The 97,577-nt window shown below is 38.2% G+C and carries 101 protein-coding genes, 13 tRNA genes, 1 rRNA gene and 3 riboswitches; of the genes, 95 read left to right on the top strand and 20 right to left on the bottom strand.

Features of this window, described 5'->3' with window-relative positions; translation table 11 throughout:
• The first annotated feature begins 96 nt into the window (after positions 1–96).
• The 3 genes from P9E47_RS19475 to P9E47_RS19465 all read left to right on the top strand — a co-directional run bounded on the left by P9E47_RS19475 (position 97) and on the right by P9E47_RS19465 (position 2,636).
• Positions 97–660, top strand: coding sequence for a hypothetical protein (locus tag P9E47_RS19475; RefSeq protein ID WP_326152423.1), 564 nt, complete (start codon positions 97–99; stop codon positions 658–660).
• The gene (gene nosD / locus P9E47_RS19470; RefSeq protein WP_326164421.1) at positions 657–1,982 is read left to right on the top strand and encodes a nitrous oxide reductase family maturation protein NosD; all 1,326 of its coding nucleotides are present in this window, start codon (positions 657–659) and stop codon (positions 1,980–1,982) included. The genes P9E47_RS19475 and nosD overlap by 4 nt, the downstream gene beginning before the upstream one ends.
• Positions 1,983–2,045: 63 nt before the next feature.
• Positions 2,046–2,636, top strand: a complete 591-nt coding sequence (locus P9E47_RS19465) for a YhcN/YlaJ family sporulation lipoprotein (protein WP_003330279.1) — start codon at positions 2,046–2,048, stop codon at positions 2,634–2,636.
• Positions 2,637–2,728: 92 nt separating this feature from the next.
• Here the strand turns inward: P9E47_RS19465 and P9E47_RS19460 are convergent, their stop codons facing one another.
• Positions 2,729–3,184 carry a cupredoxin domain-containing protein gene (locus P9E47_RS19460; protein WP_326164419.1) on the bottom strand — a complete coding sequence of 152 codons (456 nt, stop codon included), beginning with the start codon at positions 3,182–3,184 and terminating at the stop codon, positions 2,729–2,731.
• 161 nt (positions 3,185–3,345) lie between these two features.
• A riboswitch (glycine riboswitch) is annotated at positions 3,346–3,441 on the top strand.
• 2 nt (positions 3,442–3,443) lie between these two features.
• Positions 3,444–3,521: riboswitch (glycine riboswitch) on the top strand.
• A 53-nt stretch (positions 3,522–3,574) separates the two neighbouring features.
• On the opposite strand from P9E47_RS19460, the gene P9E47_RS19455 reads away from it, so the two are divergent.
• The 4 genes from P9E47_RS19455 to P9E47_RS19440 all read left to right on the top strand — a co-directional run bounded on the left by P9E47_RS19455 (position 3,575) and on the right by P9E47_RS19440 (position 5,819).
• Positions 3,575–4,186, top strand: a complete 612-nt coding sequence (locus P9E47_RS19455) for a trimeric intracellular cation channel family protein (protein WP_003330281.1) — start codon at positions 3,575–3,577, stop codon at positions 4,184–4,186.
• A gap of 63 nt (positions 4,187–4,249) precedes the next feature.
• Positions 4,250–4,957 carry an MOSC domain-containing protein gene (locus tag P9E47_RS19450; protein ID WP_326164418.1) on the top strand — a complete coding sequence of 236 codons (708 nt, stop codon included), beginning with the start codon at positions 4,250–4,252 and terminating at the stop codon, positions 4,955–4,957.
• A 33-nt stretch (positions 4,958–4,990) separates the two neighbouring features.
• Positions 4,991–5,089: riboswitch (guanidine-I (ykkC/yxkD leader) on the top strand.
• A 74-nt stretch (positions 5,090–5,163) separates the two neighbouring features.
• Positions 5,164–5,505, top strand: coding sequence for a DMT family transporter (locus P9E47_RS19445; protein WP_035197938.1), 342 nt, complete (start codon positions 5,164–5,166; stop codon positions 5,503–5,505).
• On the top strand, positions 5,505–5,819 hold the full coding sequence (locus tag P9E47_RS19440; protein ID WP_326164416.1) for a DMT family transporter: 315 nt from the start codon (positions 5,505–5,507) through the stop codon (positions 5,817–5,819). Before P9E47_RS19445 ends, P9E47_RS19440 begins: the two co-directional genes overlap by 1 nt.
• 52 nt (positions 5,820–5,871) lie before the next feature.
• On the opposite strand, the gene P9E47_RS19435 is transcribed toward P9E47_RS19440, so the two are convergent.
• The gene (locus P9E47_RS19435) at positions 5,872–6,339 is read right to left on the bottom strand and encodes an acyl-CoA thioesterase (RefSeq protein ID WP_326164415.1); all 468 of its coding nucleotides are present in this window, start codon (positions 6,337–6,339) and stop codon (positions 5,872–5,874) included.
• A gap of 151 nt (positions 6,340–6,490) precedes the next feature.
• Here P9E47_RS19435 and P9E47_RS19430 point away from each other — a divergent pair, with 151 nt between their 5' ends.
• The gene (locus tag P9E47_RS19430) at positions 6,491–7,144 is read left to right on the top strand and encodes a YczE/YyaS/YitT family protein (protein WP_326164413.1); all 654 of its coding nucleotides are present in this window, start codon (positions 6,491–6,493) and stop codon (positions 7,142–7,144) included.
• Between the two features lie 209 nt (positions 7,145–7,353).
• On the opposite strand, the gene P9E47_RS19425 is transcribed toward P9E47_RS19430, so the two are convergent.
• Entirely contained in the window at positions 7,354–7,839 is a 486-nt protein-coding gene (locus P9E47_RS19425; protein ID WP_003330288.1) for a hypothetical protein, read from the bottom strand.
• Between the two features lie 229 nt (positions 7,840–8,068).
• Between P9E47_RS19425 and P9E47_RS19420 the strand changes: the two genes are divergently transcribed.
• Positions 8,069–8,392: a PadR family transcriptional regulator gene (locus P9E47_RS19420; protein ID WP_003330289.1), complete on the top strand. Its 324-nt coding sequence runs from the start codon at positions 8,069–8,071 to the stop codon at positions 8,390–8,392.
• 12 nt (positions 8,393–8,404) lie between these two features.
• On the top strand, positions 8,405–9,337 hold the full coding sequence (locus P9E47_RS19415; protein ID WP_326164411.1) for a hypothetical protein: 933 nt from the start codon (positions 8,405–8,407) through the stop codon (positions 9,335–9,337).
• Positions 9,338–9,341: 4 nt separating this feature from the next.
• On the opposite strand, the gene P9E47_RS19410 is transcribed toward P9E47_RS19415, so the two are convergent.
• Positions 9,342–10,247 (bottom strand): YitT family protein, encoded by a 906-nt coding sequence (locus P9E47_RS19410; protein WP_003330291.1) that lies wholly within the window; start codon positions 10,245–10,247, stop codon positions 9,342–9,344.
• Between the two features lie 105 nt (positions 10,248–10,352).
• Here P9E47_RS19410 and P9E47_RS19405 point away from each other — a divergent pair, with 105 nt between their 5' ends.
• The 11 genes from P9E47_RS19405 to P9E47_RS19355 all read left to right on the top strand — a co-directional run bounded on the left by P9E47_RS19405 (position 10,353) and on the right by P9E47_RS19355 (position 22,010).
• Entirely contained in the window at positions 10,353–11,141 is a 789-nt protein-coding gene (locus P9E47_RS19405; RefSeq protein WP_326164410.1) for a class I SAM-dependent methyltransferase, read from the top strand.
• A 142-nt stretch (positions 11,142–11,283) separates the two neighbouring features.
• Positions 11,284–12,699, top strand: a complete 1,416-nt coding sequence (locus P9E47_RS19400; protein WP_326164408.1) for a sigma-54 interaction domain-containing protein — start codon at positions 11,284–11,286, stop codon at positions 12,697–12,699.
• Between the two features lie 17 nt (positions 12,700–12,716).
• Positions 12,717–13,568: a putative beta-lysine N-acetyltransferase gene (gene ablB, locus P9E47_RS19395; protein ID WP_326164407.1), complete on the top strand. Its 852-nt coding sequence runs from the start codon at positions 12,717–12,719 to the stop codon at positions 13,566–13,568.
• Positions 13,569–13,804: 236 nt separating this feature from the next.
• Entirely contained in the window at positions 13,805–15,202 is a 1,398-nt protein-coding gene (gene kamA, locus P9E47_RS19390; RefSeq protein WP_003330296.1) for a lysine 2,3-aminomutase, read from the top strand.
• A gap of 77 nt (positions 15,203–15,279) precedes the next feature.
• On the top strand, positions 15,280–15,552 hold the full coding sequence (locus P9E47_RS19385; RefSeq protein ID WP_003330297.1) for a YokU family protein: 273 nt from the start codon (positions 15,280–15,282) through the stop codon (positions 15,550–15,552).
• 97 nt (positions 15,553–15,649) lie between these two features.
• Entirely contained in the window at positions 15,650–16,990 is a 1,341-nt protein-coding gene (locus tag P9E47_RS19380) for an aspartate aminotransferase family protein (protein ID WP_039957026.1), read from the top strand.
• A gap of 12 nt (positions 16,991–17,002) precedes the next feature.
• Positions 17,003–17,704: a CoA transferase subunit A gene (locus P9E47_RS19375; RefSeq protein WP_003330299.1), complete on the top strand. Its 702-nt coding sequence runs from the start codon at positions 17,003–17,005 to the stop codon at positions 17,702–17,704.
• Positions 17,689–18,351, top strand: coding sequence for a 3-oxoacid CoA-transferase subunit B (locus tag P9E47_RS19370; RefSeq protein WP_326164405.1), 663 nt, complete (start codon positions 17,689–17,691; stop codon positions 18,349–18,351). Before P9E47_RS19375 ends, P9E47_RS19370 begins: the two co-directional genes overlap by 16 nt.
• 49 nt (positions 18,352–18,400) lie before the next feature.
• Positions 18,401–19,681, top strand: a complete 1,281-nt coding sequence (locus P9E47_RS19365; RefSeq protein ID WP_326164404.1) for a peptidase — start codon at positions 18,401–18,403, stop codon at positions 19,679–19,681.
• Positions 19,682–19,763: 82 nt separating this feature from the next.
• A complete protein-coding gene (locus tag P9E47_RS19360; protein WP_003330302.1) occupies positions 19,764–21,089 on the top strand; it encodes an aminotransferase family protein in 1,326 nt (441 codons plus the stop codon).
• Between the two features lie 57 nt (positions 21,090–21,146).
• Complete coding sequence (locus P9E47_RS19355) at positions 21,147–22,010, top strand: hypothetical protein (RefSeq protein WP_003330303.1); 864 nt, start codon at positions 21,147–21,149, stop codon at positions 22,008–22,010.
• Positions 22,011–22,070: 60 nt separating this feature from the next.
• Here P9E47_RS19355 and P9E47_RS19350 read toward each other — a convergent pair whose 3' ends face one another.
• Positions 22,071–23,075, bottom strand: a complete 1,005-nt coding sequence (locus tag P9E47_RS19350) for a DUF3231 family protein (RefSeq protein ID WP_003330305.1) — start codon at positions 23,073–23,075, stop codon at positions 22,071–22,073.
• 195 nt (positions 23,076–23,270) lie between these two features.
• Between P9E47_RS19350 and P9E47_RS19345 the strand changes: the two genes are divergently transcribed.
• From P9E47_RS19345 to P9E47_RS19325, 5 genes are all read left to right on the top strand, one after another.
• Positions 23,271–23,948, top strand: coding sequence for an NAD(P)H-dependent oxidoreductase (locus tag P9E47_RS19345; RefSeq protein WP_003330306.1), 678 nt, complete (start codon positions 23,271–23,273; stop codon positions 23,946–23,948).
• A gap of 568 nt (positions 23,949–24,516) precedes the next feature.
• Positions 24,517–27,414 carry a 2-oxoglutarate dehydrogenase E1 component gene (locus tag P9E47_RS19340; RefSeq protein WP_407697208.1) on the top strand — a complete coding sequence of 966 codons (2,898 nt, stop codon included), beginning with the start codon at positions 24,517–24,519 and terminating at the stop codon, positions 27,412–27,414.
• Positions 27,414–28,649, top strand: a complete 1,236-nt coding sequence (gene odhB, locus P9E47_RS19335) for a 2-oxoglutarate dehydrogenase complex dihydrolipoyllysine-residue succinyltransferase (RefSeq protein WP_326164402.1) — start codon at positions 27,414–27,416, stop codon at positions 28,647–28,649. The genes P9E47_RS19340 and odhB overlap by 1 nt, the downstream gene beginning before the upstream one ends.
• Before the next feature lie 148 nt (positions 28,650–28,797).
• A complete protein-coding gene (locus P9E47_RS19330; protein ID WP_326164400.1) occupies positions 28,798–29,643 on the top strand; it encodes an MBL fold metallo-hydrolase in 846 nt (281 codons plus the stop codon).
• 172 nt (positions 29,644–29,815) lie between these two features.
• Positions 29,816–31,000, top strand: a complete 1,185-nt coding sequence (locus P9E47_RS19325; protein WP_326164399.1) for a polysaccharide deacetylase family protein — start codon at positions 29,816–29,818, stop codon at positions 30,998–31,000.
• A gap of 68 nt (positions 31,001–31,068) precedes the next feature.
• Here P9E47_RS19325 and P9E47_RS19320 read toward each other — a convergent pair whose 3' ends face one another.
• Entirely contained in the window at positions 31,069–31,779 is a 711-nt protein-coding gene (locus P9E47_RS19320) for a DUF421 domain-containing protein (protein ID WP_003330311.1), read from the bottom strand.
• A gap of 176 nt (positions 31,780–31,955) precedes the next feature.
• On the opposite strand from P9E47_RS19320, the gene P9E47_RS19315 reads away from it, so the two are divergent.
• From P9E47_RS19315 to P9E47_RS19290, 6 genes are all read left to right on the top strand, one after another.
• Positions 31,956–32,966: an acyltransferase family protein gene (locus P9E47_RS19315; protein ID WP_326164398.1), complete on the top strand. Its 1,011-nt coding sequence runs from the start codon at positions 31,956–31,958 to the stop codon at positions 32,964–32,966.
• A gap of 292 nt (positions 32,967–33,258) precedes the next feature.
• Positions 33,259–34,509: an ABC transporter substrate-binding protein gene (locus P9E47_RS19310; RefSeq protein ID WP_003330313.1), complete on the top strand. Its 1,251-nt coding sequence runs from the start codon at positions 33,259–33,261 to the stop codon at positions 34,507–34,509.
• 114 nt (positions 34,510–34,623) lie between these two features.
• Entirely contained in the window at positions 34,624–35,484 is an 861-nt protein-coding gene (locus P9E47_RS19305) for a branched-chain amino acid ABC transporter permease (protein WP_003330314.1), read from the top strand.
• Position 35,485: 1 nt separating this feature from the next.
• Positions 35,486–36,478: a branched-chain amino acid ABC transporter permease gene (locus P9E47_RS19300; protein ID WP_326157213.1), complete on the top strand. Its 993-nt coding sequence runs from the start codon at positions 35,486–35,488 to the stop codon at positions 36,476–36,478.
• Complete coding sequence (locus P9E47_RS19295; protein ID WP_003330317.1) at positions 36,475–37,230, top strand: ABC transporter ATP-binding protein; 756 nt, start codon at positions 36,475–36,477, stop codon at positions 37,228–37,230. The genes P9E47_RS19300 and P9E47_RS19295 overlap by 4 nt, the downstream gene beginning before the upstream one ends.
• A complete protein-coding gene (locus P9E47_RS19290; protein ID WP_003330318.1) occupies positions 37,223–37,933 on the top strand; it encodes an ABC transporter ATP-binding protein in 711 nt (236 codons plus the stop codon). The genes P9E47_RS19295 and P9E47_RS19290 overlap by 8 nt, the downstream gene beginning before the upstream one ends.
• 75 nt (positions 37,934–38,008) lie before the next feature.
• On the opposite strand, the gene P9E47_RS19285 is transcribed toward P9E47_RS19290, so the two are convergent.
• Positions 38,009–38,488, bottom strand: a complete 480-nt coding sequence (locus P9E47_RS19285) for a hypothetical protein (protein ID WP_003330319.1) — start codon at positions 38,486–38,488, stop codon at positions 38,009–38,011.
• A 221-nt stretch (positions 38,489–38,709) separates the two neighbouring features.
• Here P9E47_RS19285 and P9E47_RS19280 point away from each other — a divergent pair, with 221 nt between their 5' ends.
• The 12 genes from P9E47_RS19280 (at position 38,710) to P9E47_RS19225 (ending at position 51,794) form a co-directional block, all read left to right on the top strand.
• The gene (locus P9E47_RS19280; protein WP_003330320.1) at positions 38,710–39,387 is read left to right on the top strand and encodes a YmaF family protein; all 678 of its coding nucleotides are present in this window, start codon (positions 38,710–38,712) and stop codon (positions 39,385–39,387) included.
• Between the two features lie 117 nt (positions 39,388–39,504).
• Positions 39,505–42,795 (top strand): BREX-1 system adenine-specific DNA-methyltransferase PglX, encoded by a 3,291-nt coding sequence (gene pglX / locus P9E47_RS19275; protein WP_326164396.1) that lies wholly within the window; start codon positions 39,505–39,507, stop codon positions 42,793–42,795.
• 98 nt (positions 42,796–42,893) lie between these two features.
• Entirely contained in the window at positions 42,894–43,073 is a 180-nt protein-coding gene (locus P9E47_RS19270; RefSeq protein WP_326164394.1) for a DUF4083 family protein, read from the top strand.
• Between the two features lies 1 nt (position 43,074).
• Complete coding sequence (locus P9E47_RS19265; RefSeq protein WP_326164393.1) at positions 43,075–43,785, top strand: DUF1287 domain-containing protein; 711 nt, start codon at positions 43,075–43,077, stop codon at positions 43,783–43,785.
• 113 nt (positions 43,786–43,898) lie between these two features.
• Entirely contained in the window at positions 43,899–44,180 is a 282-nt protein-coding gene (locus tag P9E47_RS19260) for a hypothetical protein (protein ID WP_326164391.1), read from the top strand.
• Between the two features lie 212 nt (positions 44,181–44,392).
• Positions 44,393–45,481, top strand: coding sequence for a Fe(3+) ABC transporter substrate-binding protein (locus tag P9E47_RS19255; RefSeq protein ID WP_326164390.1), 1,089 nt, complete (start codon positions 44,393–44,395; stop codon positions 45,479–45,481).
• Between the two features lies 1 nt (position 45,482).
• Positions 45,483–47,132 carry an ABC transporter permease gene (locus P9E47_RS19250; RefSeq protein ID WP_039957027.1) on the top strand — a complete coding sequence of 550 codons (1,650 nt, stop codon included), beginning with the start codon at positions 45,483–45,485 and terminating at the stop codon, positions 47,130–47,132.
• Positions 47,129–47,818 carry an ABC transporter ATP-binding protein gene (locus P9E47_RS19245; protein WP_326164389.1) on the top strand — a complete coding sequence of 230 codons (690 nt, stop codon included), beginning with the start codon at positions 47,129–47,131 and terminating at the stop codon, positions 47,816–47,818. The genes P9E47_RS19250 and P9E47_RS19245 overlap by 4 nt, the downstream gene beginning before the upstream one ends.
• A 308-nt stretch (positions 47,819–48,126) precedes the next feature.
• Positions 48,127–49,356: an MFS transporter gene (locus P9E47_RS19240; protein ID WP_003330327.1), complete on the top strand. Its 1,230-nt coding sequence runs from the start codon at positions 48,127–48,129 to the stop codon at positions 49,354–49,356.
• Between the two features lie 66 nt (positions 49,357–49,422).
• Positions 49,423–49,914 (top strand): GNAT family N-acetyltransferase, encoded by a 492-nt coding sequence (locus tag P9E47_RS19235; RefSeq protein WP_003330328.1) that lies wholly within the window; start codon positions 49,423–49,425, stop codon positions 49,912–49,914.
• A gap of 71 nt (positions 49,915–49,985) precedes the next feature.
• On the top strand, positions 49,986–51,098 hold the full coding sequence (locus P9E47_RS19230; RefSeq protein ID WP_003330329.1) for a mechanosensitive ion channel family protein: 1,113 nt from the start codon (positions 49,986–49,988) through the stop codon (positions 51,096–51,098).
• A gap of 129 nt (positions 51,099–51,227) precedes the next feature.
• Complete coding sequence (locus P9E47_RS19225; protein ID WP_003330330.1) at positions 51,228–51,794, top strand: tyrosine-type recombinase/integrase; 567 nt, start codon at positions 51,228–51,230, stop codon at positions 51,792–51,794.
• 42 nt (positions 51,795–51,836) lie between these two features.
• Here P9E47_RS19225 and P9E47_RS19220 read toward each other — a convergent pair whose 3' ends face one another.
• Positions 51,837–52,526: a universal stress protein gene (locus tag P9E47_RS19220; RefSeq protein WP_003330331.1), complete on the bottom strand. Its 690-nt coding sequence runs from the start codon at positions 52,524–52,526 to the stop codon at positions 51,837–51,839.
• A gap of 143 nt (positions 52,527–52,669) precedes the next feature.
• Between P9E47_RS19220 and P9E47_RS19215 the strand changes: the two genes are divergently transcribed.
• From P9E47_RS19215 to mnhG, 7 genes are read left to right on the top strand one after another with little or no spacing between them, the layout of a single operon-like run.
• Entirely contained in the window at positions 52,670–55,099 is a 2,430-nt protein-coding gene (locus tag P9E47_RS19215; protein ID WP_326164388.1) for a Na+/H+ antiporter subunit A, read from the top strand.
• Positions 55,083–55,508, top strand: coding sequence for a Na(+)/H(+) antiporter subunit B (locus P9E47_RS19210; protein ID WP_003330333.1), 426 nt, complete (start codon positions 55,083–55,085; stop codon positions 55,506–55,508). The genes P9E47_RS19215 and P9E47_RS19210 overlap by 17 nt, the downstream gene beginning before the upstream one ends.
• Positions 55,508–55,846, top strand: coding sequence for a Na(+)/H(+) antiporter subunit C (locus tag P9E47_RS19205; protein WP_003330334.1), 339 nt, complete (start codon positions 55,508–55,510; stop codon positions 55,844–55,846). The genes P9E47_RS19210 and P9E47_RS19205 overlap by 1 nt, the downstream gene beginning before the upstream one ends.
• Positions 55,839–57,329: a Na+/H+ antiporter subunit D gene (locus P9E47_RS19200; protein ID WP_326164387.1), complete on the top strand. Its 1,491-nt coding sequence runs from the start codon at positions 55,839–55,841 to the stop codon at positions 57,327–57,329. Before P9E47_RS19205 ends, P9E47_RS19200 begins: the two co-directional genes overlap by 8 nt.
• Before the next feature lie 49 nt (positions 57,330–57,378).
• Complete coding sequence (locus P9E47_RS19195; RefSeq protein ID WP_039957028.1) at positions 57,379–57,858, top strand: Na+/H+ antiporter subunit E; 480 nt, start codon at positions 57,379–57,381, stop codon at positions 57,856–57,858.
• Complete coding sequence (locus P9E47_RS19190; RefSeq protein ID WP_003330337.1) at positions 57,855–58,139, top strand: Na(+)/H(+) antiporter subunit F1; 285 nt, start codon at positions 57,855–57,857, stop codon at positions 58,137–58,139. Before P9E47_RS19195 ends, P9E47_RS19190 begins: the two co-directional genes overlap by 4 nt.
• Positions 58,117–58,470, top strand: a complete 354-nt coding sequence (gene mnhG / locus P9E47_RS19185) for a monovalent cation/H(+) antiporter subunit G (RefSeq protein WP_003330339.1) — start codon at positions 58,117–58,119, stop codon at positions 58,468–58,470. Before P9E47_RS19190 ends, mnhG begins: the two co-directional genes overlap by 23 nt.
• Before the next feature lie 33 nt (positions 58,471–58,503).
• Here the strand turns inward: mnhG and P9E47_RS19180 are convergent, their stop codons facing one another.
• A complete protein-coding gene (locus tag P9E47_RS19180) occupies positions 58,504–59,445 on the bottom strand; it encodes a copper amine oxidase N-terminal domain-containing protein (RefSeq protein WP_326164386.1) in 942 nt (313 codons plus the stop codon).
• Positions 59,446–59,604: 159 nt separating this feature from the next.
• On the opposite strand from P9E47_RS19180, the gene P9E47_RS19175 reads away from it, so the two are divergent.
• The 8 genes from P9E47_RS19175 to P9E47_RS19140 all read left to right on the top strand — a co-directional run bounded on the left by P9E47_RS19175 (position 59,605) and on the right by P9E47_RS19140 (position 66,077).
• Positions 59,605–60,168 carry a GGDEF domain-containing protein gene (locus P9E47_RS19175; RefSeq protein ID WP_152551236.1) on the top strand — a complete coding sequence of 188 codons (564 nt, stop codon included), beginning with the start codon at positions 59,605–59,607 and terminating at the stop codon, positions 60,166–60,168.
• Between the two features lie 203 nt (positions 60,169–60,371).
• On the top strand, positions 60,372–61,235 hold the full coding sequence (locus P9E47_RS19170; RefSeq protein WP_039957050.1) for a YitT family protein: 864 nt from the start codon (positions 60,372–60,374) through the stop codon (positions 61,233–61,235).
• A 72-nt stretch (positions 61,236–61,307) separates the two neighbouring features.
• A complete protein-coding gene (locus P9E47_RS19165; RefSeq protein WP_035195331.1) occupies positions 61,308–61,547 on the top strand; it encodes a hypothetical protein in 240 nt (79 codons plus the stop codon).
• Positions 61,548–61,680: 133 nt separating this feature from the next.
• The gene (locus P9E47_RS19160) at positions 61,681–62,682 is read left to right on the top strand and encodes an NAD(P)H-dependent flavin oxidoreductase (RefSeq protein ID WP_326164384.1); all 1,002 of its coding nucleotides are present in this window, start codon (positions 61,681–61,683) and stop codon (positions 62,680–62,682) included.
• A 130-nt stretch (positions 62,683–62,812) separates the two neighbouring features.
• Entirely contained in the window at positions 62,813–63,259 is a 447-nt protein-coding gene (locus P9E47_RS19155; protein ID WP_326164383.1) for a hypothetical protein, read from the top strand.
• A 136-nt stretch (positions 63,260–63,395) separates the two neighbouring features.
• Positions 63,396–63,881 (top strand): protoglobin domain-containing protein, encoded by a 486-nt coding sequence (locus P9E47_RS19150; protein WP_326164381.1) that lies wholly within the window; start codon positions 63,396–63,398, stop codon positions 63,879–63,881.
• Between the two features lie 101 nt (positions 63,882–63,982).
• Positions 63,983–64,669, top strand: coding sequence for a response regulator transcription factor (locus tag P9E47_RS19145; RefSeq protein ID WP_003330347.1), 687 nt, complete (start codon positions 63,983–63,985; stop codon positions 64,667–64,669).
• Positions 64,653–66,077: a HAMP domain-containing sensor histidine kinase gene (locus P9E47_RS19140; RefSeq protein WP_326164379.1), complete on the top strand. Its 1,425-nt coding sequence runs from the start codon at positions 64,653–64,655 to the stop codon at positions 66,075–66,077. Before P9E47_RS19145 ends, P9E47_RS19140 begins: the two co-directional genes overlap by 17 nt.
• A 32-nt stretch (positions 66,078–66,109) precedes the next feature.
• Here P9E47_RS19140 and P9E47_RS19135 read toward each other — a convergent pair whose 3' ends face one another.
• Positions 66,110–66,658: a GbsR/MarR family transcriptional regulator gene (locus tag P9E47_RS19135; RefSeq protein ID WP_003330349.1), complete on the bottom strand. Its 549-nt coding sequence runs from the start codon at positions 66,656–66,658 to the stop codon at positions 66,110–66,112.
• A gap of 278 nt (positions 66,659–66,936) precedes the next feature.
• On the opposite strand from P9E47_RS19135, the gene P9E47_RS19130 reads away from it, so the two are divergent.
• From P9E47_RS19130 to P9E47_RS19120, 3 genes are read left to right on the top strand one after another with little or no spacing between them, the layout of a single operon-like run.
• Positions 66,937–68,208 carry a quaternary amine ABC transporter ATP-binding protein gene (locus P9E47_RS19130; RefSeq protein ID WP_003330350.1) on the top strand — a complete coding sequence of 424 codons (1,272 nt, stop codon included), beginning with the start codon at positions 66,937–66,939 and terminating at the stop codon, positions 68,206–68,208.
• On the top strand, positions 68,201–69,061 hold the full coding sequence (locus P9E47_RS19125; protein WP_003330351.1) for an ABC transporter permease: 861 nt from the start codon (positions 68,201–68,203) through the stop codon (positions 69,059–69,061). Before P9E47_RS19130 ends, P9E47_RS19125 begins: the two co-directional genes overlap by 8 nt.
• Entirely contained in the window at positions 69,061–69,954 is an 894-nt protein-coding gene (locus tag P9E47_RS19120; RefSeq protein WP_326164377.1) for a glycine betaine ABC transporter substrate-binding protein, read from the top strand. Before P9E47_RS19125 ends, P9E47_RS19120 begins: the two co-directional genes overlap by 1 nt.
• A gap of 32 nt (positions 69,955–69,986) precedes the next feature.
• Here the strand turns inward: P9E47_RS19120 and P9E47_RS19115 are convergent, their stop codons facing one another.
• A complete protein-coding gene (locus tag P9E47_RS19115) occupies positions 69,987–70,820 on the bottom strand; it encodes an EcsC family protein (protein WP_326164376.1) in 834 nt (277 codons plus the stop codon).
• A gap of 171 nt (positions 70,821–70,991) precedes the next feature.
• Between P9E47_RS19115 and P9E47_RS19110 the strand changes: the two genes are divergently transcribed.
• Positions 70,992–71,180: a YjfB family protein gene (locus P9E47_RS19110; protein ID WP_003330354.1), complete on the top strand. Its 189-nt coding sequence runs from the start codon at positions 70,992–70,994 to the stop codon at positions 71,178–71,180.
• A gap of 18 nt (positions 71,181–71,198) precedes the next feature.
• A complete protein-coding gene (locus P9E47_RS19105) occupies positions 71,199–71,888 on the top strand; it encodes an alpha/beta hydrolase (protein WP_003330355.1) in 690 nt (229 codons plus the stop codon).
• Positions 71,889–71,963: 75 nt separating this feature from the next.
• Here the strand turns inward: P9E47_RS19105 and P9E47_RS19100 are convergent, their stop codons facing one another.
• Together P9E47_RS19100 and P9E47_RS19095 are read right to left on the bottom strand one after the other, a co-directional pair.
• Entirely contained in the window at positions 71,964–72,815 is an 852-nt protein-coding gene (locus P9E47_RS19100) for a DegV family protein (RefSeq protein ID WP_003330356.1), read from the bottom strand.
• A gap of 65 nt (positions 72,816–72,880) precedes the next feature.
• Complete coding sequence (locus P9E47_RS19095) at positions 72,881–73,750, bottom strand: DMT family transporter (protein WP_326164375.1); 870 nt, start codon at positions 73,748–73,750, stop codon at positions 72,881–72,883.
• A gap of 158 nt (positions 73,751–73,908) precedes the next feature.
• Here P9E47_RS19095 and P9E47_RS19090 point away from each other — a divergent pair, with 158 nt between their 5' ends.
• Positions 73,909–75,414: a DEAD/DEAH box helicase gene (locus tag P9E47_RS19090; RefSeq protein ID WP_003330358.1), complete on the top strand. Its 1,506-nt coding sequence runs from the start codon at positions 73,909–73,911 to the stop codon at positions 75,412–75,414.
• A gap of 58 nt (positions 75,415–75,472) precedes the next feature.
• On the opposite strand, the gene P9E47_RS19085 is transcribed toward P9E47_RS19090, so the two are convergent.
• From P9E47_RS19085 to P9E47_RS19065, 5 genes are all read right to left on the bottom strand, one after another.
• Positions 75,473–75,700, bottom strand: a complete 228-nt coding sequence (locus tag P9E47_RS19085) for a hypothetical protein (RefSeq protein WP_003330359.1) — start codon at positions 75,698–75,700, stop codon at positions 75,473–75,475.
• Positions 75,697–76,896 (bottom strand): Ger(x)C family spore germination protein, encoded by a 1,200-nt coding sequence (locus tag P9E47_RS19080; RefSeq protein WP_326164374.1) that lies wholly within the window; start codon positions 76,894–76,896, stop codon positions 75,697–75,699. Before P9E47_RS19080 ends, P9E47_RS19085 begins: the two co-directional genes overlap by 4 nt.
• Position 76,897: 1 nt before the next feature.
• On the bottom strand, positions 76,898–77,998 hold the full coding sequence (locus tag P9E47_RS19075; protein ID WP_003330362.1) for a GerAB/ArcD/ProY family transporter: 1,101 nt from the start codon (positions 77,996–77,998) through the stop codon (positions 76,898–76,900).
• Positions 77,999–78,010: 12 nt separating this feature from the next.
• Positions 78,011–79,579, bottom strand: a complete 1,569-nt coding sequence (locus P9E47_RS19070) for a spore germination protein (RefSeq protein WP_003330363.1) — start codon at positions 79,577–79,579, stop codon at positions 78,011–78,013.
• A 173-nt stretch (positions 79,580–79,752) separates the two neighbouring features.
• The gene (locus P9E47_RS19065; protein WP_326164373.1) at positions 79,753–79,974 is read right to left on the bottom strand and encodes a hypothetical protein; all 222 of its coding nucleotides are present in this window, start codon (positions 79,972–79,974) and stop codon (positions 79,753–79,755) included.
• Positions 79,975–80,115: 141 nt separating this feature from the next.
• Here P9E47_RS19065 and P9E47_RS19060 point away from each other — a divergent pair, with 141 nt between their 5' ends.
• The 5 genes from P9E47_RS19060 to P9E47_RS19040 all read left to right on the top strand — a co-directional run bounded on the left by P9E47_RS19060 (position 80,116) and on the right by P9E47_RS19040 (position 85,131).
• Complete coding sequence (locus P9E47_RS19060) at positions 80,116–81,852, top strand: carboxypeptidase-like regulatory domain-containing protein (RefSeq protein ID WP_326164372.1); 1,737 nt, start codon at positions 80,116–80,118, stop codon at positions 81,850–81,852.
• 304 nt (positions 81,853–82,156) lie between these two features.
• The gene (locus P9E47_RS19055) at positions 82,157–82,885 is read left to right on the top strand and encodes an amino acid ABC transporter ATP-binding protein (protein WP_003330366.1); all 729 of its coding nucleotides are present in this window, start codon (positions 82,157–82,159) and stop codon (positions 82,883–82,885) included.
• Between the two features lie 23 nt (positions 82,886–82,908).
• Positions 82,909–83,748 carry a transporter substrate-binding domain-containing protein gene (locus P9E47_RS19050; protein WP_326164371.1) on the top strand — a complete coding sequence of 280 codons (840 nt, stop codon included), beginning with the start codon at positions 82,909–82,911 and terminating at the stop codon, positions 83,746–83,748.
• A 67-nt stretch (positions 83,749–83,815) separates the two neighbouring features.
• On the top strand, positions 83,816–84,469 hold the full coding sequence (locus P9E47_RS19045; RefSeq protein WP_326164369.1) for an amino acid ABC transporter permease: 654 nt from the start codon (positions 83,816–83,818) through the stop codon (positions 84,467–84,469).
• 11 nt (positions 84,470–84,480) lie between these two features.
• On the top strand, positions 84,481–85,131 hold the full coding sequence (locus tag P9E47_RS19040) for an amino acid ABC transporter permease (protein ID WP_003330369.1): 651 nt from the start codon (positions 84,481–84,483) through the stop codon (positions 85,129–85,131).
• A gap of 32 nt (positions 85,132–85,163) precedes the next feature.
• Here the strand turns inward: P9E47_RS19040 and P9E47_RS19035 are convergent, their stop codons facing one another.
• Positions 85,164–85,760 (bottom strand): rhomboid family intramembrane serine protease, encoded by a 597-nt coding sequence (locus P9E47_RS19035; protein ID WP_003330370.1) that lies wholly within the window; start codon positions 85,758–85,760, stop codon positions 85,164–85,166.
• Positions 85,761–85,866: 106 nt separating this feature from the next.
• Here P9E47_RS19035 and acpS point away from each other — a divergent pair, with 106 nt between their 5' ends.
• The 10 genes from acpS to P9E47_RS18985 all read left to right on the top strand — a co-directional run bounded on the left by acpS (position 85,867) and on the right by P9E47_RS18985 (position 95,013).
• Complete coding sequence (gene acpS / locus P9E47_RS19030) at positions 85,867–86,220, top strand: holo-ACP synthase (protein WP_326164368.1); 354 nt, start codon at positions 85,867–85,869, stop codon at positions 86,218–86,220.
• 79 nt (positions 86,221–86,299) lie between these two features.
• Complete coding sequence (locus tag P9E47_RS19025; RefSeq protein WP_326164366.1) at positions 86,300–87,814, top strand: NAD(P)H-hydrate dehydratase; 1,515 nt, start codon at positions 86,300–86,302, stop codon at positions 87,812–87,814.
• 52 nt (positions 87,815–87,866) lie between these two features.
• Positions 87,867–88,874, top strand: coding sequence for a LolA family protein (locus P9E47_RS19020; RefSeq protein ID WP_326164364.1), 1,008 nt, complete (start codon positions 87,867–87,869; stop codon positions 88,872–88,874).
• A gap of 286 nt (positions 88,875–89,160) precedes the next feature.
• Positions 89,161–90,294 (top strand): alanine racemase, encoded by a 1,134-nt coding sequence (alr, locus tag P9E47_RS19015; protein ID WP_326164363.1) that lies wholly within the window; start codon positions 89,161–89,163, stop codon positions 90,292–90,294.
• A 107-nt stretch (positions 90,295–90,401) separates the two neighbouring features.
• Positions 90,402–90,683 carry a CopG family ribbon-helix-helix protein gene (locus tag P9E47_RS19010; protein ID WP_035195368.1) on the top strand — a complete coding sequence of 94 codons (282 nt, stop codon included), beginning with the start codon at positions 90,402–90,404 and terminating at the stop codon, positions 90,681–90,683.
• A gap of 3 nt (positions 90,684–90,686) precedes the next feature.
• Positions 90,687–91,037 (top strand): type II toxin-antitoxin system endoribonuclease NdoA, encoded by a 351-nt coding sequence (ndoA, locus tag P9E47_RS19005; protein ID WP_003333492.1) that lies wholly within the window; start codon positions 90,687–90,689, stop codon positions 91,035–91,037.
• A 219-nt stretch (positions 91,038–91,256) separates the two neighbouring features.
• The gene (locus P9E47_RS19000; protein ID WP_003333491.1) at positions 91,257–91,583 is read left to right on the top strand and encodes an STAS domain-containing protein; all 327 of its coding nucleotides are present in this window, start codon (positions 91,257–91,259) and stop codon (positions 91,581–91,583) included.
• A 2-nt stretch (positions 91,584–91,585) separates the two neighbouring features.
• Complete coding sequence (rsbW, locus tag P9E47_RS18995) at positions 91,586–92,074, top strand: anti-sigma B factor RsbW (RefSeq protein WP_003333490.1); 489 nt, start codon at positions 91,586–91,588, stop codon at positions 92,072–92,074.
• Positions 92,040–92,819 (top strand): RNA polymerase sigma factor SigB, encoded by a 780-nt coding sequence (sigB, locus tag P9E47_RS18990; protein WP_003333489.1) that lies wholly within the window; start codon positions 92,040–92,042, stop codon positions 92,817–92,819. Before rsbW ends, sigB begins: the two co-directional genes overlap by 35 nt.
• A gap of 28 nt (positions 92,820–92,847) precedes the next feature.
• Positions 92,848–95,013: a Tex family protein gene (locus tag P9E47_RS18985; RefSeq protein ID WP_003333487.1), complete on the top strand. Its 2,166-nt coding sequence runs from the start codon at positions 92,848–92,850 to the stop codon at positions 95,011–95,013.
• 16 nt (positions 95,014–95,029) lie between these two features.
• Here the strand turns inward: P9E47_RS18985 and cmpA are convergent, their stop codons facing one another.
• Complete coding sequence (cmpA, locus tag P9E47_RS18980; protein WP_003333486.1) at positions 95,030–95,143, bottom strand: cortex morphogenetic protein CmpA; 114 nt, start codon at positions 95,141–95,143, stop codon at positions 95,030–95,032.
• A 140-nt stretch (positions 95,144–95,283) separates the two neighbouring features.
• Here cmpA and P9E47_RS18975 point away from each other — a divergent pair, with 140 nt between their 5' ends.
• The 15 genes from P9E47_RS18975 to P9E47_RS18905 all read left to right on the top strand — a co-directional run.
• The gene (locus tag P9E47_RS18975; RefSeq protein ID WP_003333485.1) at positions 95,284–95,754 is read left to right on the top strand and encodes a SprT family protein; all 471 of its coding nucleotides are present in this window, start codon (positions 95,284–95,286) and stop codon (positions 95,752–95,754) included.
• A 142-nt stretch (positions 95,755–95,896) separates the two neighbouring features.
• Positions 95,897–95,971 (top strand) — tRNA-Asn (locus tag P9E47_RS18970).
• Between the two features lie 2 nt (positions 95,972–95,973).
• Positions 95,974–96,064, top strand: a tRNA-Ser gene (locus tag P9E47_RS18965).
• A 5-nt stretch (positions 96,065–96,069) separates the two neighbouring features.
• Positions 96,070–96,144, top strand: a tRNA-Glu gene (locus P9E47_RS18960).
• A 42-nt stretch (positions 96,145–96,186) separates the two neighbouring features.
• A tRNA-Val gene (locus P9E47_RS18955) sits at positions 96,187–96,262 on the top strand.
• Positions 96,263–96,390: 128 nt separating this feature from the next.
• Positions 96,391–96,466: transfer RNA gene (locus tag P9E47_RS18950), tRNA-Asp, on the top strand.
• Between the two features lie 17 nt (positions 96,467–96,483).
• Positions 96,484–96,558: transfer RNA gene (locus tag P9E47_RS18945), tRNA-Gln, on the top strand.
• Between the two features lie 8 nt (positions 96,559–96,566).
• Positions 96,567–96,642 (top strand) — tRNA-Lys (locus P9E47_RS18940).
• Positions 96,643–96,647: 5 nt separating this feature from the next.
• A tRNA-Leu gene (locus P9E47_RS18935) sits at positions 96,648–96,731 on the top strand.
• Between the two features lie 77 nt (positions 96,732–96,808).
• A tRNA-Leu gene (locus P9E47_RS18930) sits at positions 96,809–96,894 on the top strand.
• A gap of 62 nt (positions 96,895–96,956) precedes the next feature.
• A tRNA-Arg gene (locus P9E47_RS18925) sits at positions 96,957–97,033 on the top strand.
• Positions 97,034–97,094: 61 nt separating this feature from the next.
• Positions 97,095–97,171, top strand: a tRNA-Pro gene (locus P9E47_RS18920).
• Between the two features lie 17 nt (positions 97,172–97,188).
• Positions 97,189–97,262, top strand: a tRNA-Gly gene (locus P9E47_RS18915).
• A gap of 18 nt (positions 97,263–97,280) precedes the next feature.
• Positions 97,281–97,357, top strand: a tRNA-Ile gene (locus P9E47_RS18910).
• Positions 97,358–97,466: 109 nt separating this feature from the next.
• A 16S ribosomal RNA gene (locus tag P9E47_RS18905) occupies positions 97,467–97,577 on the top strand; the annotation flags it as partial.

Raw genomic sequence — 97,577 nt, 5'->3', positions numbered from 1 at the left:
AGCCGTATGCCTTAATAGGGCACGTACGGTTTGATAAGGGGGAAGCCTTGAAAGAGGTTTCCCTACTTTATTAATTCGTGAAAGGAGAACCTAATAATGAAGAATGCACTTTCGATGCCATCGGTTATTTCATTATGCATAGCTGGTATTTTACTGGCATTATCTATTTTCTTTCCATGGTGGGGGATGAAATTTTATGCACCTCAATACCCGGAAGGATTGGATATCATCGTTTATCCATATAAACTAGCGGGAGAAATTGATATTGTAAATGGCTTAAATCACTATATCGGTATGAAAAATTTTAGCGAAGAGGATTTTCCAGAGCTACAGTACTTGCCGTACATTATCGGAGGGATGGCTTTATTAGCATTTATTGTGGCCTTAGTAAGGAGAAAAGGTTTGCTCTATGTCCTAATTGGTCTTTTTGTTGCGGGTGGAGCAATTGGAATTTATGATATCAATCGCTGGTTGAAGGATTATGGAACGAACCTTGATCCAAAAGCCCCGATTGAGGTTGAACCATTTGTCCCACCTGTTGTTGGTGAAAACACGATCGCTAATTTTGTAACGGACAGCTATTTCAGCTATGGTTCCTTTATTTTAGGAGCTGCCTTTTTGTGCGTCCTTTTTCCATTATGGAGGGATCGAAAACAATGAGAAAGAACAGGGTTTGGATAATAGGAATGATGCTTTTCTTTGTATTCATCTTTCCTACCCATTATTTTGCAAAAGAAAAAAACTTACAAGAATTGATTGATGAAACCCCTTCTAATGGAATGCTTTTACTTCAAGATAAAACCTATGAGGGCAATGTAGTAATTTCCAAACCGATCACAATCAAAGGCTCTGATAAAACTCATATTAAAGGAGACGGTACAGGCAATGTCATTCTTATCAAAGAGCCTGGACATGGAGTTCGATTGGAAAATTTGAAAATCTCCCATGGCAGCTTAAGTAGAAATTCATTGGAAGAGTATTCGGCGGTAAAGGTTTTATCTGACCGAAATGTGTTAAAGGATCTTACAATTAGTGATTCATTTCATGGAATTTATTTGAGCGGCTCACATGATAATAATATTTCACGAGTGCATGTTACTGGAGTGGGTGAAGGTGAAATAGGGGGTCAAGGGAATGGAATTCAACTGATTCGTTCCCATCGAAATCAATTGAGTGATTCGGATATTAAAAATTCACGTGATGGTATTTATTTTTATTATGCCAATGACAATGTAACAGAAGGTGTTGACGTCAGTCATACGAGATATGGGCTGCATTATATGTATTCCGATAACAATCGTTTCTATAACAACAACTTTCACCTTAATACAGGTGGTGCAGCCATTATGCAATCTAAGGGCATTGAATTAATTGGAAATGAATTTTCCTACCATCAAGGGACACGTGCCTTTGGTCTAATGATTCAAGCTAGCAATGAAAATAAAATTGAGGATAATCGCTTTTTCTATAATCAGCGGGGAATTTATTTTGACCTGTCACAGCATAATGACATCCTCCATAATGATTTTCACCAAAATCAAATCGGCGTTGAGCTCTGGGCCAGCTCCAGTGATCAAATCTTTTCTTTAAATCGATTTTACAACAACACCATACCTGTTATTACAGTTGGTGGCCAATCGAATAACGAGTGGAGTATGGACCAGAAAGGAAATGAATGGGGGAGTTCAATCCCATTATTGGATTTGAATAGAGATCAGATTGGGGATATCCCGGTACGATATGAATCTTCACTAGCAAAGCTAATCGAGGATCAAGAGCTTGTTTATCTGTTTTTGCAGAGTCCTGCCATTTTGATTTACGAAAAAATAAATCAATTTTTACATAAGCAAGAAATCGTTTTTGAAGATCCTTATCCTTTGGTGGGCAATCAACAAACGAGCATGGGGATGGTCTGGGTGCTTCTTTTGCCCCTTATTCTTTTTTTCAGTATTTATGTTCAAAGAAGAAAGGCTCGTTCGTGAGAATTTGCATGCATAGCTATTTCATAAGTGAACAACATAGATAGTAAAAGGAGTGTGTAATAAATGAGGCCTAAAATCATGTTTATTTCTTTGATTTTTTTAGCTGGACTGGTAGGTTGTAATATCAATAACAATAACGCAGGCGAAGATGCACAGCCAAGGATGGGAGACAATGTAGGGCAGGTTACTAGTCCGGGTAACGGGACGAATACAACAAATATGACAAACACAACTAATCTAGGACAGCAATATGATGATCCATATAATCATAATTATAACGGATCGTATTCTGGGGAACAGGGTACCCAGATATCGAATGATGTTCGGTCAGCCCAACGAGTAGCCTCCAGAGCATCTGAAGCGGCTGAAGATATTGCTGGAGTAAATCGGGCTGTATCAGTTGTACAAGGGGCAGATATTGTTGTCGCTATTGACGTTAACCAAAAGGGTGATGAGCAGGGATTAGAGAAAAAAGTTCAACAAGTGATAGCGAAAAACGAGCAGGGTTATAATGTCTACGTTACATCAGATCCGGACATTAAAGAAAGAGTCCATACCCTATTTACGAATATGAATAATGTAAAGACAAGCTTTGTCTCAAAGGGAATTGGCGAAATCATTTATGATATTGGACATGCAGATGGACGCCGGTAGGCTGGGACACAGGGCCGGGAACTGCGGCTCGCCCAGCCCAATCCCGCAAAAGGGGGGAAGCTCTATGTCGTGGAGCTTCCCCCTTTTTTCGTTTAATCAACCACAATATAACCGATCATTGGGATACTATGATCTCTATGGGCATGTGTATCACAAATCAAACGATAGGTGCCCTCTTCCTCAAACTGAAGCGGGACCATCGTAGTTCCGCCTTTTTTTACAATTCCTTTGATATCCGTTCCTTCTATATGAAAAGGATGATCCTCACCGTTAGTAGCATTAATATAAAGATTTACTTTTTCTCCCTTTTCTAGAAAAATAGTTCCTGGATCCCAGCGTTGAACAACTAAATCTTTCCCATCTTTTGTTTTCGTATGGAATTCGATCGTAATCATATCGATTTCACGAATACTGTCATTTGACTGTTGCAGCCATACCGGTAAATCCCCCTGCTTTAGCAAAAAGTACCCGAAAAATCCAGCAACCAAAATGATAGCTGTAGTTAAAAAAAGTAGTAGTGTTTTTTTCGTCACAACAAAAAAGTTCATATGTTATAGCCCCTTTCGGAATTTGTCCTATTTCATAATTATGCCGAGAGGGTAGCTAAACTTGTCTTTTTTTTAAAATTTTTAAAATAAAAGTAAATAATTTCGTTTGACAATCCAACTGGTCATCGTCTACTGTATATTTAATCTAATAAATATTGCGGAAGACTGTAGTGGGAGAGAACGTAATTATACGTCACCGAAGGGGCAAATCTTAAATGAAAGATGAATCTCTCAGGTAAAAAGACCACTGTAGGACGCATCTCTGGAGAGTGCTTTAGGCCACCCACGGGGAATACCTTCAAATAATAGGTTAAACTCTCAGGTACAAGGACAGAGAAAAGAGTTTCTCTGTATTTTGTCATGTTTACTTATTTATAAGGGGGTTTTTTTGTGGTTTGGGATGTATTGAATGTCATTGGCACGATTGCCTTTGCAATAAGCGGGGCCATTATTGCAATAGAGGTGAAGTATGATATTATTGGTACTTATGCGCTAGGATTGATCACTGCATTTGCCGGCGGAGCTGTAAGGAACCTCTTGATTGGTATCCCCATCACCGTATTGTGGCAACAAACAGAACTGTTCATTATTGCAATAATCACTATTGCGATCGTTTTTCTGTTTCCAGAAAAAGTTGTTCATAGATTAAAAGAATTGAACCTCTTTGATGCAATAGGGCTATCTTCCTTTGCAGTGCAGGGTGCGATGTATGCACACTCAGTTGACCTCCCTATCATAGCTATTATGTTTTCTGCTGCGATTACAGGTGCAGGTGGCGGAATCATTCGCGATGTATTGGCTCAACAAAAGCCACTTGTATTCCAAAAGGAGGTTTATCTCCTGTGGGCTATGCTTGCTGGGTTCATTATCGGGATGGGGTGGGCTACGGAATCATACCAATTCTACACACTTTTTGTTTTGATTCTTATATTGCGTGTGATGTCCTATCAGTTCGGCTGGTGCTTGCCAACTAGAACTTCTAAAAGTTTACAAGGAAACTAAATAACATATTCGTAGAATCACGCCGTACTTGTGATAAAGTAAAATTCATAGGGGGGAGTGAATATGGATATGATCCTAAAAAAAGTATTTGTCGGTTTGCCACAAAAAGTCGGTGTAAAAGACGCAAAAAATCCGATGGAACGGGAATGGGAGAGCGGAATTTTTAAACAACCAATCCAAGGTCCTGTTTTGCTGACTAAAACGGGTTTATTAGGTGATGGACAAGCCGATAGGGAAAACCATGGAGGACCTGAAAAGGCGGTTTTTGTCTATCCTTTTGAACACTATGAAAACTGGCAAAAGGAATTAAATGCAACAGAAATCGGCCCTGGTGCTATGGGTGAAAATTTTTTATTGGAAAATGTAAAAGAAGATATAGTTGCTATTGGAGACACGTATCAAATTGGGGATGCGATTGTTCAAGTATCTCAGCCTAGGCAGCCATGCTGGAAGCCGGCCCGTCGTTTTAAAATAAAAAATTTGGCTTTATTAATCCAAAATTCAGGAAGAACCGGGTGGTACTTTAGGGTTTTAAAAGAGGGGAATATCGAGGTGGGCCAAAAGCTTACCCTAATTGAAAGACCATACCCTAAATGGACAATTTCCAAGTGCAATGAGATTATGCATGGTACTTCGCCAAATCCGGAAGAGGTACGTGAATTTGCTCAATGTGAGTTGCTTGCCCAAAATTGGAAAAACACGTTAAATAAGCGGATAGCAACGGGCGAAACTTCTGATATACGAAAAAGAGTCATAGGACCAAACGAATAACTTGATTAATTTTCAATCGATTGTATAATATAAATGAATGTTTTCTAGGGTTCCGCAGTCTGCTGGCTGGTCTGGACCGAGAGAAAACTCACAGCCTAGGCTGTGTCACGGAGGGATAAAAGCCCGGGAGATGCTGTTTTTAACAGTGGTCTCTCAGGCTTTTTTGTTTTTTATCGGGAAATTTTTATGTAGGAGGTATCATATAGATGAACAAAAATTGGGCAACAGTGTTTATTGCCGCCTTTTTTGAAGTCTTTTGGGTAATTGGCTTAAAACATGCTGATAACTTTTGGACGTGGCTTGGTACTGCCATTTCGATTTTTATCAGCTTCTACTACATGATCATGGCAGGGCGGAAATTACCGGTTGGTACTGTATATGCTGTATTTGTGGGTATGGGAACTGCTGGAACAGTCCTTTCTGATATTGTCTTCTTCGGTGAACCATTTAATATCGGAAAAATTTCTTTAATTTTAGTTTTATTAGTGGGCGTCATCGGGTTGAAATTAGTGACGAAGGACGAGGTTGAGGAAGGGGCGAAAGTCTAATGGCGTGGGTATCCTTGTTTGTGGCCGGTCTTTTTGAAATGTTCGGTGTGGTCATGATCAATAAATTGCATAGGGATAAAAATTGGCAGGCAAAAGTGCTCCTGCTCCTTGGTTTTGGTGGTAGCTTTCTATTTCTTGCTCTTGCGATGAAGACCTTGCCGATGGGTACGGCTTATGCAATTTGGACTGGAATTGGCGCCTCAGGCGGTGCTATCCTTGGTATGCTTTTATATGGAGAGCCAAAGGATCGGAAACGCCTTGCTTTTATAACAATCATAATAGGATCGGTTATTGGCCTGAAATTGATTTCTTAGTATATGCGGTGGCTCAAGGAGGAGACAGGGGGGTCTGCCCCCTTGTCCCACTTTATTCCTTAATTGATAAGCGCCGCCTTTTCCGATCGGAAGCCTCGGCAAAAAGTTTTTTTTCTTCCTCTGTTTCAGGGATAATACCGAGAACGGGGATAGGCTTTTTATTTTTATCTATTGCAACCATTGTTGTGATGGCATTGGTTGTTAACGTTCTTTTGCCTGTGTCAAGATTTTCCGTTTCTACTTTTACATAGACCTCCATTGATGTTCTTCCTGTTGAAATGATGCTTGCCTCAAGAAAGAGGATGTCGCCAACTACGGCAGAAGAAACAAAATTTACAGTGTCTATAGAAGCTGTTACAACGGTACTCTTGCTGTGTCTCATAGCAGTAATTCCTGCTATTTCATCAATATGTGCTAATACAACACCGCCGAAAATCGTCCCCATATGGTTTGTATCTTGTGGTAAGACAAGTTTTGTTTGAAATGTTCTAGATATGTTACTGGATATTTTGTCAGTCATTTAATTCCCTCATTTCCTTTTCCTATATCATTCATATTCTTTATAGTTTGCACGCAATCCTTTTTTATATTTCAAAGTAACTAATTTCGACAACCTTTTATCGGGAGAAAGGCTATTATAATATGTAAAACTTATTTTAGGAGACAGATGAATGGCTAATGCTGAATTAATAAAAAGATATGTCATATTTTTAGTTGGACTATTATTTATGGGGCTGGGGATTGCTTTAATAACCAAATCCACATTGGGTACATCACCAATTTCGAGTGTACCATATGTGGTGAGCTTAATCACTCCATTTACATTTGGTCAATTGACCTTTGCGCTCTCTTTGGTTTGTATTCTTATTGAAATTGCAATTTTACGGAAGGATTTTACGAAAGATCAATATTTGCAGGTGTTTGTAGGGCCCTTTTTTGGACTTTTTGTCGATTTGGGGATGTTTATTTTTTCTTTTATTCATCCTGATTATTATATTGAAAAACTTTTATGCGTTGTATTAGGCTCGATTATCCTTGCTCTTGGAGTATACCTTCAAGTTTTTGCTGGAGTTATTATGAATCCGGGAGAGGGAGTAGTTAAGGCCATCGCCGCTAAATTAGGAAAAGACTTTGGGACGATAAAAATTCTGTTTGATTGGTTACTAGTCATTATAGCTCTAATTATTTCTTTAGGTTCACTTGGAGTAATAGAGGGTGTACGGGAAGGGACGCTAATTTCTGCCTTCCTTGTCGGTTTTTTTGTAAAAATATTCAACAGGGTTTTTGTTAAGCATGTACAGATGGAAAGATGGTTTGCGAATTAATTAGACTAAAAGAAAAAGTGGACACATCCCAAATTAGGGTATCGTCAGGAAATGTGGAAAACATGTGTTAAGGGGTTTTTCAGAAAATCATGATCAATTAAACGTATAAGAAAAGCACGTAATTTACTTTCGATGGTAATTTACGTGCTTTTTTAATCTAAATTAATTTAAAGGTATTTCGTTTTTTGGGAATATTTTATCCGTGTTGTTTATTGATAAAGAATACCATAACCCTCGTAATCTACTGGAAATGAATGTGACTTTGGTTCGAATCTTATTTGAGCACCAGATAATGAATTGCTTTTTCCTGAAATGGTTACAGTATATGGGTCTGTATATGAACCAGATACATATTTATAACCCCAATCATCATCACCATACCACTTATGAATTGTTATTACATAGGTAATCCCCGGTGTTTGTATATCACTATAATTATTGTCTTGTGTAAGCGCCAATTTAACAGTGGATGTTCCGCTTATACCAAAAACACAGTCAGAGTAAAAATCAACTCCATCTTCTCTATTCCAGAAATTATATTCACATAGATTAATTGCATTTAACCCTATAGTTGTGTCAGAACCTTTTTGTATTACTTTATACTCATTGGTTTGTAAAGAGTCAAAATCTATCCTTACTTTATTTGAAACAATATTAAAGGGAACCTTTGAAATTTCACCGTTTTCAAAATTCAATGTAGCTACAAAGCTATTGTTATCATTATTTTTTTCGGTATCTTTTTCGGTGTTATTTCGGTGTCGGTATTTATGTAATAGTCTCCCGGAAATTGAATTTCCGAGGGACTATTTTAAAAAACTATTTTTTATAATATATTTCCATAAATACATTGGATATAAAAAACAATAGAATAATACCTTGTATAGCAGAGTATCTATTTGGTATAATTTTGGGGGAGGGGATTTGTTGGAATTCGAAAAGGAGATTTTAAAGGGTTATATCGATACTATAATTTTATCGATTATCTCTAAAAAACCAATATATGCTTATAAATTATCAAAGGAAATTTTGATGAATACCAAAGGGACATTTTCAATAAAAGAGTCAACATTATATTTAGCTTTAAAGAGGTTGGAGAAAAGTGGATTTATTATGTCTTGGTGGGATGAATCTAAGGGGAGTCCGAGAAGAAAGTACTATGATATTACAAATATAGGTATAGAAAGATTAGAAAACAAACAAAGAGAATGGCGTGAATTTAAACAAATTGTCGATTTTTTCTTAAATTAGGAGGTAAAATACTTGGAGAATTTATCTAATCTAATTGATGACCAGTCTGCATTACTAATTCATGAATTTTGTCAAAAAGTATGTTTTAAAATTAATGAATCTAAGGAGACAAAAGAAGAAATATATGAAGAGTTAAAAAGTAATATGGAAGAGGAAGTCATTGAACTTGTGAAAAATAATTTTACGTCTGCTGAAGCAACCAAAATGGTCTTGCAAGGGTATCATTCTCCTCAAAAAATGGTGAATAAGCTTAGTGAAATTTATAAAACAAAAAAATGGCTAAATGGAAAGTTGTTAAAATTAGCCGCTTTTTGTTTAATATTTAGCATAATATTTATATCTACTTTTTACTACTGGAATTTTAAGTATATAAAATTACAGGCTGAACAATTTTTTGATCTACTCCCAGATACAGTGGAGTTTATTGAAAATGGAGTTTCATTAGAAACTGAAGAAATGATTAAATATGGGGTAGATAATTTTTTAAGTGTACAAGCAGCTATGATAAGTATTGTAGAATATGAAGATGCTTATAACTTTAATGGTGAATATCAATATATTTACAATTCAAAAGAAAGGAATAGGCTCTTTGAAAAAGAGAGGGAACATATTTTCAATTTCCCCTTTTATGGTATTTCAAAGAGAATACCTAATAGCGATATAATTGTAGAAGCTCAAATTAAACTAATTCAACTTAGTAATAATATTCTATATTTCGGTATATTTTTATTTGCTTGTTACTGGTTTTTATTTTCAACTTGGGCAGTTTCAAACTTGAAGTATAATCATGTGAATAAATTACAATTAGCGGTTGTTATAGTTTTACTTTTTAATAATAGTAGGTTATTTATTTTATGTAAAAAGGAATGTTGCAAGCTTATAGTCAGAGAAAAGAAGGCAAAGATTTTGTTATATAACAAGACTAAAGATTTTCTAATTTTATAAATTTTTATATATGAAAACCTTCGATTGTTACATCGATCATTTTCGATGCAATAACATAAGTTAGTACCGAATACAACGCTTTATCCCAACCAAAAACAAATCCTGCACTAAAAAAAATAAAAATATTAATGAACATGATAACTTTGCCAATAGAAAAAGTTGTCGCTCTGTTAACTAATATTCCTACTAATTCGGTGCCATCAAGGGAGCCTCCATAACGGATCACCAAGCCGACTCCAATTCCTAATAAAGCCCCACCAAGAATCGAAGCGACAAATAAATTTTTTGTTGGAACAGGTGCATTATATAGAAAATACGTGCCAAGTGATAAAATGCTTATCCCGATTAATGTCGTAAATACAAATCTTTTTCCGATTTTTTTATAACCAATATAGAGAAAGGGAAGATTTAATAATAAAAGATATAATTCTAATTTTAAACCGGTTAAATAAGAAAAGATGATCGAGACCCCAACGATGCCGCCATCAATGATATGGTTTGGTACTAAAAAGCTTTTCAAACCAAGAGCCGCAAACAGTGAACCGATTGACACGAAAAAAGTACACTTTACTAGATTTATAATGGGTAAACCGCTTCTTTCTATAGGTGAGAGCTTTGATGGAAGCGATTGTGCCATGATGAATGGCGGAATTAAAAATCCAATTGAACCTTCGATAAAAGCGAGTGGCATAGAGAAACCATAAGGGATTATTTTGCTTATTTCACCAGTAAACAGGGTAGTTGCACTGAATATTAGGGAACTGCTAATTAGGTTTTTTTGACCATTTTCTAAAAATGGATTAAGTAAAAGTCCAAGGTTTAGAATATCCAAAAAAAGATAAATAAGGCTGAATGTGACCCAAACAAATAAATAAAGTAATGCTAGATTTGTTAATTTTATTAAATACATTCAATTCGCTTCCCTTTCAATTTAACAAGACAGATGTTAAATTTTATGAAATGAGACTTTATTTTAAGACAAGAAGTAAGATTAAAAAAAGGAGGAATGTTCAAGATGGATGACGAAAAGGTAAAACAAAAGGTTAAAGAGACTTTTGGGAAAAATGCTGAAAAATATATAAAGAGTGAATCCCATGCAAAGGGAGATGACCTTCCGCTGTTAGTGGAGTGGATGCAGCCGCAATCAAATTGGATTGTGTTAGATATTGCTACAGGTGGTGGGCATGTTGCGAAAACATTATCGCCACATGTGGCGACCGTTTATGCAACGGATTTAACGGAGCCAATGCTAAGTAATACAGCCAGCCATTTAAGTAAAGTTTGCACGAATATTTTTTACGTCCTTGCTGATGCTGAAAACCTACCGTTCTTAGAGGGAACGTTTGACGTTGTAACGTGCCGGATCGCACCGCATCATTTTCCAAATCCAAATAAATTTATAAAGGAAGCATCACGGGTCTTAAAACCGGGTGGGAAATTTTTACTAATAGATAATGTTGCACCAGAAGAGGAACATTTGGGTGTGTTCATGAATACTGTCGAAAAGCTGAGAGATGAAAGTCATGTCCGCTGCCTTTCCGTCAATGAATGGAAGGAACTATTTGCTTCAAACGGATTGCAGGAGATTCAATCCCAAAATCGCAAAAAAAGATTTCAGTTTCCAACCTGGGTGGGAGTAACCGCCAAAAATCAACAGCAAGTCGACACTGTAGAACAATATATTTTAAATGCGGATGAAGAATTAAAAACCTATTTTTCAATAGTAATGAGCGAAAATGAAGATCATGTACTATCCCATCAAATTGACGAGTGGATGGTTCTTTGTCAGAAAAAGGTTCAATAGTTAAATAAACGCTAAGAGCAGGGACTTCTAATCGAGTTTCTGCTTTTTTTCTTGGTAGTGGTAAGAATAGCACTATAGAAATATATATAAATAATAGAATGCTGGGCCAGAGAACCCGACCCATGTCCCAGGAGGTGGTTGAGTGTTTTGGAAATCCTTTGAGACGAAACAGATGCTGGAAGCGATATTAGGAAGTATTGATGAAGCGATTCATGCTGTGAATTCAGAGGGCATAACGATTTTTTATAATAAAGTGGCAGCCAAACATGATGGGGTAGAAATAGATGAGGTCTTGGGAAAGCATGTACTAGAGGTGTTTCCATCCTTAAATAATGAAACAAGCACGCTGCTAAAGGTGATTGAAACAGGAAAACCGATCTATCAACAATCGCAAACCTATAAAAATACGAAAGGCGTGTTGATTGACACCATTAATACAACCCTGCCGATCAAAGTGGGAGATAGAATTGTTGGGGCGATTGAAATTGCCAAGGATTTATCAAGGGTAAAGCAATTATCCCAGAAGCTGCATGAGCTGCAGGAAAGAGTTGTGACCCAAAAAATGAAACCTGTCACTATATCAGGTGCCAAGTATCATTGGGATGATTTTATTACGGCTTCTGAAACAATGAAAAATGTAAAAGTACATGCAAAAAGGGCTGCTGGCAGCACTTCGCCCGTTATCGTTTATGGGGAAACAGGAACAGGAAAAGAGCTGCTTGTGCAATCGATCCATAATGCATCACCAAGGAGTAATGGTCCGTTTATTGCCCAAAATTGTGCATCCTTACCGGAATCATTACTTGAAAGTATATTATTTGGCACAAAAAAGGGGAGTTTTACAGGTTCAGTAGATCGTGCCGGTTTATTCGAACTTGCCCATGGTGGCACACTTTTTTTAGATGAAATTCATGCCATGCCTTTGGACTTTCAAACGAAGCTTTTACGTGTATTGGAGGATGGTGTAATAAGAAGGGTTGGTGGAACGGAATCTTATGTAGTAGATGTCAGAATTATCGTGGCAATGAATGAACATCCCCTAGATTGCTTAGAGAAAAATACGCTACGTTCCGACCTATACTATCGTCTAAATGTATTTTTTATCGGCATTGTCCCATTAAGGGAGAGAAAAGAGGATATTTCGCTATTAGCGAATCATTTTATGAAAAAGTATAATTATCAATTAAATAAATTAGTTATTAAAATTGACGATAAAGTGATCCTGCTCCTTGAAGGCTTAGAGTGGCCAGGGAATGTTCGGGAATTAGAAAATACAATCGAATACGCGATGAATGTCGTTGATGGTGATACAATTAAACTTGAACATTTACCGCCCATTCTGAAAGAGCCAGTCGAAACTATTAGTGTAATGGAGGAAAAAACCTTATTAAAACCGTTACGGGTTGCTGTTGAACAAACGGAAAGGAAAATGATACTTCAAGCGCTAAGTATAACGAAAGGAAATGTAGTAAAGGCCTCCAATATATTAAAAATCCCGAGACAAACGCTTCAATATAAAATGAAAAAGCATGGGCTTATAGGTGAGGAAAAAGAGTAGGAAGGGAGGGAACTAATTTGAAATCAACCTCTGAAACTAAAATTTTAAAAACTCCCGATTATACCATTCATCTCTATAACGATTATTTTAATAAACGGCTTCGCGTCGACGATTATCGTGGCAATGTAAACATGATCGTTCAAGAGCTGAATAAAGCGATGGACGGCTACAAATTTACGAAATTAATCTATTTTTCAAGAGTTGAACATTGGAGGCAGCTCCTTGCGATAGGCTTTGAGTTAGAAGGGATCATTAACGGTTATTTTAATGGCTCAGATAACTATATCATGACTTGTTATAAAGAAAATGAACGGCGAACAAGTACCAGTTGGCTTCAAGAGGATGCGATTATTCAATCGATTCAAGAAAAAGGGAAAAAGACGCACGAAATCAAGCTTCCCAGCCAGTATAGAATTCGGAAAGCTAAGACGGAGGATGCCGTTAAGCTTGCTGAACTTTATAACAACGTTTTTCCTGTTTATCCAACACCAATGAATAATCCGGAGTATGTAACAAAAGTGATGACTGGTGGGACCATTTTTTACGTAGTTGAATTCAATAATGAACTTGTCAGTGCAGCTTCAGCCGAGATCAATATGTCACTCCATAATGCTGAAATAACGGATTGCGCTACATTACCTGAGCATCGAAAGTATGGCTTGCTAAAAAGGCTTATGGTCGAACTTGAAAAAGAACTAAAGGATGCTGGCATCTATTGTGCGTTTTCGCTTGCCCGTGCGCTTTCTTACGGAATGAATGCTGCCCTTTTTCAGCTTGGCTATCAGTACAACGGTCGTTTAACTAATAACTGCTTTATTTTTGATAAAATTGAAAATATGAATGTGTGGGTTAAAGATTTATCTTTCTAGCTAGGGCTAGAGACGAAGCGGAATCTCCGGTACTGCCGGTTTTTATGCAGTGTGCTCATTTTTCGGCACATTGAATCCTTTAAAAGTGCTGAAATTTCGGCATTAATTTTACAAAAGGATATTGCAAACGCATTTTCCCTCTACCTTAACGTTGGCACACTATTTGCATATCATTTAAATAAAGCTTTAATTAAAGGCAAAATAAGTGCTAAACAGAAAGTAAGGGGGAAATTACAATGCTTCATGATTTATATAAACCATCAAGGCATTGGAAGGATATCGAGCTTTGGAAGGACGTATCAGAGGAGCAATGGAATGATTGGATTTGGCAGTTGACAAATACAATCCGAACGCTCGATGATTTAAAAAAGGTGATCGATCTGACACCGGAGGAAGAAGAGGGCGTACGTATATCCACAAAAACAATTCCACTAAACATTACCCCATATTATGCATCATTAATGAATCCAACCGATTCCAGATGTCCGATTCGAATGCAGTCTGTTCCAGTTGGAAAGGAAATCTACAAAACAAAATATGATATGGAAGATCCGTTAGAAGAAGACGAGGATTCACCAGTTGCCGGTTTAACCCACCGTTATCCTGATCGAGTCCTATTCCTTGTCACAAATCAATGCTCCATGTATTGCCGCTATTGTACACGCCGCCGTTTTTCCGGCCAAATTGGCATGGGCGTTCCGAAGAAACAGATTGATGGTGCAATTGACTATATTCGGAATACACCAGAGGTCCGGGATGTCCTACTCTCAGGTGGTGACGCTTTATTAATAAATGATACGATTCTCGAATATATTATTAAAAATTTACGAGCAATCCCACATGTTGAAATCATTCGAATCGGCACAAGAGCCCCAGTCGTTTTTCCACAACGAATCACTGAAAACCTCTGCAATATTCTCAAAAAATATCATCCAGTTTGGCTGAATACTCACTTTAACACACCTATCGAAATAACCGAAGACTCAAAACATGCTTGTGAAATGCTTATAAATGCTGGAGTTCCTGTAGGAAACCAATCCGTTATATTGGCAGGCATCAACGACAGCGTCCCAATCATGAAAAAACTCATGCATTCGTTAGTGAAAATCCGTGTACGCCCATATTACATCTACCAATGCGATCTTTCAGAAGGAATTGGCCATTTCCGTGCCCCGATTTCAAAAGGAATAGAAATTATTGAAGGGTTGCGCGGGCATACATCCGGATATGCAGTACCAACCTTTGTTGTGGATGCTCCTGGTGGAGGAGGAAAAATTGCGTTACAGCCCAATTATATAATTTCACAAAGCCCTACAAAAACGGTCCTTCGCAATTTCGAAGGGGTCATTACCACATACCCAGAGCCAGAAAACTATGTAGGGGGCCGGGCCGACGACTATATAAGTGAATTATTCCCAGGACTCATAAAAACGCCATCTAAAACCGGAATTACCTCATTAATGAACGACGAGCAATTTAATCTTGTTCCAAAATCGCTACAGCGCCATGATCGCCGCCAAAATTTCAAACAAAGTCCAACCTATTCTAGCTTAAAAGAAAAGCGCGAAAAACGCGATGAACTCAAAGAGAAAAAGTTTCAAGCCCAACTTAAAAAAGAGAATGAAGGCGAATGAGCCACAGGGTCGGGTTCTCTGGTCCAGTTTTGCGAGCCAGAGGGTCGGGAACTGTGTCCCAGAAAGGAGTGAGATGAGTGAATTGTGAATGGTGCAAAGCTGCTAATGCAGTGGAAACAACCTGTACTGTCTACTGGGAACTTCCGGATGGGTCAAGAGCAATTGAAATTACGGATACCCCCGGGATTTCATGTCCGGACTGTGGTATGGAATATCAGCCTGAAAATTTTATTGAAGAAATTGAAGACCAACTCATGCTTATTGATACAAAACAAATTGCCAAAACAATACCCTACGAACAATTAATGCAATTACCTAAAATGCTAAAAAGAAATTACTTTAAATTTTGATTGTGTGGGAACGCTAGGACGGTTCTCGTATTCCATGGAACACACGAACCGTCCCCATGTTCCACCAACTTTGCTTCCAAGGAAAGAGGGGATTCGCTTGAAGCGTTCCTTATTGATTAAACCAATGATGAATGAATACTATCCAACTGTTACCCATGGAGATGGGATTTACCTATTTGATAATACCGGAAAAAAATATATCGATGGTTGCTCCGGTGCAGTCACCGCAAGCATCGGTCACACCAACCCCGAAATAATAGCAGCCATGTATGAACAAGCCAATAAAGTTTCCTTTGTCTATCGCTCACAATTTACATCTGAGCCGGCTGAAGAGCTCGCAAATAAGTTGAATTCACTTTTAAATGCAAAAGAAGACTATTGGTCCTTTTTTGTTAACAGTGGGTCTGAAGCAGTTGAGACAGCCATGAAGATTGCGATCCAGCACTGGCAGGAGAAAGGCAACTATCGGAAAAATAAAATACTTTCACGCTGGATCAGTTACCATGGAATCACCATTGGTGCCTTATCATTATCAGGTCATGTAAAACGTCGTGAGCGCTTTGTTCACATTTTAGAAGACTACCCGGTTGTATCACCTGTCTATTGCTACCGTTGTCCATTCAATCAAAAGTATCCGGATTGTCAGCTGTCTTGTGCCAACGATTTAGAAACAGCGATTGAGCGGGCAGGTGCAGATCAAATTGCTGCCTTTATTGCGGAACCAATTGTTGGTGCAGCGGGCGGTGCGATTACACCTCCGGATGGCTACTATCAAAAGATTAGAGAAATTTGTGACCGTCATCATATTTTGTTTATCGCGGATGAAGTGATGACCGGGCTTGGCAGGACGGGAAAAATGTTTGGCCTGGACCACTGGGGAGTAAGGGCCGATATCATGGCACTTGGAAAAGGGGTGAGTGCCGGCTATACCCCGATTGCAGCGGCACTTGCCAGCGAAAAAGTTATGGAACCGATATTAAACGGTTCGAACTCTATTATGAGCGGCCATACCCTAAGTGCAAATCCACAATCAACTGCCACGGCTCTCGCTGTTATTAATTTTATTGAAAAAAGTAAGTTAGTTGAAAATGTGCAGGAAAACGGGGAGTATTTGCTTCAAAAACTACAAGCATTAGCAGCAAACTCCCAAATAATCGGTGATGTCCGCGGTAAAGGGCTCATGATTGGAATCGAATTTGTTTCAGATGTAAAAACAAAACAACCATTCTCAAGTGGTGTGCAAATTACTAAAAAGATAGTCGATCAAGCGCGCGATAAAGGCCTACTTGTTTACCCGGCATCTGCCGGAAAAGAAGGAGCACAGGGTGATGCTGTTATTATTTCACCCCCATTTATCATCACCAAACAGGAGATTGACGACCTTGTTGCGGTTTTAAAAGAAACCATTGAAGCGGTTCAAAATGAATTAGTGGGATAGGAGGTAAACAACATGCAAGCACCTCCACAAAGATTAATAAATAAAGTGGTTCCTATTGAGGAAGCAATGGCCTTTATCGAGGATGGATGCACCTTAATGTTTGGCGGGTTTGGAGGCGTCGGAAATCCACCAACATTAATTAATGAAATCATCCGAAAAGAGGTTAAGGAATTAACATTAATAGGAAATGATACGGGCTTTCCTGATATCGGAATCGGCCGAATTGTAAGCCGTGGCATGGCTAAGAAAATCATTGTGTCACATATCGGCTCGAATCCAATTGCCGGAAAATTAATGATGGAAGGAAAAATGAAGGTTGAATTTTCACCCCAAGGAACATTAGTTGAACGAATTCGGGCAGGGGGAGTGGGCCTTGGCGGGATTTTAACAGATGTCGGTCTAGACAGTATGGTTGAAGAAGGAAAACAAAAAATAACTGTCGCCGGAAAAGATTATTTGGTGGAAACAGCCCTAACAGCAGATGTGTCAATTGTCTATGCAAAAAAGGCAGATACATTTGGCAATCTAATCTATGAAACAAGCGCCAGAAATACAAATCCATTAGTTGCAATGGCCGGTAAATGGACGATAGCTGAAGTAGAAGAAATTGTTGAAGTCGGTGAATTAAATCCGGAAGAAATCATAACACCGGGAATTTATGTCGATCGGGTTGTTAAAAGCAAAGGGGTCGATTGGAAATGGGCATGGGAGTAGATGTACGGAATCGAATTGCAAAGCGGGCGGCAAAGGAAATAAAGGATGGAATGATTGTAAATTTGGGGATCGGCATTCCATCTCTTATTCCTAACCATCTCCCAAAAGACATACAGGTCATGTTTCATGCGGAAAATGGGGTTTTGGGTGTAGGGAAATCTCCTGAAAAAGGGGCAGAGGACCCGACCCTTTGTAATGCCGGCGGATTTCCGGTGACGACAGTTCCGGGGGCATCATTCTTTGACAGTGCCACTGCCTTTGGAATGATCCGCTCCGGTAATGTTGATTTAACCGTTCTTGGCGGATTAGAGGTTAGTGAGAAGGGTGATCTTGCTAATTGGATTGTACCGGGAAAAAGGGTGCCCGGGATCGGTGGGGCAATGGAACTGGCCAAAAAAGCAAAAAAAGTCATTGTCCTCATGAATCATTGCAATAAATATGGTGAGCCTAAATTGCTGGAAAGCTGTGCGCTGCCACTAACGGCAAAGGCATGTGTGAGCTTAATTATTACGGATATGGCTGTAATCGAAGTGACAGATCAAGGCTTTCTTTTAAAAGAGGTGATGGGACCTTACGCAGTTGAGGAAATCAAGGAAAAAACGGCAGCCGCTATGATTGTTTCGGAGAGCTTGCAGATTATTGATTAACAAGATGGAACATGAGAACCGTCCCCATGTTCCAAAGGAGGTTTGAGCCTTGGAAGATAACCGGCAGAAATTGTTACAGTCTCAAATTCATGACTGGCTTTTGAAAAATAAAGATTCTGGCACCCAGCTTTTACAAAAATTAGTGCAGGCTGACAGCACACAAGCAAATGAAAAAGGTGCACAGGGAATCGTCATAGAAGCTCTTCATGAAATCGGCTTGCTGGTTGATATTTGGGAGCAAGACGGTGATGAACTAGTACAACATCCTTATTTTGTATCGCCACGAACGGAATTTAAAGAAAGTCCCAATGTCGTCGGTGTAAAAAAAGGAACAGGCGGCGGACGCTCCCTTATTTTAAATGGCCATATCGATGTCGTTCCTGCCGGAGACTTTGAGCAATGGGAACATCACCCGTTTAGTGGGAAAGTGGTTGAAGGAAAATTATATGGGCGTGGTGCTACAGATATGAAGGGTGGGAATGTGTCACTCCTATTGGCATTATCGGCCCTTCAACAGCTAGACATACAACTAAAAGGGGACATTATTTTCCAAAGTGTAATTGAAGAGGAGAGCGGTGGGTCAGGTACGTTGGCGACTATTTTACGAGGCTATAAGGCCGATGCGGCGATCATACCAGAGCCGACCAATATGAGAATTTTTCCGAAGCAACAAGGGTCAATGTGGTTTCGGATTCATGTAAAAGGGCGAGCAGCCCATGGTGGCACCCGTTATGAAGGTGTAAGTGCGATAGAAAAAGCGCTATTGGTAGTTGAATATATAAACAAGCTTGAAAAAAAGAGAAACGAAAGGATTACCGATCCGCTTTACAGCAAAGTACCGATTCCAATCCCGATAAACCTGGGCAAAATTGAAGGGGGAAATTGGCCCTCCTCCGTGCCGGACCATGTAAAACTGGAGGGACGGATGGGTGTTTCTCCTGAAGAAACAATGGAAGAAGCTAAATTAGAGATGGAAAGCTGGATTGCAAAACTGCAAGAAGTAGACCCCTGGTTTGCCGAGCATCCGGTTGTTATTGAATGGTTTGGTGCCAGATGGGTACCTGGTGCAATAAATCTTGAACATGAATTAATGAATAAACTGATTACGAACTATCAGCAAATTCAAGGCGAGACCCCGATAGTGGAAGCTTCACCATGGGGGACCGATGGTGGTTTGCTGACAAAAGTCGGAGAAACTCCAACCATTGTATTTGGACCTGGCGTGACAGAAAAAGCACACCACCCTAACGAATACATTGAACTCGAAAAAGTATTTGAAGCCGCCGAAATCATTGCGCTAACAGCAATAGATTGGTGTGGTCTCCATTAAGCTTGGTGGGCCACGGGGTCGGGAACTGCGGCTCGGGAACTGCGGCTCGAATTGGCCCGATTTAACAAAAGGGGTGATTCCTATGACCAAAAAACAAGTGGATATTCAACGATTGGAGGAGCTTGATAAAAAGCACTTTCTTCACCCAACAACTTCAATTAAAGAACAGCAGGAGGCAGGTCCAGCTTTTATTTTTCAAACAGGAAAAGGCATTTATCTTGAAGATATGAAGGGAACAACACTTATTGATGGAATGTCTTCCCTTTGGAATGTCAATGTTGGCCACGGCCGCGAGGAACTAGCCGATGCCGCCAAGGAGCAGATGGCTAAACTCGCTTTTACCTCATGTTTTAGCACGTTTAGTAATGAACCAGCGATTCTTTTGGCAAAAAAAATCACTGATCTGGCACCCGCGCCTTTGACTGCTGTTTTCTTTACATCCGGCGGTTCAGAAGCCAATGATACCGCTTATAAGCTTGCCCGCCATTATTGGCTTCTAAAAGGCCAACCGGAGCGAAAAAAAATCATCTCAAGAACAAAATCCTATCATGGCGTATCAATGGGGGCTACAAGCGCTACAGGATTGCAAGGCTTTCGTGAGTTTACAAAATCATTGGCGCCAGATTTCCACTTCGTTGACCATTTCGATACAGGGGCTTTACGCCGGTTAATTGAAGCAGAGGGACCCGAGACAATTGCGGCTATTATTGCCGAGCCGGTGCAAGGAGCTGGTGGGGTTCATGTTGCACCAAAAGATTATTTCAAGGAAGTAAAAGATATTTGTACACAATATGGGATTTTGCTCATTACCGATGAAGTGATTACCGGGTTTGGGCGTACCGGAAAGTGGTTTGGCATGGAGCATTATGGTGTTATCCCGGATATGATGTGCTTTGCAAAGGGAATAACAAGCGGATATGTCCAGCTTGGTGGGGTTATGATTTCGGAGCAAATCCATAATGATTTGAAGGAGCTTTCTAGTGGCACATTATTGCATGGTTATACGTATAGCGGGCACGCAATGGCCTGTGCTGTAGGGTTGAAAAATATTGAATTGATTGAGAAGGAAAACCTTGTTGAAAATGCAAGAGCAAGAGGAGAACAATTGCTTAAAAGCTTGGAATGGATTAAAAGCGAGAGAAAGATAGTAAGCGCTGTTAGAGGGCTTGGGCTTATGGCCGCTTTAGATTTTGTTGATCAAAATCAACAGCCATTTCAACCGCCTGTTTCTCCGTTCATTTTTAAAGAAGCAGCCAAACTCGGGTTAATTTGCCGAGCGGTAACATTAAATGCTCAAGATACGATTGTTCTTGCGCCGCCACTTATTATCTCAAAAGAGGAAACTGAAAAAATTATTCATATTTTAAAAGAAGCCATTAAAACAGTTGAATTAAACTATTACAATTAATTACCATCATTAACCCGCCCCTCCTAAGAAAAAATAGAAGTTAGGGGGGAGTAAGTGATGAAGTTTAAGGCCATTCATTTTTTTCTTTGTTTTATATTCATTTTTCTACCATCGAAATCCTTTGCCATAGAAGGAAATAAGGATCTATACGAGGATCAAGATGATCCACTTAGTTTTATGGTTGAAGTATTGCCTTGGGATCAAGTAAACAATATCATGCCCAAATATACAATCTTCACAATTATTGATGTCGAGACAGGCCTTTCTTTTAAAGTCCAACGACGGGCTGGAAGCCAGCATGCCGATGTACAGCCGTTAACCTACAAGGATACAAAAATCATGAAAAAAATTTACAACGGAAAATGGAGCTGGAACCGCAGGGCGATCCTTGTTCTTGTTGAAGATCAATTGCTCGCTGCCTCCATGCATGGAATGCCGCATGGAGCTGGAGCTCTGAAAAATGGTTTTCCAGGACATTTCTGTGTTCACTTTTGGGAAAGCACTACCCATAAAAGAGACAAAATGGATCCGGCTCACCAGCTTATGATTTTAAAAGCCGCTGGCAAGTTAGATGATTATTTTAATCAAATCGATCCATACAAGATGATTGAAATATTTGCGTTAGCTGTAAATAATCACGATAAAAATATTCTAGCGGAGACGATCGTTGATAATAAATACAAACAAAAGTTGACCACTAAAATGACAAAGGATATCTCGTACTTTAGTATAATGGGGGTGTCATTATTGCCGATGGAGGACCTGAACTACCAATTGGTAATGGAAGTCCCTGTCAAGGTTGAATTTCTTGATAAAAATAAAGGCAAATCAAAAAAGGTCATTCATTTTGTGGTCAGAAGAGATAGTCTCGTCGATAGATGGTATATTGAAGGGCAAACGATACTGAAGGAAATAAAGTAAAAGTAAAATGCCGTTGATTTTCATAAATAAAACGACTGTTAATTCCAGTCGTTTTTGCATTTATTTTTCTATAAGTTGGTCGCGATCATTAGCTTGTGGAGGCTCTTCCATCCAGCCGTGCTTTATCATTAAGCTTGCGCCTTCCTCTAAATATAATGAAATCTCAGGAATTAACGTTGCGTATTTTAACCCCAAATCCCTTCTTGGACTTGCTGCCATGGCTGCCCCATAAAATCCAACACCCGAAGCAATCATTGCCATAATGTGGAACATTAATAACTTATCCGAAAAAATTTTCTCTGTTGAATCAGAAATTGTAGCATCCCAAGACATTGGTACAGGTAAATCTTCATCGTGTAAAAAAGTACCGAAGATATCAATGTGTTTTTGAGCAATTTCTTTTCCTCTTTTGAAAAAGTCCTTTATTTCTTTACTTTCAGCTGTTTGAGCGAACCCGGTAATTAGTGCTTTTCCGATTGCATTCGTTTGAACATTATAAAACAAATGAGTAACCTCAACCGATGTCAGAGATCTCTTTTTACCGAAAAATCCTGCAAGATATTGTTTTGTTTCTACAAATTCCACTTTATCCGGAAGTGATAGGACGGGGGGCTTTACGTATGTACCTTGCTTTAACATTAAATTCCGTGTTAAATCCTGCAAGTGGACAGCCTTTTCCAATACCCTTTTAAAAAATGAGACAGTATCCTCACGTGTTGCAAGCCCTAAGGCAGAACCACCCGCACCCAATGCAATAATCGACAGATGCCGTAAATACATTAACTTATATGTATCTGAAAAAAGATTTTGGGCTGTTATATTAACATCCTGGTCCGAAAATCCTATAGGTATAGGGAAGTTTTCCTTTCTGAAAATATCAAGCAATAAAGAAACATTTTCTTTAGCAGTATCTATTGTCCACTCAATGATAGGCCGAACTTCCTCATCTTCAACATTTTCTAAAAAATAACGATTAACACATGTAGCCAATGTATCATTCATATATTGTGTCCATAGAGCGGATAGTTCTGCTGCTGTTAAAGGGATATTCATTTTATCTTCCACGAGTGCTACCTCCAATACCAAGTCGACTTTGTTATACTTAAAATCCCCCTATTTTTGGTAAATATGCACTCATAAAGGAAGGGCTCTGTTGAGTTGCATGATTTAATCAAATATTTAATTAAAAATGGAATAGCAGGTATAATAAGGTTGGCTAAGGTATTGAATGAATGAAATTTTAATAAGTGGGTGGAAAAAGTGAGTGAAAAAGAGTCATTGAAAGAACAAATTATAAAAGCTTATAACTTTAGACATGCAACTAAACAATTTGATCCAAACAAAATAATTCCGGAAGATGATTTTAGATTTATTTTAGAAACAGGTCGTTTATCCCCAAGCTCCTTCGGAACAGAACCTTGGCGCTTTGTTGTCGTACAAAACCCAGAACTTCGGGAAAAAATTAAAAATGTATCATGGGGTGCGTTTGGAAAACTTCCTGAAGCCAGCCATTTTGTATTATTTTTAGCCAGAACAAGAGTGGATCTTACATATGATTCAGACTACTTGAGAAATCATTTTATTAATGTAAAACAAATGCCGGAAGAACATATGAGCAGATACCTCGGAAGAATCGAAGAATTCCAAAAATCAGACTTTAAGTTGCTTGATGGAGACCGCCCCTTATTCGATTGGGCTTGTAAGCAAACATACATCGCCCTTGGGAATATGATGACAGCCGCAGCACAAATTGGAATCGATTCATGCCCAATTGAAGGTTTCGATATCGAGAAGATGAATCAATTATTGAATGAGGCGGGTTTGACTGAAAATGGCCACTTTGGTTTATCAGTAATGGCAGCTTTCGGATATCGCATTAATGAACCAAGCCTGAAAACGCGCCGACCGTTTGACGATGTAGTAAAGTGGATTGAGTAGTGGTTGGGAGCGGGTGGGTGTCCGGATAACGACGTGTTGGACACCCGTGCCAAAACATTTGCCTTAAGTAGAGAACCGTTTGCAAAAAAGAGTCTATGGAGCCCTTACCTCAGTCTAGAAGCTGTCCTCGGTTACTTAAAGAATATATAGAGCCCGAACATCGGTCTGAAATCGTCTCCCGGTCACTAAAGGTGTCATAAACCTAAATACTAACCAAAAAGCCATTCCAGACCAAGTTCAGATACGCGCTGCTATTATCCGCTTTATGTAAGTAGCCCTTTATTAAATATAAAAGGTTGATCGACCAATCCCTTGTGCCCTAAAGTTTGTAGTAAGAATCCTGCGAATTACCGGTTATTTTTGAATCCCATTTATTATTTTCGATATAATAGTCACCATCGAGATTCTTAATCTCAAAAAGGTAGATGGTTATATTGCATAAAAATACAATTCCCCAAAATTTGATTTGTGTCAAAGATGTCTTCTTTGGCGTTTATTATACTTTAGATAAAGAAAACTTAATAAACTAAACCAAATCCAAAAGCAACAAAAATTGCTTACTTAGGAGATGTCAGTTATGAAAAATACTAGTCAAAAGCTTGTATGGGAACAGTTTTATGGTCCGAATCTTGGCTATGTTTATGACCAGTATGAAAAGTATATAGAGAATCCGGACGGGGTTGACCCAACAATTAAAGCTTTGTTTGACGAATTAGGGGCACCACCGAATGACACACCAAAACCAAACCCAGCCACAAAAACAAAAGCAGAATCCAGCCCTTCGGCGCAAACCACAAACCAACCTAGTATTAGCAAAGTTGTCGCAGGTTGGAAGCTGTTAAAAGATATCCGCACTTTTGGACATGTAGCGGCAGAAATTAAACCGATAAAACTGAAACAACAGGCTAATCCCGGATCTCCAGAGGATTTAAGCTTCTTAAATATAGAAACATATAATCTAACAAAAGAAAAATTAATGGAAATGCCGGTTACATGGCTTTGGGAGGATGCACCGTCCCATATACAAAACGGCTGGGAAGCATACCAATATTTAAAGGGTGTTTATACTCAAACAATTGCCTATGAATTTGAACATATTCATGACCGAGAAGAGCGAAAATGGCTCGAACAGTATATAGAACATAAGCAAATCGATTCTAAGCAAACAACGAATCAACGAATTAAATTGTTGGAACGATTAATTCAAGTCGATAGCTTTGAGAAATTTTTGCATAAAACGTTTGTCGGTCAAAAAAGATTCTCCATCGAAGGATTGGATGTATTGGTACCAATGCTTGATAAATTAATCGAGGAAAGCGGTAAGGCTCAAACAGACAATATAATGATTGGAATGGCCCATCGCGGTCGATTAAATGTGTTGGCCCATGTCCTTGGCAAGCCTTATGAACTAATTTTTTCTGAATTTCATCATTCACCAAATAAAGACCTTATACCATCAGAAGGATCGCGGGGAATTAATTACGGCTGGACAGGTGATGTAAAATATCATCTTGGTGCAGACCGGGATGTCAAGGATGCGCCTAACCATACCATTCATATTAATCTGGCTAACAATCCAAGTCATTTAGAGTTTGTGAACCCGGTTGTGCAGGGAAAAACCCGAGCATCACAGGAGAATAGAGAGCTAAATGGATTCCCTAAGCAAAATAAACAAGCATCACTTAGTGTTTTAATTCATGGGGATGCCGCTTTTCCAGGCGAGGGTGTCGTAGCTGAATCATTAAATCTTAGTAAATTAAAGGGATACGATACGGGAGGCACTATTCACATTATTGCCAACAACATGATCGGTTTCACAACGAATTTTGAAGATTCACGTTCCACAAAGTATTCAAGCGATCTTGCTAAAGGGTATGAGATCCCAATTATACATGTAAATGCCGATGACCCGGAACGTTGCCTTGACGTCATTATTTTTGCATATGAATATCGTAAAAAGTTTAATAAGGATATCCTAATCGACCTAATGGGCTATCGACGATATGGTCACAATGAAATGGATGATCCAGCAGCAACACAACCACAGCTATACGAAATGATTAACAAGCACGAAAGGGTTTTTGAAAAATACGGGCATGAGCTGATTGCGAAAAAAGTACTATCTGAAGAAGAAGCTAAACAGAAACAAGATAACGCAGAAAAAAACCTAAAAACTATCTATGAAAAATATATGGAAGAGGAAAACAGCAAAAGTCAAACACCATTGGTATCCAAAATTATTATTGAAGGAATTCCAAATATTAATACGTCTGTTCCAAACAACTTTTTAAAAACAATAAATAAAAGTCTATCAAAGTGGCCGGAAAAATTTTCAGTCTATCCAAAGTTGGAGCGGATATTAAAAAGGCGAGAAACTGTATTTGCTGAAGGTAATAAAATTGATTGGGCTTTGGCCGAAACATTGGCGTTTGCAACTATTTTGGCTGATGGTATCCCGATTCGATTAACAGGTCAGGACAGTGAGCGTGGTACCTTTGCTCATCGTCACCTTGTCCTTCATGATTATAAAACAAATGAAGCCTTTGTTCCATTGCACCACATTCCCGAAGCGAAATCGTCCTTTTCTATATATAATAGCCCGCTGTCTGAAGCTGCGGTACTTGGATATGAATATGGTTATAGTGTTAAAGCAAAGGAAGCCCTAGTATTATGGGAAGCTCAATTTGGTGATTTTGCTAATGCTGCCCAGGTTATTGTTGATCAATTTATTTCATCAGGGCCTGCTAAATGGGGACAAAAATCAAGTCTTGTAATGCTCTTGCCACACGGGTTTGAAGGCCAGGGTCCGGAGCATTCAAGTGCACGGCTGGAGCGTTTCCTGCAAATGTCAGCGGAGAACAACTGGATTGTTGCTAATGTAACAAGTGCTGCTCAATATTTTCATATTTTAAGAAGGCAGGCATTACTGACAGGTACAGAGGGTGCTAGACCGCTAGTTTTAATGACACCAAAAAGCTTACTTCGTCATCCGCTTACAGGTTCACCAAGCTCTGAATTGAGTAATGGTCATTTTCAACCAATCCTTGAACAGGAGGGAACAGGAACTAAGCCAGAAAAAGTGAAAAGACTCATTCTTTGCAGTGGCAAAGTGGCCGTCGATCTTGCGGTAGAATTAGAGCAATTACCGAGCGAGGAGAAAGAATTATTGCATATTGCACGAATCGAACAGCTTTATCCGTTCCCGAAAAAAGAAATGAATGAGTTGATTGGGCGTTTTTCGTATCTTGAAGAAGTTATTTGGGTCCAAGAGGAGCCGCGAAATATGGGGCCATGGACTTTTATTCAATCTAATTTCTCTGAAGTTGTTCAGAAGGATTTAAAAATCGGCTATATAGGTCGTTCAAAACGTTCAAGTCCGGCAACAGGTGATCCTGTAATTCATAAACAGGAGCAATCAATGATTATTCATGATGCGTTACAGTTTGAGAAAGGTGGGGAAAGATAATGATGGAAATTAAAGTACCAGAACTTGCTGAGTCCATTAATGAAGGAACGATTGTTGAATGGTTAAAACAAGAAGGCGACTACGTTCAAAATGGGGAACCAATTGCTGAACTTGAAACAGATAAAATTAACGTGGAGATCAATAGTGATTTTAGCGGAATTATAAAGCAATTTTTATTTATGCCGGGGGACACTGTGCAAGTTGGTCAAGTTATTGCGATTTTAGATGAGAATGAAAATCATTTTGGAAACGTACCTGAACCCGAGCTTAAACCTGAATCCCTCATCCTAGAAAAAGAAAAGCCAAATAATAACTTAGTTGCATCACCTGCAGCTAGAAAAAGGGCAAGAGAGTTGGGTGTTTCATTAGATGAAATTCCATACAAGGATCCGTTGGGCAGAATAAGAGTTGAGGATGTTGAGGATTATAAGAAATCGCATCGAGACCTTACAAATAATGAGCCAAATCATCAACAAGCCAATACTGTAACTAAAAATCAATCTAATCAGTTAAAAGTGGATGAAAAAGATCAACAAATTGAAAGAGTGAAAATGTCAAGACGGCGCCAAACTATTGCTAATAGACTGCTGGAAGCACAACACAATGCAGCGATGCTAACAACATTCAATGAGGTCGATATGACGGCCATTATGGATGTTAGAAACCGTCGTAAAGAATCCTTTAACAAAAAACATGGTGTTAAGCTAGGGTTTATGTCCTTTTTTACAAAAGCCGTTATAGGTGCTTTAAAAGAATTTCCGTTTTTAAATGCGGAAATACAAGGTGATGAAATCCTAATCAAGAAATTTTACGATATTGGAGTTGCCGTTTCTACTGATGACGGATTAGTTGTTCCGGTAGTCCGTGATGCAGACCGATTGAGTTTTGCTGGCATTGAAAAGGAAATTGGAGTTTTATCTGAAAAGGCTAGAAATAAATCACTTGGATTAAAAGATTTGCAAGGAGGAACTTTTACCATTACAAATGGCGGAATATTTGGTTCGCTTTATTCAACTCCAATTCTAAATGCGCCTCAAGTAGGCATACTTGGGATGCATAAAATTCAAAGGCGACCAGTTGTCATAGATGATGAAGATACAATTGAAGTAAGGCCGATGATGTATATTGCGTTATCCTATGACCATCGAATCATTGATGGCAAGGATGCCGTCCAATTCCTAGTCAAGATAAAAGAACTATTGGAAAGCCCAGAAGATTTATTGTTAGAGGGCTAATGGACCGCAATGGGACAGAGTTCCCGACCCTGTGGCCCAAAGGGCAACAGAACCCGACCCCCTGGTCAGTCCAGACTTAGTACAAATAGTAAACCCGATTAGTGGGATAATAATTTTGAACAGAAATTTATGGACACAGGGGGTTAATATGGACAAACAAATGCATTATGGCAGTGATTATAAGTTTATACCGACTACCTCGATAGGGAGCGGCATTGGAATACAGGTTTTGCCGGATATATATTGCTATACTGTCCAGATTGTTAATATCGTGTTTGTTGGTAATCCTGGTACAGATGATTTTGTGTTAGTTGATGCCGGGATGCCAGAATCGGCAAGTGAGATTATTTCTGTAATGGAAGAAAAATTCGGGGGAAATAAGCGCCCAAGGGCTATTATTTTAACGCATGGACATTTTGATCATGTTGGAGCAATTATCGAGTTGGTCGAGCATTGGCAGGTGCCTGTTTATGCACATGAATTAGAAATACCATATTTGACAGGGCAAATGAGTTATCCGGATCCTGACCCAACGGTTGAGGGGGGGATGGTGGCCAAAATATCACCTCTCTTCCCAAATGAGCCAATCCATTTAGGGAACCATGTTAAACCTCTCCCAGCGGATGGTAGTGTCCCTTATATGAAGGGGTTTCGCTGGATTCATACACCGGGGCATACACAAGGGCACGTCTCTTTTTTCAGGGAGGCAGATAAGGCGTTAATTGCCGGGGATGCCTTTGTTACTGTAAAACAGGATTCTCTTTATAAGGTACTAACACAGGAATTTGAAATAAATGGTCCACCAAGGTACTTAACTCCTGATTGGAAGTCAGCCAAAGAATCTGTTATTAAACTTGAAGCATTAATACCGACAGTGGCTGTAACCGGGCATGGCATGCCGATATCAGGAGACTTACTCACAACAAGTTTAGAAAAGTTAGCAAGGGAATTTGACAGCCTTGCTGTACCAGACTACGGAAAATATATTAATTAAACATTTATTTGAAATTTAGGAGTCCGCTCCATTCATGATGAGGCGGGCTTTTTTAGTTGCAAAAAACTAAAGGTATGTCGCCAAATTGTGACAGCTTCATTATGAAAAGTCTAGTAAAATAGAAGTATAGTTTACTATTTTGCAAAAGATTTCCGATGAAAGTAGGGTGCTTATGTTTAGTTTTTCCAACTCAGCAAGAAATATCATAATTATGGTCTTACTCCTTTTGTCTTTTCTTCTAGTAAGCACTAATACTAAGGCGGCAACAACTGAATCGCTAATTTTCGTTGCCGTAAATGATGAATTAGTTGAGTTTTCAGATGCTAAGCCTTTTAACTTTGAGGGCGTTACCTATGTGCCTTTAAGGTCGCTGGCAACTACAGTTAAAGCCGTGGTTTTGTATGATCCAATTGAAAACTCAGTTACTGTAACTAAAGACAGCCAATCTATGAAAATTTTAATAAAAGAAAATATGTATGTAACAGAATCACTTGAAAAGCTGCCTATTTCAATTAAAACGGTGAATGACCGGACGTTATTACCGTTAAGGTTTATCGCTGAATATTTGCAATTGGAGGTTACTTTTTATGCGGAGGGGCCAATAGCAAGATTACTAGATCATAATGAGGTTTTTCAATTAACAAATGAACAGCTGTATCTAAATAATAAAGAAACCATTGAAGCTGAAAAAGAAAAGTGGAAAGCGGCAATCGAAGCGCAGAAATTGAAAGAGGTCGACAGCGCTAAAATTGCTTATCTTACCTTCGATGATGGCCCTAATTCAAACACAGCTCAAATTCTTGATATTTTACAAAAATACGAAGCGAAAGCAACGTTTTTTATGGTCGAGCCAAAGATTTGGAAGTTTGAAGAAGAGGTCCAGCGTATGGTAACGGAGAACCATACAATTGCTTCTCATAGTGTGACACATGATAAAAACAAAGTCTATCATAGTCCAGAATCGCTTTTAAATGAAATGAATGTAACGCGTGCTACATTATTTTCAGTCACAGGGATTGATAGCCGTTTAATTCGTGTTCCATATGGAAGCAAGCCTTATTTAACGAAAGATTATCGAGATTTATTAGCAAGCAATAATCTCCAAGTATGGGATTGGAATGTTGATAGCAACGATTGGAAATATTCAACTGAGAAGATCATTTCAACAGTAAAGTACCAAGTGGCAAATCAGAAACAAAAAAATAGGGCACCTGTTATTCTTTTTCATAATTCGTCGAGTACGGTAGAAGCACTACCAGAAATCATTGAATTTTTGAAAGCAGAAGGGTATGTATTAGAAGCTTACGATCAAGACCATCATTTTATGGTGAATTTTTGGAACGATGAACGGATTTAAGTAATTTTGCCCAAAAAAGAGAGGTTTTATCCATTCCTATTGATTGGATAAACCTCTTTTATTTAGTATTAACGTTTTTCATACCAAAGGATTTTCATTTTATCGGTATTATCTAGTGTCGCAAGCAAAATCTCTTTGATGTTAGTATTGTACGTTGTTTTGAGCTTGTTTACTATCCAAGATTCATCCTTACCGGATTGAGTTAGCTCTTCGTAATCTATTTTACCTTCCTTAATTATCGTTCTAGGAAATGTAAAGGGCTTTGTCGTTATGTTCATGTCTAAAGGAGTTAGCATTCGATGCTCTGTGTTTAATACAAATGAAAATGTACCATCTGCTTCCCATAATGCCAACTCTACCACTTGAATATCCTCTATTTTTTCTTTTCTTAATTCGGCCAAAAGATAATCTACAGATATTCTTGCTTTAGTTAAATTTTCATATATGATTTGGCCATTTTCAATAACCGGAAATGGAGAAGGATCAATCCAATATCTGAACCTATGCCATTTTAGTGCCAAAAATATACAAAAGCAATATAAAAATACTAAGACACTCATTGTAATCATCGAGCCCTTCAACCCTAATCCCTCATCAGACAAGGGGTGGGCAATGATGTTTCCAATTAATATAGCCATAATATAATCAAGCAATCTTAATTGCGATATAGACCGTTGCCCCATTATTTTACCGACAAGGAGTAAAAAGAAAAAACCAACCAATGCCCTTAACACCCATTGAATGGCAGTAAGCGATTCCTGACCTTGAAAAAAATCCATATAATCACGTCTCCAACTGAACTAGTGAGGTTTCGAATAATATTATCTCCTTAAGAGATCGGAATAGAAGAGGAATTTTTTGTCTGAATAAAAACGAAATAAAAAATAATTGCTATTTCTAACTGGAAATATATACTACTAAATGATAGCGTGCTTTATATGGAGGTTTTTTAAAAATGAAACAACGAGAATTCTATTATGATAATGCCAAGTTTCTGCTCATTTTCCTAGTTGTCATTGGTCACTTTATAACTACTTTTATTGGCAATGGGGTCATTGAACAAATTTATATTTTCATTTATTTATTTCATATGCCGGCTTTTATTTTAGTGTCGGGCTACTTCTCAAAAGGGTTTCAAAAGGAAGGCTATGTTTTAAAAATAACGAAGAAAATTTTAGTGCCGTATTTCTTTTTTCAAATTATTTATTCGGTCTACTATTATTTTCTTCTCGATAAGAGTGAGCTAACGATTGCTATTTTTAAACCACAATGGTCATTATGGTTCTTATTAAGCCTTTTTTGTTGGCACCTGCTATTGTTTGTTTTTACTAAAATCAAATACAGTTTGCTTGTATCTGTGTTAATCGGAATAATTGTAGGATATTTTGATGCAATTGGAGGCTACTTGAGTTTGTCAAGAACCTTTGTCCTTTTCCCTGTATTTTTACTTGGATTTTACATGAAAAAGGAGCATTTCGAGAAGCTGACTTCAAATAAAGGAAAGTTGCTATCCGCCGTAGCAATAGTCATCATGTTATTTATAATCCACTACATCCTTGTTGATATGCCAAAAGAATGGATGTATGGTTCCAAGTCCTATGAAAAACTTGGGGCAGGGTGGGAAGGTGGCATCATTCGTCTCCTTTATTACGGAATGAGCTTAATCATGATCTTTAGCTTTTTTACATTTGTTCCAAAGAAAGAGTACTTCTTTTCTAAATGGGGGACGCGCACACTTTATGTCTATCTTTTGCATGGATTTATCATTCGCTATTTCAGAACGACTAATCTGGTCCCTTTTATTAAAGAAACAGGATCGTATCATTTGTTATTAATCTTTGCGGTTATTGTGACGCTAATTCTAGTAAGCAAGCCTGTTTATATTATAGCCCAGCCGGTATTAGAGCTTCGGATGGATGGGGTAAGAACTATGTTTCAGCGTAAAAAAATGAAGAGTAGAGTATAAAAATCACCTTGTTATTAAGGTGATTTTTTAGCATTTTAATATAAATAATTTAAAAAGTGTTGCGTATAACGGAACAAGATTATTGATATAGGAAACATGATATATTAAGATTTAGTAGAAAGAAAACTCAGAATATTATGTAAACATGTCGAAAAAGGAGGTATTTATCGAAAAATATAGATAAAGATTGAAAGCGCTTAAACTTGTGGTCAAGGGTTAAAAGTTGGAAAAGGAAAATGGATAAGTGGTCAATACATAAACGTGACCGTAGCTGCTAAAGGGGGAAAAGAAATTGGAGAAAAAGAAGGTTAATTCTAAGTTGAAGTTATGGAGTCTTACCCTAATTGTGATGATTCTGTTTATTACGGGCTGTGGTGGAGCAAAACAAGAAACTACGACTTCCCAATCAGAAAAGCAAGGTACAGATACTGCGACGGAAGCTGAAACTATTAAAATTGGTTTAATCTTATCAACAACTGGTACATTTGCACCGTTGTCTGAAGGTATAAAAAATGGATTTGAATTATACCTTGAGCAACATGATGGCATGTTAGGCGGGAAAAAGGTTGAACTAAAATTAGAGGATGATGAGGCAAATCCTCAAGTTGCTTTACGAAAATATCGTCAATTGGTTCATAGTGAGAAGGTAAATTTTTTAGTAGGGCCGATTTCATCAGCTGTAGTGTATGCATTACGAGATGAGGTTGAAAAAGACAAAATTGTTTTAATTGATGCAAATGCCGCGGGTGATGACCTTGCTTGGGCTAAGAAAAGTGATTACGTTTACCGTACTTCTTTCTCGAATTGGCAAAATGGACATAGTACAGGTGCTTATTTAGCAAATAATGTTGGAAAAACAGCGATTGCAATCGCACCGGATTATCCAGCTGGTAAAGAAGTTGTAAGAGCATTTAAAGCTGCTTTTGAGGAAGCTGGCGGTAAGGTAGTGAAGGAAAGTTATCCAAAATTAGGTACAAATGATTTTGCAACATATATTACGGATGCTGCTAATACGAAACCAGATCTTGTTTATGCGTTCTTTGCAGGTAGTGATGGTATTCGCTTCGTTCAACAATACAAAGATTTTGGTCTACAAGGAAAGATTCCATTAGGAGGTTCATTAGAGTTTGGTGATGAATTGATCATTCAACCTACAGGTGACGCAACTGAAGGTATTATCTCAGGGGTTGTATACTCACCATATTTAGATAATGAACAAAATAACCAGTTCGTTGAAGCATACCAGAAGAAATATAATAAGCTTCCAAATATGTTTTCAGTTGAAGGGTATGATTCAGCCCAAATCCTTGATAAAGCAATTACGGAAGCCGGAAGTATTAAATCAGAAGATGTAATAAAAGTATTGAAAGGAATTTCATTTGATAGTCCACGTGGACCTATTACAATCGATCCGAAGACTAACAATCCAATTCAAAACTTCTATGTTTCAAAAAATACGAAAAAGGATAATGTAATTGTTCCAGAAGTACTAGAGACAGTTGAAAAATTAACAATGCCGGAAACTTCACCATTTCCACAATAAGGGCTCAATATAGGATGGGGGTTAGGGTTAAGTCCCTATCCCCCAGTCGTTATTTCTGAAATGCATGTAAAAATTTACCTACCAGGTAAAGCGAAAGAAAGTGAGGAATAGTCTTTGTCAATAATTTCAGTTCAACTACTGACAGGATTAGCATACGGTATGTTGTATTTCATGATTGCTGCTGGATTGACTATTATCCTAGGAGTCATGAACGTTGTTAATTTAGCACACGGCACATTATTTATGCTCGGTACGTATATCGCATTTACTTTTATTAGTCAACAATATAGCTTTTGGGTTGCTATGCTACTTTCGGTTATCTTGACAGCTATTTTAGGAATCATAATTGAAAGATTATTAATTAGACGTGTATATGGGAAAGAGTTAGAGCAAGTGCTCTTAACATTTGGTTTAAGTTTTGTAATTGCGGATTCTGTAAAATGGTTTTGGGGAACAGAAATGCAAACGATACCTGTTCCGGCCATGCTCGACTTCTCGATATCTGTTGGGGAAATGGTTTTCCCTGCGTACCGTTTGTTTGTCGTACTTATTGGCTGCTTATTAGCCACGCTGCTATGGTACTTAGAGAGCAAAACTCGTATTGGAGCAGTCATTCGTGCTGGTGTAGATGACCGTTCAATGGTGGGTGCGCTTGGAATAAATGTGGGACTGGTATTTACCGGTGTTTTTGCATTCGGTGCCGCCCTTGCAGGACTAAGTGGTGTACTAGGCGGTCCTTTAGTAGGGATGTATATCGGTATGGATTCTGAAATTCTAGTAACTTCCTTAATTGTTGTCGTTGTCGGGGGTCTAGGGTCGTGGAAGGGGTCTTTCATTGGGGCAATTATTATTGGACTTATTGAAACGTTAGGCAAAGTTTGGTTCCCATCATTATCCATGCTTATAGTATTCCTACTTATGATGATTGTGCTCATCATCCGCCCACAGGGTCTTTTCGGAAGAGAGGTGGCATAACATGAAAAAACTGAGTATCTACACAGTCCTGCTTGCTCTATTTGTAATTATAATGCCGTTACTATTATCCGATTACGGTGTCAATTTGACAGCCGAAATTTATATAATGGGCATCTTTGCGATGAGTTTAGGTTTAATTATGGGGTTTGCAGGGCTAGTTTCACTCGGTCACGGCGCATTCTTTGGCATTGGAGCCTACACAGTTGCACTAGGGGGCCAATATTTGCAAAATACCTATCTTTTGTTACTGCTATCTGTTATCATTTGTGGCTTTGTAGCATTAATCACGGGGGCAGTTTTTATCCGAACATCTAAATTTTACTTTTTGATGATCACCTTAGCATTTGGCCAATTAATGTTTGCGCTGTTTTGGCAGATGAAGGACTGGACAGGCGGTGCTGATGGCATGTCCGTTTCAGCTATCATGAATTTCGGTTTTGGCGAAATTTTGACGCCTATGGCTATTTATTATGTAATGGGTGCGGCCTTTATAGGTGCATTTATTCTTTTATATTTATATGTAAATTCTCCTGCAGGTAAGATTACAAGAGGAGTCATGGAAAATGAATCAAGGATGAATGCGCTCGGCTATAATATTCGAATCTATAAACTATTAGCCTATTCGCTTTCAGGTGCACTAGCGGGATTAGCTGGTTCGCTCTATAGTTATTATAATCTTTATGTGTCACCAGACTTATCGGGCTGGATGTTCTCAGGTCAAGTTTTAATCATGGTCATTATCGGCGGTGTCGGCACTTTAATGGGACCTGCTCTTGGGTCTGGCGTTTTTATCTTTTTACAAAATTATATCAGTTCTTATACAGAGCGCTGGCCGCTTATTATGGGTGCCCTTCTAGTGATCCTTGTTCTTGCAGGGAAAGGTGGCATCCTTCATTGGTTCCAATATTTAAGCTTTAAATTTTTATCTCGTAAAAAAAATACTAGTAACAGTTCCTCTGCTAAACAAGTTGAAAAAGAGGAGGTAGTCAGTTGAGTTTACTAAAGGTCGAAAATATTAGTAAATCTTTTAATACACTTCAAGTGTTACAAAATGTTTCACTAGAGGTTCAGCCAGGTGAACGACATGTCATTATAGGCCCAAACGGTGCGGGGAAAACTACTTTATTCAACTGTATTACAAGCCATCTGCCTATAAATAGCGGGGCCGTTTATCTGGAAGGAAAAGAAATTAGTAAAATTCCCTCTCACCACCTAGTCCATCTCGGGATGTCACGGACGTTTCAAAAAAATAATTTATTTGGAAATTTGACAGTTGAAGAAAATCTCCATTTGGCCCTAGCTTCAACGAAGCCTTATAAATTTCAAGTGTTTCATGCGCTTTCAACCTACAAGGATTTAAGAAAGGAGACAAATGAAATACTGGAGCAGTGGAGAATTAATGATCGCAAAGATATTTTAGTTAATAATTTATCTTATGGGGAGCAACGTTTATTAGAGGTTCTACTCGCAATGGCAAGTAAGCCGAAAATTCTCCTTTTAGATGAGCCAACGTCAGGAATGTCGCCAGCAGAAACAACGCAGACTTCAGAAATGATTCAAAGCCTGCCGCGTTCGACTACGCTTTTGGTCATTGAACACGACATGGAGGTTGTATTTGCAATTGCTGATCGATTAACTGTTCTCCATCATGGTGAAGTTATTTTATCTGGAACTCCGGAAGAGATAAAAAACAATGAACTCGTTAAGGAAATTTACTTCGGTGGAGGTGCAAAAGCCCATGCTTGAGCTTGCTGATGTTCATACTTATTATGGAACGAGCCATATTTTACAAGGGGTTACGTTTTCGGTGCCGAGCGGTAAATGCGTGGCTCTTCTAGGCCGTAATGGCGCCGGGAAATCAACAACGATTCACACCATTGCAGGTCTATTAAAACCCAAAAAGGGGGATATTCGCTTTCAGGACCACAAAGTAAGCACTTTGCCCTCACACCAAATTTCTCGTCTTGGAATCGGTTTAGTTCCGCAAGGGAGAAGAATATTTCCTTCTCTTACAATCAGGGAAAATTTAACGATGGCAGCTAGAAAAAGAAAGGCCAATGATAGCGGAACGGATTGGGATATCGAAAAGGTATATGAACTGTTTCCAGTATTAAAGGAAAGGGAAAAAAATATGGGTACGCAGTTATCGGGCGGACAGCAGCAAATGCTGGCAATTGGACGGGCGCTGATGACTAATCCACAGTTTCTGTTAATGGATGAACCATCTGAGGGACTCGCACCTGTTATTATCGACCAAGTGGGTGAGATCGTCTGTAAGCTGAAAGAGACCGGACTTTCGATTTTAATGGTAGAGCAAAATATCTCACTTGCCTGCCAGGCAGCGGATGAGATTTTAATCATGAATAAGGGTACGATTGTTTGGAATGGTACACCAGTTGAATTGTTAGAAAATGAGGATATCCAGCATAAATATTTGGGAGTCTCATAGTTTTTATAAGGATTTTATGTGATAGTGAAAGAAAGGGTAGACTCCAATCGTTCTTGAGTCTACCCCTTGCCTTTACTATTCTTTATTTTTTCTAGTTTGATTAATCCGACGTTGGAATACTACATAGATTGGGAACGGAATAATGATCCAACCTAAGCTTTTTATTAAACCATTAACAGCGCGCTGTTTAGCGTTTTCTATTTGCTGTTCAATCATTGCGTCGTATTGCCTCTGAAGCTCCTCTTCTGTATATTCCACTTTTTCAGCTTGTTCTTTTTCATATTTATAATTATTGATTTTCATATCTTTATACTCTTCAAATGATTGATAGTATGGATTTGGAGATACGTAATCAGCAGCAGACATAAAGGCAAAGACGCCGCCGCCGATAACCATAATTAACGTAATGAAAGCAACTGCATATTGATAAATTTGTTTAATCATCTCTTCCCTCTCCTCCTGATCTGCATTGAACACCCGTTTTGTTCCTAATGTTAAGAATAGGATTAAAGCAATGGTGCCGACTAACGCTAATAAAATAAAAGAAATCGCCATGATTTCACCTCACTATTCTAATCCCCTAAAACCAAAATTTTCATCCTCCATATATAGACGATGAAAGGGTGTAAAAGGTTTCCTTAATAGTGCAACAAAATTCATATCCGGAGGTATGTGTAATTAACCAATAAATAGGCCATTATCCGGGTTGCTGTACAAGGTCACTGGCTCATACGTTATAAGTGTCTACGTCAACTAAAAAAAGAGGAGTTGTCAAAATGCATTATTATAACTCGACGCCAAACCCTTATTTTGGCATGCAGCCAAACGCTTATCAAAATAATAATGGTCAACCATATTACGGCTATGGTCAAATTGCTAATCCAACTGAAGTTAGAAATCAATATCCCGGGATAGATTTGTATGGCAGTGGGAACCAGACATCATATGTAAACCCATATAGTGCAGGGTGGGGTTCTTATAATTATCTTGGTGAAATTGAAAATTCTGTCCGTGAAAATGAAGAGCTTTTAGATGAACTCGAAATGATTGATTATGAAGAAGGCGACAATAACTGGTTTGAAGAATCCGAAATGGTCGAACAAAATATTTATAGACAACATCAACAACATCAGCAACAACATAAAGGACCGAAGCACGGAAAAGGCGGCGGTCATACACATGCTCACTATGGTGCAACAACTTGTCAGGATGGTCATACACACTTACACCCCGGTGTAACAAGCACACCAATCGAGACACAACAAGGTCATGTCCACAAAATTTCCGGCCATACGTCGTTTGATGACGGTCATATTCACTCCTATGAGGAGTATACAGGTCCAGCAATTCAATTGCCGAATGGCTATCATACCCATTACGCAGAAATTAGAACTACTGAAAATGACGGCCATGTTCACATAATCAGAGGTTTTACATCACCTTCTAAAAGTTAGTGGATAATAACGTGAGCAAGGAATCGTAATAGATTTCCTTGCTCTTTTTTCTGAAACAGATAAAATAAAAATAAATTCAAATATGTTTCGAAGAACAGGAACTAGGGTGGTGATAGCATGAATCGTAATTCTATCAAAAGGTTCGCAAATGATGCACGACGGGAACTCCTGCAAAAAATTGAGAACAAGGCAAAACAAATCGAAATTACAGATGCAGCTATCATTGAGGAAACAGCTTATAAATGGTTTATCCGAATCATAGCACTTCGCTTTATGGAAATGAACGGATTATTGCCGGAAAAGGTGTTTGACAACATAAATAATTCGTCTAAACACACTTTGAAAAAAACAATCTTTCGGAATTGTGACGAATTACATCCATATTTTCCTTCTCTATTTTCAAAAGATGAAACATACCTTAAATCCTTGTTTCCTGAAGAACTTCTAAACGAACAATCCTTTATTACCAAACTAACAGACCCTTTGATCATACCGGATGAGCTTATGTCTCGGGTCGAAATTATCGGTTGGCTCTATCAATATTTTTTTGCAGAAGAAAAGGAGCATGTGATCAAAGCGAAAAAGAAATACACAACGGCTGAAATTCCGTACGCCACCCAAGTATTTACACCTGATTGGATCGTCCGGTATATAGTACAAAATACTTTAGGCCGTTACTGGATTGAATCACATCCTGAACACCGTGACTTGATTGCAAATTGGGAGTTTTATATAGAAAACCAAGACGATGAGGTTCGCTTCGAACAAAATCTTGAACCATACATAGATCAAAAAATAAGAATTGAAGAAATCAAGTGCTTTGACCCGGCAATGGGGAGTGGGCATATTCTTGTCTATATGTTTGATGTTTTATACGAAATTTACTGTAGGTGCGGCTATAACAAGCAGGAGATTCCGAGGCTTATTATTGAATATAATCTTTATGGTGTTGATATTGATGACCGTGTCTACGATGTAGCTGTTTTTTTGCTTACAATGAAAGCAATGCAATATGATAAAAATTTCTTAACAACTGCTGTCCAAGATGGCCTCAAAATGAACCTTGTTTCAATGCAAGAAACGAATCATGTAACGCATGAAGATATCGCTTGTTTTGTCAGTCAAAACAATGAAAGGGCTTTCGCGAGAATTGAGCATTTTATTAATCAATTCATTAACGCAAAAACATTCGGGTCTTTGTTGCAGATAGATTCAGTCGATTTTGATTTTTTAAAACAAAATTATGAAGGGTTGCGCCAATCTAAAACAAAATTAGCCAAGCTTATGCCAGCCTTACTGAAACAAGCGCAAATATTTCAAAACAAATATGATGTGTTAGTCACAAACCCACCCTATATTGGAAATCGGTATTTAAATAGCGATTTATCAAACTATATTGAAACCTTTTATCCGCTCGGGAAAAAGGATCTATTTGCTGCTTTTATGCTTGCTAGTTTTAAGAAGGTAAAGAAGTACGGACTGCTAGGATTTATGACACCATATGTTTGGATGTTTATTTCTTCCTTTGATGGGCTCCGGTACCATATTATGTATGAAAAGGATATTAGTACCCTGATCCAGCTCGAATACTCAGGCTTCGATGGGGCCACTGTACCTGTTTGTACTTTTACATTAAGAAATTATAAAGCAGGTATACCAGGGCAATATATCAATCTGGCTGAATTTAAAGGGGTAAACAACCAGCCACTCAAAACGCTGAAGGCTGTTAAAAATCCAAAGGTGGATTATCGTTACAGTGTTAATGCTGATATTTTCAAAAAAATACAAGGCCATCCGCTTTCCTTTTGGGCGGGAAAGCAAGCAATCCATGTCATTGAAAATGCGGAAAAATTAGAAACGATTGCAAAAGCAAGGGTCGGGCTGCAAACGAGTGACAATCAGCGTTTTTTGCGGTTATGGCATGAAGTGGATTTTCAGAAAATTGGTTTTGGCATGAAAGATCGGTCCGAAGCTAGGGAAAGCAAGTTGAAATGGTTTCCTTATAACAAGGGTGGCGAATATCGGAAATGGTATGGCAATCAGTTTTACGTTGTAAACTGGGAGGACGATGGCAGGGAAATTAGAGAGTTTAATACTTATCTAAACGCTTCGAGAGATTCTAAAATTGGGATTGCCAACACCGAATTTTACTTTAAAGAAAGTATTACATGGTCATTTGTAAGCTCCAGTTACTTTGGGGTCAGGTATTCAGAAAAGGGGTTTTTATTCGATACAGGGGGCTCTTCGGCTTTTGTGGACGGTGAATTAATCTATTATGTAACGGCCTTTTTGTGCAGCAAGCTTGCTTATGAATTTTTAAGAATCCAAAACCCAACATTGAATTTTCAGCCGGGGAATATCGCTAATTTGCCATTTGTGATTCCAGAGGATCAAGCTGTTGTTGGGGAAATCATTCGTCTTGCAAAGGAAAATATCACGATTTCAAAAAATGAATGGGACAGCTATGAGACCTCATGGGATTTTAGAGTTCATCCATTGTTGAAATTTAAAGGTGAGGAGAAAACAATTGAGCGGGCCTTTGAAAACTGGAAGAGACATAGTCAAAAAATGTTTTCGACTTTGAAATTAAATGAAGAGAAGATTAATAAATTATTTATCGATATTTATGATTTAGGGAATGAGTACACAGCTGAAGTGAAGGATGAAAATGTAACAGTTAGACAAGCCAACGTGGAAAGGGAAATGAAATCCTTTATTTCATATGCTGTTGGCTGTATGTTCGGCCGTTACTCATTGGATGAGGTTGGTCTTGTTTATGTGGGCGGAGGCGGAAAATTCGATGAAACACGTTATAAAACTTATATGGTAGCTGATGACAATATTGTACCGATTTTATCCAAAGGGAATTTTGGAAATGGTATTTTTACAAGATTCGTGGAGTTTATCAAAATTACCTTTGGCGAGGAGACGTTGACTGAAAATCTCGAATTTATAGCGAGTGCAATCGGTGTGAAAAAAGGAGAAAACCCTAAGGATTCGCTTCGCCGTTATTTTTTACAAGACTTCTTTAAAGACCATCTTAAAGTATATAAAAAACGGCCGATTTACTGGTTATTTACCTCTGGGAAGCATCGAGTTTTTAATTGCCTAGTTTATGTCCACCGGTATGATGCGGATACTTTGGCGCGAATCCGTGATGACTACTTACGTGAACAGTTAGGATTACTCGAAGAGGAAAAGTCGTGGTTGCTCAAGATAATGGGCAGTCGTAGTGATGGTAAGGAGACTAACAAGGAATTAAAGACCCTAGAAACGAAAATAGATGAACTAAAAGAATATTATCAGCGTCTGCACGAGCTGACGGAACAACAAATTGAAATTGACTTGGATGATGGAATTGCTGTGAATTACAGTAAATTTAAAGGATTGGTGGCACAAATCAAATAAGGAATGCTGAATAAAAGGAAGGAAAATGGTAAAATGGTGGAAAAGTAAAAGAAAGAGTGATCATGTTGCAATTCCTTTTATTGGAGGCAGGACCGGGTATGAATGTGGGAGACATAATCTTTCAGTTGATGTCATTTTTAATATTGTTGGGTATTCCGTTGGCAATTATTTTTATATTTAGAGCGGCACGGAGAAAAAGAAATAACCGTTTAGATAGAATCGAGGAAAAGCTGGATCAATTGTTGGCGGAAAAAGAGCCAAAAAATAAAGGTGAATAGAATGAGAATAAGGTTTAAGTTTAACAAATTCATTCGTGTAGGCATTCTTATTGGTGCTTGTCTGTTCCTTTTTGCTTTGCTCTTTCGAGGTGGCATTATCCTTGAACATCTAGGTTTTGAAATAAATATGCCGTTTATTAAAGCTGTCGATGTTCCAGAAGATTATTCTACCGTTGATAGAAATCAAAACGGAATCGCGGATCCAATTGATATTGTGGATGAAGCTAGAAAAGGTGTGGATGAGCGAACTACCTACAAAAGTGCGTATTATGACGGCGGTTATCCACCCGATGCCGAAGGTGTATGTACGGATGTGATTTGGCGGGGATTAAATGGTGCCGGGATTACATTTAAAAAGCTTATTGATGAAGACATTGCGGCCAACACGGACCTATATCCACGTGTAGCTGGGAAGCCGGATCCCAACATTGATTTCAGACGAGTGCCCAATCAATATGTATTTTTTGAGCGATATGCTGAAGCATTAACGACGGAGTTAATTCCCCGGAATATTGATAATTTAAAAGAGTGGCAGGCGGGCGATATTGTTATCTTTATGGAAGGCAGCTTTCATCATGTAGGCATTGTCTCTGACAAGCGTGCGAAAGATGGGACACCATATTTTATTCATAACATATTTCCTTTTGCTGCTGAAGTAAAACTATCATCATTTAAGACACCAATAACAGGCCATTATAGGTGGAAATACTGATTTCACAAATATGACATGATAAGTTACGAAATACATGCTCTCTCCTTATTGAAAGATAGTATAATATAATTAGAAAGTGAAATGCTTCACAAACTAATAAGGAGAGAATTAAAATGAAAGCCCAAATTATTAATTTCCCTAAATATCCAAAGCACTACCACGAGTTCTACTATTTTAGGGAATATTTCCATGTGTTCTGTTCCGCTATAGTGGCCTGGACGATGACTGTTTTTGTGATCACCTACGAACATATCAGTTTCGCACTGGGAATTGGCTTGGGTATTTGGTTGTTTGGTATAGGGTTACTAGTAAATTATATGGTTCGATTAGGTTTGAAACGAAAAGAACAGGAAAAACAACAACGATTACATAAATTGAAAAAAGTTGATCTTTAGTTCGATGATTGTCGATTATCATATATCTTATAACTTAATGGAAAAGGACGCACATAGTATTCAAGTATGTGTGTCCTTTTTTATTTATAAAAAAGTAGTAAAAATATTACTTTATTGTATTGACGTAACCATTGAATCTAAGTACAATGAAGAGGAGCTTAATGATAACGGTTATCATTATCATTTAAAAAATCAGAAGGTGGTAAAGAATCATGCAAATAAGAAAATTTATGAAACCTCTCCTTGCAAGTGCGCTCCTTACGATCGGACTTGTAGGTTGTGGCACAAATAATGCAGAACAACCCAAAACTGAAGCTGGTTTGGATACAGCACCAAAAACAACAGAGTCCGGGGAAGTAAACGTATATACTGCAAGACATTATGAAGTTGATGATGAGATTTTTAAGAAATTCACTGATGAAACAGGAATTAAAGTGAATGTAGTAAAAGGGAAAGAAGCCGAGCTTATTGAGCGCATCAAAAGAGAAGGAGAGAGCTCACAAGCAGACCTATTCATTACAGTTGATGGTGGAGTCCTTGCCAATGCAAAACAAAATGGTATTCTTCAACCGGTTAACTCAGATGTAATTAATGAAAATGTACCAGAGCATTTCCGTGATACTGATAATAATTGGATCGGTATGGCAACAAGAGCACGTATTATTGCCTATGCAAAGGACCGTGTGAAACCAGAAGACTTGTCTACATATGAAGATCTAGCAACGGATAAATGGGCTGGAAAAGTATTAGTTCGTTCTTCAACAAGCATGTATAATCAATCACTGCTTGCATCTTTTATTGAATTAAACGGAGAAGAGAAAGCTGAAGAGTGGGCAAGTGGTATTGTGAAAAACTTTGCTCGTCAGCCGGATGGCGGTGACCGTGACCAAGCAAAAGCAATTGCAGCAGGTACTGGTGATGTAGCGATCATGAACACATATTATGTTGGGCTATTAGCGAATTCGGAAGATCCTGAAGAAGTAAAAGTGGCGGATAACATTGGTGTGTTCTTCCCGAACCAAGAAACAAATGGTACTCACGTTAATATCAGCGGAATTGGTTTAACAAAGTACAGCAAAAACAAAGACAATGCTATTAAGCTAATCGAATATATCACGAGTGTTGAAGCACAAGAATTTTTATCAGCAAATAACTATGAATTCCCGGTTAATCCAAATGCCAAAAAACCAGAGTTGCTAGAGTCTTGGGGAGAATTCAAAATGCAGGAACTTAACTTCGATACTTTAGGAGAGCATAATAAGAAGGCAATAGAAATCTTTAATAAAGTTGGTTGGAAATAAGATGAAAACTGAGGCTGTAAAGCGATTTGTTCAAAAGGAACTGAATGGTTGGTGGATTATTAGTATGGTGGGTGCGGCAGTTATTCTGCTGCCCATCCTTTTTGTGTTTTTTACTTTATTCCAAGAGCCGAATGAAAATTGGTTCCACATGAAGGAATATTTACTCAAAAATTATATCCTTAATACTTTCACCCTCGTCATCTTTACCGGAATCGTATCAGCATTTTTAGGTGTAACATTGGCATGGATTGTTGCTGCCTATGATTTTCCATTAAAAAACTTTTTTAAATGGGGCTTAATGCTGCCGCTGGCTATACCTCCTTATATTGCAGCCTATACCTACAAGGCTATGCTCGGCTATACTGGGGTCGTGCAAACAACATTGCGAAATAAGTTTGATTATCAAATTGATGCGGAACTGTTATCGATATCATCACTAAGAGGTGCGGTTTTCATTTTCGCGTTTTTTCTATTTCCGTATGTTTACATCATTACAAAATCTTTTTTGGAAAATCAAAGTTCATCTTATATTGAAAATGCTCGGGTGCTCGGTAGAAAGCCAGTAACCATCTTTTTTAAGGTAGTACTGCCCCTTTCGCGACCGGCTATTGTCGGTGGGATTGTACTAGTAATCTATGAAGTCTTGAGTGACTATGGACTAACAAGCTATTTTGGCATTCATACAATCACAACCGCTATTTTTCAAACGTGGTTTGCGATGTACGATGTGCAAACAGCGATGAGACTGGCTGCTTGGTTAATGGTGATCATCGTAGGTTTGTTCTTTTTAGAAAGACTTCTAAGACAACGTCGCCGTTATAATGTAAATAATAAATCACGGCCGTTAACGCCGATGAAACTTAAAGGCTTTTCTGCCTTTGGAGCTTTCATGTATTGTTTTGGAGTATTTCTAATTGGATTTTTCATTCCATTTATTCAATTAATTTCATGGGCGAAACTAACCTTTGCTAAAGTATGGGATGACTCGTTTATTACACTGCTTTATCAAACAGTATATGTGGCTATTATTTCAACGTTCTTAATACTTATTTTTGCAGTTATTGTTGCGAATGTTTCGAGAAAACATACGCCGTTTTCATTTATTCTCTCAAAAATTGTAACATCAGGCTACTCAATCCCGGGCGCCATCGTTGCCATTGGTGTTCTAGCGGTCTTTATTACATTGGATAAATGGTTAGCGCCGCTATATTCACAAATGGGGTTAGGGAATGCACCTTTAATATTAAGCATGTCGCTCGGAATGTTAATTGTTGGTTATGCAATTCGCTTTATGGCCACTGGATTTAATGCGATTGAGGTTGGTTTTGAAAAAGTAGGGACTAAATATACGGAAGCATCAAGGATACTAGGAAACGGAATTACAAAGACTTTCTTTAAAGTGGACCTTCCTTTAATAAAGGGTGCTCTTGCTAGTGGTTTTATTCTAACGTTTGTTGAAATTACAAAAGAGTTACCATTGGTATTGTTATTAAGACCTTTTAATTTTGATACATTAGCTACCAAAACATACCAATATGCGAATGATGAACAAATTTATGAAGCCTCGATTACGTCGTTAATGATTATTGGGATTAGTGTATTGTCTGTAATTGTCTTTCAAATAATAGATAGGAAGAAGGTGAAACAATGACTATTTTAGAAATTAAAAATCTAACATTTTCGTTTTCACAAGCAGCTGAACCAGTCATTAAAAACTTTTCATTTTCGATGGGAAAAGGTGAAATTGTCGGTATTTTAGGGCAAAGCGGCAGCGGCAAAAGTACGTTGCTTCGCTTAATATCAGGTTTGGAGATGGCCCAAATAGGAATGATAAAAATTGCTGGGACGCTAGTGCTTGATGAAGGGTTATTTCTTCAACCTGAAGATCGAGGCGTAGGGATGGTATTTCAGGATTACGCTTTGTTTCCACATATGAATGTTAGAGACAATATTCTTTTCGGTCTAAACCGGCTTCCAAGAAAGGACAGAAAAGAGCGAGTGAAGGAAATGCTGGAGCTGGTGAAAATGGAGCAATTTGAGTCACGATACCCACATGAATTAAGTGGAGGTCAACAGCAACGGATCGCACTCGCACGTGCACTGGCCCCGAAACCTAATTTGCTGCTAATGGATGAGCCGTTCAGTAATTTAGATGCGGATTTAAAGGAATCCATTCGTGAGGATCTACGGACAATTCTAAAAAAGGCAAATATGACGTGCATTATTGTTACACATGACAAAAATGATGTAGATGCGATATGTGACCGCAGTATTGTTTTCGGCCAACCCCAAAATAGTAAAGGGAATAAGAATGGAAAGATAACGATTGTTCAGTAAAAGGGTTAAATAAATATTTGATTAATGGAAATACTTTAAAACTCCTTGTGTTTTATTGGAAAATCAATTACTATTTGATTAGCAAAAAAGGAAGGGTGACCTTGGAACAATGATCTTTTAATCCTATTTTAAGAAAAAATTCGTAAAGAGCAACTTTAAAGATACGAGCGATTTTCTGGATAGGATTAGTATGTACATTGTTGATACAAACCATTGGTCATTGTGTCCCTTTTGTTGTAGGGATAAATGAATTTTTGATGTTGTATTGTACTGCCTCCTGTCCAGAATTATAACAGGAGGTTTTTTATTTGGACGGAGTTCAGGCTAAATCGTCGGGTTTATTTCAAAACCGTGTATTTCAAGCAATAATCATTTCAGGTTTATTTTTACAAATCGGTATATGGGTTCGAAACTTTGCTGTATTGCTTTTTGTAATGGAAAAAACGAATGGGGATTCGTTTGCAGTTTCGATGATCTCTGTTGCTGAATTTGCCCCGATATTTATTTTTTCCTTTATCGGCGGAACATTTGCCGATCGCTGGAGTCCGAAAAGGACGATGGTATGGTGTGATGTTTTAAGTGCGTTATCGATATTTGCGGTACTAATCACTCTAGTATTTGGGACTTGGCAGATCGTGTTTTTTGCAACATTAATTTCTGCAATCCTATCACAATTTTCGCAGCCCTCAGGCTTGAAGTTGTTTAAAATGCATTTGCCAATGGAACAAATGCAGCAGGGGATGTCGTTTTATCAAACGATCTTTGCCGTATTTATGGTATTGGGACCAATTGTCGGAACATTTGTATTTGAATCGTTTGGTATTAATGTATCAATTGCGATCACTGGAATTGCCTTTCTTCTTTCTGCTGTTGCCCTAGGTTTCCTTCCAAAAGATCGTAAACTGGAAGAAAATAATGGTGACACGACTTTATGGGAGGAAATGAAAAGTGGTATAAAGTATGTGTTGCAAAAGAGAGATTTAAGTTTACTTGGACTATGCTTTATGGGTGCCGGGCTTGGACTCGGTTTTATTCAACCGCTTGGGATTTTTCTAATCACAGAAAGACTTGGATTGCCGAAGGAAAATCTGCAATGGCTTTTAATGTCTAACGGCATTGGTATGATCCTTGGGGGCGCGGTCATTATGATGTTCGCGAAAAACGTTGCACCTCAAAGGTTGTTAACCTTTGGAATGCTATCAAATGCCATTGGCATCGCAATTGTAGGTCTTTCAACAAATTTGTGGCTAACGTTGGCTGTTGAGTTTTTTATCGGCTTCATGATGCCATGTATTCATATTGGTATCAATACATGGATCATCCAAAGTACGGAAGCGGCATTTATCGGAAGAGTAAATGGAATCCTAAGTCCACTCTTTACAGGGTCAATGGTTATAACAATGAGTATGGCAGGGATATTAAAAGAACAATTTTCATTGGTTATTATGTTTGAAGCGGCCGCTATCTTGTTTATTGTTGGCATGAGCTTTATCTTGCCTTTATTTAATAATTCAATAAATGTCAAAATAGTTGAATAATTTATGGTAAAATGGCTTTAATAAAGGCCATTTTTTTTTATCAAATTTGGAGGAGCGGGATGCTGGATGACGGAGTGGAGGCAAAATGATTTTTTAATTTCAACAGATAAAAATTTATTGGATATCAATGTAATTTATAATTTCCTTGGGCATGAGTCTTATTGGGCGAAGGATCGTCCTCGGGAAATCGTTGAGAAATCAATTGAAAATTCTTTGCTTTGCTTCGGAATTTATAAAGAGAATATGGATGGGACGATTGAACAGGTAGGTTTTGCGCGAGTTATTACGGACAAGGCAACGTTTGCCTATCTTTGTGATGTCTTTGTCGTTCCCGAGTTTCGTGGCATCGGCTTATCAAAGTGGTTGATGGGTATCATCACTACTCATCCGGAACTTCAAACGGTGCGCAGGATGCTGCTTGTTACATACGATGCCCATAAGCTTTATGCCCAATATGGATTTAAAGATATTGATATGCCACAACAATTCATGCAGCTAATCCAAAATGCCCCTAAAAAGATTCCTTATATCATTGATGATCAGGATCAAATTTGTTGAATGATAGTAGGGAAGGTATGATAGACTAATAAAGTCGAATTAAAGATACAAAATAAAAGGGGCGCTTATTTTTGTGGGAATCAATCATGACATACGAATTCTTATATGAAGTATCAATCTCAGTAGGGATATTTCTACTATTTCTGATCTTAAGAAAGGTTTTCACCAAATATATTTTTCATCTCATTTTAAAACTGGCACATAAGACTCCGACAGATCTCTTTTCGCATATTTGGCTTTCTTTTGAGAAACCGATTGGGTGGCTGTTCGTGATTATCGGTTTTAATGTTGCAGCCAGCTTTTTTCCTTATATTGACCCAAGAAATCCAATATTTGTGCATATTATGAAATCCCTTATTATTCTGATGATTACATGGGGTTTGTATAATGTGGCCTCTGCCAGCTCCATCGCGATCATGAAGATCAATAAAAAACTCAATGTTGATATTGATGAAATCTTAATTCCTTTTTTATCGAAAACGATACGGTTTATTATAGTTGCAATTAGTCTTAGCATCATTCTCCAAGAATTCAACTATAATATCAATAGTTTAGTGGCAGGGTTAGGGATCGGCGGGGTTGCTGTTGCACTCGCGGCCAAGGATGCACTCGGAAACTTGTTTGGTGGTCTTATTATTATCACAGAAAAGCCATTTTCAATCGGCGATTGGATTATGACACCAACTGTTGAAGGAACTGTTGAGGATATTACGTTTCGAAGCACGAAGATCAGAACGTTCGCGCAGGCTTTAGTTACCGTGCCTAATGCAACGTTAGCCAATGAGGCCATCACGAACTGGAGTAAGATGGGGAAGCGGAGAATTACCTTCCAATTAGGTGTCACTTTTGAGACGCCGAAGGAAAAGCTAGAAAATACAATAAATAAAATAGAAGAAATGCTGAAAAAACATTCTGACGTTCATCCTGATACGATTTTTGTTACTTTTGATAATTACAATGTTAACAGTTTAGATATTTTTCTCTATTTCTTTACAAAAACAACAGTCTGGGCAGAGTATTTACAAGTGAAGCAGGATATCAATTTTAAAATTATGGCAATCCTTGAATCTGAGGGTGTACAAGTGGCATTACCAACGAGAACGTTAATTACAACAAAGGAATCTGAAAGTATGATGAAGGCTGCAACAAAAGAAAAGGATAGAGTAAGAGAAAGAGACTTGTAATAATGGGAAAGTCAGTTGCTAATGCTATTTAGCAGCTGATTTTTTTTATATTAGTTAAAGCTTTTTTATTGTTATGTTACAAAATAAATGATAACATTATTTTATGTAACATTAGTAGGAGGAAATCGTGTGGAGTTCGTTGAGCCAATTAAGGATATTGAGAAAATAAATGCGATTAAAGATCTATTAAAGAAACAATCTCAGCGAGATCTCTTATTATTTGTTTTAGGCATTAATACAGGCATTAGAGTGCACGATTTACTTTCGTTAAGGGTTGAACATGTTCGTGAAGGTGACAAAATTAAGGAATTTCTCTATTTAAAAGATGAAACTCGAGATGAGATGAGGGCATACTATTTAAATTCCAAAGTACAACAAGAACTTATAAGCTACTTTGTTATTTATGAGTTAAAGGATAGTGACTTTCTATTTAAGTCGAAAAAGAATGAACAGCCTATTACGAGGCAACAGGCCTATAGAATTATCAATAAAGCAGCAAAAGATGTTGGAATATTAGGGAAAATTGGCATGCACACACTTAGAAAAACATTTGGTTATCATGCTTATCGAAAGGGAATTGCGATTTCCATCTTGAGGGATATTTATAATCATCATTCATCATCTGAGACATTACATTATATTGGAATAGATAAAGAGGATATCCGACGACATATTAAAGTCGATGTAAATTTATAAGAATACAAATCTAAAACCCCCTCCGTATGAGGCGGGAGGGGGTTATAGAAAGTCGTCGAGAGAGTCTGAGTCTGTTTTCATTTCAACATTTGACAAATCCGTTATAATATCATCATTTACTTGTACTTGTAAGGTTTCTTTATCTTTCATAAACTTAAAAATCCCATTATTAAAATCTGTGCCAATTTCCTTAAAGAAGATCCCTTCAAATTTGACATCCTCTGTATGCTTAAAGACGAGACGGTAATTTTTCTCTTCCTTAATTAAATAGGCACGTACACCTTTATCAAATTGTCTATCCGGATTCTTTAAATAACGGGCTACGGAAATGATATGAAGGTCGACAAAGGGAATCTCTTTAAGCAGTGAGTTGATGATAGACCCTTTTGCGATCTGTTCCCAACGGCTTTGGGCTGTCTGACCAATAATAAGTTGCGTAATATTCTTTTCTCTGGCAACCTCAGCAATCACTTTATACACGGGTCTTTTTTCATTATCCTTCAGAATAAATGCTTGAGCATTGTGCTCCTTAGCAAGTTGTTGCCATTTTGTAATATAGTTAGATTTTTCCGCATCCAATTCATCGAACGGTGAAGGATCAACTGTTAGGATGTACAAAGGACAATTGAGCATTCGGGCTATTTTACAGCCCCGTTGAATGAGACGCTCACCATTAGGACCATAATAAACACAGACGAGAATACTTTCGTCCATCCGGTCTTTTTTCTTCATATTTATTCACCTCGGTAAGAAATGGACAAATGATTGTAACTAAGACTTCCGCTTTTGAGATTGGTTTATGTATGACTATACCCTATGCATCATCAGCAGTCAACGGATATAGGAATCTATAAAAAAGTAAAGGGGGGAATTTAATGCAGTTATTGCATTTGATGATTTTGCTACCATTTTTATTTGTAGTGTTTATTCCGTTTTTATATAAAAGATTTAATTCACAACTCCATACGGGTTGGTTTGTTCTTTTTATTCCACTTATACTCTTGCTCTATTTAGTCACCTTTATTCCCAAGGTTTCCAATGGTAATACCATTTTTGCGTCAATGCCTTGGATACCTTCCTATCATATTGATTTCACGATCCATATGGATGGATTAAGTTTATTATTTGGACTATTAGTTGCCGGTATCGGTACTCTTGTTGTCCTTTATTCCATTTATTATTTGTCTAAGCACCGTGAAACTTTGCATAATTTCTACGTGTATTTGCTTTTATTCATGGGTGCGATGATGGGACTAGTATTCTCAGATAATATATTTGTTCTATATGTATTTTGGGAAATGACTAGCATTTCTTCATTCTTATTGATTGCTTATTGGTATGAACGAGATAAATCACGGTATGGGGCTCAGAAATCCATGTTAATTACAATTTTTGGTGGATTAGCCATGCTTGCCGGGCTCATCATGCTTTCCATGATAGCTGACACTTGCAGTATTCGTGAAATGGTAAGCAGCATCCATGTCACATCTTTTTATTCTCATGATTTGTTTATCCCTGCTATGATTTTGATTCTACTAGGAGCATTCACGAAGTCAGCACAGTTTCCGTTCAGTATTTGGTTGCCGGATGCAATGGAAGCACCTACCCCGATTAGTGCCTATCTTCATTCTGCAACAATGGTGAAGGCGGGAATTTATTTAGTTGCCCGGTTGACACCTGTTTTTGGTGGATCTGATGAGTGGTTCTGGCTTGTAACTGGAGTGGGACTTGTTACATTATTGTACGGTTCGATTAATGCAGTACGGCAAACCGACTTGAAAGCATTGCTCGCCTATTCAACAATTAGCCAGCTAGGATTGATTATGAGTCTCCTTGGCTTAGGTTCAGCGGCCTTGTACTATGGCTTAGGTGATGAAGCTACCGTTTATGCCATTGCTGTTTTTGCAGCGATTTTTCACCTAGTCAATCACTCAACATTTAAAGGCTGCTTATTTATGGTTGTTGGGATTATTGACCATGAAACTGGAACACGTGATATTCGTAGGCTTGGTGGATTAATGCATTTTATGCCGATATCATTTACTTTGACCATCGTTGGAGGCTTTGCGATGGCTGGATTGCCACCATTTAATGGTTTCCTTAGTAAGGAAATGTTTTTTGCAGCAGTAATCAATGTTGTAAAGATGGACTTTGTTCACAATAATTTCATCGGAACACTGATTCCAGTACTTGCATGGATTGCAAGCGCCTTTACATTTGTCTATTGTATGATTCTTATTTTTAAGACCTTTAAAGGAAAAAATAAGGTTTCTAAAGTTGAAAAACCAATTCATGAAGCACCAATGGGTATGTTAATACCTCCACTTATTTTAGGTTTGTTGGTTATTCTAATTTTCATGTTCCCTAATGTTCTTTCCGCTTATCTTTTGCAACCGGCATGGTCAGGAGTTTTGCCGGAACTTGCGGAAAAAGGAAAGCTTCAAATTGAAATCAGTGCCTGGCATGGTTTAAATACGGAACTATGGATGACAATCGGTGTCATTGTTGTAGGTACAATCCTGTATCTAACACTTAGGAAATGGTACCGCGTGTATCTTATCTATCCGGAGGCTGCTACGCTTAATCGTTTATATGACAATGCTTTGAAAATAATGGAGTTATTCTCAAGAAGGATTACCGATCGTTATATGACTGGATATATTCGTGATTATCTTGTTTATATTTTCGTCTTCATCGTTGTGATGGTGGGTGGAAGCTTATGGTTGTTTGATGGATTTGTCTACACTCCATCAATGGATGCACCAGTAAATATTTATGAGGTAAGTTTGGTTATTGCAATGGTGATCTCAGCCTTAACAGTTCTTCTCTCTAAATCAAGAATGACAGCTGTTATTTCAGTCGGAGCATTAGGGTTCTTCGTGTCATTTTTCTTTGTTTTGTTCCGTGCTCCAGATTTGGCTCTTACTCAACTAGTTGTTGAGACTGTAACAACGGTTTTGTTTTTACTGTGCTTTTATCATTTGCCGCAATTCAAGAAGGAAATGAGTCATCTTCGCTTTAAGGTTAGTAATGCATTCATTTCGATTGTGGTTGGTATAGTTGTCACAATTGTGTCCTTGTCAGCTAATGGAACTCGTCTGTTTCCTTCCATTTCAAGTTATTATGAGGATGCGTATGTACTTGCAGGTGCAAAAAATGTTGTCAATGCCATTCTTGTTGATTTTCGTGGAATTGATACAATGCTCGAAATCCTCGTCTTAACCATCGCAGGATTAGGAGTCTATATCTTAATTAAACTGAGATTATCAGGGAGGGGGAGGGATAAGAATGAGGAAGCCAAATGATGTGATTATCCGAGGTGTAACGAAGGTCGTGGTTGTAATTATTTTTACCTTTGCTATCAATCTATTCATCTCAGGACATCATTATCCCGGCGGGGGATTTATCGGTGGGCTCGCATTTTCATCGGGGATTATCTTACTATTTCTTACCTTTGATATAGAGTCCGTTCATAAAAATATACCAGTAGATTTTAAAGTTCTCGCAGCTATAGGAGTATTAATTGCTGTTTTGACGGGTGTAGGTGGGATGCTCTTAGATGCACCATTTTTATCGCAGTCGTTCGGTTATTTTGAGCTTCCCATTTTCGGAAAAACTGAGCTTGCTACAGCGGTGTTATTTGATGTTGGAGTCGCCCTAGCGGTGATCGGCACTTCTCTTATGATCATTATGAGTATAGGAGATGATCGATAATGGAGACGTTAATGTCTATTTTTGTTGGTGTGTTAGTAGCCATTGGAACGTATTTAATATTAACGAAGAATCTTTTAAGGATTATTCTAGGTACATCCATTATCGGTCATGCTGTCAATATTCTTATCATCACAATGGGGGGATTGAAAAAAGGAGGCCCACCTCTGTTGTGGACTAAGGATTTAACTTATGCAGATTCATTGCCGCAGGCTCTAATATTAACGGCAATTGTAATTAATTTTGCGACAACAGCTCTGTTTCTAGTGCTTAGCTACCGTTCCTACCAGGTGTTAGGCGTGGATGATACTGAAAAACTGAGAGGGATCGACGATGAGTAATTTGGTAATCTTACCTGTTATTATTCCAGTAATAACTGGGCTATTGCTTGTGATACTTAGAAAATATATTCGTTTGCAGCGGTTTCTAAGTATTTTTTCGATTGTTGGACTTATAGTTGTATCTCTTTATTTGGTGAATGAAATCAAAACAAAGGGTATTCAAACCCTTCAGCTCGGTGGCTGGGAGGCTCCGTTCGGTGTAAGCATGGTGCTCGATATGTTTTCTGCTCTTCTACTACTTATCACGAGTATTGTTGCGTTCTGTTGTGTGCTATATGCCTTTCATTCTATTGGGAGAGAGAGAGAATTCTTCTATTTTTATCCCCTCTTTTTATTCTTAATTGCTGGTGTAAACGGGTCCTTTATCACAGGTGATATCTTTAATCTATTTGTGTGCTTTGAGGTCATGCTCGTTTCCTCCTATGTATTAATTTCTATTGGGGGGATGAAGAGACAGCTTAAAGCCTCCATTAAATATATCTTAGTGAATATCCTGTCATCGTTCCTTTTTCTCATCGCAATCGCTTATCTTTATGCGATATACGGAACGTTGAACTTTGCTCATCTATCCGTTCGTGTTGCGGAGACTGGACAGGAGGGTTTGGTCACTACCGTAGCGATTTTGTTCTTAATTGTTTTTAGCTTAAAGGCTGGATTATTTCTATTTTTTTGGCTTCCTAGTTCGTATAGCGCACCACCAACTGCTATCTCGGCCATTTTCGCATCCCTTCTAACAAAAGTGGGGATCTATGCTATTGTAAGAATTTTTACCCTCGTCTTTTATCATCAGCCTGAGACAACCCATTTATTAATCGGTATTCTAGCGGCAGTCACAATGTTGTTAGGTGCAATAGGGGCTGTTGCTTATGGGGATGTAAGGAGAATTTTAGCTTATAACGTTATCGTTGGTGTTGGCTTTCTTTTAGCAGGGGTTGCTTCTTTTACGACCCAGGGACTGACAGGAACACTTTATTATTTTATCCACGATATGATTGGTAAAGCGCTCATCTTTCTGTTGGGAGGGACAATCATTCACTTAACAGGAATAAGCAAGCTAAAGGAAATGAGCGGTCTCATTCGCTTGCACCCAACATTAGGATGGATGTTTTTTATAGCGGCTTTGGCTCTTTCAGGAATTCCCCCGTTAAGCGGATTTCTCGGAAAGATATTTATTACAGAAGGGACTTTTCACGCTAGCTATTATTGGCTAGGGGGAATTGGTCTTCTTACGAGTCTATTTGTGCTGTATTCTTTAATGAAAATATTTATGAATGTATTTTGGGGATACACGGAAATCACTATTGAAGAGGAAAAAGGAACAACGAAAGGGCTTTTATTGCCGATGGGTATTCTCACTGCGTTAACGATTCTGCTTGGTTTAGGAGCGGAAGGCATTCATGAATATGTGGACTTAGCTGTTGATGTGCTTATGAATCCAAGCCTATACGTTGAGGCTGTACTAGGAGTAGATCCAAAAACATAGTTCAACTTTATTCGGCAGATTCTTTATTGGTGGAAAGGGGTGGTTGCATATGTCCATGCAGGTTTTAATCAATTTATTTATCGGTGTGTTATGGATGTTTCTACAGGATAACTGGGGCTTGCTAACTTTTTTTAGTGGCTATTTATTCGGACTATTAGTCTTATTTATTCTACGTAGATATTTTCCCACGAAGTTTTATCCGATCACTTTATTTGCCATTATGCAACTGGTTGTTTTATTTTTTTATGAATTGTTTATATCCAGTATTACTGTTGTTCGGCAGGTAATAAGACCGAGGATTAATGTGACCCCGGGCATATTTACATTAAAAACAGAATTGGAGGGAGATTTAGAAGTTATTCTACTTGCTCTTCTCTTAACATTGACACCAGGTTCTGTCGTTGTAGAGGTCTCTCCTGATAATAAGAAATTCTATATTCATGCAATGGATATTCCTGAGTCGAGTGATGCCGTTATTCGCTCGACAACTAGATTTGAAGCAGCGATAAAGAAGGTGACACGTCCATGATCAAAGGAATGCTTATATGCTCGTTATTTTTTCTCACATTTTCTATTTTCGCGATTATTTATCGGCTAGTGAAGGGACCGTCAGCCCCTGATCGCATCCAAGCCCTTGATGCTTTAGGAATCAATATCATCTCTGGAGTCGCCATTTTTTCTGTTCTTCTAGGGAATACAGGATTCTTCGAATTTATCCTCTTGATTGGAATCTTGTCTTTTATTGGAACGATTGCTTTTGCTAGGTATATTGAAAGGGGTGTTGTCATTGAACGGAAGCATTCCGAGTGAATTTCTGCCCGTATTGTTAATTTTAATTGGAACGGTTTTTAGTTTTTTAAGTGCTGTTGGGTTAATTCGGCTTCCTGATGTTTATACTCGTGCTCATGCAGCCTCAAAAAGTGCAACCCTTGGCGTACTTTTTGCACTTGTCGGGACATTTCTCTATTTTCTTTGGGAGGAAGGTTATTTCAGTATTCGCTTGTTTTTAGGGATCTTTTTTGTCTTTCTTACGGCACCTGTAGCAGCACATGTCATTCTGCGTTCTGCCTATCGTGCCAATGTAGAACTTGCGGAACAATCTGTTCAGGACGATTTAAAGGAAGTGTTAAAAAAAGAGTAATTATCTTTGCAGATAGTTACTCTCTTTTGTTCTTTAGTTCGCACCTAAAATATCAAGAATTTCTTCAGGTACATACGCTTTGCCATTCTTAATCTCTGGAACTACTTTAAAATAGCGTAGGCTTTTATTATAACTATATTGTTCTTTTCCAATTGAAATTAAAAATGAACGATTCTGCTGACGAATTTCGATCGTTGCTGATTTATTTTGCCATTCAACTTTGTAGCCGAAGTGCTCCGCCACTTTTCGAATTGGAATCATCTTTTCCCCTTTTTCCATATAGTAGTCATCGCCAATTGCAAATTGCGCTTCCTCCAACATATGTTTTTGGGCTATATCTAATGCAATAATTTTAGTTGGTGTTGTTTGTGCAGGAATGCTTTTTGTAGAAACGGTGTAAAAAACAATTAGTTCCTTCCCTTTTAGTTCTTCAGCACTTATATTTTTGCCTTTTTCATTTAAGATTACTGTTTTTTCGCCAATATTAAGTTTAAGATCATTATCCAAACTTACTAAATTCTCATCAAATAATCCGACTTTCACATTTCCTGTTTTTTCTTCATCGTTTACAATGACGATTTCTGGCGTGATTCTTGGTGGATAAATCATGAGCATCGGCTTATGCTTATCATAATAAGCATCAATAAGAAGACCTTCCTTTAGGGAATCTCTTTTTAGTTGTTCCGTAGTACTACTATTAAATATAAGAGCTTCGTCTGTAATATTTAAATGGGTTTCCGTTGTTTTTTCCTTATCTTCAACAATTAATTTAGGTAAGTTGGCATCATCTTTGATTACCTTAGAAATTACTCCAGAAACTTTCATGAAGTTTGATACATCCTGCTGTTGGACATTTTCTGCAATCGGCATTACTGGTAAGTTCACTGGTGCAATACTTTGTGCAGATACTGGTGCTTGAAATAGAAAAGGTCCAGAAACTAGTGCTGCGATTGTTAGTGTGTTTAATTTTTTCATTTCTATTCTCCTCCTTCATAATGATTTGTCGTTGAAAGTTAAGAAAGGTTACATGTTCATACATTTTTTAAACTTAAATAGAAAAATATGTAATATAATATATAGTAGGTAGTAGTCTAGATAATAGTCTAATAGAGGGGTGAGCTCATAGTGAATCAAATGAAAAATGAAATGAATGAAAAGATTGAACAACTGGTCTTCATTGACTCCTTAACGATGCTTCCGAATTTCAGGTATTTCAAAGATGTTTTTGATCGCAAATGGAAAAATGCAGTTCGAAAACAAGAACCAATTTCTTTAATTATATTTGATTTAGATCATTTAGCGCTTTTCAATGAACTTTATGGTTTTGAAGAAGGGGATAAGCTCTTGATAAAAATGGCACAAAAAGTTAAGGCAATGCTAAACAGACCTGAAGATTTTCTTGCGAGGTATGAAGGTGGAAAGTTTATCATCATCCTGCCCGAGACCAATATGAATGGTGCTTTGCAGGTTGCTGAAATGATTCGTCAAGGAGTTGAAACCTTGCAAATTCCTCATGAAGGTTCAACTACATCAAGCTTTGTTACTACAAGCTTTGGAGTTGGAACCAAAATTCCGTTTGTTTGGGAAGATCCATTCCATTTTCTCAAAGCGGTTGAACAAGCCATGCACAGCGCCAAGAAAAGTGGAAGGAACCAAGTGATTTGGAATAATGTTTTTATGCACGATGATAAACATTAACAAGAAGTAGGCGGGGAATCACATTCATTCGAAAAAAAAGAAATCCCGCCTATTTTTATTTTTTAGATGATCAAAAAGTCGTGATATAATTATTAAAAAGGGGTGGATTGATGGAAAAGGGTTTATTAAAAAATCAATACAATCATACACATGAGGTATCGTTATCGCCTGAAGTATCTTCAACTGAAGAAATAAAAAATCGCATGATGCAGCATCAGAAATTAACAAAAAGCAAAGTGGTAAAACGGGCTTTCTTCTTAACTTTTGGTGCAGTTTTAATGGCAGTTGGACTCGAAATTTTTCTTGTTCCCAATCAAATTATGGATGGGGGCATTACTGGTATTTCGATTATTTTATCATACTTGCTGGGCGCTAAATTAGGGGTGTTTTTATTCCTCTTAAACGTACCTTTCTTCTTTGTCGGTTATAAGCAAATAGGGAAGACCTTCGCTATTTCCACTTTATATGGTATTGCCATTATGTCCATTTCAACGGCTTTTTTTCACCCAGTACCAGCATTCACCGAAGACATTTTGCTTGCAACGGTTTTTGGTGGAATAGCTCTTGGTGCTGGGGTGGGTCTCGTTATTCGCTACGGTGGCTCTCTTGATGGTACTGAAATACTTGCGATCATCATTAATAAAAAGCTTCCATTTTCTGTTGGGGAAGTAGTCATGTTTTTTAACCTATTTATCTTTAGCTGTGGTGGCTTTGTTTTTGGATGGGATCGCGCTATGTACTCCATTTTAGCCTATTTTATTGCATTTAAAACAATTGATATCGTAATCGAAGGTCTGGATCAGTCTAAATCTGTTTGGATTATAAGTGATAAAGATCAAGATATAGGGGAGGCTTTAATGGCGCGTTTAGGCCGTGGAGTCACGTATCTTAAAGGTGAAGGAGCCTATACAGGTGATGATAAAAAGGTTATTTTTTGTGTCATCTCTCGTCTTGAAGAAGCAAAGTTAAAGTCAATAGTGGAAGAAGTGGATCCTTCTGCCTTTTTAGCAGTATCGGATATTGCCGAAGTGCGCGGCGGAAGATTTAAAAAGAAATCTATTCATTAAAAACAAGGGATAAAACATTTTTTATGAAGCACTCTATATGTGTACTGAATACACATTTAGGAGGAAAAACAAATGGCACAAGTAGATGTTAATAAGTTAAAACAAGCGGAAGCAGTCTCATCCCTTGCGAAGGATTCCATTACCCAAGCGATTGAACAATCTGCGGCTAATACAGTCCTATGCGCTGAGGCATTAAAGCAAGCATCTAACGAGATAGCACAAGCACAAACATTAATCAGTCAGGTACAATCGCAGCTGCAAACTCAACAACAGCAGCAACAATCTTCAGGTGATCCAGAATTTCAAATTTAGTTCAAAAAAAGGTGTCATAACGTTATGACACCTTTTTATTTTAGGGAAATCAAATAAAGTTTTGAAAACATGACATTTGTTTATATTAAAACGTGGAATGCTCTGATACCCTGATAGTGTCTATATCATTTTTTTGAAATGGGGTATTAATTTGGGAATTCCAAATTTACAAATTGCACATATCAAACCTAGTGTTCCGATTTTTCAAGGAGGAATGGGAATCGGGATTTCTCTTAGTGGATTAGCTTCAGCTGTAGCCAATGCAGGTGGGGTCGGTATTATTTCCGGTACAGGCATTACGTTAGAGGAAATGAAGTATCATATCCGAAAAGCCAGAGCGCTTACAAATGGGAAAGGCTATATTGGAGTTAACGTTTTGTTTGCTATGAATGATTTTGCGGAAAAAATGAAAGCAGCCATGGAAGAAAAAGTAGATTTTATTATTTCGGGTGCAGGCATATCAAGGGATATGTATGCATGGGGAAGAGAGTATAATATTCCAGTTATTTCCATTGTCTCATCGGCAAAGGTGGCAAGGCTTTCTGAAAAATTGGGAGCGGCAGCTGTTGTAGTAGAAGGCCATGAAGCAGGTGGACATCTTGGCACAGATCGACCGTTGTTTGAAATTTTACCAGAGGTTGTAGAAGCAGTTAACATTCCAGTGCTGGCGGCTGGCGGCATAATGACAGGTGCTGATGTAGCAAAAGCGCTGAAAATGGGCGCTGCTGGTGTACAAATGGGAACTCGGTTTGTTGCAAGTGTAGAGTGTGATGCCCCAATGTCATTTAAACAAAAGTACGTAGATGCTGTGGCTGAGGATTTAGAGTTAGTCAAAACAACAGTAGGATTGCAGGGTAGAGCGATTAAAAATAAGTTCCTTGATATGATTCGAGATGGAGGCAAGGTTAAGATCGACCATTGCTATGATTGTTTAAAGAATTGTTCTTACCAGTTCTGTACGTTGGATTCATTAAAACGTTCTATAAAAGGTGATGTTGAAACTGGCCTAGTGTTTGCTGGTGCTAGGGTTGGCGAAATAAATGAAATCTTATCTGTAAAGCAAATTATTGATAAAATAATGGAAGAATGCAAACAGGCTAATACAATCGATCAAAATAATTTTGCGTTGAGCTAAGATTTACGGAGGTTGTCTTTATTCTTAAGACAATCTTTTTTACTTTTTACATTTTGCTTTAAATAGAAATCAGTAGTAAATTAATAGATGCATATAAAAACTTAATAACGGCAGTAAAGGATGTGAAGGGATGGAGAAAAGATTCAGTTTTAGCATTATTAATTTTATCAAAGGAATGTTTTTAGTGCCTTTATTTTTCGTATTCTTTGTAATGAGTGCCTGCTCATCAGAAGAGGCACCAAGGGAAATTGAACTTAAACCATATACTTTAATGGATTTGGCGGAACAGGATTTTGCGGGCGTGGACAAAATCACAATTAAAAGTGGTGAAACAGGGGAAGAGAAGACGTTTGAAGACCCTGAGCAAGTTTCAAATTTTATTAAAAACATGGAAAATGCCTATTTTACACCCGATATCAACCAAGAAAAAAGGACTGGCTGGACATATTGGGTAAAATTATATGAAGGCAAAAAAATGGTTTATGAATTTTATCCAAGTTATGTAGATGATATTTATTTCAAACCTGATGAAAAAGTAATAGCAAATATTGAGGAATTATTTAATTCAAAAAAATAACGAGATAATTTTTACTATGAGTATAGTAAAATATATAATTATAGTAAAATGTATTACATCTTTAAATATTAGTTTAAATCCCAAGAAACCTTAGCTATAATGAAAATAGTTCAGTTTTTTGAGGATGTGTCTTTAAGTGTCTATACAAGTTGATTCAAAATGGAACGATATTATTAATTACATTGGATTAAAAGATGAGCATTTAGAGCTTCTACATAACCAAAAAGCTTTTTTTGAAAAATATGCTAACGAGGTTGTTATAGATTTTTATTCAAGAGTTTTAAAAAATGATTCTCTTTCCAATATTGTTCTTGAATTTTCAACGTTTGACCGTTTAACAAAATCGCAAATCATCTATTTTAATCATTTGTTTTCAAGAAATATTGATTATTTATATATAATGTTTGTTCAAAAAATAGGAAGTACCCATTTTCGAATTGGTCTCAACCCTGAGTGGTTTTTAGCAGGGGTGAACGTCTATTTGGATGGAGTTTATAAATTATGCAGTCAATTAGACAATGGTCTTGATATTTATCATGCTTTCGCGAAGCGGATCTTATTTGATACGGAAGTATGCCTGGACCAATATGATCAACTTCGGATACAAAACAAAATAATTTAGCTACTAAAGGGGCGGCCGGTTAGGTTGCCTCTTTTTTGACATTTACTTGACATACTAAAATGTTATGATTGACGTAGCTTAATAGTAAATGAGGGAGTCTAATGAAAACGATTTTAGTTGTTGAAGATGAACTTGCTATTTCCATTGTTTTAAAAGCCTATCTTGAGAAAAATGGTTATAAAGTTCTACAGGCTTTTAGTGGAAAGGAAGCAATAGAAATATTTGAAGATGAAAAACCGTTGCTAGTTTTATTAGATGTTATGCTTCCAGACCTGAATGGCTGGAGTGTATTACAATATATTCGGGGTAGAAGCTCTTGTCCTGTCATCATGCTGACTGCACTTGGGGATATTGATAATAAGTTGAATGGCTTTAATCAAGGGGCGGATGATTACCTATCAAAACCATTTATAGGCGAAGAAGTCGTTGCCAGAGTGACTGCTGTATTGCGCCGTTCTACCCAGATAATCGAAAATGATCAGATTGTTTATTACGGCAGTTTAAAGATAGACTTTCAAGCCCACGCTGTCTTTTTAAATGGGATTGAGTTAACCTTCCCGCCTCGTGATTTATCGCTATTTCTATTTTTGGCAAAGCACCCGAATCAAACTTTTACAAGAGAGCAGTTAATAGAATATGTCTGGGGGATTGATTTTGAAGGCAGCGACCGGGCTGTGGATTTGGCGATAAAAAGGATAAGAAAGATGGTATCTAATTGGCCGGAAACAGAAGGTGAAATAAAAACTTTAAGAGGATTGGGGTATCAATTCAGTGTTAAAGAAAAATGATGAACGGCCTTCTCTTATTCGCTATTGGACTACACGCTATTTTCTAACATTATGCATCGGTTTGATTATTATAGGTGTTCTTACTATGCTTTGGATCAGGCATACTGCGACAGAGAAACGCTTGGATATATTAGAGATGACAGCAGAGGAAATTGCCGGACGGATTACAGAATGGGACGGGCTTGTTCTGCCTAATCTATATTTACAAAGGGTCATTGATGATCGCTTCCGCTTTTTGAAATTAGAGGGAAGACCGCTCATTTATGTTGCTGATGAAAATGGGAACATTGTCTATGGGATGAAAGATAAACTTTTTTCCATGTTTAATTTTAATGAAATCATCTCCCATTCCAATAACAAAAATGTACAAAAGATTTCAATACCCAGAGGCGAAGACTATTATCTGGTGAAAAAAGAAATTATAAAAAGCAACGAACATATTGGCTGGGTTTTGATCCTGTTACAAGAAAACGAGATTAAGCGCAGCCCGGAAGAATTAAAGCTACTGTTTATCATGCTTAGCAGTTTGGCGATATTGGGCTGGGCTGTTATTTACTTTTTATTAAAAAAGCTGTTAAAACCGATAAGCAATGTCGCCCATTCCGCCGGGCAAATTGTCGATGGAAATTATGATATAAAACTCGACCCAAAGGTAAAAGAGAAGGAAATGTATGAACTATTACATTCCTTTAAAGAAATGGCGACCCGTTTACAGCAGCTCGAATCCTTACGAACAGAGCTATTAGCAGGAGTAACTCATGAATTAAAAACACCAGTTACAGCGATAAGTGGGTTAATTCAGGCTGTAAAGGATGATGTTGTAACGGGCGATGATGCAAAAGAGTTTTTGAATATTAGTCAAAAAGAGGTTGCAAGACTTCAAAAGATGGTTGAAGATTTGCTTGATTTTAATACATTTGCAGCAGGTAAGGTTAGAATTTCAAGTGAGACCATTAATCTGGGAAATTGCTTACAGGAAATTTTACATCAGTGGAAGCTTGTTCAGGAGGAAACGATTGAACTAAAAACGATATTTCCAACTGGGGTTATTATGATTTCCACAGACCCGCTCAGATTACAGCAAATCATCATGAACCTTTTAAATAATGCGAAGCAAGCATGTTCGGAGAATTGTTCGATTGAAGTCAGCGTTTATGAAATGGATCAGTTTATAGGTATTGACGTAAAAGACAATGGAACGGGCATACCAGAAGAAGAGCAGCCATTCATTTTCGAAAGATTTTTTCGAGGAAATAATAAAAAGCATAAAGTCCGCGGCTTAGGGTTAGGGTTGGCATTTAGTAAAATGATGGCCAAAGCGCTTGGCGGGGATTTGCTATTGAAAGAAAGTACGCAAGAAGGGACGATATTTACAATCCAATTACCTAAAAAAGCACCTTCGCTGTAGCTGGCGAAAGTGCTTTATATGGTGTTCTGCTATTATTGCTTTTCGTCATATCGAGGAATAAATTCAAATATTTCATGTGATTCGAAGCTATCCACAAGCTTACTAAGCCAGCGGTAATAGGCCAAACAGGAATAAAGCTTTTCGATTAATTGCTGGGCTTCTTCTCGAATATCGGCATCGATATCCTCCCGTTTCACCAAGATTTTAAGCTCCTTCATTGATTTTTCAATTGACGAGACATTCATAGAGATGGCTGGCCGCCACTTTATTGTAAATAGATCGATAAACGTCTGATACCAGTCTTCTTCTGCTTGATAAAGGTCCTTCCGCACACCTTTTTTCCAGACTTTATCCACCATTTTTAAATCCATTAAATTTCTGACTGATGTGCTCATGCTTGTTTTGCTCATCCCAAGCTCATCCTTCATTTCATCTAATGTCATTGGACTATTACTGAAAAATAAAAGTCCAAATAATCTCCCGACTGAATCCGTTATTCCGTATAAATTCATATTATGGGCAATTGTGTCGATAACACGTTCTTTTGCTAGATCTAATTGCTCTTTTGGATCAACTTCCATTACTGCTATTCCCACCAATCTTCCGATTACTACTACATATATTATGAATATAGACTACCATTAAAAATTTGAAAGTAAAGAGGGAAACAGGATAGCATTTGGGAGTAATATGGAGGTATTTTGAGAATATTGTATATTTTGTACGTACAGTTTTTTCTGTATAAACTTAACGGCCGAATATAACGGTATATGGACTTTGATGGAATAACTGGGAAAGTCTACAATTAAAAAGTCAGGGTCGGTAAAGTTATTCGATTCAGAGTAAGTGAGGTGGAAGTATGGAACAGGAGCAAACAGTAAAGCTTCAAGTTCAAAATGTAACTAAGATATTCGGAAAAAGTCCGAAAAAAGCACTTCAATTAATAGAAGAAGGTTATTCAAAGGCAGAAATACTGAAGCAAACAGGCTGTACGGTTGGTGTAAACCAGGCAAACTTTGAGGTGTATGCCGGGGAAATTTTCGTTATTATGGGCCTTTCCGGAAGTGGAAAGTCAACGCTGGTGAGAATGCTCAATCGCTTAATAGAGCCAACAATTGGTAAAATTGATCTTGATGGTTTGGACGTTGTTAAAATGAATAAGGCCGAATTACGGAAAATTCGTCGTGAAAAAATCAGTATGGTATTTCAAAAGTTTGCCCTTTTACCACATCGAACCGTTTTAGAAAATACAGAGTACGGTTTAGAGGTTCAAGGAGTGGCTAAAGAATCACGGAAACAGATAGCTTTGGAAGCTCTAAAGCTGGTTGATTTGGTAGGTTACGAGAATCAATACCCGAGCCAGTTAAGCGGTGGGATGCAGCAGCGGGTTGGACTAGCTAGAGCATTGGCAAATGATCCCGATATTCTGCTGATGGACGAAGCTTTTAGCGCATTAGACCCATTAATTAGAAAAGATATGCAGGATGAATTGTTGGAACTGCAAAGTAGGATGGAAAAAACAATTATCTTTATTACGCATGACTTGGATGAAGCGCTTAAAATTGGTGATCGGATCGCCTTAATGAAGGATGGCGCCATTGTCCAAATCGGGACTGCTGAGGAAATTTTAATGAATCCTTCGAATGAATATGTTGAAAGATTCGTAGAAGATGTTGATTTGAGCAAAGTGTTAACGGCAGGGCATGTCATGAAACGTGCAGAATTCGTGCAAGTTGATAAAGGTCCACTAGTCGCATTGCAAATGATGAGAGACCTTGGAATTTCAAGTATTTACGTTGTCGATAAAAAACAAAACTTGCTTGGTGCCGTAACAGCAGAAGAAGCAAGTAAAGCTGTAAACCAAGGCAAACCTCTAACTGCGATTTTAGAAAAAGAAATTAAAACGGTTACAAAAGAGATGTTATTAGTGGATCTTTTTGAACTAGTTTCAGAGGCTGTCATACCAGTTGCGGTAGTAGATGAAGAACATCGTCTGAGAGGCATTGTTATTCGTGGGGCTGTTCTAGGGGCCTTGTCGGGTAATGAACGTTATATCAACGATGTATCAACTATAGCACAAGAAGAAGTGGCTCCAACTACAGTAGAAGAAGGGAGGAAGGTAAATGGCTAGTAAAACAGAAGGATTATTGCCAAAACTACCTCTTGCCGATTGGATTGATTCCCTTGTTGATTGGCTGACCGCTACGTTTGATGCTGCCTTTGAGGGGATTTCAGGAGGCTTAAAAGCATTTGTTGAAGGTATGGTAGATGGTCTTGGGATAATTCCACCGATTGTTCTTATTATTTTAATGACTCTATTAACCTGGAAAATTTGTAATCGGAATATAGCTTTATTTACATTAGTAGGTTTATTTTTAATTGATAATTTAGGTTATTGGGATGCAATGCTAGATACAATTGCTTTAGTGCTTACATCGGTGATTTTATCAATTTTGATTGGAATACCGGTCGGCATTTGGGCATCACAAAGCAAAGTCGTCAAGAATATCGTAATTCCATTCCTAGACTTTATGCAAACAATGCCTGCCTTTGTATATTTAATTCCAGCTATTTTCTTCTTTAATATTGGAGTTGTACCAGGAGTTGTCGCATCGGTCATTTTTGCGACACCGCCAACAATCCGGTTGACGATATTAGGGATCAGTCAAGTGCCTGCTGACATTATCGAAGCAACTGAGGCATTTGGTTCTACAACAAAACAAAGATTAATCAAGGTGCAGCTTCCATTAGCGATGCCGACCATTATGGCGGGGATTAACCAAAGTATCATGCTTGCATTGTCCATGGTTGTTATTGCATCAATGGTTGGAGCACCTGGTCTTGGCACCGATGTATATCGTGCTGTTACACAAATCAAGACAGGAGTCGGTTTTGAAGCTGGTTTGGCAATCGTTATTATTGCGATTATTCTAGACCGGATTTCTCAAAATATAGGAAAAAATAAACAAGGGGGAACAGTATAATGAAAAGATGGTTAAGCTTTTTACTAGTTTTAGTGCTGGCTATTGGACTAGCAGCCTGCGGCTCACAAGGAGCAGGCAATGAGGGGGAAGAATCAACAACTGCAGCTGTTGGTGAAAGTGTAGATTACGAGATTATCGGGATTGACCCTGGTGCAGGCATTATGAAAGCAACTGCAAAAGCAATTGAAGATTATGGTTTGGAGGATTGGACACTTATCGAAGGTTCAGGTGCTGCCATGACAGCTGCTTTAAAAAAGGCTTATGATAAAGAGGAACCAATCATCATCACAGGCTGGACACCACATTGGAAATTTGTAAAGTTTGATTTGAAATATTTAGAAGATCCTAAAGGTGTATATGGAGAAGAAGAAAATATCCATACGATTACACGTAATGGCCTAGTAGAAGATCATCCAAATGCCGTTAAAGTATTAGATCAATTCCATTGGACTGCGGATGATATGAGTACCGTGATGGTTATGATTGAAGAAGGCACGAAGGAAGAGGAAGCCGCTGCAAAATGGGTTGAAGAGAATGCTGAAAAAGTAGCTGAATGGACTGCCGGTGCCGAAAAGGTTGATGGCGACAAAATTACGCTTGCCTACGTTGCTTGGGCTAGTGAAATCGCAAGTACAAATGTCCTTGCAAAAGTGTTAACTGATCTTGGCTATGATGTAACGATGACACAATTAGAGGCAGGTCCATTATGGGCAGGTATTGCTGACGGTAGTGCTGATGCATCTGTTGCTGCATGGCTGCCGGTCACACATGCTGACTATGCTGCCGAATTTGAGGGCAAGTTTGAAGATCTAGGTTCTAACATGGAAGGAACAAGAATTGGACTAGTTGTTCCAAGCTATATGGATATTAACTCTATCGAAGATTTAAAATAAACGTTTGTTTAAAAAGGAAGAGGCTGGCACTCCTAAATGGAGGCGCCAGCCTCTTCTTTCTTATTTAATCTGTATAGAATTCGCCGTTTTTGATAAAGCATCATACCGACCTCGGCAACATCCTCGATTGTAGATTTATTAATAAATGCCCCAAACACCATGCCCACGACTGGAACCATTTGAAAAAGCTTTTTCCAACCGAAGTTATCACGATAGGTAATCATTACTTCACGCCAGCCTTGGAGTTGAGAAATAGCTTGATTTTTAGAATTGGTTTCAGAGTCATTGTCATAGGAAGATAGCTCATCAAGTATTGCCTTTTTTCCTACAATATCGGAAGAAGCAAATTGCATACACTTAACAATAAAAATCCGTTCTTTCCGCTCATTTGGATCGAAGCCGTAACATATCGCAATTTCCTGTAATGTTTTTAATGAAAGCCCAAGCAAAATGGGGATGTCAATCGAAAGTGTTAGGAAACCGCCAACACCGGTTGTAGCACCCTGGGTCATTGCTATACTCTTCGTCGTTTTAATGTAGGAGGCCGCAACCTCATTCATCGTTTCGACAGGCTGCTCAGCAATTTCAGCGATTGTAATCGAATCAAGGTTTAATTTTTTAGTATATGTTTTGCAAATATTCTTTTCGCTTACAAGATAGCGCCCACCCGATTGAACATAGTAGCCAAGTTCATCGAGAATTTGTCCAACCTTTTCATGAATAAATTTAGGGGTTAAACGGTCAAGGATTTGAAACGGCAGCCGACCAAGCTTTTCCCAAAAGAATAAGCCTTTTTGATCCTTTTCCCACTTTTCAATATATTGCAGTTGCTGTATAAGGGATTCTTTTGTTTCGAATGATTCCATTGTAAAGTCTCCTAATTTTTTTCTTTATATTATTTACGGATATTATGTGTTGGAAGTTTCAAGTTAAGAAAATAATTACTATGATAAAGGAAATCGGTTACAGTTGCCAGTTTGCTCAAAAAAGATGATAATGTAAAGGTAAATCCAAATCATATAAGGGAGGGCGTTTCCATGGATATTGCTGCTTTATCAACCGCAATGAGCCAGGTTAACTTAGGTCAACAGGTGGGTATCGCGCTTACGAAAAAAGTAATGGACACTGCTGAAGTCAATGCCAACGCATTAACTGAAATGCTAAAAACTTCAAGTGCCCCGGCACCACACCCAACACTTGGGAAATTTATTGACATTAGTGGTTGAGGAGTGTTGGTGAGAAATATGATTGGTTGCTTATGTATACACGGGTTTACTGGAAGCCCGTTTGAAGTTGAGCCTCTCGGTAATTTTCTTAAAGAAAATACAAGCTGGATTGTAGAAACGCCCACGTTACCTGGTCATGGGGGAGAATTAGCTCGCTTAAGAGGAGTCGCCTACCAAGATTGGGTTCAAGAAGCTGAACAATCTTTACAAGGAATGCTTGCCAAATGCAGCACTGTCTATTTAGTAGGCTTCTCCATGGGTGGGGTTATTTCAGGCTACTTAGCAACAAAATACCCGGTAAAAAAGCTTGTGCTATTAAGTGCTGCGGCTTATTATATAAACCCAAAACAGCTGCTGCAGGATATTAAGGAAATGGCTGCGGAGGGTATGCGGGGAACTCTTGGTAATAATGATTTATTTCAAAGATATCGAAAAAAAATTAAAGAAACCCCGCTGACAGCGACCTTTCAGTTTCAAAGGCTGGTAAAAGAATTAAGGCCGACCCTATCGCAAATAGAAGTGCCTACCTTAATAGTGCAGGGTGAATTAGACGGCATCGTACCTGTAAAAAGTGCGAGTTTCTTATATAATACAATCCCTTCGAATGAGCGGGAGATAGTCTATTTACCGAAGTCCAAGCATCTTGTTTGCCATGACGAAGATAGAGATCAACTATTTACGACAGTGGAAAAATTTTTAATAAAATAAAAGGCTGTACGAATTGTCAGGCACGATGAGATGCCAAACTATTTCGTCAGCCTTTTATTTTTTAAGTCAGAATACTTAAGATTTAAACGAAATAACAATACCGCCTTCACCGGCATATGTTCCAATTAAGGGTCCAATTTCAGATAAAATTGTTTCCTTGAAATTATATTTTTCCTTAATTTCTTTCAGTAGACCCAAGGCTTTTTCTTCACTATTGCTGTGAGTCATTGTTAAAACCTTTTTCTCAAAATCCTTTCCGCATTCACCGATCTGTTCGATGAACCGGCGCAGCACTTTCTTGTCGCCACGAACTTTTTCACGAACCTCAATAAGGCCATCTTTGCTTACTTCAAGCATAATTTTTATATTAAGGGCATTGGCAATAGCAGCTTTTGTTTTGCTAAGGCGTCCGCCTTTAACGACATTTTCCAGTGTCTCTAATAAAATTAATGTATTCACTGAATCAATAGAGGACTGTGCATTAGCAATAACTTCATCGAAGCCAGCACCGCAGTTTATGAACTTCACAGCTTCTTCAATTAGCAGGATTTGTCCACAGGAACCAGTTTTAGTATTGAGAACAGCAATTTTTCGGTTTGGCTGTTCTTCAAGAAGCATATCCATACCTACGACTGCGCTCTCATAAGTACCGCTTAAAGCCTTAGAAAGTGAAAAAACAATAATGGCCTTGTCTTCTGGTACTTCCTTATATGCCTCCAAAAAGTCATATGGAGCGGGACAGGAGGTTTTCGGAAGCTCTGCTGATTCCTTCATCATTCTGTAAAAGGTTTCATTATCTATATCAATTCCGGTTTTAAAGCTTTGGTCTCCAAAACTTACATTTAAAGGAACTACTTTGATGTCATACTGATTTATAAACGATAATGGCAAATCTGCTGCACCATCTGTGATGATTTTTATCGTCATGATTCACACCTACTAACCTTTGAGATATACCCTCTATTCTAACATCAGGATGGACTCTGCGATATTTATTTTTTGTTTTTCCATAAAAATAGAAATAAACCTGCCATTAAAATAAGACCACCTATCCATTGTGAGACGGTTAATACTTCATCTAATATGAAATAGGCTAAAATGGAAGCACCAACCGGTTCAAATAGAATACTCATGGAAATAATAGAAGTGCTTAGCCATTTAATCGCCCAATTAAATAATGTATGGCCTAAAAGAGTTGGTACGATAGCCAATAATAGAAAAACGACCCAATCTTGTTTAGAATAAGAAAACAAAGAATAACCAAGAATTAAATCATAAATAAGTAAAGTAATCGAGCTAATCAAGTAGACGACAAAAGTGTATGTAAATAATGAAAGTCGTTTACGTACTGTTTGGCCGAATAGGAAATAGGCTGTCACCATAACAGCTGCTATGATTGCAAGAAAATCACCCCATAATGCCATACCGCTAACCTTAAAGTCGCCCCAACTGATAATAAAGCTTCCCATTATAGCTAGTATTCCGCTTAAAAAAGCCCCTAAACTAATTTTTTCTTTATAAAAGAAATAGGTACCGATAAAGGCGAAAATAGGCTGGAGGGTAACAAGGACAACTGAACTTGCAACAGATGTATAATTTAAAGATTCAAACCAAAAAATAAAATGAAACGCTAGGAATACTCCTGCGATTATAGAATAGATCCAGTCCTTTTTTTCAATAAGACGGATTTCCCTCCAATACTTGGGCGTAAAAAAGGGCACCATCAAGAGGACTGTAAATAGTAACCGGTATGTTGCAATAATCGCAGCTGGTGCTGAAGAAAGTTTAACAAAAATGGCTGATGTGGATACAGCAACAGCCCCGATAAATAAGGCCAAATAGGGATTTGTTTTTGGGTTCAAGATAATCTCCTCTTTTTTTTAGATAATATTTCAATTCTATCATAGCGGTTATCTTATTTATATTTTGGAAGCATTCTTCATTTTGATTGCGAAGTCAGCTGGAATATGCTAAGATTAATAATTATGCCAAAAAGTAGAAATTAGGGAGTTTTGAATACATGACAATGTTTCATGAATTAGGAATAAGTGAAAAAATTATGAAATCAATCCAGGCAATGGGCTTTGAAGAGGCTACACCAATTCAATCTGAAACCATTCCTGTATCATTACAAGGAAAAGATGTTATCGGACAAGCACAGACTGGTACTGGAAAAACGGCTGCCTTTGGTATTCCGATGATTGAAAAAATCGACATTAAAAATACGTTTATTCAAGGGATCGTCGTTGCTCCAACCCGTGAATTAGCGATTCAAGTTGCTGAAGAGTTAAATAGAATTGGTCAATTCAAAGGTGTTAAAGCATTGCCAATCTATGGTGGTCAGGATATTAACCGCCAAATCCGTGCTTTAAAAAATAGACCGCAAATTATTGTTGGAACACCTGGTCGCTTAATGGACCATATGAACCGCAAAACCATTCGCCTGCAAAATATCCAAGTTGTGGTTTTGGATGAAGCAGATGAAATGTTAAACATGGGCTTTATTGAAGATATTGAGGCGATTCTTAAAGAAGTGCCGGAAGTACGTCAAACATTATTGTTCTCTGCGACAATGCCGGAACCAATCCGTAAAATTGCTGAGAACTTTATGAATGATCCAGTACAGATCAAAGTTAAAGCGAAAGAGATGACCGTTCCCAATATTGAACAGTACTATATTGAAATGCAGGAGAAAAAGAAATTCGATGTATTAACACGTTTGTTGGACATGGAATCTCCTGAGTTGGCGATTGTTTTTGGACGTACAAAACGTCGTGTTGACGAATTAAGTGAAGCATTGAATACAAGAGGATATGCTGCTGAAGGAATCCATGGCGATTTAACACAAGCAAAACGAAGTTCAGTTCTTAAAAAGTTTAAAGCTGGCACAATTGAAGTTCTTGTAGCAACGGACGTAGCTGCACGTGGACTTGATATTTCAGGCGTAACACATGTATACAACTTTGATATCCCACAGGATCCGGAAAGTTATGTTCACCGTATTGGACGTACAGGACGTGCTGGGAAGACAGGTCTAGCTTATACGTTTGTAACGCCAAGAGAAATTGGCCAATTGAAAAATATTGAGCGAACAACAAAGAGAAGTATGGAACGCAAACCAGTTCCTTCCATGGATGATGCATTAGAAGGACAAAAGCAGATTACTGCAGAAAAGATATTATATACTATTCAGAATGAGAATTTTTCATTCTATAAACATATGGCAGAGGAATTGCTTGACGAGCATGATTCAGTTACAGTAGTTGCTGCGGCTATTAAATTGTTAACGAAAGAACCGGATCAAACACCAGTTCAGTTAACAGCGGAAGCACCTGTTGTTGCGAAGGAACGAAAAGGGCGTGGTGGCGACAATCGTTCACGAGATAACCGCTCACGCGATAGCTATTCACGTGATAGCCGACGCCGTGAAGGTGGAGGTTCAAGAGGAAAAGGCGGCAACTTCGGGCGGAATAGCAGAGGGCGCAGTTCAAGCCCAAGCGCTAGCCGTAAAAAAACATTTAAATAATAATGAATATAAAAAATGCTAACCAGTGGGGTTAGCATTTTTTCTCTTTTTTTATTTTTCACTTTTCTATTAATTTTCCTAGTGGCTTAAAAATCTGATCTATAAGTTGAGTTGGTCCGGGCAATTCAGGAACAAACATCAGTAAGGTGGCAAGAATCCAGCCTAATAAAGACAACGAAATAAGGGCCGCCTTTTCTTTTTTATTATCCTTCTTAATTTTTGCCAATTGGAACATTACAATACAAATTATTAAAAAGCTGTACCCTAATAAAGCGCCCCATTTCACTCTTCTACCACCTCTTCTTCAGGAATCAAGGAAGGTCGAGTGACCATTCCCGGTCTACGGACAATGGCTCTTGTCTCAATTAAAACCTCCACCTGTGGAAATATTTCATCCCAATTTTCTTTATTTTTATTCCAAATATCAGGATAAGAGCGGTGAAAGGCATCGGAAAAACCGAATATGTCGGCGTTCATTTCCTTCTGAACTATAGCTAACGCTGAGTATACTCTGTTGTGAATATCCTTTTCCAGCTTGTGCTCGAGCATTTCTATTGTTTTCTGATCGGTTATATCTAAAACGGTCCCGTTATTTATAATGTCGACTTCTGTAGTTGCTTTAAGTGTAATTTTCCACCTTCCATTTTCGATGCTTGGTATTAGTTTAGTATAGGAATGAAGCAATACCATTGAAATGTATCCATCAACTATTCTGGGTTTTACAGTTACAACGGCTTGGCTTATTTCATTCCTAAGCCATAATACCCCTCTCGTTTGTGCTCCATCGATAGTTCCAACCATTTTCCCTTTTTTAAAAATAGCTGTTCCATTAATATAGGCAATGGTTTGGTTTTCCTCTGCTGGTGGTTGCGATTTTAAGACTTCGATCAAAGGCAAAGCAGATGCACCTGAATCACCTATAAACATCTGGGCTGCCTCCTTAATCGTGATCTCTATACCAGTCTTCAACATCGATAGCTCCCGTAATACCTCTGATAAATCCCGTTCCAATGGAGGAGTTAGTCTGAGTACTTTTTTGGCTGGATCTTTACTGACATAAATATGAGAACGGTCGCGTAACTGAGGGTGGCGTAATATAAAATCTAATTTGGGGCGAATATCCTCTCTAGCCAATTTCTCGTTTATAATAAATACTTCGGCATGTCCCCAAAATAATTGCCTTGGAAACAGTTGCTGGAGTTTAGACATTGCATCGGCAATCGTTACACCCTCAGCAGAACGAACTACTACTGGCTGCCCACCGCCACCGCTGCCACTTTCCCCCATTTGTTGGCTTCCGCCACCGGCTTTTGGAGTGTATACTTGGACGGTTAACTCCAGTTTTTCATCACTTTTTTTATCTAAACCTGCAGCTACAATAATGGCAAGATCATTAACTTCCTTTCGACCCCAACAGCCTGAAAGAAAGAGAACAATGCATATACATAAAAAAAGGATTTCTTGTCGTTTTAAGAACAACATATTAGGCCTCCTTTTTTTGTTCAAGCTTTTTCCGCAGCCAAGCTATACAAAGTAATAACATCGGAATTAGTCCTTGTACAAATATAAAATAAAAGGGTGCCGTTGTGGACAAGAAGTTGGTCAATATCCACAAATTGGGGGCAGACCACATTGAAAATACGATTAAAAGAAAACCAACCGGAAATACAATTGGCTGATAGGTAGAAAGCTTCAACCATTGAGCAATGCTAATTACATTAATATAATAAAATACTGATATTTTAATAAATGTTCCTGAAACCCATATAGCCATAACAATCGACTCAAGATGCTCAAGAAAATCTGCGATACTTACATAACGAACTGCTACCATTACGGGATAGGCAAACACACCTGTAAGTTCTCCAAATAGCATATATGTTACTAAATTGGACGACATTAATACAAAAATAACACTTATTACTGAAGCCAATCCATATTTAAGGCCCTTTTTTCGATCCTTCAAAAAGGGTAGTAAAAACGCAATAAGAAAAAATTCACTAAACCAGCCTTGGGGAACGATGGATCCGATTAAAGAAGGTGATATTCCGTTCTCCATAATTGGGAAAATATTTTTGATATCCAGATCCCTAATTAGTAAGACTAATACTATTATGAAAAGGAAGTATACGACTGGCAAAATGACTTCGGAGGATCTGCCAATCACCTCAATCCCGCCGTAAACAGCAAAAGCACAAACTAATACCATACTTCCCATTATAATAACCATCGGTGTTTCAGATAGAAACGTTCCGGTTACAAACTCACTGTATTCCCGTATTATAATTCCGTTGATATGCAAATAAAACAATACATAAATCAGCCCAAGTATTTTTCCAAAAAACGATCCGATAATATGTTCTGCATAATCAATAATACTTTCATTAGGATAGAGTTTATTTAAATTGAATGCTATAAAAATAACGGCCGATCCACAAATACCTGCCCATAGTGGAGATATCCATAAATCCTGTTTTGCGTGCTTTACCGTAATCGCTGGCACTAACAGGACTGCAGTAGCAACGATTGTTGGACTCATCATCACAGCCATTTGGAAAGCTGAAATTTTTCCTCTTTCAATCAATGTTTTCAACTCCTAATCAGGATCCTTAAAAGGCGCTGGCTTTTGGCCGGGTGGCTGACGATACTTGTTGTATTCCCCTGTTAAGTGGGGGCGAGATCTCATTGACCACCAAGGTGCCCTTATCAATACATCCTTAAGTTCACGACCTTTTATTGGACCTAGAGGTGCTAAATATGGAACACCGAATGAACGAATAGAACAAAGATGGACAATGATTGAAATTATCCCAAGCATAATTCCGAGCAAACCTAATGTTCCGGCCAATGTGATGATAGGAAATCTTAATAATCTGATGGCAATCGCGCTATTATAGCGCGGTATTGTAAAGGAGGCTATTCCTGTTACAGCCACGACCATTACCATTGGGGCAGAAACAAGCCCGGCAGATACTGCTGCTTGCCCAATTACAAGTGCGCCAACAATACTAACGGCTGAGCCGACTTGTTTTGGTAAGCGGATACCTGCTTCCCGAAGTGCTTCAAATGTTATTTCCATTAACAATACTTCGATGAGCGCCGGAAAGGGTACTTCCTCCCTTGATTTTGCGATACTCAGCAGCAATGAAGTAGGAACCATCTCTTGATGAAATGTAAGAATTGCCACATAAATAGCGGGGAGCAATAAAGCAATTAACAAAAAGCTATAACGCAACCAACGGATTAATGTGCTAACGAGAAAATGTTGATAATAATCCTCGGCGGATTGTAACAAAGAATAAAAAGTAATCGGGACGATTAGAGCGAAAGGAGTTCCGTCCACCAATATGGCGACACGACCCTCTAGAAGATTTGCAATCACAACATCAGGTCTTTCAGTATTTAAAACCTGAGGGAATGGTGAAAACGGAGAATCCTCGATAAACTCTTCAATATAGCCACTTTCAAGTACAGCATCAATATCTATCCGCTCTAGACGATTCCTAACTTCTTCAATTAAAGTAGAATCGGCAAGGTTATCAACATAGGTAATGATTACATTTGTTTTACTTTGAAGGCCAATTTTAAGAGATATCATCTTAAGACTAGGACTTTTAATCCTTCTTCTTAATAATGAGGTATTTACTGTTAAAGTTTCGGTAAATCCGTCCCGTGGACCGCGTATAACGGACTCAGCCGTTGGCTCTTCAATTGATCTTTTCTCCCATTTTGCCAGTCCTACAGAAAAGCCTGTTGCCTGATAATCTATTAATATAACCGGGTTACCAGAAGATATTTGCTCTATGACTTCATTAACCGTGCCTATTTTTTGTATACTGGAAACTGGCAACTTTCGTTCAAGCAACTCATTTAAAGTAAGAGAATGTTTATCGGTCAGCTCCATGAGTGGAGAGAGTACGCTCTTATCAATTTCTTCAATATTGGAAAGCCCGTCGATGTATATGAGCACGGCCTTTGTTTTACCATAAATCATAAAATGGCGAAATATCACATCTGAACAATTAGAATAGATTGATTGTAATGATTGTAGATTATCATTTATATTCCTTGAGAGAGACTTTTTCATGGGTTCGGAACCGCTATGATTTTTCGATTGTTCTTGAGTTGAAGTCTTAAATATACTTTTAAAATTAGTAAAATCCATATTAAATACCTCATATTACTTGGTAATTGGTTATACTATCCAACCAGCGTTTCCAATTTCGGGAGAGGATATACATATAACGATAAATATTTGCCGAATTTTGTCGATAGCGATAATGTAGTCTAACTAATATAAAAACCCCTTTCTCCTAAAACTGGAGAAAGGGGACAAAATTAACCTTTTGAGTAATATGAATTTAAGTTTTTTACAGTTGTTATTATTATTAAAATAGGTACTAAGCCTCCAAGTATCACCCAAGTTAGACCTAATCCATGGGCACCGTTGATATACATGACGGCACCACTGCTAATTCCTAGACATGCGAGAAAGAGAGCTGCCCAAACAATATATTTTTGACGCCGTTTCATTTTGAGATAAACATCGATGTGAAACATAAATATCACTCCTTTCATCTCCTTACAGATATTGTAAAACTATTAAAGGATTATTGATGTGAGTTATTCTTGGTTTTTTACGGTAATTATGAAACTTTATTGAACAATAAAATGTCTATACATATAGGGGGTGCGAATTTTGTGAAGAAAAAAATCAATATCATTCATTTTATATATATACTTGTCTTTCTTTTCGGTCTTTTACCTGTTGCGTCGATTTATTTACAGCCGCGGATTGAAATGGCTTCAATTGATAAGCAGCTTGAAGCAGGCAACGAACCGACAGCAAAGGATCAAATTAAATCCCTGCTTCAACAGAATATTTCCGATAAGAAAAAATGGGAGATCATTCAAAAGTATATGATTGATGGTGATTTAGCCCATCGTTTCGATGTTTATATTGGACCTTCCATCACAACTTGGCCAAATCCAGACAATCCAAATGTGTTTACGGCAGAAGAGGCTATTCCGTATTTAGAAGAATATATAGAGGATGGTCCGGTTGATGGTTATATGCAGTCAGCTGCCAAGCAGTTGGCCATATACTACCAACAGCAGGGCAATTCTGAAAAGGCGGATCAAATTTTAGTAAAAGCATCAGTAAGGGCGATATCATTTTCAGAGGATTATTACGTGACAGAGATTTTTATAAAAAGGGTTCAATTAGCGTTGGAGACAAATAATTTTTCGAAAGCCGAGTCGATCATCGAGGAACTGAAAGAACAGGCAAAGCAGAATAACACAACAAATGCGGATCTTCAAACGATTATCCCGTTGCTTGAGATTGAAAAATTGCTACATGAAGGAAAATTCATTCAAGCCCATGAAAAGCTAAACCAAGATGTAGTTACGCTTAAGAAACAGTGGAACGAGGAAAACGAAAAGTACCGAGAAATGGCCGAACAGGCAGGCCAACAACCGCCTGAGGATCTGCAATTTGAAAACGGTGTATTTGCTAGTGAGTTACTATCGATCAAACATCAACTAGAACAAGCTATCAAACTGAGAAACACAAATTTAGCGTCAATTGAGGGGAGAATTACTAAATCAAACGGTATGCCTATGTCAGGTGTTGGTGTGTTTTTACGGGATGAAGCATCTGTCAATATGTCGGTGGGTCGTGATGAAAGGCATCAAACGTTGACAGACGAAAATGGCTTTTATCAGATGACCGGTGTTATTCCGGGTAAGTATCAGATCCATCTTGGGTTAACACAGGCGCAGGTTGACGGTTGGGCTTGGGCAATGCCGAAAGATCAATGGATTGATATAACGGGAGATAGAAAGATTACGTATAATATAAAGTTCAATCCTTTAATAGAAATCCATGAACCAGTTAATTATAAAGAAATTCGTTCAAAAGAAGTCCGTTTTAAATGGGAAAAGGTTAGCGATGCAGATTACTACGATTTAAATCTTTGTTTAGAGTTTGATAATGGGTCAACTTGCTCTTCCGTTGAAACAAATATTAAACAAAACGAATTTACTATTCCGTTCGAGGAGTTATATGACAAAAAAACTGGCATAATGTTTTCAGGAGATGGCTCGCAAATTGAAACGGTAGAACCTGGGAGTTTATTAGGATTTGCAAATAGTAACGGGGAGTTTTCTTGGTATGTTAGGGCATATGATAAAGATGACTCAGTGATCACGCAAAGTAACGGTTATACTTTAAACAAGCGCTTATTAGATAAAGCACCGATATTCTACTTAAAAGAGCGCGAATTGACAAAGGCAGACCAATTGCTATTAGAACGTAAAATACCGGAAGCATTTGAGCTATATAAGCAAACTGTAAAAGAGAACCCCAACGATACGCACAGCCAGCGTATGGTTACAAGATTAAGTGAATTTGTGAAAGATATTGAGGGTAAATAGGAAGTCTCACAAAAACGTAACAAATAAAGCATCCTGTTAATAATAACGGGATGCTTTTCTTAAAATAATGGGTGTCCATCTGGTGCTCTAACTGAAGGGGGGTGAATTGCCTCTATTATCTTTATTATAGTGTTTAATTAATAATCTCTAGATTAATTATATTCATACTATTTCTTATATTAGAAAAGTTTTTATAGACAATTGTGGGTAATGAGGATATAATACTAATATATAAAAGATTAGGAATACTTTTAAAAAAATAAATTTGTATACATATTGGTGTCAGACTGGAAAGGGGAATGGCATGATTTCTTTTGAAAACGTTAACAAGTACTATGGGGATTTTCATGTATTAAAAGATATTAATCTCTCAATAAAAGAGGGAGAGGTTGTTGTAATCATTGGGCCATCAGGCTCTGGAAAAAGTACTTTACTGAGATGTATTAATAGGCTAGAAACCATTACAGACGGAAATTTTACCGTAAATAATATCTCAGTCAATGACAAGAAAACAGATATTAACAAACTTCGACGAAATATTGGTATGGTATTCCAGCACTTTAATCTCTATCCGCATAAAACGGTTTTAGAAAATATTACTCTAGCACCAATCAATGTTTTAAAGCAGTCAGCAGAAGAGGCAAAAAAGACTGCGATGTATTACTTAGAAAAAGTAGGTATTCCCGACAAAGCGTCTTCTTATCCTTCACAGCTTTCTGGTGGACAACAACAACGTGTAGCTATTGCTAGGGGACTTGCAATGCAACCGAAAATTATGCTTTTTGATGAACCTACATCGGCTCTTGATCCCGAGATGGTAGGAGAAGTTTTGGATGTAATGAAAGCGCTGGCAAAAGAAGGCATGACAATGGCTGTTGTTACTCACGAAATGGGATTTGCAAAAGAAGTGGGAGATCGAATTGTATTTATGGATCAAGGCAAGATTTTAGAAGAGGCAAAACCGGCAGAGTTTTTTGCGAACCCGAGGGAAGAGCGGGCGCGATTATTTCTCAGCCGTGTATTAAATCACTAAACAAAAAGGGAGAGGGTCTCAAAATGAAAAAACTAATTTTATTAACAGTAGTAGCTCTTATGTCAGTATTGCTGCTAGCAGCTTGTGGTTCTGGTGCAAGCAAGGAGGTAGCAACAACGGGTGAGTCGAAGGAAGGAAACGCAGAGCAAAGGGTAAGCGGCATCCTTGACACGATTAAACAACGTGACAAAATCGTTTTTGGTGTAAAACATGATACTAAGTTATTTGGTTTGAAAGATCCAGCTACAGGAGAAGTAGCAGGCTTTGATATCGATATTGCAAGGCAAATTGCTAAAGAAATTCTTGGTGATGAAAATAAAGCAGAATTTGTAGAAGTAACTTCAAAAACAAGAATACCTTTATTGAATAAAGGTGACATTGATGCAATTGTTGCAACGATGACAATTACAGAAGAACGTAAAAAAGAAGTTGATTTTTCAAATGTATATTTTGAAGCAGGGCAATCACTCCTTGTGAAAAAAGGAAGTCCTGTACAAAGTATTGAAGATCTAACAAAAGATACACCAGTACTAGCTGTAAAAGGATCTACATCTACTATTAATATCCGTAATGCAGCTCCAGATGCACCGGTATTAGAATTTGAAAACTACGCAGAAGCATTTACTGCACTAAAAGCAGGGCAAGGTGTAGCATTGACGACAGATAACGCAATTCTTTTAGGAATGGCTTCTGAAGATAATTCTTTTGAATTAGTTGGAGGAACATTTACAGACGAGCCGTATGGAATTGCAGTGAAGAAGGGGAATACAGAATTAGTAGATGCAATCAACGGTGTTCTTGATACGCTTAAATCAAATGGTGAATACGATGCTATTTATAAGAAATGGTTTGATTTACAATAACTAAATTTTTCTAATCGGGATGGGCAGTAAATGCTCATCCTAATTAATTTAAAGTGGGGTGAAATAGATGTTAGATTTCTCAATTGTAGTAAACTATTTTGATATGTTTATGGATGGCTTTATCGTTACGATAATGGCTAGTATTGTAGCGTTGATTGCTAGCTTTATACTTGGAGCAATTATTGCAGTAATGAGAATTACACCAATTGCACCACTTCGATGGTTTGGAACAGCTTACACGGAGTTTTTTCGGAATATACCGTTGGTAATTATCGCCTTTTTCTTTTATATAGGAACTCCAGTCCTTGGGATAAGGTTTTCAGGGATTACTGCAGGGACGATAGCGCTTTCGATTTATACATCATCTTTTATTGCCGAGGCCATTCGCTCTGGCATCTTGTCCGTTCCAAAAGGACAAATGGAGGCGGCGAGATCTTCAGGTTTAAATTACCTTCAAACAATGAGGTTAATCATACTACCTCAAGCAATAAAAATTGTGATCCCGCCAATTGGTAACCAATTTGTTAACTTAGTAAAAAATTCATCAATTTTGGCTCTGATTGCAGGTGCTGACCTAATGTACCAAGCAGATCTTATTTCAGCAAGAACCTATATTGTTTTTGATGTATACATATTTGTTGCATTATTTTATTTAGTTCTAACTGTACCATTGAGTATGGGTGTAGGGTACCTTGAGAAACGCCTTACAAATAGTCGCTAGGAGGTGTCATAATGGATTTTATAGGTGCATATTCTCCGGAAAATTTGAAGTTTTTGCTTGAAGGATTTTATGTTACACTTTACGTTTCACTCTTTTCTATTATCTTTAGTTTTATATTTGGTGGGTTATTAGGTACTTTGAGGTATGCAAAAATCCCGGTTATTTCCAAAGTTGTAACGGTTATTATTGAAACCATTCGAAATTTACCGCTTCTTCTTATCATATTATTTACGTACTTTGCCTTGCCTGAAATTGGAATTAATCTAAGCATTACAGTTTCCGCTATTATTGCGTTGACTGTTTTCGAATCAGCCATGCTTGCTGAAATCGTCAGAGGTGGGTTAAATTCAGTTGAAAAGGGGCAAATGGAGGCAGCTCGGTCATCTGGTTTATCATATATTCAAGCATTGAGGCTCGTTATTCTCCCTCAAGCACTTCGTAGAATGGTACCTAATATCGTTAGTCAATTCATATCACTGTTAAAAGATACATCGCTTGCAGTCATTATTGCGCTTCCAGAACTACTTCATCATGCAAAAATTATTCAAGCTCAACAAGTAAGTTATGTAATCCCGATCTTTATTATTATTGCTATCATGTACTTCGTAGTAAATTATGCTTTATCTTTAATTGCTCGAAGACTCGAGCTTAAAAATGCATAGAAATAATAAACAAAACATAAAAAAGCATCCCGTTAATAATAACGAGATGCTTTTCTTAATACGATTGGTGCTAAGGCTGCCCCGCCGATCAATCCGAAAATATGGGCATAAATATTAATGTCCGATCTGAAAAAGGTCATCACCATGCCGATGACTAATATCGAAATAATAATCTGCGAGTTCATGCGGTCAATTAAATCTTTGCGATAGATGACCATGTACAGATACACTCCGAAAAGACCAAAGATGGCACTGGAAGAACCGAGATGATAATAATTAATCGGTGCGACGAAATAAGTGCCGATATTGGCCAAAACACCGCTTAATAAATAGGTAATTATAAATATAGGTTTGCCTAACATTCTTTCAAGGGCGGGGCCAAAGATGGCTAATGAAAAAGAATTAAAAAGCATATGGCCAAAGCTGCTATGAAGAAAGATTGGCGTTAAAAGCCTCCAATATTCACCGTTATACACATCGTAATTGGACCCAATTCCAAGGTAGAGTAGCTGCTGTCCACCGGGTAACATTGAAAAAACAAACCATAGTAATATATGAATGATGATAATTCCGGTTACAATTGGATAATGCCGGGTAAAAGAACGGAAATTTTCATGGCGGATAAACATTCGCGATACTCCTTTGTTATACTTTATTTATTACTAGCCTTAATGGACATACATATACCCATTATATGGCGTCTTCCTATTAATTAGAAGAAAGGGAACTTGGATTATGATAAAAGGGATCGGTATAGATATTGTCGAACTAAATAGAGTGCGGACAATTCAGCAAAGACAACCGAAATTTTCAAAACGAATATTAACAGAAAATGAAATGAAAATATTCGAAGTATTATCCAAAAGCCGACAAATAGAATTTTTAGCAGGTAGATTTTCGGCTAAAGAAGCTTATGCAAAAGCAAAGGGGACAGGCTTTGGTGAATCTTTAAGTTTTCTCGATATTGAAATTTTACCAGATCCGCTCGGAAAACCGGAAATAAAAACAAAAGAAAAAGAAATTGTACATTTGTCCATATCTCATTCAAGGGAATATGCCGTTGCACAGGTAATCATCGAGGAAATATAGAAAAAAAGTTGCTTGTCAGGGCTAGTCTGCATATTACGTAACTTTGTCTCATATATATTTAGTGCGGTTAGGAGGGAACATGTTGCAAGTAGTGACTGCAAATGAAATGTATGAAATTGACCGCTTTACAATGGGTGAAATAGGTCTACCAGGTGTGCTGTTAATGGAGAATGCCGGCCAGGCCTTTGTTCAAAAGGCATTAAATTATTTGAATCAAGGCCAGAAAATAGCGGTGTTGATTGGTACCGGTAATAATGGTGGAGATGGTTTTGTAATTGCAAGAATGTTAAAAAGCTTAGGGTTCCAAGTTGATGCTTATCTACTAGTGGAAGAGGGGGAAGTGAAGGGGGATGCATTGTTTCATTTTAACGTCTTTCGCAACTCAGGTTATGAGATCATGCCTCTTTGTGATTTGAATGCTTTGCGACTCTATGACGTTATTCTTGATGCAATGCTTGGGATTGGGATTAAGGGAGAGATTAAATCACCTTATCGCGAGATTGTTACAGCTTGTAATGAGCTAAATAATTTTAAAATCGCTGTAGATATACCAAGTGGTGTACCTGCAGATGGTTCGCAACCTTTTAATCTAGCATTTAAGGCTGATGTTACAATCACGCTCCAGCATCCTAAGTTGAGTGCTTTTACCTATCCGACCCGAGAGTATTATGGCATGCTTGAAGTGGTTCCAATTGGGATTCCACCGAAAGCAACACAAGCTATTGTAAAGCTTGATCGTAAGTGCTGGACGGAAAACGAAGTTCATCAAACGTTAACAAACCGGTCACCATCTTCACATAAAGGCACACATGGGAAGGGCTTAGTAATTGGGGGTTCATTACCTATGACAGGGGCACCTGTTATGACAACGAGGGCTGTCCTTCGAGCTGGCGGGGGTCTTACTACATTGGCTATACCAGATGCCATTCATTCCATTGTTGCAAGTCAAATTGTTGAGGCGATGTTTTCACCGTGGAAGGCAGTTAATGGTCATTTCAGTGGTGAATTAGGAACGGATGTCTCACGGTTTGACGCTGTTGCGTTCGGTCCTGGTGTAGGTCGAGAAAATGGCGGTGAAAAGATCCTTTCAACTTTACTTGACAATGTGAAGGCACCGCTTATAGTCGATGCAGATGGGTTGTTTTATCTTGCAAAGCTCAAAGAAAAGTTGAAACAAAGGTCATACCCGACAATTATTACTCCACATACCGGTGAATTTGCACGGCTAACTGGTCATTTACCAACAGAGATTGAAAATGACCGATTTGAATTATCGCGGCAGTTCGCTATCGAATATGGAGTCTATATTGTGCTAAAAGGACCTTATTCTATTGTAACTACCCCAACAGGTTCGCAATTTGTGAACACGAGTGGAAATGCAGCTCTTGCAAAAGGCGGAACCGGTGATGTTCTTACTGGTATTATTTTAGCCTTTGTCATGAACCATTCCAATTTACAGGAAGCTGTCAGTAATGCTGTTTTTGCCCATGGAAAAGCGGCTGATGTGTTAGTGGAGGGTAATCACTCGATGCGAGATGTCCTTGCAACTGATGTGATTAATGCACTGCCATCTGTATTTCGTACATTTCATTAAAGCATATTCACGTTCCCTTCTTTGTCCGAAACGAGACAAAGGGGTTGAAGATATGAAGAAAGGATTTTCACTATTATTTTTAGGACTATTACTCATCATCGGATTAACAGCGTGCGGGGCAAAGAGCCAGGAAGATGTTAAGAAAGCTTTAAATAAACAAATGGAGGAAATGACAGGCTATAAAGCAAATGCGACATTAACTTTACAAACTGGTAATGAGCCGCAAAATTATAACATCGATATTTGGCGTAATAAACCTGATTTCTATCGAGTTCATTTAAAGAGTGACAATAAAGACCAAAGTCAGATGATTCTTCGGAATGATGAAGGTGTGTTTGTCATAACACCTGCATTAAATAAGAGCTTCAAATTCCAAAGTGACTGGCCGGAAAATACAAGTCAGGCCTATTTATATGAATCATTAGTTCGTGATATTTTAGATGATAAAGATGCTAAATTTACTGCAACTGATAGTCAGTATATTTTTGAAACAAAAACAAACTATCAAAATAATAAGACGCTTCCCACGCAAGAGATTACAATTAATAAAAAGGATTTAACACCTGCAATGGTAAAGGTGTTGGATCAAGATCGTCAGCCGCTTGTTCAAGTGGAGTTTGCAGGGTTCGAATTTAATCCAAAATTCGATGCTAATGCCTTTGATTTAGAGAAGAATAAAACAGGCGCCGAGATGGATACACCAACAATGGCACAGCCGACTAATGCAAAATTAATGGTGCTATACCCTGAAAATACGCCTGAAATGGAATTGATTGAAGAAAAGAAAGTGACCACTGAAAGCGGCGAACGAATTGTATTAACATATGCAGGCGAAAAGTCATTTACCCTATATGAAGAAGTAGCTTCTGTTTTACCTGCAAGTACACCTATCTTAGTGGATGGGGAGCCGATTGATTTAGGATTTACAATAGGAACATTAACAGAAAATGCAGTTTCTTGGTCTTATGATGGCGTTGATTTCTATTTAGCTTCTGAAGATTTATCTCAAGCTGAAATGGCTGAAATTGCACGCTCTGTCCAAGGTCAAGCGATAAAATAACATGGCAATGGCAGACCCAATTCGAGAGTGTTTGGCAATACATCTTGGCCAAACACTTTGGGTCGCCTTTTTTATGTCTAGCGCAAGTAGCCAGGCGACTCGTAAACTTCGCCCACCTCCCTACGATAAGTCAACATCGGCTCTCAGGTTCGCCGTGTTTCCTTTATCTCAGTCGATGGGCGCAAGTCTTATACGTCGCTGAACTAGCTTTAAGCTTTTCGTATTGACAATTCATCTGTAAGGGTTACAATCTAAGGAAACATTGTTTTTATTGGGGGCAAAATCGGTGGAAACGCCATTTTATCGCGATACTTGGGTAGAGGTAGATTTAAATTGTATATATAAAAATGTTCAAAACACGAAAAGATATCTCGCCGATGGAGTAGATATTATTGCTGTTGTGAAGGCGAATGGATATGGTCATGGGGCTTACGCGGTTGCACAAACAGCTTTGGCAGCAGGTGCCAATGCGTTGGCTGTTGCTTTATTAGACGAAGCGCTTGAACTTCGACAAAAGGGAATCGAAGCACCGATTCTCATTTTGGGTTGGACTCGACCTGAAGATGTCCAAGTAGCAGCAAAACATCATATTACACTCACTGTTTTTCAAATGGAGTGGCTAATGTCTGCACTTCGATTTTTAAAATCAAATCAAACAATCGATTTTCATTTAAAAGTTGATACAGGGATGGGCAGGATTGGGATTAAAGAGCAGCATGAAGCGGATGAGATCATGGATTTTATTTTAGAAAACCCGCAATTTAAAATGACTGGTGTTTATACTCATTTTGCAACTGCTGATGAGCTGGACTTAACGTATTTTGAAAAACAATATCATCGTTTTATTACAAGTTTAGGCTGGTTACAGGATAGAAACATACAGGTGAAAACGGTCCATTGCGCTAACAGCGCAACCGCCCTAAGGTTTCCGAATCTGAATAATGCATTTAATGCGGTGAGGTTAGGTATCTCTATGTATGGATTATCACCGTCACCGGATATCAAGGATCAACTGCCGTTTCCGCTTAAAGAAGCTTTTTCATTAAAAAGCAAAATTGTCCATGTAAAACAATTAGTAGCTGGGGAGCGAGTAAGCTACGGAGGAACGTATGAAATAATTGAAAATGAATGGATAGGAACGGTTCCAATTGGATATGCTGATGGATGGATACGTAAGTTAAAATCTTCCGAGGTGCTCGTTAACGGTGAACGATGTCCAATTGTTGGACGGATTTGCATGGATCAGCTTATGATAAGCTTACCGGAGCAAGTTCCCGCTGGTACAGAGGTTGTATTAATTGGAAAACAGAACAGTGAAGAAATACACATTGATGAGATTGCAAAAATATTAGATACTATCAATTATGAAGTTCCTTGTATGATCTCATCCAGAGTTCCAAGAATTTATATGAAAATGTAATCGTAATGTAATTGAAAATTGCTTTGCATTCGAACTTATACAATGGTATTATTAATTTGGTGAAAAATTGATTTTTTTAATTGGTGTGTAGTTGATGGTGGAGGTGTATGTTTGTGTCTGAAAGTACACAAGAAATTTTAATTCGATTACCGCAAGCACTCATTAATGAAGTTGACGGTTTTCTGAAACAGGAAGAGAGTAATCGAAACGAATTTATTTACCAAGCAACAAAAATGTACCTCAGAGAGCGTAGAAAGCGACAAATCCGTGAAGCAATGAGACGCGGTTATATGGAAATGGCCAAAATTAATCTAAATATTGCGTCTGAAGCCTTTCTTGCTGAGGAGGAAGCGGACCACACCTTAGGGCGCTTAGTTAGCGGGGTGTAATCATTGAATGTGAAACGTGGCGACGTTTATTTTGCTGACCTTTCTCCTGTAGTCGGCTCTGAACAAGGTGGCGTTCGCCCAGTACTTGTAATCCAAAACGATATTGGAAATAGATTCAGTCCTACGGTTATTGTTGCAGCTATTACTGCTCAAATTCAAAAAGCAAAGCTGCCAACACATGTGGAAATTGATGCAAAAAAATATGGTTTTGAACGTGACTCTGTTATTTTACTAGAGCAAATACGAACAATTGATAAACAAAGGCTTACGGATAAAATTACGGCTCTTGATGAAAGTATGATGAGTAAAGTTGATGATGCTTTACAAATCAGTTTAGGTCTTATTGACTTTTAAAATAATTTTTAAGCTAAGGTTGCTTCTTTTAATAGTAGCAACTTTTTTTATTTGCACGGAATTTACATCGCTTTCGGATATTGATTGAAAGGTTGTTTGAAAAATGAAATAATATAAAAAGATGCATTTTCATTATGGGCTTTCATAGTTTAAAATCCCGATATGGAGGGTATAGTGCTCTAGCGGGTAATACCAAAATTGAATAGGAGGTAATATCAATTGAACTTAAAAATTGATATTGAAGAGTCGCAAAATGGCCGGGTAGTGAAATTAGCTGGTGAGGTTGATGTGTATACAGCTCCTATGCTTCGTGATGCTATTATTCCGTTAACAGTTGAAAATGATTCAAATTTAATTGTCGACATGACTAAAGTCAGTTATATGGACAGTACTGGTTTAGGGGTTTTTATTGGCGCTTTTAAATCAAGCCATCAATATAGGAGTACATTAAAACTAATAGGGGTAACAGAAAAAATAGAACGCCTATTCCAAATTACTGGTCTTTCGGAAATTATCGACATTGACACTAAGCCTAGAGGTGAATAATTATGAAAGAACCAAATGAGTACATAGAAATGAGAGTGCCTGCTAAGCCTGAATATGTTGGTGTTATTCGCTTAACTGCATCGGGAATTGCTAATCGAATGGGTTTCTCTTTTGAAGACATAGATGATATTAAGGTTGCCATTTCTGAGGCGACTACAAATGCTGTTGACCATGCTTACGGAGAACACGAAAATGGCGAGGTTGCATTAAGATTTGTCATTTATGCAGACCGATTAGAAGTTATCGTGGCGGATAATGGAAAAAGCTTTAATTTTAAAGAAAGCACCTATAAAACTGAGCCTTATAATAAGTCGTCAGCAATTGAGGAAATGAGGGAAGGTGGATTAGGGCTTTTTTTAATGAAGGCACTAATGGATGAAGTATCCATTAATAACGAATCAGGTGGTGTTGTAATTGTTATGACAAAACACCTAACTAGAGATGAGGTGGGACATAGTGGCGACACAATCTCAACCTCCGAATCAAAATAACGATGTGTATGAATGGATTACGGCCTTTCAAGAGGGAACGGATCCCGACGTTCAAATAAAAATTGTGGACCAATATAAAAATTTGGTGGAGTCGCTTGCCCGAAAGTTTTCGAGGGGAAGAGGGCTGCATGAGGATATAGTTCAAGTTGGAATGATTGGATTATTAGCAGCGATCCGTAGGTATGATCCGGTTTACGGAAAAAGCTTTGAATCTTTTGCGGTCCCAACCATTATAGGTGAAATTAAAAGATTCATTCGCGACAAAACTTGGAGCGTTCATGTCCCTAGACGTATAAAAGAACTTGGACCTAGAATTAAAAAAGCTGCAGATATTCTAACAAACGAGTATCAACGGTCACCTAAAGTGGCAGAAATTGCAGGCTTTCTTGAAGTATCAGAAGAAGAAGTGCTTGAAACAATGGAAATTAGCAGAAGCTATCATGCGCTTTCTATAGATTCTCAAATTGATACAGATGCTGAGGGCAGCAAAGTTACGATATTGGATATGATTGCGGTCAATGAAGACGGTTATAATGAAATTGACCGTACAATGTTAATTGAAAGGGCATTTGTAGTTCTGAACGAGCGGGAAAGGGAAATATTAAATTATACTTTTTACCAAAATCTGAGCCAGAAAGAAGCGGGAGAAAAAGTGGGAATCTCCCAGATGCATGTATCCCGTATCCAAAGACGCGCATTGAAAAAGTTAAAAGAAGCGCTCCAGGTAGATACGCTTGAATTATGAAGGAAGTATATAGATAGGTGGCGGACAAATGAGTAATCGCAAGGAAACGATCATTAAGAATATTGCAAAGGAATTAAATATACAACCTAAGCAAGTGCATAATGTTATTACGTTAATTGAGGAAGGAAATACGGTTCCCTTCATTGCTCGTTATCGAAAAGAAAGAACGAACGGCTTGGATGAAGTTCAAATTCGTTCAATCACGGAAAAATGGGAATATGCTCAAAATCTCGAAAAAAGAAAAGACGAGGTTATCCGCTTAATTGAAGAGCAGGGTAAATTAACAGAAGAGCTGAAGAAAAATATTGAGAATGCGGACAAGCTTCAGCAGGTTGAAGACTTGTATTTACCGTATAAGAAAAAACGTCGTACAAAAGCTACAATTGCTAAGGAAAAAGGGTTGGAACCTTTGGCTGAGTGGTTGTTCGGATTACCGACAGAAGGCGATGTTTTTGAAAAGGCAAAAGAATTTATCAGTAAAGAGCATGAAGTTGCTTCATTAGACGATGCTCTCCAAGGTGCCCGAGATATTATCGCTGAATACATATCGGATACCGCTGCATTTAGGGAGTGGATCCGAAATGAAACATTTAAAAAAGGTATCCTTAAATCAAACGTAAAAGATGAAGAGAAAGATGAAAAGAAAGTGTATGAGATGTACTACGAATATGAAGAATCAATTCATAAGGTAGTGCCCCATCGTATACTTGCGTTAAACCGTGGTGAGAAGGAAGAAATCCTGAAAGTAGGAATTGAGCCTCCTGTAGAAAATGTTCTATTTTATTTAAATAAACAAGTAATTAAAGAGATTGAGACTGTTGCTAAAGAGCAGCTTGTCGTTTCAATTGAGGATGCCTATAAACGCTTGATTCAGCCATCAATAGAGCGGGAAATTCGCAACAACTTAACGGAGAAGGCGGAAGATCAGGCCATTCATATTTTTGCTGAGAATTTAAGAAATCTTCTACTTCAACCGCCATTGAAAGGGAAAATGGTGTTGGGAGTTGACCCAGCATACAGAACAGGCTGTAAATTGGCAATCGTTGATGAAACCGGGAAAATGTTATTGATTGACGTTGTATACCCGCACCCGCCTAAGGCAAAGCCGGAGGAAGCTAAGCAGAAGGTTTTATCTTTATTAAAAGAGTATCCGATTGAAATCGTAGCGATCGGTAATGGTACGGCATCGCGTGAAACAGAGCAGTTTATTGTTGATTTATTAAAAGAAGTAGATCGTGAAATATATTATGTAATCGTAAATGAGGCAGGGGCTAGTGTATATTCGGCGTCGGATTTGGCTCGTGAGGAGTTTCCTGATCTCCATGTCGAAGAGAGAAGTGCGGTTTCAATTGCACGGAGATTGCAGGACCCGTTAGCGGAATTAGTAAAAATTGATCCAAAATCAATTGGTGTAGGTCAATATCAGCATGATGTTTCACAAAAGAAGCTAAGCGAGTCGTTAACATTCATTGTTGAAACTGTCGTTAACCAGGTAGGAGTTAATGTGAATACGGCTTCGATATCGTTGCTGCAATATGTATCGGGTTTAAGTAAATCTGTTGCAACCAATATTGTGAAGCAGCGAGATTCAGAAGGTAAATTTATTAACCGTGATCAATTGAAATCAATCCCACGTTTAGGTGCGAAAACATACGAGCAATGTATTGGGTTTTTAAGAATTATTGACGGCGACCATCCGCTTGATCGTACATCAATCCATCCGGAAAGCTATGAGGAGACAAAGCAATTGCTTAACAGAGCAGGTTGTACGCTTGATGACCTCGGATCAGAGAAGCTTAATAATGCTATAAAAGAATTAAATGTAAAAGAAGTAGCTTTGGAACTTACTATAGGAGAACCTACACTTAGAGATATCATTGATGCATTAATCCGCCCTGAGCGTGATCCAAGGGATGAAGTTACCAAACCATTATTGAAGAAAGATATCCTAAAGCTTGAAGATCTTCAAAAAGGGATGGAGCTTGAAGGAACAGTTCGTAACGTTGTTGACTTCGGGGCGTTTATTGATATCGGGGTAAAACAGGATGGGCTTGTTCATATTTCAAAATTAAGTAAGCAATTTGTGAAACATCCTATGGATATCGTATCGGTTGGCGATGTTGTAACAGTTTGGGTTGATGATGTAGATCAGAAGAAAGGGCGCGTCGCTTTAACGATGCTTCCTCCACAATAATTTAAAAAGCACTGACTTATGAGCAGTGCTTTTTTCTGTAAAAAAACCAGCATTGGTTTAATAATTTAATTTGATAGCTGTTTTTATCATGATAAGCTTGCATTAGTTGCTTTACTAACCAATAAGGCATCATAAGGAACACACCTCCCAAAATCTGATGGAATGGGTCTTGGCGTACTTAGGTATTACTTAGTGTATGCAAGATAATGTTTAATGTGCAGTCCTTTTTCAAGTAATATGAGACTTTTATGGTAAACGGAGTAATGTGATATGAATCAAAATCAATTACAAATCCTATGTGAGCAGTTGTCGATTGAACTTTTTGACAAACAATTTCTTCATACTGTTCGTTTTAATAATAGGTTGAGAACAACTGGTGGTCGGTATCTATTAAGATCACATGATATTGAAATAAATCCGAAATATTATAACGAACAAGGAACAGAAGCGGTAATAGATATCCTAAAGCATGAATTATGCCATTACCATCTTCATATTGAAGGGAGGGGGTATCAACATAAAGATCAAGACTTTAAGTCGTTGTTAAAAAAGGTAGGCGGCCCTAGGTTTTGTAAGCCGCTTTCAACATCAAAAAAAAGAAAGCAATTAATAAAATATATATATGAGTGCAACGTTTGTAAACAAACGTATAAGCGTAAAAGAAGGATGGATACGGTGCGTTATGTTTGTGGAAGATGCAGAGGAAAACTTTCCTTAAAAGAAAATGTAAATCATAGTTGACGATGAAAAATAGGATGTGTTATATTAAATAAGCCGTCGGAAGACGAGCATAGAAATGAATGAAAAGGTTAAAAAATATTGATTCATTTTCTTGACAACAATAAAATATTATTGTACAATATATAACGTTGTCACTAAATATTCCACAGTAGCTCAGTGGTAGAGCTATCGGCTGTTAACCGATCGGTCGCAGGTTCGAATCCTGCCTGTGGAGCCAGTGGAGAAGTACTCAAGTGGCTGAAGAGGCGCCCCTGCTAAGGGTGTAGGTCGGGTAACCGGCGCGAGGGTTCAAATCCCTCCTTCTCCGCCAGCTGTGGCCCGTTGGTCAAGCGGTTAAGACACCGCCCTTTCACGGCGGTAACACGGGTTCGAATCCCGTACGGGTCACCAACCTTTTTGTGAATAATATTACTTTTATTAGAAAATAATAATGGAGGATTAGCTCAGCTGGGAGAGCACCTGCCTTACAAGCAGGGGGTCGGCGGTTCGATCCCGTCATCCTCCACCATGAAAATTATGAGCTGTTGATGTTAATGTGTACCCTAGACTTTAGAGAAGCGAGAAGGTCTAGGAGGTGAAGGTTCGAGGAACGGAGCGAAACTGACGCAGAGATTCGAAGCTTATATAAAGTATAGAGGTCCCGTGGTGTAGCGGTTAACATGCCTGCCTGTCACGCAGGAGATCGCCGGTTCGATCCCGGTCGGGACCGCCATTTGAATTAAATATTATTGGGCTATAGCCAAGCGGTAAGGCAACGGACTTTGACTCCGTCATTCACTGGTTCGAATCCAGTTAGCCCAGCCATTTTATATGAGCCATTAGCTCAGTCGGTAGAGCATCTGACTTTTAATCAGAGGGTCGCAGGTTCGAATCCTGCATGGCTCACCATTTATGCGGGTGTGGCGGAATTGGCAGACGCACTAGACTTAGGATCTAGCGCCTTTGGCGTGGGGGTTCGACTCCCTTCACCCGCACCATCTCAAAATAATATAAATTTTAAAACCTTAAGAGTCGCTGTCTATTCAGTGTCTTTTGTTTTCTTTATGGTAAGAATGCGGTCGTGGCGGAATGGCAGACGCGCTAGGTTGAGGGCCTAGTGGGGGCAACCCCGTGGAGGTTCAAGTCCTCTCGGCCGCACCAATAAATTACCACTTGATAGATTAAAGTAAATATGATATATTAATAGAGTCGCCTTAAGTAGTGCGCCCGTAGCTCAATTGGATAGAGCGTCTGACTACGGATCAGAAGGTTATGGGTTCGACTCCTGTCGGGCGCGCCATTTCAAACGATCTTCCATTCGTCCTGTGACGAACATGGAAGTCAGAACATCTGTTCAAGTTCGGGAAGTAGCTCAGCTTGGTAGAGCACTTGGTTTGGGACCAAGGGGTCGCAGGTTCGAATCCTGTCTTCCCGACCATTTAAAAAACAATATATGCGGGTGTAGTTTAATGGTAAAACTTCAGCCTTCCAAGCTGATGTCGTGGGTTCGATTCCCATCACCCGCTCCATTTTAATGTGAGCAAATTGGGCCTGTAGCTCAGCTGGTTAGAGCGCACGCCTGATAAGCGTGAGGTCGATGGTTCAAGTCCATTCAGGCCCACCATCAAAGTGTTAAATGATCTTTGAAAACTAAACAAAATGTCAAGCGTGCAAACAAGTTGAATCTAAGAATTCGACAAACAAGTCAGTATTAATTTTGAGCAATCAAACACTTTTCGGAGAGTTTGATCCTGGCTCAGGACGAACGCTGGCGGCGTGCCTAATACATGCAAGTCGAGCGGATGATAAAGGAGCTTGCTCCTTTTGATTCAGCGGCGGACGGG

It is taken from the genome of Schinkia azotoformans, from assembly GCF_035811335.1.
Classification (GTDB): domain Bacteria; phylum Bacillota; class Bacilli; order Bacillales; family Bacillaceae_J; genus Schinkia; species Schinkia azotoformans.
Note: the sequence above shows the minus strand (reverse complement) of the source record. Positions and strands in the feature narration are given on the sequence as shown.

Excerpts from the sequence above, each read along its gene's own strand:
- P9E47_RS19475 (WP_326152423.1), top strand. The coding sequence starts at position 97 with ATGAAGAATGCACTTTCGATGCCATCGGTTATTTCATTATGCATAGCT.
- nosD (WP_326164421.1), top strand. The coding sequence starts at position 657 with ATGAGAAAGAACAGGGTTTGGATAATAGGAATGATGCTTTTCTTTGTA.
- P9E47_RS19465 (WP_003330279.1), top strand. The coding sequence starts at position 2,046 with ATGAGGCCTAAAATCATGTTTATTTCTTTGATTTTTTTAGCTGGACTG.
- P9E47_RS19460 (WP_326164419.1), bottom strand. The coding sequence starts at position 3,184 with ATGAACTTTTTTGTTGTGACGAAAAAAACACTACTACTTTTTTTAACT.
- P9E47_RS19450 (WP_326164418.1), top strand. The coding sequence starts at position 4,250 with ATGGATATGATCCTAAAAAAAGTATTTGTCGGTTTGCCACAAAAAGTC.
- P9E47_RS19445 (WP_035197938.1), top strand. The coding sequence starts at position 5,164 with ATGAACAAAAATTGGGCAACAGTGTTTATTGCCGCCTTTTTTGAAGTC.
- P9E47_RS19440 (WP_326164416.1), top strand. The coding sequence starts at position 5,505 with ATGGCGTGGGTATCCTTGTTTGTGGCCGGTCTTTTTGAAATGTTCGGT.
- P9E47_RS19435 (WP_326164415.1), bottom strand. The coding sequence starts at position 6,339 with ATGACTGACAAAATATCCAGTAACATATCTAGAACATTTCAAACAAAA.
- P9E47_RS19430 (WP_326164413.1), top strand. The coding sequence starts at position 6,491 with ATGGCTAATGCTGAATTAATAAAAAGATATGTCATATTTTTAGTTGGA.
- P9E47_RS19410 (WP_003330291.1), bottom strand. The coding sequence starts at position 10,247 with ATGTATTTAATAAAATTAACAAATCTAGCATTACTTTATTTATTTGTT.
- P9E47_RS19405 (WP_326164410.1), top strand. The coding sequence starts at position 10,353 with ATGGATGACGAAAAGGTAAAACAAAAGGTTAAAGAGACTTTTGGGAAA.
- kamA (WP_003330296.1), top strand. The coding sequence starts at position 13,805 with ATGCTTCATGATTTATATAAACCATCAAGGCATTGGAAGGATATCGAG.
- P9E47_RS19375 (WP_003330299.1), top strand. The coding sequence starts at position 17,003 with ATGCAAGCACCTCCACAAAGATTAATAAATAAAGTGGTTCCTATTGAG.
- P9E47_RS19370 (WP_326164405.1), top strand. The coding sequence starts at position 17,689 with ATGGGCATGGGAGTAGATGTACGGAATCGAATTGCAAAGCGGGCGGCA.
- P9E47_RS19360 (WP_003330302.1), top strand. The coding sequence starts at position 19,764 with ATGACCAAAAAACAAGTGGATATTCAACGATTGGAGGAGCTTGATAAA.
- P9E47_RS19355 (WP_003330303.1), top strand. The coding sequence starts at position 21,147 with ATGAAGTTTAAGGCCATTCATTTTTTTCTTTGTTTTATATTCATTTTT.
- P9E47_RS19340 (WP_407697208.1), top strand. The coding sequence starts at position 24,517 with ATGTCAGTTATGAAAAATACTAGTCAAAAGCTTGTATGGGAACAGTTT.
- odhB (WP_326164402.1), top strand. The coding sequence starts at position 27,414 with ATGATGGAAATTAAAGTACCAGAACTTGCTGAGTCCATTAATGAAGGA.
- P9E47_RS19330 (WP_326164400.1), top strand. The coding sequence starts at position 28,798 with ATGGACAAACAAATGCATTATGGCAGTGATTATAAGTTTATACCGACT.
- P9E47_RS19325 (WP_326164399.1), top strand. The coding sequence starts at position 29,816 with ATGTTTAGTTTTTCCAACTCAGCAAGAAATATCATAATTATGGTCTTA.
- P9E47_RS19320 (WP_003330311.1), bottom strand. The coding sequence starts at position 31,779 with ATGGATTTTTTTCAAGGTCAGGAATCGCTTACTGCCATTCAATGGGTG.
- P9E47_RS19315 (WP_326164398.1), top strand. The coding sequence starts at position 31,956 with ATGAAACAACGAGAATTCTATTATGATAATGCCAAGTTTCTGCTCATT.
- P9E47_RS19300 (WP_326157213.1), top strand. The coding sequence starts at position 35,486 with ATGAAAAAACTGAGTATCTACACAGTCCTGCTTGCTCTATTTGTAATT.
- P9E47_RS19290 (WP_003330318.1), top strand. The coding sequence starts at position 37,223 with ATGCTTGAGCTTGCTGATGTTCATACTTATTATGGAACGAGCCATATT.
- P9E47_RS19285 (WP_003330319.1), bottom strand. The coding sequence starts at position 38,488 with ATGGCGATTTCTTTTATTTTATTAGCGTTAGTCGGCACCATTGCTTTA.
- P9E47_RS19280 (WP_003330320.1), top strand. The coding sequence starts at position 38,710 with ATGCATTATTATAACTCGACGCCAAACCCTTATTTTGGCATGCAGCCA.
- pglX (WP_326164396.1), top strand. The coding sequence starts at position 39,505 with ATGAATCGTAATTCTATCAAAAGGTTCGCAAATGATGCACGACGGGAA.
- P9E47_RS19270 (WP_326164394.1), top strand. The coding sequence starts at position 42,894 with ATGAATGTGGGAGACATAATCTTTCAGTTGATGTCATTTTTAATATTG.
- P9E47_RS19265 (WP_326164393.1), top strand. The coding sequence starts at position 43,075 with ATGAGAATAAGGTTTAAGTTTAACAAATTCATTCGTGTAGGCATTCTT.
- P9E47_RS19260 (WP_326164391.1), top strand. The coding sequence starts at position 43,899 with ATGAAAGCCCAAATTATTAATTTCCCTAAATATCCAAAGCACTACCAC.
- P9E47_RS19255 (WP_326164390.1), top strand. The coding sequence starts at position 44,393 with ATGCAAATAAGAAAATTTATGAAACCTCTCCTTGCAAGTGCGCTCCTT.
- P9E47_RS19250 (WP_039957027.1), top strand. The coding sequence starts at position 45,483 with ATGAAAACTGAGGCTGTAAAGCGATTTGTTCAAAAGGAACTGAATGGT.
- P9E47_RS19245 (WP_326164389.1), top strand. The coding sequence starts at position 47,129 with ATGACTATTTTAGAAATTAAAAATCTAACATTTTCGTTTTCACAAGCA.
- P9E47_RS19235 (WP_003330328.1), top strand. The coding sequence starts at position 49,423 with ATGACGGAGTGGAGGCAAAATGATTTTTTAATTTCAACAGATAAAAAT.
- P9E47_RS19220 (WP_003330331.1), bottom strand. The coding sequence starts at position 52,526 with ATGAAGAAAAAAGACCGGATGGACGAAAGTATTCTCGTCTGTGTTTAT.
- P9E47_RS19215 (WP_326164388.1), top strand. The coding sequence starts at position 52,670 with ATGCAGTTATTGCATTTGATGATTTTGCTACCATTTTTATTTGTAGTG.
- P9E47_RS19210 (WP_003330333.1), top strand. The coding sequence starts at position 55,083 with ATGAGGAAGCCAAATGATGTGATTATCCGAGGTGTAACGAAGGTCGTG.
- P9E47_RS19205 (WP_003330334.1), top strand. The coding sequence starts at position 55,508 with ATGGAGACGTTAATGTCTATTTTTGTTGGTGTGTTAGTAGCCATTGGA.
- P9E47_RS19200 (WP_326164387.1), top strand. The coding sequence starts at position 55,839 with ATGAGTAATTTGGTAATCTTACCTGTTATTATTCCAGTAATAACTGGG.
- P9E47_RS19195 (WP_039957028.1), top strand. The coding sequence starts at position 57,379 with ATGTCCATGCAGGTTTTAATCAATTTATTTATCGGTGTGTTATGGATG.
- P9E47_RS19190 (WP_003330337.1), top strand. The coding sequence starts at position 57,855 with ATGATCAAAGGAATGCTTATATGCTCGTTATTTTTTCTCACATTTTCT.
- P9E47_RS19180 (WP_326164386.1), bottom strand. The coding sequence starts at position 59,445 with ATGAAAAAATTAAACACACTAACAATCGCAGCACTAGTTTCTGGACCT.
- P9E47_RS19175 (WP_152551236.1), top strand. The coding sequence starts at position 59,605 with ATGAAAAATGAAATGAATGAAAAGATTGAACAACTGGTCTTCATTGAC.
- P9E47_RS19170 (WP_039957050.1), top strand. The coding sequence starts at position 60,372 with ATGATGCAGCATCAGAAATTAACAAAAAGCAAAGTGGTAAAACGGGCT.
- P9E47_RS19165 (WP_035195331.1), top strand. The coding sequence starts at position 61,308 with ATGGCACAAGTAGATGTTAATAAGTTAAAACAAGCGGAAGCAGTCTCA.
- P9E47_RS19155 (WP_326164383.1), top strand. The coding sequence starts at position 62,813 with ATGGAGAAAAGATTCAGTTTTAGCATTATTAATTTTATCAAAGGAATG.
- P9E47_RS19145 (WP_003330347.1), top strand. The coding sequence starts at position 63,983 with ATGAAAACGATTTTAGTTGTTGAAGATGAACTTGCTATTTCCATTGTT.
- P9E47_RS19135 (WP_003330349.1), bottom strand. The coding sequence starts at position 66,658 with ATGGAAGTTGATCCAAAAGAGCAATTAGATCTAGCAAAAGAACGTGTT.
- P9E47_RS19130 (WP_003330350.1), top strand. The coding sequence starts at position 66,937 with ATGGAACAGGAGCAAACAGTAAAGCTTCAAGTTCAAAATGTAACTAAG.
- P9E47_RS19125 (WP_003330351.1), top strand. The coding sequence starts at position 68,201 with ATGGCTAGTAAAACAGAAGGATTATTGCCAAAACTACCTCTTGCCGAT.
- P9E47_RS19120 (WP_326164377.1), top strand. The coding sequence starts at position 69,061 with ATGAAAAGATGGTTAAGCTTTTTACTAGTTTTAGTGCTGGCTATTGGA.
- P9E47_RS19115 (WP_326164376.1), bottom strand. The coding sequence starts at position 70,820 with ATGGAATCATTCGAAACAAAAGAATCCCTTATACAGCAACTGCAATAT.
- P9E47_RS19110 (WP_003330354.1), top strand. The coding sequence starts at position 70,992 with ATGGATATTGCTGCTTTATCAACCGCAATGAGCCAGGTTAACTTAGGT.
- P9E47_RS19105 (WP_003330355.1), top strand. The coding sequence starts at position 71,199 with ATGATTGGTTGCTTATGTATACACGGGTTTACTGGAAGCCCGTTTGAA.
- P9E47_RS19100 (WP_003330356.1), bottom strand. The coding sequence starts at position 72,815 with ATGACGATAAAAATCATCACAGATGGTGCAGCAGATTTGCCATTATCG.
- P9E47_RS19090 (WP_003330358.1), top strand. The coding sequence starts at position 73,909 with ATGACAATGTTTCATGAATTAGGAATAAGTGAAAAAATTATGAAATCA.
- P9E47_RS19080 (WP_326164374.1), bottom strand. The coding sequence starts at position 76,896 with ATGTTGTTCTTAAAACGACAAGAAATCCTTTTTTTATGTATATGCATT.
- P9E47_RS19070 (WP_003330363.1), bottom strand. The coding sequence starts at position 79,579 with ATGGATTTTACTAATTTTAAAAGTATATTTAAGACTTCAACTCAAGAA.
- P9E47_RS19065 (WP_326164373.1), bottom strand. The coding sequence starts at position 79,974 with ATGTTTCACATCGATGTTTATCTCAAAATGAAACGGCGTCAAAAATAT.
- P9E47_RS19055 (WP_003330366.1), top strand. The coding sequence starts at position 82,157 with ATGATTTCTTTTGAAAACGTTAACAAGTACTATGGGGATTTTCATGTA.
- P9E47_RS19050 (WP_326164371.1), top strand. The coding sequence starts at position 82,909 with ATGAAAAAACTAATTTTATTAACAGTAGTAGCTCTTATGTCAGTATTG.
- P9E47_RS19045 (WP_326164369.1), top strand. The coding sequence starts at position 83,816 with ATGTTAGATTTCTCAATTGTAGTAAACTATTTTGATATGTTTATGGAT.
- P9E47_RS19040 (WP_003330369.1), top strand. The coding sequence starts at position 84,481 with ATGGATTTTATAGGTGCATATTCTCCGGAAAATTTGAAGTTTTTGCTT.
- P9E47_RS19035 (WP_003330370.1), bottom strand. The coding sequence starts at position 85,760 with ATGTTTATCCGCCATGAAAATTTCCGTTCTTTTACCCGGCATTATCCA.
- acpS (WP_326164368.1), top strand. The coding sequence starts at position 85,867 with ATGATAAAAGGGATCGGTATAGATATTGTCGAACTAAATAGAGTGCGG.
- P9E47_RS19025 (WP_326164366.1), top strand. The coding sequence starts at position 86,300 with ATGTTGCAAGTAGTGACTGCAAATGAAATGTATGAAATTGACCGCTTT.
- P9E47_RS19020 (WP_326164364.1), top strand. The coding sequence starts at position 87,867 with ATGAAGAAAGGATTTTCACTATTATTTTTAGGACTATTACTCATCATC.
- P9E47_RS19010 (WP_035195368.1), top strand. The coding sequence starts at position 90,402 with ATGTTTGTGTCTGAAAGTACACAAGAAATTTTAATTCGATTACCGCAA.
- rsbW (WP_003333490.1), top strand. The coding sequence starts at position 91,586 with ATGAAAGAACCAAATGAGTACATAGAAATGAGAGTGCCTGCTAAGCCT.
- P9E47_RS18985 (WP_003333487.1), top strand. The coding sequence starts at position 92,848 with ATGAGTAATCGCAAGGAAACGATCATTAAGAATATTGCAAAGGAATTA.
- cmpA (WP_003333486.1), bottom strand. The coding sequence starts at position 95,143 with ATGCCTTATTGGTTAGTAAAGCAACTAATGCAAGCTTATCATGATAAA.
- P9E47_RS18975 (WP_003333485.1), top strand. The coding sequence starts at position 95,284 with ATGAATCAAAATCAATTACAAATCCTATGTGAGCAGTTGTCGATTGAA.